Below are 90,494 nucleotides of genomic sequence, written 5' to 3'. Positions count from 1 at the left end.
TTCCGGCCAATAATTCCGTCAGATTATGGACAAAGTATTTCATCAATTTCTTGTCATTATAGAGCGTCAGTAACACTTAGAAAAAGAAATGAAAATTATTGACATCGACAAGGTGAAATCAGGCCACATTAGACAGTATATTTAGTACTTACGTGAAAGAGGTAAGTATACTGTCGTTTCAAGTGAGAAGTCTAAGCAAATAAATCATCCTGATCATAGACATGACTTTAATAAACCAATCAGTGATACTACTGTTGCGAAATACTTAAGAAACATTAAAGTATTCTTCAATTTTTTAGAGTCTGAACGAGAAATTAAGATTAATCCAGTTGCCAATATTGAAAACATTAAGCAAAAAAAACAAAAAGCATTACTTTCAGTCGATGAATTAAAGAAAGTTTTAAACACATTTGACTTAACAGTTTTTCATTCCTGCAGGTCATAGGTACAAACAAGGCTTATTCTTGATACGGGAATTTGTCCGGTGAAAGTTGTGATTTATGTCCTGAGAATATTGATTTCAAAAATAAATCTATCTTAATTGAAAACCCTAAGAATAATCAACAAAGGTACGTTTATTTCGGATATAAGATGTCTAATGAGTTGAAACGGTGGCTTCAATATAGGAATAGGTATTCAGATAGTTAGTATTTATTTCCCACTATTTGAGGTACCAGGTTAGGAATTATGAAAGGATTTACGTGAGGCAGGTAAGAAAGTGGGAGTTAGTATTCATCCCCATCAGTTAAGGAATAACTTCATTAATTATTACTTAGTTGAAGGAAATGGAGACTTTGCAACTTTAAGTAGAATTTTAGGTCACAGCTCTGTTGATGTAACCATGAAAGCATATCTGGATTTTACTGGTCAAGAAATAGGACGTAAATATCAAAAGCATTCACCATTAAATAACCTAGACATTTAAATGGAGGTATATATGACTAATCTAGATCCGGAATGGGTGGAATTAATTCAAGAGGCAATCCAACAAGGTCTAGACATCGAAGAAATAAAGTCATTTTTAGAAACTTATTCAACTACAAACAACTCAAACTGAGGGGCTTTAACATGCAGGTTAAGATTGGAAGTGATAATGAACAACTTCAAAAAGAATTTATGAAATTACAATTGCAAAGTATTCAATTACAACTTTAACACACAAGTTGGTGAGAAGAACTTTGTTTCCATTATTGAAAAAGGTGTGAAAATTATTATATAGGGTGCAAGTAGTTTGCTAGTTGTAGGACAGTAAACTATTTCGGGGAAATAAGAAATATTCTTGCACCCCAAGTTATAATTATACTTAATTGTAAAATTTTATACAGTTACTAAGTTACTATTAATATTTTACTCCTTTAAATTTAATGAGTTTTGTTTGAGTCTTATCATCAGATTTCACTCTTCGTGTTACTTGTTTAAAAGCATCTGTCATTCCTTTGGCGTTAATAATAAGATCACGTTCCACGTTGTTGGTGTTGATAATAAAAACGTATTGTTTCAAATAATACACCCCTTCTGTATTTTTTAACTATATAATTTAGGTTTAAAAAATGCATTTTATTCCACATGGCTGATCTATTTAAAAATTAAATAATAATACCCAACACGATGGTCAGGTATTTATGATTATTGTTTAGCACAAGTCCAAGTTATTCATAAGAGGGCTTTATACACGCTTAAATTTCAAGGAGAGTTACTTGAGCCGCAGTTGATCTTATGGGGACAAAAAATAAAGAGTGAAATTAATCACTCTCAAGAAACTTTCCAATTATACAAGTCCTCTATAGTACAATTTAATTCTTTAGAAATAGTCATAGCGTTGTTAAGGCTCATAACTTTCTTATCTAAATAATCTTGAAGTAGTTCTTTTGGAATATTTGTGTTAGCAGCAAGAATGTCTAGATTAGTGTTGTTTTTTGCTAAAAGTGCATTTAAATTGCTTTTCTTAGCTTTATATGCGGTCAAATCGACACCTCTCTTCTATCCTTAAGCATAACACATTATATGATAAAATTGGAAATTATTCATTAAAATAATGGTTTTATTTAAATTTCATAGTTGAAAATTGAAGCATACGGAAGAATTAGTGAGAAAATAAAAGTTCTGACAATTTGATATTTTAGCAAAAAATAAATCTAAAAAAAGCTCAATATGATGAGAAACTTCCGAATGGAAACGCCTAAACCCTTGGGATAGTAAACGTGAAGGCACTTTTTAGATAATATTCTACAAAAAGGGAATTTAAAAAACGTGGACAATTGCTACCTGTTATAACCCTTGATAAATCCACTCTTCATCGAGTTAAGGATGATTAAGAAAGCAGCTTTTGTAAATCAAACACTTGATATTAATGCATTTGTGATTGAAATTAGATAATGTTCTATAAAGGAAGAAAAAACACATAAAAAATATACCAAATTCCCTAGATTGAAAATGCTGAAGTATTGATACATAAGGATTTATATCACTTTATTTGGTAACGTAATGGTATAGGAATAAACGTAAATTTTTTTAGTCAATTATTATTGATATAAGTTGGTGATCATATGAGTAAAGATGAATACAAAGCAGCAATTAAAGAATCTGGTTTTTATGAAGAAACACATAGCAAAAGTAATTTGTAGTAATCAATCACATTTAGTCGCTGGCTTAAAATAATAAAGAGGGTAGTGTTATTTCGGAGGATCAGATTGCAAAGTTTTCGGCAGTTTGCACTATTTGAATAGCATGATTGACTAATTATTTGTTCAAAACTCAAAATAGATTGAGGGATAAGGACATAAAGTACTATCCCCATTTGATAAGCTGGCCTGAACGGCTGAGCCCGCCCCCAAATCCGTAAAATAAAAGATAATCACCTTCCTTTATTTTTCCTTCTTTGATTCCTAAATCGACTGCTAACGGTATGGAAGCAGCAGAGGTATTCCCATAATATTCTAAGCTTGTTAGCGTTTTTTCAATAGGATAACTGCTTTTTTCGCAGATGGATTCAATCATCCGCAAGTTTGCGCTATGAGGGATAAACCAATCAACATCTTGTAAAGAAAACTCAACTTTGTCAACAACTGCTTTCATTCCTGATGGAACGGAAGTAACGGCCCATTTATATACTTCACGTCCATTTTGGACAAGCTGCCTCTTATGCTCCAGCTCATGGCCAAACATTTTGTCAGATAAATAAGTCCCGTATAAATTATGTGCCTTTTCACCTTCTGAAACAACATGTGAGGATAGAAAGCTTCCGTTCTGGTCGTATTCGACAAGCATAGCGCCTGCACCGTCGCCAAATAAAATGCATGTTGTACGATCGGTAAAATCCGTTATCTTGGATAATGTTTCAGCACCGATCACAAGGATTTTTTTATGAAGACCAGCAGTAATTAACCCATTTGCAAGATGCAGGCCATAGGTAAATCCTGCACAGGCTGCATTAATATCAATCGCTCCCGCTTGTTTTAATCCTAACCTTCCTTGAATATAAGAGGCTGTACTAGGGGTTTGATAGTCAGGTGAGAGTGTGCACACAACAATCATATCAACATCATGAATACCCTTATCATAACGTTCCATTAGATTTTCAATCGCTTTAATACTTAGGTCGCTAGTGAATTCATTCTCTGATGCAAATCTTCGCTCTTTAATGCCTGTACGCCTGATAATCCATTCATCGTTTGTATCAACCATTTTTTCAAGATCGAAATTTGTTACAACGTTATCTGGAACATAAGAACCGATAGCGGTTATACGTGCTTTTGACATCATGTTAGATCACCTCATTTTTTATAAGTTAATCATAACACTAATTTCTAGTACCTGCTACTAAAAGTTTGTTTTTGTCAATTTTTATTTATACAAAGGATAAATCCGCATCATTATTGAATATTAAAAATGACAACAAAAAAGAAAGACTTGTAATCGAGTCTTTCTTTGGACTTTGTGTATGTAGGTAACGGACGCCTTGTCAATTAATGATCTTTTTTTGAATCTTCTTTGCTGTTTAATTCTGCAAGTTTTGCTAATAGGATATGCTGTGGCATATGCATAATTTGTTCAAGCGGAACATTAAGTGACTTTGCGAGTTTTTGTGCTGTTTCAGCTGATATCTGTAATGGTTTCATAATTGGTTTCCCTCCTCCCATATATTTTACACGAAATGAAGGTGATAACAAGATGACATTAATCTTTGGCCATAGAGGTTCGGCAGGAAACTATCCTGAAAATACAATGTGTTCGTTCATTGCAGCAAGTGCAGCTGGTGCTGATGGGATTGAATTGGATGTTCAAATGACAAAAGATGGGGAGCTAGTAGTCATCCATGACGAAACAGTTGATCGAACAACGAATGGCACAGGCTATGTAAAGGATTTAACTTATGAAGAGATTTCTCAGTTAGATGCAAGCTTCAAATTTACTCAATTCAAAGACTCCGCATCTGTTCCGATTCTGAATGAGGTGCTTGAATGGGCAAAACAACAAGACCAATTGCTAATAAATATTGAATTGAAAAATGGAATCATTGACTATCCGGGAATAGAAGAAAAAACAATTGAGCTTGTTCGTAATCATCACTTTGAAAAACAAGTGATTATTTCATCGTTTAATCATTATAGTTTGGTTAAATGTAAAGAAATCTCACCGGAAATTGAAACAGCCGTCCTGTATATGGAAGGTTTATTTAAACCATGGGCCTATGCAGCAAATATAGGGGCAAAAGGCTTACATCCGTATTACCAGGCTGTGAAAAAAGAAATTATTTTACAATCACAAAATTATGGTGTTGCTGTCAGACCTTTTACTGTTAACGAACCAGCATTTATGGAAAAACTAATCAATGAAAATTGCACGGCATTTTTTACCGATTTTCCGGAACTAGCAGTAAAAGTGAAAACTGAAAATACTTCTTTGTAAAAAGAGGAGTCTGACTAAAACGAAAAGGTCAGGCTCCTTAAAACAATTTAGAATCCGGTAAAGATTTCATGTTCTTAAGGGTACTGACCTCTTTTAATAATAGAAAAAGCCGCACTTTTATTTTACACGTTAAGAAAGCATAAATTTGCAGCGCAGATGAGAATTCGACGTAGTGGCAAATTTTAAGAATTAAGTATAGGCAGTCGCACTGCCCCTAAGGCTTGGCGCCAGCCAAGTTTTCTTTATAATATCAGAATTTATATATTTTCTTAACATAGCTTGCGTTTCTGAATCTAGCTCCAGGCGCCATCGGCTCGAGGTCATAAGTCAAACAGGAATTGAAGGTAAAGTACACCTTCTATTCCTGTTCGCCTTATGCTTGTCGCCGATAGGCAGGCGCCTTGCGCTTTTTTTATCTTTTAGAAAATCGTTTCTGCACCTTATTCCGTTTTCGATCACGGTAAAAGATAAACCCAGCAACAAAGCTTAGTCCACCAAGGAATAAGATAAGACCTAATATAAACTGCAAAAATAAATTTGGTATAGGCGGCTGTAAAATGCCAAACGTCATATCACGCATAAGCTTAATGCCATATGCTGCTAGTGCTCCGGGAATAACCATAATAATAAGTGCAATTATTCTAGACATAAAGATTTAAGTCCTTTCTTGTTCTGATTACATTTTCATTCTCACATGAATGTTTGTCAAGTCCCAATCTTTAGGCTATGATATAAGTGTGCAATTTTTTGCATACGATATTTTTCAATGTTTATTTTTTAGAAACTAAGTTTACTTACCATAAATAGGTGCTTCAATCGTGACAAAAAGGGGATAGGTTTATGCAACGTGTAATGATCGTCGGAGCTGGTAAAGGTGGAACAGCTTTGTTAAAGAGAATAGTCGAAACAAATTTAATGGAAGTAGCGGCCATTGTTGATAAAAATGTACAGGCACCAGGAATAAAGTTAGCTAAAAAACTTGGCATTGAAACAACGACACACTGGTTGCCGGTGATAAAGAAGAACATAAACATTATCATTGAGGCAACCGGAAATAACGAGGTTATGAAGAGTCTCCAAAAGGACAAGGAACCCGGCATGGTGATAATTCCTGGAGCTGTAGCCCATCTTATTTCAGAATTAGTAGAAGAAAAAGAAGTATTAATTGCAAAACTAAAAGAGGAAACGTATAAGCAGCAAACAATCTTTAATTCTACAAATGATGGCATGATTGTTATTGATATAAATGAAAAAATCATCTTGTTTAATAAAACAGCTGAGAAAATTACCGGATTCCCGCGTACAAAAGCAATTGGACGGAATATCAAAGATGTCATTCCCTCAAGTAAATTGCCTAGAACGCTTACGACGCGTGAGGTCGAAACAAATCAAGAACAAGTCCTAGAAAATGGCTTGAAAATTATTACGACGCGTATTCCTATGATTGATGAATCAGGTAATCTTTTAGGAGCATTAGCTCTTTTTAAAGATATTACCGAGGTTGTAAATTTAGCAGAGGAAGTGACGAATTTAAAGGAAATTCAGGTGCTGCTGGAATCAATTATCCAATCTTCTGAGGAGGCCATTTCTGTCGTTGATGAAGAAGGTCGCGGGATTTTGATCAATCGCGCCTATACAAAATTGACGGGTTTGTCAGAAGAACAGGTATTAGGAAAGCCGGCAACCGCTGATATATCTGAGGGTGAAAGTATGCATATGAAGGTGCTACAAACAAGACGTGCGGTGCGTGGCGTAAGGATGAAAGTTGGGCCTGCCAAGCGCGATGTTATTGTTAATGTTGCACCGGTAATTGTGGACGGAAAGCTAAAGGGAAGTGTCGGGGTTATTCAGGATGTCTCTGAAATTCAAAAGCTTACAACCGAATTAAATCGTGCAAGACAAATTATTCGTACATTGGAGGCTAAGTATACTTTTGAGGATATTATCGGGGTAAGCGAGGAAATGAAAATGGCGATTGAGCAGGCGAAGTTAGGCGCGAAAACACCTGCAACTGTGCTTCTTAGAGGTGAATCCGGTACAGGGAAGGAGCTTTTTGCCCACGCGATACATAATGCAAGTGACAGAAAGTATAACAAATTTATTCGTGTGAATTGTGCAGCTATATCTGAAAGCCTATTGGAAAGTGAACTTTTTGGTTATGAAGAGGGAGCTTTTTCAGGAGCGAAACGTGGCGGGAAGAGAGGTTTTTTTGAAGAAGCTAATAATGGAAGCATTTTCTTGGATGAAATAGGTGAATTATCAGCCAATATGCAAGCAAAGCTTCTCAGAGTGCTTCAGGAAAATGAAATTGTAAAGGTTGGCGGAACAAAGCCATTGCCGGTTAATGTGCGTGTGATTGCTGCAACAAATGTAAATATTGAAAAGGCTCTGGCAGAAGGAAGCTTTCGTGAGGATCTTTATTATCGTTTAAATCGTTATCCAATCTCCATACCGCCATTAAGAGACCGAAAAGAAGATATTCCTGCATTATGTGTCCGTTTAATTAGCAAGTTGAATCAGGATTATGGACGGAATATTGATACAATTACACAACATGCTCTGGAGCTTCTTCATCAATATAATTGGCCGGGTAATGTCAGAGAATTAGAAAATGTGCTAGGCAGAGCTATCATTTTTATGGATCATCATGAAACAATGATTGAAGCAACGCATATTCCTCAGCTTCAAGTACCGCTAATAGAAAGAAAAGTACAAGAAAATGGACCATTTGTCCATAATAATGATGAAACGCTGGCAGATGCTGTTGAGCGGGTTGAAGCTGAAGTAATCAAGCAATCATTAGAAAAGCATGAGTACAACCGGACCCAAACGGCAAAGGCTCTAGGAATTTCATTAAGAAGCCTGTACTATAAAATGGAAAAGTATAACCTTGCAAATAATAGCATGCAATAATGTACATAGTTTGCAAAATAGTGCATGTTCGTTATATGATAAAAGGGTATGATGTGTCATTCATTTTATTGTGAGTGAAAAATACATACCCGATAAAAGAAATACCGTGGATTTACGTACAGGTACATAGGGATTTACATATATACATGCATTTTTTTACACGAATTAAGGCTGTTGGCACACTTCTTGCTGGATAGTTGGTAATAGCAGATGAATACATCTTGGAAGGAAATGGGTATAAATGAAGTTAGAAAATCTGCTGAATAGAGCAGCTGAAATAAGAGGGAAGGTCGTAGCGGTTGCTTCTGCAGAGGATGAAGAGGTTATAGAAGCTGTATCTGAAGCGATTAAACGTAATCTCGCTCGATTTATGCTCTTTGGTAAAAAAGAAGCAATTGTGGATCTCCTCATTTCAAAAGGCATTGGTAAAGATTCTATTGAAATCATTCAAGCAAGAAACAAGGAGCAAGCAGCTGAACTGGCTGTAAGGGCCGTTCATCACAATGAGGCTTCTGTGCTAATGAAGGGTAATCTTCCAACATCAATCTTGCTAAAAGCTGTATTAAATAAGGAATATGGTCTTCGCACGGGCAGAATATTGTCCCATGTGGCCATTTTCGAAGTTCCGGGATTTACAAAATTTGTCTTTATAACTGATGCTGCAATGAATATTGCGCCTGATTTAATGCAAAAGGAGCAGATTGTTGTTAATGCTGTTGAGATTGCCAAAGCAATTGACATTGAAATCCCAAAGGTTGCTGCCCTTGCCGCAGTGGAGGTTGTAAACCCTGCGATGCAGGCATCAATCGACGCTGCTTCCTTAACATTGATGAATATGAGAGGACAAATAAAGGATTGTGTAATTGACGGACCTTTAGCGCTTGATAATGCGATTTCACTTGACGCTGCGAGACATAAAGGGATTAAAAGTGAGGTAGCAGGACAAGCTGATATACTGCTCGTGCCTACGATTGAGGTAGGAAATGCCTTGTATAAATCGTTGGTTTATTTTGCAAAAGCCAGAGTTGGAGCGGTCATTGCTGGAGCGAAAGCACCAATTGTGTTAACAAGTCGCACGGACTCATCCGAAAGTAAGCTCTATTCCTTAGCATTAGCGATTTGTTCATCTGAAAAGTAAACCATTAGGAGGAAAACAACATCATGGAAATATTCCAATATATGGAGAATTACGATTATGAGCAATTGGTATTTTGTCAGGATAAACAATCAGGACTGAAAGCAATCATCGCGATCCATGATACTACGTTAGGGCCAGCCTTAGGTGGCACACGTATGTGGACATATGATACAGAAGAAGAGGCAATCGAAGATGCTTTGCGTTTGGCTCGCGGTATGACTTATAAAAATGCAGCAGCAGGTTTAAATCTTGGAGGTGGAAAAACGGTTATTATTGGTGATCCCCGAAAAGATAAAAATGAAGAGATGTTCCGGGCGTTTGGCCGCTATATTCAAGGGTTAAATGGTCGCTATATTACCGCAGAAGATGTCGGAACAACAGTTGCGGACATGGATTTAATTCATGAGGAGACCGACTATGTAACAGGTATTTCCCCTGCTTTTGGATCGTCTGGAAATCCTTCACCTGTTACGGCATTTGGCGTTTATCGAGGAATGAAGGCTGCAGCAAAAGAGGCGTTCGGAACAGATTCGCTTGAGGGAAAGGTTGTTGCAGTACAAGGTGTTGGCAATGTAGCATACAATTTGTGTAAACATTTGCATGAAGAGGGCGCACAGCTAATTGTAACTGACATCAATAAAGAAGCAGTGAGACGTGCTATAGAGGATTTTGGCGTAAAAGCGGTCGAACCAAATGATATTTATAGTGTTGAGTGTGATATTTATGCTCCATGTGCGCTTGGTGCGACGATCAATGATGTGACCATCCCGCAATTAAAAGCAAGGGTTATTGCTGGTGCAGCGAATAACCAATTAAAAGATGCTAAACATGGTGATATCATTCATGAAATGGGTATTGTTTATGCTCCAGATTATGTCATTAATGCAGGCGGTGTCATTAATGTCGCTGATGAACTTTATGGATATAACAGTGAACGTGCACTGAAAAAGGTTGAAGGCATTTATAATAACATATCTCGAGTTATTGACATTGCGAAGCGTGATGATATTCCGACTTATAAAGCAGCTGACCGTCTTGCAGAAGAACGAATTGCACGAATGAGAAATTCTCGCAGTCAATTTTTACAAAATGGACATCATATTTTGAGTCGTCGCTAATAATTGATTGACCGTTGGGGTTAGGAGTCATGCTTTCTCTTAACTCCAATTTTCACTTTATATACATCAAGATCAACTTCCCTTTCACATCCAAAAGAACGAACTGTGAATAATTTTTTAGATGACGGAGGTTTAAACGTTGCAAGTGAATGAATATCGAATTCTAGTTCTTAACCCTGGGTCAACATCGACGAAAATAGGTGTTTTTGATAACGAGCGTTCTATTTTTGAAAAAACACTGCGGCATGATGTTCAAAAGCTTCAAACATATCCAACGATTATTGATCAATATGACTTCCGTAAACAGGCCATTTTGGAAACTCTTCATGAAGAAGGAATCAATATTTCAAAAATCAATGCTGTTTGTGGACGTGGAGGTCTGCTTCGTCCAATTGAGGGGGGGACGTATATAGTTAATGAGCAAATGCTCGAAGATTTAAGGATCGGTTATGCTGGTCAGCATGCATCAAACCTTGGTGGGATAATTGCTTATGAAATTGCGAGCGGGCTTAATATACCTGCATTTATTGTTGATCCGGTTGTAGTGGATGAAATGGATGAAATTGCAAAAATCTCAGGAATGCCTGCTATTGAGAGAAGAAGCATTTTTCATGCATTAAACCAAAAAGCAGTTGCCCGGCGTGTTGCTTCTGATTTCAATAAGAAATATGAAGACATGAACCTGATCATTACACATATGGGCGGCGGGATTACTGTTGGCGTTCATAAGAGAGGCAGAGTTGTGGATGTAAATAATGGCTTGCATGGTGACGGGCCATTTAGTCCTGAACGTGCTGGAACAGTTCCGGCAGGAGACCTTATTTCTTTGTGTTACTCTGGAGAATATTATCGCGAGGAAATGATGAAGAAAATTGTCGGGCAAGGCGGTCTTGTCGGCTATTTAGGAACAAATGATGCTGTCAAGGTGGAAAAAATGGTTGAAGCTGGTGATCAAAAGGCTTCCCTTATATATTCAGCAATGGCATATCAAATTGCAAAAGAAATCGGCTCTGCTAGTGCGGTATTAAAAGGTAAAGTCGATGCCATCGTGTTAACAGGAGGATTAGCCTATGGAAAAAAATTCGTAAAAGAAATTTCCTCCTATATAGATTGGATTGCAGACGTTCTAGTATTTCCAGGTGAAAATGAGCTGCAGGCACTCGCTGAAGGAGCATTACGTGTGTTAACAAATGAAGAAAAAGCGAAGCAATATCCGAATTCAAAACAATTAATTGCAACAAAAACAAACAATTAACTTGCCACCAAGAGGATTTGTTTTAAAGGAGGGATATGATGGCAACCGAATATGATTTAGTTATCCTTGGAGGAGGAACAGGCGGATATGTTGCAGCAATCCGTGCCTCCCAGCTTGGTCTTAAAACAGCAGTAGTGGAAAAAAGGAAGCTTGGCGGAACATGTTTACATAAAGGCTGTATTCCGAGTAAAGCACTTCTTAGAAGTGCTGAAGTGTTTGCAACAGCGAAGAAAAGCTCAGAGTTCGGTGTAGAAATCTCGGAAGTTACAGTGGATTTTTTAAAAGTTCAAGAAAGAAAAGCGCGAATTGTCGAGCAGCTTCACAATGGAGTACAACAGCTCATGAAAAAGGGGAAAATCGATGTGTACGAAGGAACAGGACGCATTTTAGGACCATCGATTTTTTCACCAATGCCCGGAACGATTTCGGTAGAGATGAACAATGGGGAAGAAAATGAAATGCTTATTCCTAAAAATGTCATTATTGCTACAGGTTCAAGGCCACGAAGTCTGCCAGGGCTAGAAATTGATGGAGAGGTTGTACTTACCTCTGATGAAGCATTGGAATTAACGAGTCTGCCAAAATCTATGATAATTGTTGGCGGTGGTGTTATTGGCATTGAATGGGCTTCAATGCTTTCAGATTTTGGTGTGGAGATCACCGTTTTAGAATACTCAGAGAGAATTTTGCCTACAGAGGACATAGAGATTTCTAAAGAGATGGAACGGTTAATGAAGAAAAAAGGCATTACCATTGTAACTGACTGTAAAGTGTTGCCTAATACGCTTGAAAAAGGAAATCAAGCTTCGATAAGAGCGGAGCATAAAGGAGAAGAAAAATCATTTATAGCCGATAAAATCCTTCTTTCGGTTGGAAGGAAAGCTAATGTTGAAGGGATCGGGCTGGAAAATACTGATATAAAAACAGAGAATGGCTTTATTGCGACAAATCAATTTTATCAAACGAAAGAATCACATATATACGCAATTGGCGATGTTATTGGCGGCTTGCAATTAGCACATGTGGCTTCACATGAAGGCATAATAGCAGTTGAGCATATTGCAAATGAAAAGCCGATTCTATTAGAAGAAACATTTGTACCAAAATGTATTTACAGTTCCCCGGAGATTGCGAGTGTCGGATTAACTGAAGACGAAGCAAAGACTAACGGATATAAAACGAAAATAGGCAAATTTCCATTTAAAGCGATTGGAAAGGCTCTGATCTTTGGTGAAGCAGATGGATTCGTCAAACTTGTAGTGGATGAAGAAACAGATGACCTCTTAGGTGTTCATATGATAGGCCCCCATGTCACCGACATGATTTCAGAAGCAGGGCTAGCAAGGGTATTGGATGCCACGCCATGGGAAGTATCACATACCATCCATCCTCATCCGACATTATCTGAAGCAATTGGTGAAGCGGCACTTGCTGTTTATGGAAAGGCGATTCATTTTTAATGGGAGGTAATATAATGACAGAAAACCGACATCATGTTTTAGGTCTTAATGATCAAGACGTGTTAAAGATGTATGAAACAATGGCTATGGCAAGAAAAATTGATGAACGCATGTGGTTATTGAACCGTGCTGGTAAAATACCATTTGTTATTTCATGTCAAGGTCAAGAGGCGGCACAAGTTGGGGCAGCTTTTGCTTTAGATCGCAATGAGGATTATGTCCTTCCCTATTACCGGGATATGGGAGTTGTTTTAACGTTTGGTATGACAGCTAAGGAATTAATGCTATCTGGTTTTGCAAAAGCTGAGGATCCCAACTCAGGCGGAAGACAGATGCCAGGTCACTTCGGTCAAAAGAAAAACCGGATCGTAACTGGTTCTTCTCCAGTTACAACACAAGTCCCTCACGCAGTAGGAATTGCTTTGGCTGGAAAAATGCAAAAGAAGAATTTAGTTACGTTTGTAACGTTCGGTGAAGGTTCATCCAATCAAGGCGATTTTCATGAGGGAGCAAATTTCGCTGCTGTTCATAAGCTTCCCGTTATATTAATGTGTGAAAATAATAAATATGCAATCTCTGTCCCTTATAACAAACAGGTTGCCTGTGAAAAAATTTCGGATAGAGCAATTGGCTATGGTATGCCTGGAGTAACGGTAGATGGCAATTGCCCACTTGAGGTTTATGCTGCAGTCAAACAGGCTGCTGACCGCGGGCGCCGTGGTGAAGGTCCAACTCTAATTGAAACAATATCATACCGCTTAACACCGCACTCAAGTGATGATGACGATCGCAGTTACCGGGAACAGGATGAAGTAGCTGAAGCGAAGAAAAATGATCCGATTAAGACATTTGCCAACTATCTAAAAGAGGTTGGTGTGTTAACAGATGAAATAGAAAATGAAATGTTCGCTAACATTATGAAAGTAGTAGATGAAGCAACAGAGTATGCTGAAGCTGCTCCATATGCGGTTCCAGAACATGCGTTAAAGCATGTATATGCAGAGTAAGGGGGAAAAAACATGGCTGTTATTTCATATATAGATGCCATTACAATGGCGATGCGGGAAGAGATGGAGCGAGACGAAAAGGTTTTTGTGCTCGGAGAGGATGTTGGAAAAAAAGGCGGAGTCTTTAAAGCGACAGCAGGTTTGTATGATAAGTTTGGCGAGGAACGGGTAATGGATACACCGCTGGCTGAATCTGCTATTGCAGGAGTTGGAATTGGTGCTGCCATGTATGGAATGAGGCCGATAGCTGAAATGCAATTTGCTGATTTTATTATGCCGGCAGTGAACCAAATTATTTCAGAGGCTGCAAGAATTCGCTATCGCTCGAATAACGATTGGCATTGTCCTATAACGATCCGCGCCCCATTTGGAGGCGGGGTTCATGGTGCTCTTTATCACTCGCAATCGGTAGAAGCGGTTTTTGCCAATCAACCGGGCTTAAAAATTGTTATTCCTTCGACACCTTATGATGCAAAAGGGCTGTTAAAAGCGGCGATACGTGATGATGATCCTGTTTTATTTTTTGAACATAAACGGGCCTATCGTTTAATAAAAGGAGAAGTTCCTGAGGAAGAGTATGTTCTTCCGATTGGAAAAGCTGATGTAAAACGTGAGGGGGAGGATTTGACTGTCATCACTTACGGATTGTGCGTGCATTTCGCCCTGCAAGCAGCTGAACGACTATCTGCTGACGGAATCTCTGCCCATGTATTAGATTTACGAACAGTTTATCCTTTAGATAAAGAGGCAATCATTGAGGCTGCCTCCAAAACTGGCAAAGTATTGCTCATTACTGAGGACAACAAAGAAGGCAGTATTATTAGTGAAGTATCAGCGATAATTGCAGAGAATTGTTTGTTTGATTTAGATGCGCCAATTATGCGGTTAGCAGGGCCAGATGTACCAGCTATGCCATACGCGCCAACGATGGAAAAATACTTTATGATTAATCCGGATAAAGTGGAAGAAGCAATGCGCAAGCTTGCAGAATTCTAATTGATTAACATTCTTATAGAGAATCATGAATGATTAGATTAGCCTTACCCAAGGAGGTTTCAGTAGTGGCAATAGAACAAATAAAAATGCCTCAGTTAGGTGAAAGTGTAACAGAAGGTACGATTAGTAGTTGGCTTGTTTCTCCAGGGGATAAAGTAAATAAATATGACCCGCTTGCAGAAGTTATGACAGATAAAGTGAATGCAGAAGTTCCCTCCTCCTATAGCGGTGTTATCAAAGAAATTATTGCTGAGGAAGGGGCAACATTGGCAGTAGGCGAAGTCATTTGTACTATTGAAGTAGAAGGAACTGAAGCAGATATAGACGCGAAAGATGCAGCGAAAAGCGATTTAAAGGCAATAGCTGAAACGCAAGTAGAAATACAGGTGGAGCAAGCAAACAAAAAGCGCTATTCCCCAGCCGTGCTCCGACTTGCACAGGAGCATGAGATCGATTTAGAGCAAGTAAACGGTACAGGTGCTGGTGGACGAATTACAAGAAAAGATTTAATAAAGCTTATCGAAAGAGAGATGATTTCAAAAGCAAGCGATGTTAAACAGGAGGAGATTTCAAGAAACCAATCTGATGATTCAGCACAGTCAACTCAAGAACAAGTGCAAAGATCTATTCCTGCAGCACCAGGTGACATTGAAATCCCGATTTCTGGAGTTCGTAAAGCAATTGCTGCAAATATGGTTCGCTCAAAACATGAGGTGCCACATGCCTGGATGATGATCGAGGTAGATGTAACAAATCTTGTTGGATACCGCAACGCCATAAAAGATGAATTTAAACAAAAAGAGGGTTTTAACTTAACCTTTTTTGCCTTTTTTGTTAAGGCTGCAGCACAAGCGTTGAAAGAATTTCCGCAACTAAATTCAACATGGGCTGGAGATAAAATCATTCAAAAGAAAGAAATCAATATTTCGATTGCGGTAGCAAAAGAGGATTCCTTATTTGTTCCAGTGATAAAGGCAGCTGATGAAAAATCAATTAAAGGAATCGCCAGAGAAATCACGGATTTAGCTGTAAAAGCTCGCAATGGTAAGCTCACATCTAATGATATGCAGGGCGGAACATTTACTGTAAACAATACAGGTTCGTTTGGATCAGTTCAATCGATGGGAATCATTAATTACCCACAAGCGGCCATCTTGCAAGTAGAATCGATTGTTAAACGTCCAGTAATAATCGATGGAATGATAGCTGTACGAGATATGGTGAATTTGTGCCTGTCACTTGACCACAGAGTGTTAGACGGGTTAATTTGCGGCCGCTTTTTAGCACGTTTAAAAGAAATTTTAGAAAATACTTCAAAGGAAACAACATCAATTTTTTAAATAAAGAAGGGCTGTCTAAATTCGGTGACAGTCCCCCGTTGTGTATGGGGGCGGTCCTTGTAGACAGCCCTTTTCGTTTTATGCTATCAGAAAGTATAAAAATTTAATGGTTGATAGTATAAGAAAAACTAAGGCTTTCGCCATTAGGACTTGGCGACAAGCCAAGTTTTTCTAATAATATCAGAATTTATATATTTTCTTAACATAGCTTGCGTTTCTGAATCTAGCTCCAGGCGCCATCGGCTCGAGGTCATAAGTCAAACAGGAATTGAAGGTAAAGTACACCTTCTATTCCTGTTCGCCTTATGCTTGTCGCCGATAGGCAGGCGCCTTGCGCTTTTTTTATCATCTGGTGCCATGGCTTTATATACCGGCTGCTGATTGATGATAGGGAAAAATTATAATAAAATAAAATTATAGAATTATGTTGTAATCCTGTTTACATCCTATGTTCGAAAGTTAATTTAAAAAATGTAAACGTATTCTTATGAATGAACATGAAAGATACGATAGTAGAAGTTAGGATCATGACAATCGACAAGGGGGTGAGCTTCCGAGAAGGAAGCAACTCATGGGAGATGGGCAAGGTACGGCACAGACAAAGGGAAAATGGAATGCTTGGAAAGCCGAGGCAGAAAAAGCATTAAAAGGTAAGGGGATTGAAAGTCTTTATTCACCTACATATGAAGGGATTACATTAAAGCCTTTATATGTAAAAGAAGATATCAAAATAGATACACAAACATCTATCAGAGGGTACCGCAAACATAACGAATGGAGAGTTAGTCAGGTCCTTCTTGGGAATGATCATCAGACATTATCTGAGAGGATAAAATATGCAAAGGCAAGGGGACAGGATTCATTTTATCTGAAAAATTTTAGTTTTTTAGACAATAAGCAGGATATTGCCGCTGCTTTTCAACATCTTGACTGGGAGCAGGATTCAATCTTTTTTGATGTAGGTGAAAAGCTTGAGTTTATCCCAAGCTTTCTTCACTACCTTAAAGAGTCTCAGAACGTTAAAGTTGCCAAAGGTTTACTAGGTTTTGATCCATACGAAAGCATACTGTTAAAAGGGAAAAATTCCATCGCTTTAAGCACACAATATGATTTTCTGGCAGATTGTATAAAGTGGTGCCAGAAAAATCAATCCAGTATTCGTACGATCCTAATCAAGGGAAATCTGTACCATGAAGCAGGAGGCCATTCAATTCAAGAGTTGGTATACACCTTCTCACACGCATTAGATGTAATCAATGAGCTGCTCAATCGAGGGTTATCTATTACTACGATTGCAAAAAGTATAACTTTCACCTTTGCGGTAGGCTCGCATTTTTTTATGGAGATTGCTAAACTGCGTGCAGCAAAGCAAATATGGGCATCACTGCTTCACGCATTAGGTGGAGATGAAGCCTCACCGAGCATGTATCTCCATGCGGTCACCTCTTTATTCAATAAAGCTGCCTATGATGTACATGTTAATCTTCTAAGAACAACAACTGAAGGTTTTGCAGCGGCTGTTGCTGGAGTAGACGAGTTAACAATTCTTCCATTTGATTCGGTTTTTGTTGAGGCAGGAGGTTTGGCAGAAAGAATCGCCAGAAATACACAATTTATCTTAAAGGAAGAAAGCTTGATTTCTAGAGTGGTAGATCCTGCAGCAGGGGCTTACTATGTTGAGGCGTTAACAAGTGAGCTTGCCGAAAAGGCTTGGAAGGAAATCGTTGATATAAATGAAAACGGAGGCTTTCTTAGCTTATTAACAAAAGGAACCTCGCAAAAAGAATTGAAGAAGATAGCTGAAACGAGGATACTGGATGTTAATAAGCAAAAAACAAAGATCATTGGAATCAATGCTTTCGCAAACCTTGAAGATAAAGCTCTAGATAAACGGCAAGTAAAGAATGATAGCTTAAAAAATCAATCAGTCATAGATTTTCCTTCTTTTGTTGAAGCATGGAAAACGTTAAATGAATCAATAACGTCTCAGGCGAAAGATGAACAAGAATTGCATCACATTCAACCGCTAACCATCTTACGCCTTGCTGAGCATTATGAGCAGCTTAGGTTTCATTCAGAAGCTTTTGAGCAGCTACACGGGTTTAAACCTACTGTGACGGTTATGGTATTTGGAAGATTAAAAGATTATAAGCCGCGACTTGATTTTCTTACCGGTCTCCTTGCCTCTGGCGGTTTGCAAGTAGATGTCGTTTCAAGTGAAAGTGATTTAGCCACTATTAAGGGAAATATCATGATTTTTTGTGGGAAAGATGAGGATTATGAATGTATTGATCCCCTCTTCATTAACAAGTTAAAAGCAGCTAACGATCAAGTATGGTTATTTATCGTCGGAAAAGGTCATGAAACTTTAATCAAACAATATGAGATTTCTGATTCGATCACAGAGAATATGAATGCATATGAGTTTTTAGTAACATTGCATCAATTAATAGGGGTGAGTGAGAGATGAAACGCCGAACGATTTCAGGTGCACCGCTGCTAAAAAAAATGAATGTAGAGGCCGCTTCCCCATCATTTTTTACGACATATGAGCAAATAAAGGTTAAAAATGTTTATTGCGAACAAGATATTGAAAAAATTGAACATCTTGATTCTTTTCCAGGTATTCAGCCTTATTTGCGCGGCCCATATGCCACTATGTATGTGAACCGACCATGGACAATTAGACAGTATGCGGGATTTTCAACTGCTGAAGAGAGCAATGCTTTTTATCGCCGGAATTTAGAAATGGGACAAAAGGGATTATCTGTTGCGTTTGATTTGGCAACTCATCGCGGCTATGATTCAGACCATCCCAGGGTAGTTGGCGATGTAGGCAAAGCAGGAGTCGCGATTGATTCCGTTTTAGATATGAAGCGGTTATTCGAGGGGATTCCATTAGATGAGATGTCCGTATCGATGACAATGAACGGTGCTGTCTTGCCAATTATGGCCTTTTATATTGTTACAGCCGAGGAGCAGGGAGTATCGAAGGAAAAGCTGGCAGGTACTATTCAAAATGATATTTTAAAGGAATATATCGTTCGTAATACGTATATTTATCCACCTGAGACATCTATGAGAATTATTGGCGATATTTTCGAATACACAGCAAGGAATATGCCGAAATTTAACAGCATCAGTATTTCCGGCTATCATCTGCAGGAGGCTGGAGCACCTGCAGATCTTGAATTGGCCTATACATTGGCAGATGGCCTTGAATATATTCGTACAGGATTGAAGGCAGGTCTGGATATTGATCAATTTGCCCCTCGTTTATCGTTTTTTTGGGCAGTTGGCATGAATTATTTTATGGAAGTTGCCAAAATGAGGGCAGCCAGATTTTTATGGTCAACTATTGTAAAACAATTTGAACCTAAAAACCCAAAATCACTTGCATTGCGAACCCACTCGCAAACATCAGGCTGGAGTCTAACGGAACAGGATCCTTATAACAATGTCGTTCGTACTTGTATTGAGGCGCATGCAGCAGCAATGGGTCATACTCAGTCACTTCATACGAATGCATTGGATGAAGCAATTGCATTACCAACGGACTTTTCAGCAAGAATCGCCCGAAATACTCAACTTTATTTACAGCATGAGACAGGGATTTGTCAGGTGATTGATCCGTGGGGCGGATCCTATTATGTAGAATCGCTAACGAATTCTTTAATAGAACGAGCCAAAGAACACCTTAAAGAGATTGAGGAACTAGGCGGAATGACAAAGGCAATTGAAACAGGACTTCCGAAAATGAAAATTGAAGAAGCGGCAGCGAGAAGACAAGCAAAGATTGATTCAGGAAAAGAACCGATTATTGGGGTAAATACATTCAAGCTTGATGAAGAGGATTCCCTCGATATTTTGACGATCGACAATACTGAGGTAAGAAAAAAACAAATCGAAAGACTTAAAGAAGTAAAAGCGAATCGGAATGAAGACCTTGTGAATAAAGCGTTGCAAGCCATTACAAAGGCAGCGGCAAATGGGGAAGGAAATTTATTGGCATTAGCAGTGGAGGCAGCTCGGGTACGTGCGACATTAGGAGAAATTTCTTTCGCGATTGAAAAGGTTAGCAAGCGTCATCAAGCAATGATTCGATCGATTAGCGGTGTCTATAGCTCTGAGTTCTCAAATGAAGAACAAATAAATGAAGTTAGAACAAAGACGGATCAGTTTTATGAGCTCGAAGGCAGACGTCCAAGAATTTTAATTGCCAAAATGGGGCAGGATGGACATGATCGCGGCGCTAAGGTGATTGCATCTGCATTTGCTGATTTGGGATTTGATGTTGACATTGGTCCACTTTTTCAAACACCTGCAGAAACGGCGGCACAAGCTGTTGAGAATGATGTCCATGTAGTCGGTATGAGCTCATTAGCTGCAGGACATAAAACATTGCTCCCCGAGCTCATAAGTGAATTAAAATTGCTGGGAAGAGAAGACATTCTAGTGATTGTCGGCGGTGTCATCCCATTTCAGGATTATGAAGAGCTTAAAGCAAGTGGTGCTGCGGAAATATTCGGTCCCGGTACGGTCATTCCAGTTGCAGCCATGAAGGTTTTAGATAGGATCCTTGAACAATTAGGTTATGAGGAAAGCGCGGAATGACAAAATACTATCGGAAAAAAGAAGAAAGAGATGTTTCCTATTATATTGAAGGGATCTTAAAGGGTAACCGTGTCGTTCTGGCACAAGCCATTACAATGGTTGAGAGTAATGCGAAACGCCATTTTGATAAAGCCCAGCAAATTATCGAGGCGCTCCTACAAACGCAAAGTTCTTCGATTAGAATTGGAATAACAGGGGTTCCGGGAGCAGGAAAAAGCACATTTATCGACTCGATTGGAACTTACTTATGCAATCAGGGCTATCGTGTCGCTGTGCTTGCGGTTGATCCAAGCAGCAAGGTATCAAGAGGGAGCATTATGGGAGATAAAACAAGGATGGAGCGCTTGGCAAGAAATCCCCGGGCATTTATTAGACCGTCACCTTCTGGAGGAAACCTTGGCGGGGTAAATCGTAAGACACGAGAAACAATTACTTTATGTGAAGCAGCTGGCTATGATGTAATCATAGTAGAGACCATGGGAGTTGGCCAAGGGGAATTTGTTGTTCGCGATATGGTGGATTTTTTTATGCTGCTTGTATTAACAGGTGCCGGTGATGAGCTGCAAACGATGAAAAAGGGAATAATGGAATTGCCTGACTTAGTTGTTGTTAATAAAGCTGATGGTGACAATTTGGGAAAAGCAAAGAAAGCGAAGCAGGAATATAACACGATTCTTCATTTTTTAAAGCCGTATACTGCCGGCTGGTCAACAAGAGCTGTTACAGCCTCTGCACTACAGGAAATAGGGATTGAGGAAATTGTCCAGATTATTCATGATTTTATGGAATACACAAAAGATAGTGAATTGTTCTATAAAAGAAGAAGGGAGCAACAACGAAATTGGCTGCATGAGCTTGTAAAGCATGATCTTTATCAGCAGTTTTATCATCATGCAAAAGTCAGCCAGCAGCTTACTTATTTTGAAAAAGCTGTCATGAATGGAGAAAAAAGTGTTACGGCAAGTGCTTTGGAATTATTGGCGTTGTTTATTAAAGAATAAGACCGAGCGATCCATTTGCCCATTTCGTAGCTAACTTGGTAAAATAGCAGTATTGATCGATAAAGGAGAGGTTTTCATTGAGTATGGATTTTAATTTGTTTATGAATGATATCGTACAACAGGCTCGCAAGGAAATTGTTGCTGCTGGGTATACCGAGCTTAAGACGCCTGAAGAGGTTGATGAAGTTCTTGATCGTAAAGGGACAACACTTGTTATGGTAAACAGTGTTTGCGGATGTGCAGGCGGAATTGCCAGACCAGCTGCAGCCCATGCCATTCATTATGATAAACGTCCAGACAATCTTGTAACGGTTTTCGCCGGGCAGGATAAGGATGCAACTGCACGGGCAAGAGAAAAGTTTACCGGATACCCGCCATCATCTCCATCTTTTGCTTTGCTAAAAGATGGTAAGCTCATGACAATGGTTGAACGTCATGAAATTGAAGGCCATGATCCAATGTCAGTCGTTGCAAAGCTCCAAGCAGCGTTTGATGAATATTGTGAAGAAGTTTAAGAACAAAAAATGAGGCAGGCTCGTCAATGAGCTTGTCTTTTTTTATCTATTAATAAAAATATTCTGAAAAAATGAATTGACTTAATATTTTTATAATTACATCTTTATGAATAATGATTGCATATTTATAAACCTGTGTTAAAATACAGAGTATTGATTAAATATTAATGAGTGAACACTAAAAGCAGATATAAATATTATGAAGATATTATAGGAGGAAATTATTATGAAAAAATTATCATTGCTCATGATAAGTTTATTCATCATTGGTTTATTAGCAGCATGCGGTACAAACGCAAATGAAGCTGAGAACTCAACTTCAGGTGCTGGCAATGCTGACAAAAAAGTATTAAAAATGGCGACATCAGCTGATTATCCGCCATTTGAATATATTGATACGGCACAAGGCAGCGACATTATTGGTTTTGATATCGATCTTGCGAAGGCGTTAGCAGAAAAAACAGGGTATGAGCTTGAAATTCAGGATATGGATTTTAATAGTTTAATCCCTGCCCTTCAGGCAAAACAAATTGATTTAGTATTATCAGGGATGACTCCAACACCTGAGCGTGCGGAGAATGTTGATTTTTCAGATGTTTATTATACAGCTAATCACATGATTGTTTCGTTAAAAGATAACGAAATAAAATCAATCGAAGAGCTTGATGGAAAAACAATTGGTGTTCAATTAGGCTCTATTCAGGAAGATAAAGCAAAGGAAATTTCAGAAAAAGTAAATATAAAAATTGAGAACCGCAATAAAATCTCTGATTTAATTCAGGAATTAAAATCAGGTCGTATCGATGCAGCGATCATCGAGGATTTAGTTGCCAATGGATATACTGAAAAAGATAAAGACCTAACTGGCTTTACTATGGAATCAGAGGAAGAGGCAGGATCTGCGATTGCTTTTCAAAAAAATAGTGCATATACAAAAGAATTTAATGATGCTCTAAATGAAATGAAAGAAAATGGCAAGCTTGATCAATTAGTTGCAAAATGGTTTGGCGGCGAAGAATAAGAAAGCTACTTTTAAAAATTATATGGGTCTGACAGCTACTTATAGTGTCGGCCCTTTTTTATGAATATAGGTTAAGATCAGATTGAAAGGAATTAGAAAACATGGATATAAACTTTTCCTCGATCGTCCCATCCTTGCCATTTATTTTGGAAGGAATTTGGGTCACGTTACAAATTGTGTTACTTTCCTTGTTACTTGGTTTTGTATGGGGAATTATTTTGGCACTATTCAAAATCAGTAGAATCAAACCATTAATGTGGTTTGCAGATGCTTATACGTCTATTTTTAGAGGAACACCATTGGTGCTGCAATTGCTTATCATTTATTTTGGGTTACCACAAATTTTAGGTTTCCCGATCGATCCATACCCTGCAGCTGTTGCTGCGTTTACATTGAATTCCGGAGCATATATTTCTGAAATTATTCGCGCTGGTATTAATGCAATTGATAAAGGACAGCAAGAGGCTTCAATGGCATTAGGAATTCCTTATTCAAAGATGATGAAGGATATTATTCTGCCTCAGGCTTTTAAAAATATTTTGCCAGCATTAATGAATGAATTCATTACGTTAACAAAAGAATCAGCGATTGTAACCGTGATTGGTGTACAAGACATTATGAGACGTGCCTATCAAGTTGGGGCAGATTCATATAATTATTTTGCCCCTTTATTATTTGCCGGTCTTATCTACTATCTATTAGTGATGGTATTGACACTCCTTGGTAAAGGCATTGAAGGGAGAATGAGACGCAGTGATTAAGGTTGAGAATTTGCATAAATCTTACGGAAAACTCGAAGTATTAAAAGGAATTTCTACAACGATTGCTTCTGGTGAGGTAATTGCGATTATCGGACCTTCGGGATCTGGTAAGTCCACTTTTTTACGATGCTTGAATTTACTTGAAACGCCTACAAAGGGGAAAGTGTGGATTAAAGAGCAGGAAGTTACGAATCCCAAGGTTGATATCGCTAAGGTGCGTCAAAATGTCGGAATGGTTTTCCAGCACTTTCATTTATTTCCTCATAAAACGGTTCTTGATAACTTAACATATGCGCCAATGACTGTCAGAGGGCAGTCCAAGCAAGAAGCAGAGGAAAACGGAAAAAACCTATTAAAAAAGGTAGGTCTACTTGAAAAGGCATCGGAATACCCAAATCGTTTATCAGGCGGACAAAAACAACGGGTGGCGATCGCACGTGCACTTGCCATGAACCCGGAAGCCATCTTGTTTGATGAGCCTACTTCAGCACTTGATCCTGAAATGGTAAAAGAGGTGCTTGAGGTCATGAAGGACTTAGCACAAACGGGAATGACGATGGCCATTGTAACACATGAAATGGGCTTTGCCAAAGAGGTAGCAGATCGCGTGCTTTTCCTTGATGGAGGTAAGCTTGTTGAGGATGCTGCACCAGCTGAATTTTTTACAAATCCGAAAACGGAACGTGCAAAAGTATTCTTAGAAAAAATGTTATAAGGACAAAGAAAAGGTGGTCAAATTGATCATCTTTTTTCGTTTTTACTATCTTTTAGTGTTAAACTATTTTTATTATAAAGCTTAGATATTACTGCGGTTATGTTAAATTAAGTAGTAATTGGTAGAAATTTTAAAGGTTAATGGGGAGAAACATATGTTTAAAATAGGGTACCGGACAGCAAAAACAGCACTTGGTACGACCATTGCTGTTATGCTTGCACAATTTATGGAGCTTGAAAATTATATTTCCGCAGGTATCATTACCATTCTCTGCATACAGGTTACAAAGAAAAAATCACTAAAAAGCTCTTGGGCGAGACTTCTAGCTTGCACGATTGCAATGATCTATTCCTTTCTTTTTTTTGAAGGGCTCATGTATCACCCTATCATTATTGGCCTGATGCTATTGGTGTTTATACCGACAACAGTGTTTGTGAAGGTAACAGAGGGGATCGTGACAAGTACAGTCATTATTTTTCATTTATATAATGCAGGCAGGATTACATGGTCATTAATATGGAATGAATTTTTATTAATTATCATCGGAATTGGTGTAGCATTAATAATGAACATTTATATGCCAAGTATGGAAGTAAAACTGAAAAATTATCAAAAGCAAATTGAAGAAAATCTCTCGATTATTTTTCGCGAAATTGAATTGTATTTGATTGAAAGTGACCGAAAATGGGATGGAAGTGAAATCATCAAAACAGCGGAATTAATTAATCAAGCAAAGACAATGGCATTTCGTGAGGTTGAAAATCATTTCTTACGACATGAAAATACCTATTATCACTATTTTAAAATGAGAGAAAAACAATTTGAAATTATCGAACGAATTATTCCATTGATTACCTCGATACATACATCTGTAGAACAAAGCAAAATGATTGCAGACTTTATTCATGATCTGCGTATACATATCCATCCTGGAAATACGGCACATAGATTTTTAGTACAATTAATTGAAATGAAACAGTCATTTGAAAATATGGAATTGCCGCAAACGAGGGAAGAGTTCGAAGTTAGGGCAGCACTGCTTCATTTTATAAGGGAAATGGAAAGTTATTTAATTATAAAAAGTCAATTTAAAGGAATGGATCGATAAAGAAGTTAAGCAAAAAGAGTCAGTTCAATTTACGTCCAGCTCTAAATACCAAGACTTACAGTGTTAAAGCTAGGTAGGATCAGACAATGTGCTTTGAACTGCCTCTTTTTATTTTTTCTGTCAAACTTGCCTGTTGATTTCAGTCACAGGCATAAATCATTGCAAAAAATATTTAAAACCAAGCTGCCACGCCAGTAAGAATGGTTGTAACAAGCATAATGCCTATCATTAAATAAACGACGAATTTTTGTGTTTTACGAGACATTTATTCTCACTCCTTGTCCTATTATTTTAACGTGAATGGACAAATTGGACAACACCTTCAGAAAAGAATAAATTCCAAAAAATTTGACAAACTTGCAGGAGTTTCATGTAAAAAGAGAGAAAGTTTATTATATTGTGATAGCGTTTACAAGAGAGCGGGGGAATTCGGCAAATGGTGAATAAAGTTGATCATATCGGTATAGCAGTTCAATCAATAGAAAATGTTTTGCCTTTTTATAAGGATGTTTTACAGCTGCAATTACTAGGTTATGAAGAAGTGCCATCACAGCAGGTTAGAGTTGCTTTCTTAACGGCCGGCGATACTAAAATCGAACTATTAGAACCAATGTCCGAAGAAAGCGCGATTGCTAGGTTTCTTTCTAAAAAGGGTGAAGGGATCCATCATATTGCCTTTGGTGTTTCTGACTTAGAAGCACGTCTAAAGGATTTAAAGAGGAAAGGGATCCCGCTAATTGATGAAAAGCCACGAATTGGTGCGGCACAAGCAATGATTGCCTTTTTACATCCTAAAGAAGCAAATAATGTGTTAGTCGAGCTATGTGAAAAACAACGGGGTGAAGATGATGAGCAATGATATTTACGAAAAAATAAATGAATTATATGAAAAAAGGCGTGAAGTTGAGCTGGGCGGCGGTGATGATAAAATTAACAAGCAGCATGAAAAAGGAAAGCTGACGGCCAGGGAACGGATAAACTTACTTGTTGATGAGGGGACATTTGTTGAATTAAACCCATTTATTCAGCATCGTTGCAGTGATTTTGGCTTACATGATAAAAAAGGACCTGGTGATGGTGTGGTTACAGGTTATGGAAAAGTGAACGGGAGGCCGATTTATTTATTTTCCCAGGATTTTACTGTATTTGGCGGTGCTCTAGGTGAAATGCATGCCAAAAAAATCGCAGCGGTTATGGATCTGGCTGCAAAAAATGGTACGCCATTTATTGGCTTGAATGACTCGGGCGGTGCGAGAATTCAAGAAGGTGTGGTATCATTAGATGGGTACGGGCAAATTTTTTACCGTAATACGATTTATTCTGGTGTCATTCCACAGTTGTCAGTCATTCTTGGGCCATGTGCAGGAGGGGCGGTGTATTCACCAGCTATCACTGATTTTGTGTTTATGGTCGAACAAACAAGTCAAATGTTTATTACTGGGCCAAAGGTAATTGAAACCGTAACAGGTGAAAAAATAAGTTCTGAGGATTTAGGAGGAGCTTATGTACATAATACGATTAGTGGCAACGCGCATTTCTCAGGTTCATCAGAAGAAGAGGTTCTACTTCAAGTTCGAATGCTGTTAAGCTATTTGCCGCAAAATAATCAGGAAAAACCTCCAATCTTGCCGTATACCGAAAAGGATGAATATCGTCCGGACTTAACTGATTTAATTCCCTTCGATGCCATACGACCTTATGATGTTCGCATCGTCATTCATCAGGTTGTTGATGACGGTTCATTTTTAGAAATTCAAAAGGATTTTGCAAAAAACATTGTCATCGGTTTAGCAAGAATAAAAGGCGAGGTCGTTGGTCTTGTTTGTAATCAACCGAAATATATGGCTGGCGGTTTGGATATTGATTCATCAGATAAAGCCGCTAGATTTATCCGTTTTTGTGATTCTTTTCAAATTCCGCTGATTACATTTGAGGATGTAACAGGCTTCTTTCCTGGTGTTAAACAAGAGCACGGAGGGATTATTCGCCACGGTGCTAAAATTTTATATGCGTACTCTGAGGCAACAGTTCCGAAGTTGACCATCATCTTAAGAAAAGCATATGGAGGAGCTTATGTAGCCTTGAACAGTAAATCAATTGGCGCAGATTTAGTCTATGCATGGCCAAATGCTGAAATTGCTGTTATGGGTCCTCAAGGGGCTGCATCCATTATTTTTTCAAAGGAAATAGAGAATAGTGACACCCCTGAACAAACAAGAACAGAAAAAATTAAAGAATATCGTGAAAAGTTTGCAAATCCCTATGTTGCAGCAAGTCAGGGAATGGTTGACGATGTTATTGACCCAAGGGATACAAGAATTAAGCTGATCCAAGCTCTTGACATGCTTAGAACAAAACAGGAGTTTAGACCAAATAAAAAACACGGGAACATTCCCCTTTAGGAGGTAAAGTTGAAATGATTAATAAACAACGCTTGCTTGATGAGTTTTTAGAGCTTGTGCAAATTGATTCAGAAACAAAGTTTGAAGGGGAGATTGCAAAAGTATTGAAGGAAAAGTTTACTGCCCTAGGCTTAGATGTAGTTGAGGATGACACAACTGGAGTTACAGGTCATGGAGCTGGTAATTTAGTATGTACATTGGCAGCAACAAAAGATAATGTTGATACCATCTATTTTACATCACATATGGACACGGTTGTACCAGGTAAAGGTATCAAGCCTAGCATTAAGGACGGCTATGTGGTAACAGATGGGACAACCATTCTCGGTGCCGATGATAAAGCAGGGTTAGCGGCAATGCTGGAAGCGATAAAAACGTTAAAAGAACAAAACATTCCTCACGGTAAGATTGAGTTTGTCATAACGGCTGGTGAAGAATCAGGCTTAGTTGGAGCAAAGGCTCTTGATCCAGCGTTAATGACAGCAAAATATGGTTATGCCCTAGACAGTGATGGTAAAGTCGGAACCATTATTGTTGCCGCACCTACTCAAGCAAAGGTGAAAGCAACGATTTATGGTAAAACGGCACATGCAGGGGTTGCACCAGAAAAAGGGGTATCCGCCATTACTATTGCTGCAAAAGCAATTGCCAAAATGCCATTAGGCAGAATTGACCATGAAACGACAGCTAATATTGGCCGATTTGAAGGTGGAACACAAACAAATATCGTGTGTGACCTGGTACATATTCTTGCAGAAGCCCGTTCATTGGTTCCTGAAAAAATGGAAGCACAAGTGAAAATCATGAAGGATTCCTTTGAGGAGGTTGCCAATGAAATGGGCGGACGTGCAGAGGTTGATATTGAAGTCATGTATCCTGGTTTTAAATTTGGGGATGGGGATCATGTCGTTGAGGTAGCTAAACGCGCAGCGGCTCGGATTGGACGTGAAAGCGAGCTTCAAACAAGCGGCGGCGGAAGTGATGCCAATGTTATTGCGGGAAATGGAATTCCAACTGTAAACCTTGCGGTGGGTTATGAAGAAATCCATACGACAAATGAAAAAATGCCGATTGAAGAGCTGGAAAAAACAGCTGAATTCGTTGTAGCCATCATTCAAGAGGTAGCAGAATAAATTAAAAAAGAGCGCTTTTTGCGTTCTTTTTATTTCCCCTTAAAAAACTTACAAGATTAACTAAATAAGAATTGATCCTCCATTTTTCATGATTATTACCATCAATATTTTTTTCATTACTTAAGACTATAAAAAGGTACCTAATCTAGATCAAGGAGGGGTTTCAATTGATAAAAAAGAAAGTAAGCTTGCTTGTTACAGGTGCGCTTGTTGCCGGGCTTGTAGCATGTAATAATAACGAGGCAATGGATCGAAATGATGAAAATGATCAAATAGATGTTGCTGAGAACGTCAATTATAACGGGAGAGATAATGTCCCTTTCGTAAGAGATGTTAATGACGAAAATGAGTTTAGGGGCATGTGGGATCGCGATAACAGGAATCAAGAGAGAAACCGCAATAATGAGCAAAATGGTTTGGAGATTTCCAGTACCAAAACTGATATCGATAGTAACAAATACCCGCATACAAAAGCAATAACGGTACAAGATGCTAAATTTAAGTTTGTCCAAGCAGATAATCAAGAAGAGGCACAGCGACAGGCTGAAAAATATATCCAACAGTTTAGACAGCAAGCTGAGCAAAGAGCACGTCAATTTGCCCAACAAGGACAGCTACAGCGTCCACAACAACAGAACCAAGCACAAGTACCTCAGCAACAGCCGGAACAAAGAGAACAACAGCAGGCACCAGCACAACAGCAACAGCAAGAACAAAGAGAACAACAGCAGGCGCCGGCACCACAGCAACAATCAGAACAAAGAGAATAACAACAAGCGAATCAAGCACAAAAGCCTGCTCAAGGGATAAGCCAAGCGGCCCAACAAGAAATGCAGAAAGACAAAAAAATGGCTTACCTCCGCTGAAAGGAGATACTCAGTTAAGTGGCGTAGCTCAAAAGAAATCTGAGGATATGCGCCAAAACAATTATTTCTCACATACTAGCCCAACATATGGTTCACCATTCGATATGATGAGGGATTTTGGGGTAACGTATAGAACAGCTGGAGAAAATATTGCTCAAGGTCAGCAAACACCTCAACAAGTTGTCCAAGCATGGATGAATAGTGAAGGTCACCGCAAAAATATTTTAAGCCGAGATTTTACTCATATTGGCGTTGGCTATGATGCCAATGGACATCACTGGACACAAATGTTTATAGGTAAATAAAGAGCAGGTATAAAAGGGACAGTCCTATAGTTTGGGACTGTCCCCATTTGTTTTCAGTGAAACAATAATGCGGATTAAATCTTCAAATAAATAGAGAGTTAATTCTTAGGAGAAATATGTTATGATTTGTATATTTTTTCTAGTCAAAATGTTATTCTTATATAGATACATAGTCTGATAGCTCTCGATAAAATTTACGATTATGGTGATTAATTTGTCCACACAAAAATATAGGTATTTTGATGCTTCATTAGTTTTTTTCTTATTTTTATTAATGATATCTAGCTGTGTCAGCATTTTTAGTGCTCAAAAGTATGCGCAATATGATGAAAACTTTATGGTAAAGCAAATCATCTGGTTTATCCTAGGTATACTTGTGGCTTCGGTGATTTTTTTATTTGATTTTGAACAAATTAGTAAAATAACACCCTTTTTTTACGGATTAGGAATTGCGTTATTAATCGGAATTTTGGTAGCACCTGAATCAATTGCTCCGTATCGGAATGGAGCAAAATCATGGTTTATAGTCCCAGGATTGGGGTCGATTCAGCCCTCTGAATATATGAAAATCTTTTTAATTATGATGTTGGCAAATATAACAAAAAACCATTATGAAAAAACACCGATGCATTCGATTAAACAAGATTTATTGTTGCTGGCTAAAATCGCCGCTGTTTCATTAACACCCATCATATTAGTTCTGCTGCAAAATGATTTTGGATCGTCATTAGTTATGTTGGTCATTACGATCGCTATTACTTTTTTGTCAGGAGTTAATTGGCGGATTATGGCCATATTAATTGTACTGATGCTTACAGCAGTAGGTACTCTTATATTCATTTTTATTTATAATTCGGATCTTTTATTAACGATATTTGGTACGTATCAATTAAACAGGATTTATTCATGGTTGGATCCTTTCCAACATGCAGAGGGGATCGGATATCAGCTTAAACAGTCCCTTTTAGCGATTGGATCAGGTATGGTTGACGGAAAAGGATTTCATAACAGCGATGTATATACACCTGAAGCACATTCCGATTTTATTTTTACCATTGTTGCAGAGGAATTCGGATTTATCGGAGCCTCATTTGTCGTAATCTTATATTTTTTAATGATTTATCGCATGCTGGGGGTTGGCATGTATGTAAGGAATAATTTATTTGAATTTTATATTTGCATCGGGATGGTTGCTCTCTTTACATTTCATTCTGTTCAAAATATCGGAATGGTATCTGGTTTACTGCCGATAACAGGAATCCCTCTGCTGTTAATGAGTTACGGAGGAAGCTCTGTTTTGGCTAGTATGATCGGAATAGGCCTGGTTTTAAATATTTCTTTAAAGAAAAGAGATTATCTGTTCTCAAAAGATGATTAAACAGCACAGACAGGATAAATTGCTAGAATTACATTTAGTTAACGTGAAAAAGTTATTGTAGAAACATTTTTTTAATCATGGTAAAATCATGCTAACATTCTTACTGAAGTGGTGAAGGAAGATGGAGCGTTCTGGAAGCGGACGAATTATTCTCCATGTAGATATGAATAGCTTTTATGCATCGGTTGAAATCTCATATGATCCAACCCTTAAAGGGAAGCCGCTTGCGATTGCCGGCAATGTTGAGGAGAGAAAGGGGATCATCGTTACATGCAGCTATGAAGCTCGGGCAAAAGGGATTAAAACTACGATGCCGCTATGGCATGCGCGCAAATTATGTCCGGAATTAATTGTGAAAAAGCCAAACTTTGAGCGTTATCGCAGGGCTTCACGTGCCATGTTCGATGTGCTTCGTGAATATACAGACCTTGTCGAACCGGTATCCATTGATGAAGGGTATATGGATATAACACACTATATGAATGATAATCCGTTAGAAATACCTAAAATAATTCAGGAGCGTTTAATGGATGAACTATTGCTTCCATGCAGTATAGGGGTGGCTCCAAATAAATTTTTAGCAAAGATGGCTTCGAATATGAAAAAACCGCTGGGGATTACTATTTTGCGTAAACGTGAGCTTTCAGAAAAGCTTTGGCCCCTGCCAGTTGCCCAGATGCATGGTGTGGGAGAGAAGACCGCTGAAAAGCTGAATACGATCGGCATTGAAACGATACATGATTTAGCAAATGGGGATACCGTACAGTTAAAAACATTACTCGGAATAAATGGCGAACGATTAAAACTACGTGCGAATGGAATTGATAATCGTGCCGTTGATCCTGAATCCATTTATGAATTTAAAAGTATTGGCAATTCAACCACACTTGCGAAGGATACGACAAATGAAAACGAAATAAGTGATGTTTTAAAAAAACTTGCTCATTCTGTCATGGTAAGAATGAAGCGGAAGGAAGTATTAGCAACTAAAATTTTTATCACAATCCGCTACGGAAATTTAAAAACAATTACTAGAAGTAAAAAATTAGCGAATCCTATAGGTGATGAAGAAGAGATCTACGAGTTAGCGAAACAGCTTTTCTTTGCTCACTGGAATGAGGACCCAATTCGGCTTTTAGGGATCACGGGGCAAGATTTAGTTGAAAAAGATGATGCTGTTAAACAATTAGATTTATTCTCATTTGAAAATGATGCAAAGGAGGAGCCATTGCTTTCTGTAATTGACCAAATAAATCAAAAATATGGAAATCAACTTATTAAAAGGGGGGTAAGAGGGAAGCAAGAAGAGGATTTATCATCTGGTACAAGCTTTAATAAAGATTTTTTGAGAGATTAAGCGATTACATGAATGTTGTTACTTGAAATATAGTCAATACTTATGGTATTTTCAATTGTAGTCATAATAAATAATTCGAATTGTGTGTCAATTTCAAAAAGGAACAGGCATATTTTGTCAGTACCTTTACATACTCTAAGGACTAGAAGGGACGTAAGCAAATGTCGAAACAACAAATTGGTGTCATTGGTTTAGCTGTAATGGGAAAAAACTTAGCGTTAAATATTGAAAGCCGCGGTTTTTCAGTAGCAGTTTTCAACCGTTCTGCAGCTAAAACAGAAGAATTTCTAACTGAAGCAAAAGGGAAAAATGTTGTTGGTACATACAGCATTGAAGAATTTGTTCAATCATTAGAAACTCCTCGTAAAATCCTATTAATGGTTAAAGCTGGAACTGCAACAGATGCAACTATTGAACAGCTTTTACCGCATCTTGATAAAGGTGACATTTTAATTGACGGTGGTAACACGTTATATACAGATACTCAACGTCGAAATAAAGATCTTGCAGAGAGTGGAATCCATTTCATAGGAACTGGGGTTTCAGGCGGTGAAGAAGGAGCATTAAAAGGACCTTCAATTATGCCTGGCGGACAAAAAGAAGCATTTGATCTTGTCAAACCTATTTTAGAAGCTATTTCTGCAAAAGTTGATGGCGATCCATGCTGTACTTACATTGGTCCAGACGGAGCCGGCCACTATGTAAAAATGGTTCATAACGGAATTGAATACGGCGACATGCAATTAATCTCAGAAGCTTACTTCTTATTGAAAAATGTATTAGGATTAACTGCTGATGAATTGCATGAAGTATTTGCTGAATGGAATAAAGGTGAGTTAGACAGCTATCTCATTGAAATCACTGCTGATATTTTCACGAAGAAAGACGATGAAACAGGTAAACCGCTTGTTGATGTTATTTTGGATACAGCAGGCCAAAAAGGAACTGGTAAATGGACAAGTAAGAGTGCGCTTGATTTAGGTGTGCCGCTTCCAATCATTACAGAATCTGTATTCGCACGCTTTATTTCTGCAATGAAGGATGAGCGTCAAAAAGCGAGTAAAATTCTTTCAGGACCTTCTGCAACACAATATGAAGGAAACAAAGAAGAGCTTATTGAAGCGGTTCGCAAGGCATTATACATGAGCAAAATCTGCTCTTATGCACAAGGTTTTGCACAAATGAGAGCAGCTTCTGAAGAATACAACTGGGATTTAAAATATGGTGATATCGCAATGATCTTCCGCGGTGGTTGTATTATTCGCGCGGCATTCTTGCAAAAAATTAAGGATGCATATGACCGTGAGCCAGCGTTAGCGAACCTGTTATTAGATCCATATTTCAAAGAAATTGTTGAAGGCTACCAAGGTGCATTAAGACAAATTCTTGCTGTTGCAATCGAAAACGGTGTTCCAGTACCATGCTTCTCTTCAGCACTTGCTTATTATGACAGCTATCGTTCAGAAACATTACCGGCTAACTTGCTTCAAGCACAACGTGATTACTTTGGAGCTCACACATATCAACGTGTTGATAAAGAAGGTATTTTCCATACAGAATGGATTGAAAAATAAGATCGTATTCTTATTAAAGGACAAGCCCTTACAAATTGGAGCTTGTCCTTTTTGTTTATTCCTTTCTACTAGCGGTAACAAAATATTATTAATTAGATTTTCCCTTTTTAAAAGGTTTCGGTACAAAAATAATAAAGAGCCTTCACAAAGTTGTAGCTCAAACCAATTTAAGGAGTTATACAAGGGCGGGTTTTTTATATGATACATTTTTACCTTTGCAGCTTATATACCGTTTGTATGAGGCAAATAGACGAGCCAATTCGCACATTTTTAAGAGACAGCAGGAAGAATCTAAATTAATTTTAATGGATGGGATCACTTTTAAGAAGGTATTAAATGACATGGCTTTCGATTTATTCAATAAGAAAGCCGGTTGAGGCTCTATAGTAGGGCTCAACCGGCTTTTGCTCAGATCGTAGAAGGTATTACTTGTAAAAATATGACGTGCTATAATTTCAAGATACTTTTAATAAAAAGGCAGGTTTAGCTGACCGGCCACCATTGGTTTCCGTCTGCTTCAAGCATGTCGTCTGCTTCTTTTGGTCCCATGGAACCAGAAGGATAAGTAGTAAGCGGTGCTTTCCCTTTTTTCCATGCTTCTGAAATTGGATCAACGAATGACCAAGATAAGGCAACTTCATCCCAATGAGTAAAATTCGTTGCGTCTCCACGCATGCAATCGTAAAGCAGCTTCTCATAAGCCTCCGGTGTGTTAATGCCGTCTAGGAAATTGTTTGATAAATCCAATTTAACCGGCTTAGAATCACCAGCATCCCCATCTTTTTTCACATTTAGTTGAAGAGTAATTCCTTCATCAGGTTGTATGTTTATGACTAGTAAGTTAGGTGGAACAGTTTCTCCCTTTTTATAATAAAGGTTCATTGGAATATCTTTAAATTGAACAACAATTTTTGTTGATTTGGCTGCCATGCGCTTTCCTGTTCGGATGTAGAACGGAACCCCAGCCCATCTGAAGTTATCAATTAATAGCTTGCCGGCAACATAGGTTTCAGTTTGAGATTCATCATCTACATTATTTTCCTCGCGATAGCCAATTAATTGCTTATCATTTAATTGGCCGGCTGCATATTGACCGCGAACAAAGTAATTAGCTACCTCATCTTCACTAACAGGGCGGAGTGCACGTAAAACCTTTACCTTTTCACTTCTTATTTCATCTGTCGTTAGTTTAATTGGCGGTTCCATTGCTAGTAAAGCCACCATTTGCAGCATATGGTTTTGAAGCATATCTCGCAACGCACCAGAGTTTTCATAATAACGTCCGCGATCTTCAACGCCTAACACTTCGCTTGATGTCACTTGGATATTCGATATGTATCGATTGTTCCATAATGGTTCAAATAGAGCGTTAGCGAAACGGATTACTTCAATGTTTTGTACCATTTCTTTTCCTAAGTAATGGTCAATACGATAAATTTGATCCTCATTAAAGGCTTCACGGATTTCCTGATTCAGTTTTTGAGCTGATGGCAGGTCATGACCAAATGGTTTTTCGATGACTAATCGACTCCAGCCTTTTGTTGCAGTTAACCCTTCTTTCTTCAGGTTTTGAGCAATTGTGCCAAAGAATTCTGGGGCCATAGCTAAATAAAAGATCCGATTCCCTTCTGTTTGGTAGGAATCATCCAGCTTATTTAACAAATTATTCAATTCCAAATAGGAAGATGGATTCGTTACATCGAATGGATGATAATAAAAATGTGATGTGAAATCATCTAATTGTACCGATTCCTTCATTGCTGTCTGGATCGAGTCTGAAACATTGCTGCGGAACTCATCATTTGTCCAAGGTCTTCTTCCTACACCTACAACAGCAAATTCTTCTCCGATTTTGTTGTTTTGTACCAGGTGGTAGATAGAGGGAAACAACTTTCGTTTTGCTAAATCACCAGTTGCTCCAAAAATAACGATAACAGATTTAGGTTGTTCTTGTGTAATCACGTTCGTACCTCACTTTGTCAAATGCATTTATTTCTTCATCAGTGAAAAATTCGTATATGAAAACGATACCTTAACCGACAAGATGTCTTTTTTTAAGGATGGCTCGAATTTTAGAGCACTGATTGTAAAATACCCTCTACAAATACTTAATAATAAAGGTAAATGTAGGGTAAATCAAACATAATTGTCTTTTCAAGTACTAGTATAAACGATTAAAAGAAAAATATCGTGTTAAAAGCACTTGATTTTATTAAAATCTTTTTATTATTCAGTCTATTTTATTCAATCAACCTATAAAAGGTCAAGTCTTATCGACTTATTTTTTTCTTTTTCCGACAAATACTGCAAGATGTTGATAGTTTAACTTTACTGTTAAATCATGTATTCTAAAGGAAAGAGATCATAGGAGGAAGTTGTTTTGAATGTCATGTTTCTTGGGACTGGGGCAGGGATACCAGCAAAGGCTCGAAATGTTACGAGCATCGCCCTGCAGCTGCTTGAGGAAAGAAAAGCGATATGGCTTTTTGATTGCGGTGAGGCAACACAACACCAAATTTTACATACATCGATTAAGCCAAGAAAAATTGAAAAGATATTTATTACCCATCTGCACGGTGATCATATTTATGGACTGCCTGGACTAATTAGCAGTCGTTCATTTCAAGGAGGAGAGGACCTGTTAACAATTTACGGACCAGAAGGCCTTGAAGAATTTATTCGTACCTCTCTTTCCATTAGTCAATCGCGTCTTACCTATCCAATCGAATTTGTGGTAGTAGAAGAGGGGACCGTATTTGAAGATGATCAGTTTCAGGTTATTGCGAAAAAACTGGAACATGGGATTGATTCTTACGGATATCGAGTTATTGAAAAGGATTTACCAGGAGCATTGCTTGTCAATAAATTAAAAGCATTATCGATAAAGCCTGGGCCGATCTATCAAAGATTAAAAGCAGGGGAGAAGGTTAAACTTGAGGATGGAACAATTCTTGATGGCAATGACTTTTTAGGACCGAAGCAAAAAGGGAGAGTTGTAGCGGTTTTAGGAGATACCCGATACACAGATAATAGTATTGAGCTTTGTAAGGAAGCTGACCTGCTTATACACGAAGCAACACTTTCAGAAGCAGATGAACAGCTTGCCTACGATTATTTTCATTCAACAACCAAACAAGCTGCCTTGATTGCGAAACGGTCAAATGCAAAGCAGCTTATCTTAACACATATAAGCTCCCGTTACCAAACGGAAGAGGATGTTGCAACGCTAAAAGAAGAAGCACAGGCCATTTTTCCTCATTCATCTATCGCATCAGATTTCATGCAAATTGAAATCCCAAAGCATCGGGATTGAATGCGAAAACCACTAAAAAGATAAGCAAATGAATGCTTGTTCCTATCTTTTTTATTTCGTTATTATCAGCTACGTTCGTATTGTTTTGGTGAGAGGGATTTTTTCACTTAGTTGATTGGCTGCAGTTCTTGGCCTAAATGGATCAAATAACAGCCGTCTCTTGTGATGAAAAAAAGTAGAAAAAACGATCTTTAACAAAAGCCATATTTTTAATAAAATGAGAAAAAAATAGTTGGCAGGTGGTTCACTTTGCAAAGGAGATGGCAAACAAAAGAGCAATTGGTTAACCTATTAATTCAGTTGGTTGAGCACGCTAGTATAACAGGATCGCAAGGTGAGATTGCTTTAGGGAAATATCTCTATTATTTGTTAAAAGAACGAGAATATTTTAAAGAACATCCTGATTTCCTACAGCTTCACCCTGTTCACGATGGGAGATCTTTTGTAACCGCATTGGTAAATCAAGGGGTTACAAACGAAACGGTTGTTTTAATAAATCACTTTGATGTCGTGGATGTAACGGATTATGGAGATTTATCCTCTTTATCCTGTCAACCTGTTAAGTTAACAAATGAACTAAAGGCGAGAAGCTCCCAATTATCTGAGCAAGTAAGGGAGGATCTTGAAAGTGGTGAGTGGTTATTTGGCAGAGGTACCATGGATATGAAAGCAGGTCTTGCTGTCCAATTAGCCATGTTAGAAAGGGCGATGCATGGAGATTTTAAGGGAAATCTATTACTCGTTTCAGTTCCGGATGAAGAAGTTAATTCAGCAGGCATGATAAGTGCTGTCCCTATTTTAGATGAACTAAAGCAGCGCTTTGGTTTAACTTATAAAGCATGTATTAATTCTGAACCGATGTTTGCAAAATTCCCTAATGATCAAAACCATTATATTTACACAGGCTCTCTCGGAAAGGTGCTAGCCAGCTTTTACTGCAGCGGTATTGAAACACATGCTGGGGAACCATTTTCAGGACTTAATGCAAATCTGTTGCTTTCTGAGCTAAACCGCTTGATGGAATTGAATCCTGCGTTTTGTGAGCAGGAAGGAGAAGAAATCTCACCTCCGCCTACTAGTTTAATGATGAGGGATTTAAAAGAGGAGTATTCTGTTCAAATTCCTCATGCATCCGTATCAATGTATAATTTGTTCATCATGAATGGCTCGGTTAGCGAACTTCATCATAAACTTTTGCAAGTAGTAAAAGAGGCTGCCTTAAACGTTGAGGAGTTTTATAAGAAGCGAAGTCAACAGTACCCTAAACTTATTTCTTTATCTCCATTAGACTTGGAGGTAACAATTTTGACCTTTAAAGAGCTTTTACATATTGCAAAGAAAAAATATGGTACAAAAGAAATTGATCGAAGAATAAATGAAATATTGGTAAAGTATGGAGATGAAGATGAACGAGGCCTTTCCACAAGAGTTGTTGCAGAATTAGTTGGCTTATGTAAGGAATATGGAGCGATGGTTGTGATCTTTTATAGTCCGCCTTATTATCCTTCAGTATCTTCTAAAGGCAACCCGTTCATTCAAAAAACAGTTGAACATGTGATTGCCTATGCAAAGGAGAACTATCAGACTGAGCTTAAGCAGCAAAATTACTTTCCGGGATTATGTGATTTAAGCTTTGTCCAGCTGAACGACAATGGGGAAGCTCTGTCCCAATTAACAGCCAATATGCCTCTTTACGGAAACGGATACTCTTTGCCGTTAAGCGAGATGCAACGGTTGAATATCCCTGTATTAAATATTGGACCGGTTGGAAGAGATCCTCATAAATGGACGGAAAGATTACATATTCCTTATGCATTTGAAATTTTGCCAGAGCTTTTATCTTTTTCAATTAAAACGATTTTTGAAGGGTGAAACAGGTATGTGAGGTTGCCTCAGGATTTAGGATTTATCAGATCCTTAGGCATCTCACATGCCTAGCGTTTTTTTAGTTGCCTAAGAAGATAAGGGGCTTTTTGTAAAATGAAAAAACTAAAGCCCTCACCTTGGTAGATTTCATTAATTGCGATGAATTTCTGCTTTATCAAGGGGATCATTTCCTTTTCAATCTTAGGGTAAAGAGCAATTCCTTCAATATTTGTCTTTTTTATAAGGTGCCAGAGCATTTGTTTTTCAGGTTTTTTTAACTTAGTTATTTGTTGATAAATTCTTTTTTCATGATCTGGAAGCTCTAAAAGGTTGACTTTCATGAATTAATCACCATCTAGTAGCAATAAATTTTATTTATTCGAAGAGCTAGTCTGGTAAATGACAATCTCATCGACCTTTACAATTGCCTTACCATTTACTTCAGCATAGCCTTTGCCAAGAACAAAGCCTTTTTTCATTCGTATCACCTCGTAAAATAGATGGACTTGATCTCCTACTGATGCTTCACGAATGAATTCTACTCCTTTAATGGATGTTAAAAATCCTAAATGGTTATCATCTTCCAGAGAGGCAAAGGCGCCAAGCTGGGCAAGAGCTTCAATGACGAGAATATTAGGCATAAAGGTATGATCATTGGATATGTACCATTCATTTTCAGTAATCATCTTTAATCCCTTTACTTTTTTACCTTCAACAATCTCGATCACTTTGTCAACCATTAAGAATGGGTACCGATGTGGAAGAGCTGTTTGTATAATGGAATCATTTGAATTCATGCATTATTCCCCTTCTTTCATTTTCTACCATTATATACCAAAGGGTATAAAAGAAGCTATTTATCCCTTCTTAACAGGCAGTTGTATATCCTGTTCTTCGGAAACCAATTGATGGAAGTCTCCCTTTATTTAAATACCGAAATTAGGCTTAGGTGTGGTATCATATTGCATAGAAAATCGCTGTGAGGATTGATGAAATGTATATTCAACAGATAAATCCGTATGAGATATTAGATCGAATTACAGATGCTTTTTTTGCTTTAGATAGAGAGTGGAAATTTACTTATGTTAATAAAGAGGCAACTAGACTACTGCGTCGTAATATGCAGCAATTATTAGGAAAATGCATATGGGAAGTATTTCCTGAGGCTGTTGATCTACAAACTTATCAACATTACCATATGGCCGTGCGAGAACAAGTATCTATTGTTTTCGAAGAATACTCTCCTCCTTTAAAAATGTGGTTTGAAGTAAGGATTTATCCCTCTCCAAATGGCCTTTCTGTTTATTTTCAAGACATAACTGAAAATAAACGATCTTCCTCAAAAAGGGAGCAGCATTATAAGTCTCTTTTTGAAAATAATCCGGCTGCGGTATATTCCTTTGATTTAGAAGGGAATTTTCTAAGTGTTAATCACGCAATGGAAGAATTACTTGGTTTTTAAAGAAGAAGAGCTTTTACAAATGTCTTATATGCCATTAATCACTCCTGATGAAATTGAAAGGACAAAGACTTATTATTCTCATGCTGTTAAGGGAGCCATTCAGCATTATGAAACAAAAGCAGTTCATCAAAACGGGCACATCATTGAATTGAAGGTTACCAATATTCCAATTATTGTTAATGGGGAAATTGTCGGAGTTTACGGAATCGCTCGGGACATCTCTAGGGAAAAAAGAACCGAAAAAATGTTGCTTGAATCTGAAAAGCTTACAGCTGTTGGCCAACTTGCTGCATCGATTGCACACGAAATAAGAAATCCTCTTACATCAATAAAAGGTTTTTTACAACTCTATAAAAATAAAATGAAGGAAATCAATAGTGAGTATTTAGATATCATGTCTGATGAAATTTCAAGAATCGAAATGATAACAAGTGAGCTGCTTATTTTAGCAAAGCCGCAAGCACATCATTTTCGTTATGAACGTGTGGAAAAAATGATTGAGGATGTTGTCACATTATTGGGTTCGCAAGCTTTAATGAACAAGGTGAATGTTAACGTTCAACTTGACGACTTGCCTATGATTCATTGTATTGCAAGCCAGTTAAAACAAGTCTTTATTAATTTAATTAAAAACGCAATAGAAGCGATGCCTAATGGTGGTGAAATAACGATAAGCGGCAAGAAACATGGTTCCGCCGGGATTTTTATTCAAATTGCTGATCAAGGAGTAGGGATCTCAGAGGAACTTCTAGCTAAAATCGGCACACCATTTTATACAACAAAAGAAAAAGGAACAGGTCTCGGGATGATGACGACTTTTAAAATCATTCATTCCCACGGAGGAACAGTGAACATCTCCAGTACTGTTGGCAAAGGAACCATTATTGATCTGTACCTTCCGATTAGTGAAGATAAGAACTAGGAAAAAGAAGGAGTGCAAGCTTTTATTAAAACGGCACTCCTTCTCTATTTTAATTTTTTATCAGTGCTTCGGAAAACATTGTCTTTAATTCATTTGATCTCTCTGTTGCGCGTTTTATACATGAGATAAGAGCTTCTTCAAAACCTCTTTCTTGCAGGATCGTAATTCCGGCTTCGGTTGTACCGTTAGGGCTTGTGACTTCTTTTCGTAATTGTGATGGGTGTTTATCAGAGCTCGCGATCATTTCTGAAGCACCAAGCAATGTTTGGACAATCAGTTCTCTGGCTACATTCGGTTCTAAGCCTACCTCGATAGCGGCTTTCTCCATGGCTTCTACAAGGAAGTAAACATATGCAGGTCCGCTGCCTGATAATCCTGTAACAGCATCTAGTTGATTTTCATCGACAAGCTTGCAGATGCCAATTGCTTCGAATAATGATTGGCATTTTTTGATTTGTGTCATCGTGACATCTTCACTTGCAGCGATGGCAGTTGCTGATTTGGCAATCGCTGCTGATGTATTTGGCATTGCACGAATAATGGCTATTTTTTTGCCAAGGATGGATGTGATCGTTTCAATGGAAATCCCTGCTAATACAGAAACGATCAGCTGGTTATGAATATACTTTTGAATGCCATCTATGCCTGCCTTGACATCCTTTGGCTTCATCGCTAATACGATAATGTTTGCCTCTTGAGCCAATTTTACTTTATTATGTGTGGTTTCGATACCATACCTATTTGTTAATTCCTTCAGACGGTCAGCGCTGGAACGGTTTGCGACGATCACCTGCTCCGGCTGAAACACTCCGCCTTTTATTAAACCAGCGATCATGGCTTCTGCCATTGAACCGGCGCCAATAAATCCAATCTTCTCCATAAAAATCCTCCTTTAAAAGCACAATATAAAAAGCCACTCAATCCTTGAAAAGGACGGAATGGCTCCGCGGTACCACCTTAGTTGGAATGTATCATTCCCAGCTTCACTTCTTTATCGCAGAAATACGGTTAGGTTTTCCTAACAGCTCATAGGTAGGTTCAAAAGGAAACAGGTGCAATGGAGCTTCCCAGCCACGAGCTCCACTCTCTTTTGCAGCTTCCGATTTACTAGTCCTAAGTCAATGCTTTTACTTATTAAAATAAATTTTTTTAAGTTTTTTCTCTTGAATTTTTATTCATTATGCATTTGTGGACAGGTAATTGTCAAGCATTTTCAAAAAGAATGTTAGTTGAATTATTTGAATATAATGACAAATATGTGGTTGGAAGATAAAATAATAGTAAGTATCTTTAATGAACAATAATAAGTTTTATTTGAAAATAATAATTGGGGCTGAGTGAATGAAACCATTTCAACGGGGAAACCAAATCTTTAAGCTGGAACTTCCAACACCTTTTCCAGTAGGAGATGTGAATGTGTACTTAATTAAGGGGGATCATTTAACACTTGTGGATACTGGTCCGAAGACAGTTGAGGCTTGGCAGGCGTTCCAATCCCAACTAAAAGAACTTGGGTACAGCCCTCAGGACATTGATCAAGTAGTAATCACCCATCATCATCCTGATCATGTCGGCATGTTGGACTTTTTAAGCGAGGACATTCCAATATGGGGTCATCCTTTTAATACACCATGGTTGAAAAAAGACCCGCAATTTATGGCAGCACAAACAGTTTTCTTTGAGAAACTATTTATTGAATTTGGAGTCGATAAAAAATTTTTCCCTGATTTAAATAGACTGAATCATACACTTAAATTCTCCTGCAATAGAAATTTACAGCATTTTGTAGGAGAAGGGGAGGAAATTAGCGGTTTATTCGGATGGAGAATCTTTGAAACACCTGGGCATGCTCAAAGTCATATCGTTTTATATGAAGAAAGGTCAGGGGTTGTAATAGGGGGAGACTTATTGTTAAAACATATTTCTCCAAACCCATTATTAGAGCCGCCGATGGCAAATTCAATAGAACGCCCGCGTCCGCAGCTCCAGTTAAATGAGTCAATTTCAAGATTATTAGAGATTCCGGTTTCGTTAGTTTATACTGGTCATGGAGAACCGATTGAAGAGGCGCATGAGCTTATTTCCCTTCGCTTAAAAAAGCAAGCTGAACGAGCAGACCTCGTATACAGTTTTCTTGAGGAAAAGCCCTTGACTGCTTTTCAAGTATGTCAGGCACTGTTTCCAAAGATTTATCATAAACAGCCGTTATTAACAATGTCAGAAACAATCGGTCAGCTTGACTATTTGGAAAATATCGGTCAAATTAAAGTAGATGCTTCAAGGGAGACAACCCTTTATATTTGCTAAGGAACGGTAGAGGTGAAATAGTTGAATAGACGAATACAAGGTTGCCATGTTGCCATTACTGGGGCCTCAAGCGGCATCGGTGAAAAAATTGCCATTGAATGTGCCAAGAATGGAGCAAACCTTATTTTATTAGCCAGAAGAGAAGAACGGTTAGTTCGGCTTGCAGAACAAATTAAACATGATTATGGGATCTCATGCTCTTACTACATACTCGATGTTCAGGATCTTGATTCCGTTCAGCGCGTTTTTTCGAACATTGCACAGGAAGTCGGATCTATTGATGTTCTGGTCAATAATGCCGGGTTCGGAATCTTTAATGATGTGCTCGATGCTTCCCTTGATGAAATGAAAAGCATGTTTGAGGTAAACGTATATGGTTTAGTTGCCTGTACAAAAATGGTGCTGCCTGCCATGATGGAAAGGAAAAAGGGACATATTATCAATATTGGCTCACAGGCCGGCAAAATCGCAACTCCCAAATCTAGTCTTTACTCTGCAACGAAACACGCTGTATTAGGCTTTACAAACAGTTTGCGGATGGAGGTTAAATCAAACAATATTTACGTCACATCGGTAAACCCCGGACCAATTAAAACAGATTTTTTCACGATTGCCGACAAGCAGGGAGATTATGTGAAAAATGTGGAACGCTGGATGCTTGACCCAAATAAGGTAGCACGGATCATCGTAAACACTATGCTCACACCGAAGCGCGAAATCAATTTACCTGGCTGGATGAATACAGGAAGTACGCTTTACCAGGTCATGCCGAGGCTGTTTGAACGAATTGCGGGAAAGGCGTTTTTTAAGAAATGAATGTTTTAGCTAAATGGTATAATTTAACAAAAAAGGATTATGTATCGTGGTGATTGGGTGTTATCAAAAAATGAAAATTTCACTCGAATTATCTGAAGGTTTATGCATATTTAAGAATAATGCGGTGTAAAGAAAATCGGTATCTTTGGATCATTAGAGATCAACAAAAGGATACAAGTGTTATTGATGTTCTTGGGCGGATTTTTATGAAAACTCAATTAAATTCGATAACTATATGGAACTTAAATTTTTCTTAGAAGACTTTTTGCATTAGATGAAGTAGGTTATTTTCTGGAATTGGCGGAAGATGACAACGATTTAAAGCCATTAAAAGAGGCAGGGTATTTCCCCTGTTGTAGAATAAGGACAAGGGGCAGCCTCTTTTTGATTTTAATCCTGATTCGTTACATAGCCATAGACAATATCTTCAATCACTTCGTACCATTCTGTGTCTTGATCCTTTTCGTTTACCGCCTTTTCAAGCAGCTGTATGTAGTCATCTTTCGAAAGCGGATCTTCATCAAGATCCCGGCCATATTGTAGAAAGCTGTTTCTAAGCATTTTCAATAAGAATTTCTCCTCCATGTCACACCTCGCTACCTGCTAGTATACAGTCTTCCTCCTTTTTTAGAAACCATTAAAAAATATCTGCGAGTTTTGTTTTTTACGTAGTTAGTATCCAGTTCATACGTTGCTACCACTTTTCTATTGTGGTTGAAACTTCCATTGAAATCGAACGTATATTCGCTTAAGATGAAGAATATAATAAATGAGAACATACATTCTTGTTGGAGGAAGCGGCTATGATTGAAAACTATGATCAATTTCCAAAGCGAAAAATTCTTTGTATTGATATGAAAAGCTTTTATGCTAGCTGTGCTGCGGTTTTACTGGGGATGGATCCATTGACATGCTATTTAGTTGTTGTTGGTGATACTGAGCGGCAGGGAAGCATCGTGCTGGCAGCTTCTCCGCAAATGAAAAAGGAATTTGGCATTAAAACGGGTGCAAGGCGTTTTGAAGTTCCGAACGATCCGCGGATTAGGATTGTTAACCCGAAGATGGGAACGTATATCCGAATGTCAACAGAAATAACAAAACTGTTTCATCGCTATGTACCAAAAGAGGCGATCCATACTTACAGTGTGGATGAAAGTTTTATCGAAGTCGATGGTGTTGAGCATATTTGGGGAGATGCCCGAACAATTGCCGATAAAATTCGTGATGAGTTGAAGCGTAAGTTCGGTCTTCTTGCTGCAATTGGCATTGGGCCTAATATGCTGCTTGCAAAAATATGCTTGGATATTGATGCAAAAAAGACAGGGATAGCAGAGTGGACATATGACGATGTAAAAGAAAAGCTGTGGAAGCTTGAGCCGTTAAATAAAATGTGGGGCATTGGGTCGAGAGTGCAAAAGACGTTGAACCGAATGGGGATTTTTAATGTTGGACAGCTGGCTCATTATCCGCTCGAGCTTTTGGAAAAAAAATTTGGCATCATGGGCAATCAGCTTTACTATCACGCATGGGGAGTAGACTTGTCGGAAGTTGGTGCACCGATTATGCAAGGACAAATCAGCTTCGGCAAAAGCCAAATTTTACTTCGTGACTATCCCGATCCAGAGGAAGTAAAGCATGTGATTTTGGAAATCAGTGAGGAGGTTGCCCGCAGAGCGCGTCAGCATAAAAAGGTAGGACGAACGATCAGCCTTGGGATTGGCTATAGCCGCGATGAATTTGGCGGTGGTTTTTATCGTTCCAAAACAATTGATCAACCAACAAATATTACGATGGATATTTATGAAACATGTTTGCAGTTATTTGAGACATTTTATGCCAATAAAACAGTTCGGCAAATATCGATTACACTGTCAAATATTGAGGACGATTGTGAGATGCAGCTCGATTTGTTTCGGCCAAACCGCATAAAGCAGCGAACACTTGGTTATGTAATGGATTCCATTCGTCAAAAGTATGGTTCAGATGCGATTTTACGTGCTGTGTCGTACACTCCGGCTGGGACTGCGAAGCATCGTGCCAAGCTTGTCGGCGGCCATAAAGCATAATAAGCCTATTTCAAAGTGGAATCTAGAGCTTAACAGCTTTGGCAATGGCTCAATCATTCGTGTTGCGAATCCTTACTCTGTTTTGAAGGCAAGCTGAGCGGTTGTCTAAAAGAAATCATATTCGCTTAGGCTGCCTAAAGAGAATGTTAACCGAGTGTTAGGGTGGTGATGAAGTCATGATACGGGACAGAGGAAATATTAAATGGACATCAATGATGCTGCCTGAACATGTAAAGCTATTAAGAGATTGGTCAGAAGCTGATACCTATCAAGAAAAGACTGAGCTTGATGAGCAGCAGCTCGAACAGTTTAATGAAATCATTTGCTTAGCAATGGAAGAGCATATGGAGCTCGTTTTTACGTACTATCAAGACCATTTTCATCAAAAATGCTCTGGGTATGTCCACTATATAGACCCGATTGCTCATACGCTTCAAATTGTTGATGAACAAAGCGGCCAGCGCTTTAAGCTGCCATTTGCAGCAATTGTTGATGTGAAGCAAAAATAGACGGGAGATTTACCTTCTTTATCTAGCTCCATGATAAAGAATATCCCGTAGAAGGATTAAATCTACGGGATATGTAACAAAAAATAGTTAACTCTGATTAAACTAACCTTAGCTCACGTTTTCGATTTTGTTTGATCGATTTTGGATAACCCATACTCCGGCCTTACTCCTAAAGGCAATAGCAAAAGCCATCGCCAGTGGAATAGCTACAATGCAAACGACCAACCTGCAACAAGATCTTTTTGAAAATGTGTAAACGTGTAATTTGCAAACCTGCTAGAACTAAACATCCATAACATCCTCCTCTATGTTTCTTTATCAAACACAAGTTTTTGCACGGTAATTATTAATGTAATCTGCAAATTTGGAGAAATTATGGAGTTTTTCAATTTTGTTCCATATGTCCTATTTTTTCAAATAAAAGTATATCGATAGTTTCAATTTTGAGATATTGTCTACAAATTCTTTTATGTTATAGGTAAAGTTTAAAGAGATAAAATGTGAACCGACAGCTTGGAAAATCCGAAGATCGCAATGCTTATAAAGACATTTAAAGCCGGAGGAGATCAATGAAGAAGAGAATATTGCTGGTTGATGATGAATGGAATATGAGAAACTTATTAAAAATTTACCTGGAAAAAGAATATGAGGTAATAGAGGCAGAGGACGGAAAGCAGGCATTAGCTATCCTCACATCTGCAGAATTCCATATAATCATATTAGACATCATGCTCCCAAAGATTAATGGGTGGCAGATTTGCAAAGAGATTAGAAAAGAAAAGGAAACACCTATCCTTATGCTAACAGCGAGAAACGAGTTAAAAGATAAAATTTACGGATTAGATATCGGGGCAGATGATTATTTAGGGAAACCTTTTGAGCCTGAGGAGCTGATTGCTCGAATCAAGGCTTTGTTAAGGCGTTCTGATATGAATGGTGATCCTCATAAGCAAAAGGTGGTCATGATCGGAAATCAACTAATGAAGATAGAAACAGAGAGCAGAACGATCCTAGTTAAAGGTGAGAAGTTAAATTTAACCCCTAAGGAATATGATTTGCTTCATCTATTGGCGAATCAGCCTCAACGGGTTTTTACTAGAGATTTATTGCTCGATGTTATCTGGGGAATGAAGGATACAAGAGATCATCGGGCCGTTGATTCTCATATTAAGAATATCCGAATTAAGGTGAAGGAAAAAGTACCTGCATATAATCCCATTGAAACTATTTGGGGTGTGGGCTATAAGTTGAATCAGTCGGATGGAAACGTATGAAATGGAACAGCATTGTTTTTAAGCTCGGAGGCACCATATTTATTATCCTAATGTGTGTCATTTTACCATTGACATATACGATCGATCAGCTTTTTGCTAGATTCTATTTTAGTGAAGCACGCCACCAAATCGATCAATTAGCCTACCAATATTCCCACACCTTAACAGACTTAAAAGATATTGATTCATTGAAAACCGTAGCACGATTAACCAAAACAGAAATTTGCATTATTGACCGGGATGGCAAGGTTTTATACACGTCCAACGATACCATTTTGCCTAAAAGAACTCAAATTTCTGGAGATTTGCCCGTATCAGTTTATTCAGGGAAGGCAGTAAAACTAGATTATTTTAACCCCTATAATCAAAAGAACTATCTCGCTACCGGGAAGCCGTTGCAAATAGATGACAAGGTAAACGGGGCAATATTGGTCTTTTCTAAGGCGGAACAAATTAAACAGACGATCCATCATATTGAGCTTTTGCTGTTGGCCACATTGCTGGGTGCCCTTTGTATGGCATTGGCCTTTACCTATATTGCCTCGAAAAAGCTTGCTTCACCTTTATTGCAAATGGAAAAAGTAACGCGGGATGTAGCGAAAGGTAAGTTTTATAGAAAAGTATCCATTACGTCAAATGATGAGGTAGGTTCATTGGCAGCAGCGATCAATGATCTAGGTCATGAGCTAGAAGGATATCGAAATAGGCAAACAGAATTTTTCGCTAATATCTCCCATGATTTGCGAACACCTATTTCTTATATAAAAGGTTATACACAGGTGATTCATGATAAATTGTATAAAAATGAAAAAGAGAAGGAGCTTTATTTATCCATTATTTTGGATGAAGTGAATCAATTAAATGCTTTGGTCGCTGATTTGTTTGAGCTATCCAAAATCGAAGGAGGACAATTAGACCTTCACTTTACTTGGGTTAATCTTTATGATTTGATTGGAAATTGTTTGACAAAAGTTGCATTAAAAGCTAAAAAGAAGAAATTGCGCCTCCTGAAAGAACTAGATGCCAACATCCCTTTTATTTATACAGATGCAGTCCGTCTAGAACAAATTTTGATGAATTTAGTAGAAAATGCTATTCGTTATAACAGGGTTAATGGCGAAGTGAAAATCGCTGGCAATGCAGGTAAAAAGAAAGTGAATCTCGTAATAGAAGATACAGGAATAGGTATATCAGAACATGATCTCCCGTATATTTTTGAGAGATTTTATAAGGCAGATAAATCCCGTTCGGACAGGCTCGGCAGTACAGGTTTAGGCTTATCTATAGTCAAGCAGCTTGTTGTCGTATTAGAGGGAGACATAAAGGTAAAAAGTACGCTAAATAAGGGAACGTCATTCTCGATCACTCTTCCATTTAACATAAGAGAAGGAATGGGAGAAAGCAATTCAAGCTCCTTCCAAAAAAGGTGAGAAGCGCAACTAGCTATGGTAAAATGGGATTAAAGCAGAGAGAAGGAGTACAATCATGAAGTTAACATTTACAAAGGAAGCACTTGAGCAATTATCACCTAAACTAAAAGAAAATAAAGATAAGGTGTTAAAAGTAAAATATGATACAGAAGGCTGCGGATGTGTAATGAGCGGTGTGACATCCTTATGGCTTGTGGATGAGCTTGATGATGATGATGTTGAGCTTGCAACAAATGATGTACCATTATATGTTGAAAAAACAAAAATGGTCTTTTTAGATGAAGAGCTCACCATTACCTTTAACAAAACAGCCAATTGTTATATGTTAAAAAGCCCTTCCCAAATATTAAATCCGCGTATGAGTTTACTAGTAAAGTGAGGGGAGATTTAGGTGAAGGATCGGTTAAAATCGATAAAAAATGTTGCCTTAAATAAGACATGGGTATCTTTTTTAAATGATAATCATCCATACAGTCTTCTTCATTGGTCAATCGGCGGATTTCATGATGAAACAAAGGATGTATGGCTGCTTCAAGATGAGATGACGTTTGAAGCACAGGAATTCCCAACCATTGATGAAGCGATTCAGTGGATGGAGAATAATATGGAGAATATTTCAGATGTGCTGGGATAAAATGTAAGGCTGCACCTACTAACAGGGCAGCCTTTTTACTATTTATAACCCAATTTCATCGAAAAAATCATCAATGACGTTGGAATATTCCTCGCGATTCTCAGCATAGGACATCGCATGTGACCCCTTTTCAGCTAAATAAAGCTTTTTTGCCCCCTTCTTTTTCTCATAAAGCTGTTGAGTCATTTCAGAAGGGATATAATCGTCATCCTTACTATGGATAAAGAGTACAGGACTCTTAATATTTGCTACCGAATTGATTGGCGACACATCTTTAAGCGAATAGCGGTCACGGAGCTGAACAAAAGGCTTGCGATTGGCATCACTAGGAAGCTGGGAACTTTAAATTCAGCTTTTAGCCGGTAAAGCAGCTGTGCTTCAAGCTCTGAAAAAGGACAATCAGCAATATAAAAATCTGCGCCATCTTCCACCATACCAGCATAAAGTAATGTTGTTACAGCGCCCATTGATTCACCGTGAATACCTAAAACAATGGAGTCGCAGGCCTCTTGCTTTAACCAGTGGACAACCGATTGAAGATCAAATTTTTCATAATGGCCATAGCTTGTAGTTTTCCCGCCGCTTTCGCCATGCCTGCGATGGTCGTAGATCAATACATTCCAGCCTTTTTGTAAAAATAAATTCATGTATTTCACTGAATTAAGGCGATTGACGGTAACTCCGTGGCATAAAATGATATAACGATTCGTTTCATGAAGTTCAATAAGCGAACCTTTAATTGTATACCCAAACCGGGATGGAATGGAGAAATCTTTTTTTTCTAACGCATCAAACTCTTCTTGATTAAAAAGCTCAAGCATCGTTTCTCGATCAATGATTTCTTTATCTGTCTTCTTTTTTATGTACATCATTTTATTCGTAAAGAAAAAGCCGACAATAAAAATATATGAGAGGATGATGAACAGTCCAATAACTACTTTTTTCATAGGCAACTCCTTTATTTTAAAGTAATACCTTTTTAGATCTATCTGATCTCACTTCATTATAACAAAGGGAGTGTTAAGTCTAGAACTGATATTAAAAAGTTAAAAAAGCAGTGATTCAAGAATCGACTGCTTTTAGTAAGAGAAAAGGCTGGTTTTAAATACTTATGATTATTGCGGTGAATTTTGTCTTTTAGTTGGGTGTATGGCTTTATCTACTTCTTCAGCAGCCATCATCTTTTTTGATGTATCTGCATTGGGTTTACCTTTTTGTCCACGTTGGTTTGCCATTTAAATCGCTCCTTTCTATCTTTTAAAATGTCTGTAGAAGGGAAAAAATATGCAGGTGGAGATTTAATTAATTTTTAAGTGTAAATCCTTTAAAATGGTAGAAAACTTTCTTATACTTTGTATGAGAGAGGGAAGAGGAGGCACTTGGATGAAAAAGTCTAATAAGAAAAAGGATGATCAAACCGTTTTTGTATCTGATCATTTAAACCGCGACTTAGTCGAGCAATTAAAGGCTGTAAAAAAAGGCTTAACAAAAGAGCAAGAGGAAAGGGAAGCAGCTCTCGAACGTAAAAAAATAGAAGAACGAAAACAAAGAGAGAAAAATAAAAGCTTTGAGGAGCTTTTAAATGACAGTTCTTTATCGTGGAAGGACTTTAAATAAAACCGGGACACCAAGCAGGTCCCGGTTTTAAGATTTTAGAGCGTTTATTCTTAACGATGCTGTTCATATTGACCCGGCTTTGCTATCTGTTGCAACTTATCATACATTTGAGCAGATAGTCGTTCTGAACTCCCTGCTTCTACATTTTCAATTAACTGCTGGATTTTACTTGCACCAGGGATAACCGCGCCAATGACGTCTTGGTAAAGACAATACTGTAAGGCAAGCTCGGTCATACTATGTGAAGGATCAATGTTTTCTAGCTTTATTAAAAAAGCCTTTAGTTCTTCATTTGTATAAGAAAGATATCCCTTACCTTTTAGTTTTTGGTTAAGGGGTTTGTCAGTTAACAGCCCTTTTGCGAGCGGCCCGCGGGCAATGACGCTGACACCTTTATCTTTAATGATGGAAAACCATTCCTCTGGGCGGCGATCTAACAGGCTATATTGCATCATAATTGAAACGATGCTGGATTTATCTAAGTATTCTTTTATCACATTGGGTCGAATCGAGGAGATCCCATAATAACGAATGATACCTTCTTGTTTTAATTCCTCAAAAGCCTCTATCGTTTCATCAATATTGTCTTCAATCGTTCCGCCGTGCAGCTGATATAGATCGATAAAATCAGTTTGCAGACGCTGCAGGCTCTTTTTAACGGCTTCTTTTATGTATGCTTTTGAAGGATCCCAATCCCACCCTGATTGATCTTCCCTCCAGCGATTACCGACTTTTGTTGCTAGGATGATATCATTTCGGCGATGCTTAATCGCTTTACCAACAAGCTCTTCATTTTTGCCAACATCATATAAATCAGCTGTATCAAAATAATTAATACCCAGATCGATTGCTTTATCGATAAGTGAGAGCGCATGCTTTTCTTCCGTCCCAAGCGACATACAGCCAAGTCCTATTTCACTTACATACAAATCAGATTGACCAAGTTGTCTTTTTCGCATCAAATCACTCCTTATACACATCTTCTTTTCGAGGGTAGTATAAAGAATGTGAAAAAGCAACTTATAACACTTATCGTCGTTTCGATTCAGTAAACAGCTTTTCATCCTTCATCCATTCAACAACCGTTGTATACGACTCACGATATTCCTTTAGTTTTGTTCGAATCTCCCACGCCTTGCCAACGAGGACAATTCTGTTATCTAACCGATAGATTTTCACGCTTAAAAAATCATTCCTTTCAGGTAAGATATGATAGAATGTATGAAGGTAGGAAGGCTTATAGAACAGGAGCTGATATAATGGATCATTTAAAAGAAACGACTCTTTCCTCAAAGGAAATTTTTAAGGGAAGAGTGATTGATGTATATTTAGAAGAGGTTGAATTGCCTAATGGAAAAACAAGCACCCGTGAAATTGTTAAACATCCTGGAGCAGTAGCGGTTATCGCAATAACGCCTGAAAATAAAATTTTAATGGTTGAACAATTTCGTAAACCGCTTGGACGAACACTTGTTGAGATCCCGGCAGGTAAGCTTGAAAAAGGTGAACAGCCACTAGCGACGGCAAAAAGAGAGCTTGAGGAAGAAACAGGCTATACATGCAGTAATCTGAAGCCGCTCATTTCGTTTTATGTATCACCGGGCTTTGCAGATGAGCTTGTCCATTTATTTATTGCAGAGAATTTGGAAAAGCTAACAAATGCTGCAGAATTAGATGAAGATGAATTTTTAGATGTATTGGAGGTGACGTTAGAGGAAGCGCAAGAAATGATCGAAAGCAAACGCATTTATGATGCAAAAACAGCCTATGCTGTTCAATATTTGCAGCTTAAGCAGGCGCTCCGCTAAAAAACAATGAACAGTTATTTTGCTGATTTACATATTCATATTGGTCAAACGACTTCAGGAAAGCCAGTAAAAATAACGGCATCTCGCTCCCTTACATTGGAAAATATATTGGTAGAAGCAAGCGAGCATAAAGGCATTGATATCGTTGGTATTATTGATTGTCATGTCCCAGAGGTATTGCTTACATTAAAAAAGCTTGTCGAAACCGGAGAATGTATGGAATTAGAAACCGGTGGCATACGCTTTTTGGATACTACTTTAATTCTCGGGACTGAACTTGAAATCTATGATGAAGCCTGCAAAGGGCCGATTCATGTTTTGGCATTTATGCCGTCACTTGAAAAAATGGAGGAGTTTTCTACTTGGCTCTCCAAAAGGTTGACAAATATTAACCTTAGTTCACAAAGGATCTATGAAAAAGGAATAACATTACAAAAGGTTGTAAAAAGCCTTGGGGGTTTATTTATCCCTGCTCATATTTTTACACCGCATAAAAGCTTGTATGGAAGTGGTGTAGTAAAGTCGTTAGAGGAAGTTTTTGATGGCAGCTTAATTGATGCGGTTGAATTAGGTTTAAGCTCAGATACGATGATGGCAGACCAAATTGATGAGCTTCAGCACTATACTTTTTTAACAAATTCAGACGCCCATTCCTTACCGAAAATAGGAAGAGAATATCAAAAGCTCCTATTAGAGGAGCCAAGCTTTTTAGAGCTGAAAAAGGCGCTGGCTGAAGAAGGTGGCAGGAGAATCCAAGCGAATTACGGCTTAAATCCTTATTTAGGGAAATATTATGAAACAACCTGTGAAAAATGCGGCTTAAAGCCGAATGGCCAACAGGAATGCGAAAACTGCGGCAGTACACGGTTTGTAAAAGGTGTTTCAAAACGGCTTAAAGAATTATCGGAGGGAATCAAAGGTAGCAGAGTACGTCCTCCCTATATTCATCAAGTACCGCTTCAATTTATTCCAGGCATTGGTCCAAGAACATTGGATAAGTTAAAGGATATGTTTGGAACAGAGATGAATATTTTACACGAAGTACCTAAACATGAACTTCAAAAGGTCGTAACGGAGAAAATTGCTGATTATATCGCAGCTGCAAGAGAAGGCCGACTTCAAGTGAACTCAGGCGGCGGAGGAACGTATGGAAAAGTGACTGGCATTTAAAAGAAGAAGCTGTCTCAAAAAGGTATGCCCCCATCTGAGACAGCTTCTTTTCGTTTTTACAAAAGCTACGATAAAACTTATGATTGAATAAACAAATAAGTTTGTGTGGAAGTATGCTAAGGCTGCTTCTTTGAACAACGGGACAGGGGAGACAGGAACCTAAGCAGACGCATAGCGCTGAGCTTTAGTTGAGCGCCTCTAAGGAAAAACAACAGACTGGTACATAAGGACTTTTATAAAAAGGGAAATCTAGTAACAATTCTAACTCCTCTTTAAGTTTTTTAAGTCATAGATTAGCAATCCTCTCATATACTCTAGTAAGTGAATGACGGGAGGAAATAATTATGCGTAAACAACCGCCAGTTAGTGAAATGATGAAACAGCATCTTAAGGAACATTCATCCATTTATCTGTTTGTTTTTGTCCTATTTTTGATGGGGGTTATATTTGGCGCGATCATTGTTAATAGTATGAACTTAAGTCAAAAGGAAGATTTATATTACTATTTAAATCGTTTTTTTGGACAAGTTGCTGAAGGAAAAGTTGCAAGCTCAGCGGATATGTTTCATCAGAGCTTTTTTCATAACTTGAAATACTTAGGACTAATGTGGATTTTAGGTATATCCATCATCGGTCTGCCAGTGATCTTAGTTATGTTGTTTATTAAAGGCATAGTGGTAGGCTTTACAGTCGGCTTTTTGGTTAACCAGTTAGGATTAAAGGGCTTTTTATTATCATTTGTCACAGTGCTGCCTCAAAATGTCTTACTCATTCCAGCGTTTATCATTATGTGCTCTGTTGCCATTGCATTTTCATTAAAGATCATAAAACAGCTATTTGTAAAAAAATCAAACAGCTTAGAGGCGCCGTTCACCTTATTTATGAGATACGTAATTGTCTTTTTGTTTATCGGAGTGATGGCTATTGCAGCTTCAGGCTTTGAAGCATATGCATCACCATTTTTAATGAAGAATATTGTGGAGTTTGTAAGTAAATAATAATGATTATTAGATGATATTAGTTCTTTTTGTTAGATTATAATCATTTTAGTTGGACACTTTCCTTCCTGATGATATATAATAGGTTTTGGGAACGCGGCGAGGGAGGAAGAGTACTTATGGAAAACCGCATTGATCGGATCAAGAAGCAGCTGCATTCTGCTAGTTATAAGCTGACACCGCAGCGTGAAGCAACTGTTCGGGTACTGCTAGAAAATGAAGAAGATCATTTAAGTGCTGAAGATGTATACCTTCTTGTTAAAGAAAAAGCACCCGAAATTGGCTTAGCAACTGTGTATCGAACATTGGAATTGTTAACCGAATTAAAAGTTGTCGATAAAATAAACTTTGGTGATGGCGTTTCAAGATACGACCTTCGTAAAGAAGGGGCAGCACATTTTCATCACCATTTAGTATGCATTGAATGTGGTTCTGTCGCTGAAATTGAAGAAGACTTACTTGAAGACGTAGAAGAAATAGTTGAAAGTAAATGGAAATTTAAAATAAAAGATCACCGCTTAACATTTCACGGAATATGTGTGAAATGTCAAGAAAAAGTGGATAATGAACAAGAAGATAATAGTGAGTTGAACAAAGTCTAACAAACATCGTTAGGCTTTTTTTATTCGTTTGAAAAATCCATGTATAAAGTTTGTCCTTTTTGGCATATCTTCTAATAATCGCAGTAAATTCTCCTTTAAAGATATGATCCTTCAAAAGGCTTGCTAAACACCGGAAAACCGGATAAATCATTCATAACATGGAGGTTCTTTATGATTCGTTGGCTAAAAACAATTAGAGATATGGTAAAAGTGTTTATTTTATTTACTGGATTTACGATTTTATTCTATTATGCTATCATGTGGGTGAACTTAGAATACCAGGAACTGCATCGATATGATCAACCAGAAGGTGCAGCATTAAAGGTTACGAAAATGGTAAACAATGAAGAAGAAAGCTGGTATAACAGATTACTTTTCTTTATAGACAATGGGGAGTAGACGATTTTGAAGGATCAAATAAAAGATTTCATCCATTATTTAATAGTAGAACGAGGTTTATCAAATAATACAATCATGTCCTATGAACGAGATTTGAAAAGCTACCAAAAGCATTTAGTGGAAAAGCAGCAGGTTGAAACGTTTAATGATGTAACCCGTCTTCATATTATTCAATTTTTAAAAGCATTAAAAGAAGCAGGAAAATCTAGTAAAACAATTGCTAGACATACCGCTTCGATCCGTTCATTCCATCAATTTTTACTTAGAGAAAAACAAGCTGACCAAGATCCATCTGTTTTAATCGAGTCACCTCAATTAGAAAGAAGCTTACCTAAAATTCTTTCACTGCAAGAAGTTGAAAAGCTTCTTGATACCCCTAAGCTTACAACACCATTTGGCTACCGAGATAAAGCAATGCTTGAGCTTTTATATGCAACAGGAATCCGTGTTAGTGAAATGATCAATTTGAATTTAACAGATATTCATTTAACTATGGGGTTCATTCGCTGCTTCGGAAAAGGGAATAAAGAACGGATTGTACCAATTGGCCAAACGGCTACAGAGGTTATCACAAATTATATTGAAAAGGGAAGACCAAAGCTATTAAACGCAAAGCAGCCGACAGAGGCCCTTTTCGTCAACCACCATGGGAAACGAATTACCCGGCAAGGCTTTTGGAAGAACTTAAAGAAAATTGCTCTGGAAGCAAGAATTGAAAAAGAACTTACCCCGCATACACTAAGGCATTCCTTTGCCACACATTTACTCGAAAATGGAGCAGATTTAAGAGCCGTGCAGGAAATGCTTGGTCATGCAGATATTTCAACGACACAAATCTATACACATGTTTCAAAAGCTCGATTAAAGGATGTCTACAATCAATTCCATCCAAGGGCATAACAGGCATCTCCAAGTACGGGATGCTTTTTTATTGTTAGGAAATTTTAAAATTGTTGGACTGTGGATAGAGCTTTGACATCCAGCTCCAGCGCCTAGCCTCTCTAGGGTCTAGCCAATTTAGAATAGAAGGCAAAGAACGCCTTCTATTCATGAGCTTCTTATTTGCCTTAGGCTGATCAAGGCGCTTACGCTTTTCTTAGTTGATTTAAAAGTTGTCATTTATCATGAAAGGGGTTTATAATGAAAATAACGAAAGGTTGTCAGACTTCTGACAAGTTGGCGTTATCGAATGGAATAAGCTGATATAAGGAACAGTAAAATGAGATAGTAAAGGAGGATTTGGATGTCAAATTATACATATAAACGAATTTTTTTAATTGTAATGGATTCAGTTGGCATTGGAGAGGCCCCTGATGCAGATAAATTTAATGATCTTGGATCTGATACACTTGGTCATATAGCAGAGCATATGGGTGGATTGCATATGCCGAATATGGCAAAGCTCGGACTCAGCAATATTCGAGAAATAAAAGGGGTACAAAAACAAGATCAGCCATTAGCTTTTTATACTAAAATGCAGGAAGCTTCTACGGGCAAAGATACAATGACAGGACATTGGGAGATTATGGGTCTAAATATTAAAAAACCATTTAAAGTATTTCCAGATGGGTTTCCAGCCGAGCTCATTCATGATTTAGAAGCCAAAACAGGACGAAAAATTATTGGAAATAAACCTGCATCAGGCACAGAAATACTAGATGAATTAGGCGAAGAGCATATGAAAACAGGAGCTTTAATCGTCTATACTTCTGCGGATTCCGTATTGCAAATCGCTGCACATGAAGACATTGTACCTTTAGATGAATTATATAAAATTTGTGAAATTGCTCGTGAAATGACATTAGATGAAAAATATATGGTTGGACGGATCATTGCTCGTCCATTTATAGGGGAGCCTGGAAATTTCACAAGAACAGCGAATCGTCACGATTATGCATTAAAACCATTTGATCGTACGGTCATGAATGAACTTAAAGATAGCGGCTATGATGTTTTGGCAATTGGAAAGATTTCTGATATTTATGATGGAGAAGGAATTACAAAGTCTATAAGAACAAAATCTAATATGGATGGAATGGATAAATTAATTGATACGTTAGGGATGAACTTTACCGGTATCAGCTTTGTTAACCTAGTAGATTTTGATGCATTATTCGGTCATCGCCGTGATCCCGCTGGTTATGGAAAAGCGCTTGAGGAATTTGATAACAGACTGACTGAAGTCCTTGAGAAATTAACTAAGGAAGATCTGCTTATCATCACGGCTGACCATGGAAATGATCCAATACACCACGGAACAGATCATACAAGAGAATATGTACCATTACTCGTTTATAGTCCGAGATATAAAGCTGGCAAAGAGCTGCCGTTAAGAAATACATTTGCCGATGTTGGCGCAACGATTGCTGATAACTTCAACGTAAAGCTGCCTGAATATGGAAAAAGTTTCTTAGCGGAGTTGAAGGAGGATGGATCTAAATGAATTATGGAAATATTAAAGAAGCTGCAGACTATTTAAAGGGAAAATATAAAGATACACCAAAGATCGGCCTAATTTTAGGCTCCGGCCTGGGAGTTTTAGCCGAAGAAATCGAAAAGCCTGTAAAAATTCCTTATCATGAGATTCCGAACTTCCCTGTTTCCACAGTTGAAGGGCATGCAGGGCAGCTCGTTTTTGGACGATTAAAGGATGAGAATGTCATTGTGATGCAAGGTCGTTTTCATTTTTATGAAGGATATAACTTAGATAAAGTCACTGCACCAGTTCGCGTCATGAAGGAATTAGGAGTCGAAACGTTGATCGTTACAAATGCTGCAGGCGGGATTAATGAAGCTTTCGAAGCGGGAGATTTGATGCTAATTACCGATCATATCAATAATATGGGGACAAACCCGTTAATCGGGCCGAATGATGCTAATATAGGTGTCCGTTTTCCGGATATGTCAGAAAGCTACAGTAAAAAACTAAGAGAATTGGCAAAACGTACTGCGAAGGAGTTAAATATTAAGCTTCAAGAAGGCGTTTATGTAGCGAATACCGGCCCATCGTATGAAACTCCGGCAGAAGTCCGTGCTCTCCGAATAATTGGAGGAGACGCGGTAGGGATGTCAACAGTACCGGAAGTTATTATAGCAAGACATGCCGGATTAAATGTGTTAGGAATCTCCTGTATTTCAAATATGGCAGCAGGTATTTTGGATCAGCCATTATCACATGATGAAGTAATGGAAACAACCGAAAAAGTACGTTCTAATTTCTTAAAGCTCGTAAAAAGCATTATAGAGAAGATCGACTAATACGTATATAAGGGTGAGATTAAGCATGAGAATGGTAGACTTAATTGAAAAAAAAAGAGATGGTCAGGAATTAACAAAAGAAGAAATCAACTATATTATTAAAGGATATACAGCTGGTGATATTCCGGATTACCAAATGAGTGCATTAACAATGGCGATTTTCTTCCAAGGAATGACCGATAATGAACGTGCAGAGCTTACAATAGCAATGGTCGAATCTGGTGATAAAATCGACTTAAGCGAAATCGAAGGTATAAAAGTAGATAAGCACAGCACAGGTGGAGTCGGCGACACAACTACATTAGTATTAGGACCATTAGTGGCAGCAGTTGGTGTACCAGTAGCAAAAATGTCAGGACGCGGATTAGGTCACACAGGCGGAACTATTGATAAGCTTGAGTCAGTACCAGGTTTTCATGTAGAGATTGAAAACAAGAAATTTATCGAGCTAGTCAACAAAAACAAGCTTGCCGTCATCGGACAAAGCGGAAATTTAACTCCAGCTGATAAAAAACTATATGCACTCAGAGATGTAACAGCTACCGTAAACAGCATACCACTTATTGCCAGCTCAATCATGAGTAAAAAAATTGCAGCAGGTGCTGATGCAATTGTATTGGATGTTAAAACAGGTGCTGGAGCATTCATGAAAGATTTAGAAGGTTCAAAAGAACTAGCAAAAGCGATGGTAGACATTGGAAATTTAGTTGGCCGCAGAACAATGGCGATTATTTCTGACATGAGCCAGCCATTGGGCTTTGCAATCGGCAATGCCCTTGAAGTAAAGGAAGCCATCGATACGTTAAGCGGAAAAGGACCAAAGGATTTAGAAGAATTATGCTTAACACTAGGCAGTTATATGGTTCTTTTAGCAGAAAAGGCAGACTCGCTTGACGAGGCACGTGCAAAGCTTGTTGAAGTAATAGAAAACGGCAAGGCATTAAATACATTAAAGAGATTCCTGGAAGCACAAGGTGGTGACGGATCAGTCGTCGAAGACCCAGATAAATTACCGAAAGCCGAATTTATTACGGAATTAGAGGCAAAAGAAGACGGCTATGTTTCGGAAATCATCGCAGATTCAGTCGGAACAGCTGCCATGCTGCTTGGTGCAGGCCGTGCTACTAAGGAATCGGAAATTGACTTAGCTGTCGGCTTAGTTTTAAATAAAAAAATCGGTGATACCGTTAAAAAAGGCGAGTCACTTGTGACGATCCATAGTAATCGTAAAGATGTAGAAGATGTGAAGAAAAAACTTTACGGAAGTATCACGGTTACGGAAAATTCAGTTAACGCACCGAAATTAATTTATGCAACGGTTGAATAGGGTTTATAAGAACCACAGCCTTAGAGCTGTGGTTTTTTGTGAGAAATAAACAATTTAGATGTCTTAACACCTCTTTCATCTAACACTTCTTCTACAAGATTCTCTCTTCTTTAAACTTCAACATAACAGGCAGCCTTGTGAAAGGCGCTATCATCTTTCATTCGTGTAAACTAATATAAAAAAGTCTTACATTTCAAGTATAATTTCCCTTCCATTGGAAAAAATGGAATGTATAAAGAATGGAGGGCTTATGAAATGAAACGGATATTTTCATGTTTAACGCTTATAGCGATGCTTCTTTCTGTTACACCAGCGGCATTTGCTGCTAAAGAATCTACTACTGTTGAACTTGCAGATAAAGCGAAGTCAGCTGTTTTAATCGAACGAGATACAGGAACGATTTTGTACGATAAAAATAGTAATGAAAAGCTTCCTCCAGCAAGTATGACAAAAATAATGACAATGCTTTTAATTATGGAAGCGCTTGAAAAAAATCAAATAAAATGGGATGAAAAAGTACGCACAAGCGAATATGCTGCATCAATGGGAGGTTCGCAAATTTTTTTAGAGCCCGGTGAAGAAATGACTGTTGAGCAAATGCTAAAAGGAATTGCGATCGGGTCTGGAAATGATGCTTCCGTTGCCATGGCTGAAAAAATTGCAGGATCAGCCGATGAGTTTGTCAATATGATGAATGAAAAAGCAGCTGAGTTAGGCTTGAAAAATACGCATTTTAAAAACCCGACAGGCTTACCTGAGAATGGCCATTATAGCTCCGCATATGACATGTCGATTATGGCAAAAGAGTTATTAAAATATGAGGAAATTACAAAGTTTACTGGTAAATATGAGGACTACTTACGTGAGGGAACCGAGAAAAAATTCTGGCTCGTCAATACGAATCGCCTTGTAAAATTTTATCCAGGTGTAGATGGAGTAAAAACCGGCTTTACGAATGAAGCAAAGTATTGTTTAACAGCAACTGCAAAAAAAGATAATATGCGTGTGATTGCGGTTGTATTCGGAGCAGATACTCCTAAAGATCGGAATGCACAGGTTACAAAAATGCTCGATTATGCATTTAGTCAATATCAGACACATCCTCTTTTTGAAAAAGATCATGTGTTGACAAGGGTAAAGGTAAGCAAAGGCAGTGATAAAGAAGCGAATTTAATGACATCTGAACCGATTTCTGTCCTTACCAAAAAGGGAGAAACCGTTGATGATGTAACCCAGGAAATTGTCTTGGAAAAGAATGTTCAGGCTCCTATTAAAAAAGGGGATGAACTAGGATCTCTCGTGTTGAAAAAAGAGGGAAAAGTAATTGCTGAAAGCAAATTAGTTGCCGAAAAAGATGTCACATCGGCAAATTGGTGGAAGTTATTCAAACGTGTGATGGGTGATTTTACAAAGACTAGCTAATGTTGCCGAATAACCACTAGTTTTGTCACCATGCAGGAAAATAAAGCTTCAATCAAGAATGACTCTTTATCCAGAATTTAAGGAGGGGTAAAACCTTGAGTCTAGCAATTGAACTTGATGTGAAGGAAGCTGTTTTATGCATTCGACTTTCAGGTGAGCTTGATCATCATGCAGCTGAAGAATTGCGTTCAAAAGTAACGGAAACGTTAGCCGCAAATCCTATCAAGCATATTGTGTTAAATCTAGAAAAATTGACGTTTATGGATAGCTCTGGTTTGGGCGTAATACTCGGAAGATACAAACAAATTAAAGCTACAGGCGGAGAGATGGTTGTATGTGCGATTTCTCCTGCTGTTAAACGATTATTTGATATGTCAGGGTTATTTAAAATTATCCGCTTGGAAGATAATGAGCCTAAAGCGTTGCAAACATTGGGGGTGGCGTCATGAAAAATGAAATGAACCTCCAATTTTCGGCACTTAGTCAAAATGAATCGTTTGCAAGGGTAACGGTTGCAGCATTCATTGCCCAACTAGATCCAACGATGGATGAATTAACGGAAATTAAAACAGTGGTTTCTGAGGCTGTAACCAATGCCATCATTCATGGATATGAAAATGATCCGAATGGAATTGTTTATATTTCAGTCACGTTAGAGGATGGAGTCATCCATATGACGATTCGTGATGAAGGGATCGGAATTCCTGACGTTGATGAAGCAAGGCAGCCTTTATATACAACAAAGCCAGAACTTGAACGATCAGGCATGGGCTTTACCATCATGGAGAACTTTATGGATGAAATTTCTGTAGAGTCGTTAGAAACAAAAGGGACAACAGTCAGGCTGACAAAACATTTATCGAAAAGTAAAGCTTTATGCAATTAAAGGGAGACTTGCTATGGATGTGGAGGTCAAGAACAATCAATCAAAAACACAGTTAAAGGACCATGAAGTCAAGGATTTAATTCACCGTAGTCAAGAAGGTGACCAAGAGGCTCGTGATCTAATCATTCAAAAAAATATGCGCCTTGTTTGGTCGGTTGTTCAGCGCTTTTTGAACCGCGGCTATGAACCTGATGATTTGTTTCAAATAGGAAGCATTGGTTTACTAAAATCTGTTGATAAATTTGATTTATCCTATGATGTGCGATTTTCAACCTATGCTGTACCAATGATTATCGGTGAAATCCAACGTTTTATTAGAGATGATGGGACAGTTAAGGTTAGTCGATCACTAAAGGAGCTAGGGAATAAAATCCGGCGTGCTAGAGATGAGCTCTCGAAAACAATGGGGAAGGTACCCACTGTAGCAGAAATCGCAAACTACTTAGATATTTCTCCCGAAGATGTGGTTCTCGCACAAGAAGCTGTAAGAGCACCTTCATCCATCCATGAGACCGTTTATGAAAATGATGGAGATCCGATTACCTTACTCGATCAAATTGCAGACCATACCGAAACGAAATGGTTTGACAAAATTGTGTTAAAGGATGCCATTCGTGATCTCGATGAACGAGAAAGACTTATCGTATACTTGAGGTATTATAAAGACCAAACACAATCTGAGGTTGCAGATCGGTTAGGAATTTCCCAGGTTCAAGTTTCGCGACTTGAAAAAAAGATCTTGCAGCAAATGAAAGATAAAATGAATCAATAAACAGAACAAAAGCGCAAGCGCCTTGGTCATCGCCGTACAAACTGGAGGAGCATCGACTGAGATAAAGGAAACACGGTAAGCGAAGCGAACCGATGTTGACTTATCGTAGGGAGATGATCTGAAGTTTGTTAGGCGATAGGCGCTGGAGCTGGATGTCGCAGTGCTTATCCACAGTTCAATGAATTTTATATAATTTCCTAAACATGAAAAAAGCTGACTCAAGCATCGGGTCAGCTTTTTTCGTGTTTGAAAAAATAAACGATTCTTCCATGGTAATTATTGGACTTCAGCTTAAGATTGCATGATTAAAATTGTCCGTAAGCATACTACATATACGGGATAAAGAATGGAGCTGTAAAATCTCAGCATTTCCTTTATAGCAAATCAAATCATTAGGAAGTGAATCTTGATGGAAAAGACGGTATATATAAGACTTCGTCATCGCATTCAAGCCCACCCTAACGATGTAATTACGATTGATAAAGTCGCACTCGTCGTCGGTGATAAGGAGTTGACGCAAAAGCTAAGAGAACTTTTCATTCATAAAATAAAACCAAGTGATAAAAATATGGTGGTCATTGATGTCATGCACGTAATAAAAGAAGTACATAAATTTGATCCCCATATTGATGTCCAAGCAATTGGTGCATCTCAAACAATTGTTGAAATTGTATTTGAAAAGAAAAAGCTTTCACCGTTATTATTTTGCGCTGTTTGGTTACTGCTCTTTATTGGAGCAGGGCTTGCAATCATGAATTTTCATGAGGATGTGAGCATGCAGCAGGTTCACCAGCGAATTCATAAACTCGTAACTGGTAAGGCAAATGCCCAACCGCTCCTGCTGCAAATTCCATATTCACTTGGCTTAGGGTTGGGAATGGTGTTGTTTTTTAATCATTTATTTAAGAAAAGAATTAACGAGGAACCAAGTCCCTTAGAGGTTGAAATTTTTAATTATCAGTTGGATTTAGATAAGTATGTTGCAATGAATGAAAATAAGGAGAACTTAAACGAAACAAATGAAGATCGTTGAAAGTTTATTCTTAATTATCATTGGCTTATCAGGGGGATTAGTAGTTGGTTCCGGATTTGTAGCGTTTTTAGCGGTACTTGGAATTATTCCTAGACTGACTCAGCTAACAAAAACGTATCAATTTATCCATGTATATGAATGGGCGATTATTCTCGGGGCGGTTTTGACAGGCTGGATAAGTTTAAGAGATACGATCCTATTTCAGTCAGCATTTTGGCTGATCCCCATCGGTCTCTTTAGCGGGATGTTTGTTGGCATGCTGGCTGCCGCCTTAACAGAAGTCTTAAATGTTTTTCCGATTTTAGCAAAGCGGATCGGTTTAGGAGATAAAGTTATTATTTTATTAATGGCCATTGTGTTAGGAAAAATTTTTGGTTCGCTTTTCCACTGGGTCTATTTTGTTAATCATTAAAGGGAGGTAGCAGTATGGCAAAACCTAAAATGAAGGAAGATTATAAAAACCAGATTAAGAATTACCAGCCAAAACCGCCATATTTCCTTAATTGTCTTAAGGCATTTATTATCGGCGGACTTATTTGTTTGTTAGGTCAATGTGTACAAAATTTTTATATGAATGTGATGAATTTTTCAGAGAAAGATGCCGGTAATCCGACAGTTGCCACATTAATTCTTATTTCAGCCCTTTTAACTGGATTTGGGATTTATGATAAGTTAGGGCAGTTTGCAGGTGCTGGCTCAGCGGTTCCAGTTACTGGTTTTGCCAATTCCATGGCAAGCGCTGCAATCGAGCATCGAAGTGAAGGAATTGTATTAGGAGTTGCAACAAATATGTTTAAGTTGGCTGGAAGCGTCATTGTTTTTGGTGTAGTTGCTGCCTACATTGTTGGGATCATTCGTTATTTTTACGGAATTGTATTTTAGGGTGAGGTGACGCTGATGAAGTTAACAGGTAAACAAACATGGCAATTTGAAAATCCATTATTCGTTCAATCTAGCGGTACAGCGGTGGGACCGAAGGAAGCTGATGGACCATTAGGGCAGCATTTTGATGTAAAACATAAAGAGCTCCATTGTGGCGAGGATAATTGGGAGCTTGCTGAAAGAAGATTAATGGAGCAAGCAATTGAGCAATGTCTCACAAAAGGAAATAAAGCAATCGGTGATATTGATCTTTTGTTAGCTGGAGATTTGTTGAATCAAAATGTTACAGCGAATTATGTTGCCAGACATGTAAATATTCCTTTTTTATGTATGTTTGGGGCATGTTCAACCTCAATGGAAACGGTAGCTGTAGGATCTGCATTAGTAGATGGAGGGTTTGCTGGCCGTGTTATCGCCGCGACTAGCAGCCATAATGCAACAGCAGAAAGACAGTTCCGTTATCCGACAGAATATGGCGGGCAAAAGCCAGATACAGCAACATTTACCGTCACAGGATCAGGGGCGGTGTTAATCAGTAAAGAGGTAAGCAATATCCGAATAACATCAGCAACAATCGGAAAGGTTGCTGACCTAGGAATTAAGAATCCTTTCGACATGGGTTCAGCAATGGCACCTGCTGCTGCAGATACGATTGCCCAGCATTTGAAGGATTTAAACAGAACACCTGATGATTATGATTTGTTCTTAACAGGTGATTTGTCTGGTGTAGGGAGTCCAATTGTAAAAGAAATGCTTAAGGAAGAAGGCTTTGATGTTCATGATAAACATAATGATTGCGGATTAATGGTGTATCGACCAGATCAAAAAGTATTTGCTGGTGGCAGCGGCTGTGCTTGCTCGGCAGTCGTGACATATAGCCATATCTTTAATGAATTAGAGCAAGGAAACTTGTCCCGTGTTTTCGTCGTAGCAACTGGAGCATTATTAAGCCCGACAATGATTCAACAAAAAGAATCGATTCCTACCATTGCACACGGAGTTGTATTTGAAAGAACGGATAGGAGTGTGAATAGCTAATGGAATACGTAATAGCATTCCTTGTCGGCGGAGCGATTTGTGTCATTGGACAACTGCTTTTAGATGTTTTCGGATTAACTCCGGCACATGTCATGAGTACTTTTGTTGTATCAGGAGCGATCTTAGATGGCTTTGGCATATATGATAAATTAATTGATTTTGCTGGTGCAGGAGCAACCGTACCGATCACGAGCTTTGGTCATTCTCTACTCCATGGTGCAATGGAAAAAGCTAATGAACATGGATTTATTGGAATAGGAATGGGGATCTTTGAATTAACCTCAGCCGGTATTTCTGCTGCGATCTTGTTTGCTTTTATTATGGCACTTATTTTCAAACCGAAAGGATAGGATGAAACATTGACAAAAAAACGAAAGGTCATCTTAGTAACAGATGGGGATGAGTATGCTGCACGAACAGTTGAATATGTAGCAGCTAAAATAGGTGGCAGAGCCATTTCCAGGTCTCAGGGAAATCCAACTACATTAACTGGACCGGAAATTGTTCAGCTCATCCTCGAGGCTAAAAATGACCCGGTTTTTGTCATGTTTGATGATTGTGGCCTCTTAGGTGAAGGTGCAGGTGAAACAGCCTTAAAATATGTAGCAGAGCATCAGCGAATTGAGGTGCTAGGTGTAATCGCTGTTGCATCTAAAACACATCAGACCGAATGGGCAAGAGTGGATGTTAGTATTGACCGATTTGGTGAGTTAACAGAATATGGAGTAGATAAAAGTGGGTTAAAGGATCTTGAGGTTGGCAGAATAAGTGGTGATACCGTTTATTGTCTAGATTTACTAGATGTTCCGATAATAGTCGGGATAGGGGACATTGGCAAAATGGCTCGAAAGGACAGCGTGAATAATGGATGTCCCGTCACGATGAAGGCAGTAGAACTTATTTTAGAAAGGAGCGGTTATCATGACAACAAAGACTGATAAAAAGCCAATCTCAGCGAATCTTGCAGAAAATGAACAGTTCTTTAAAAGCCATGTAGGATTGAATACAAGCTTTGATTTAGGAATTCGAAAGCTTACGATAACAGATTATCGAGTAAATTTATATTATGTGAACGGTTTATGTGATACAGCTTATATTACACAATTATTAAGACAGCTCTTAATGATTAAAGATGATCAGGTTGAAAATTTAAAGTTTAAAGAGTTACTTGAAAATCAGCTTGTTAATCAATCGGTTGAAAAAATTTATTCATTGGATGATGTAGTTGATCAAGTTTTATCTGGATTAGTTGTCTTTTTAATAGAAGACACAACTTACGGTTTAGTTGTTGATGTGCGCAGCTACCCAGGCAGACAGCCGCAAGAGCCTGATACTGAAAAAATTGTTCGTGGCGCAAGAGATGGGTTTGTTGAAAATATCATCGTCAATACTGGACTCATCAGACGAAGAATTAGAGATGAAAGATTAAGATATGAAATGATGAGAATAGGGGAACGTTCAAAAACAGACGTATGTATTGCGTATGTTGAAGATGTAGTCGATCCTGGCCTTGTCAAAACAATAAAGAAAGAATTAGAAACCATTAAAATTGATGGTATAACAATGGGCGATAAATCTGTAGAAGAATTTTTAGTAAGACAGGGGTATAATCCATATCCATTAGTTCGTTATACGGAGAGGCCCGATGTAGCGGCAAACCATTTGCTAGAAGGGCATGTTATTATCATTGTCGATACCTCTCCAAGTGTTATTATCACACCTACAACGATCTTTCATCATGTCCAGCATGCTGAAGAGTACCGCCAAGCACCTGCAGTAGGTACTTTCCTTAGATGGGTTCGTTTTTTAGGGATTCTCGCTTCCGTTTTTTTATTGCCAATCTGGTTTTTATATTCGATTGAACCTACTTTATTACCTGAAAAGATAGATTATATTGGTCCAAATGAGAAAAAAAATATCCCGATCGTGGTACAAATTTTTCTCGCAGATTTTGGGTTGGAATTTTTAAGGATGGCGGCTATTCACACACCGACAGCCCTGTCAACGGCAATGGGGTTAATTGCTGCAGCTTTAATTGGTGAAATCGCGATCAATGTCGGTTTATTTGTACCTGAAGTAATCCTTTATGTAGCAATTGCAGGGATTGGAACATTTGCAACTCCAAGTTATGAGCTTAGCGTTGCCAATAAGATGGTTCGTTTAGTCTTGCTAACTGCTGTTGCTTTATTCCATTTGGAAGGATTAATCATTGGTTGTACAGTGATTTTAATTTTCCTTGTTAGTATAAAGTCTTTAAATACCCCTTATCTATGGCCTTTCTTGCCATTTAATGCAAAGGCCTTATGGCAAATTATCGTGCGGACGACTGTTCCAGGTGCAAAGCTTAGACCAAGTATCGTCCATCCGCAGAATGTAAAAAAACAGCCAGATTAGGTAAAGCGACATTGAAAGTGCCCCTTATTTATGATATTGTATGTTTAATTTATAAAGGATTTTTCGTAACAGACAGTTACTTGCCTGCTGGGTGTTAACTGTCTTTTTTTCCTTTTTAGTTAAAATGAATGGCTTCTTATCAATTGATGTTTTTTACACAATGAGCGATAGGTTACAATCGTTCATAAGTAAAAGGAACATTTTATAACTAGCCTATATATAGAAAGAGGGGATACAAGGTGTTCTTACATGGTACAAGTAAGAAAAATGATTCAGGACATTTAGAAATAGGCGGAGTTGATACGGTTACATTAGCTAAAGAGTATGGTACACCTCTTTATATTTATGATGTAGCTTTAATTAGAGAGCGTGCAAGAAGCTTTAAGCAGGCATTTGAAAATATGGGTGTAAAAGCGCAAGTTGCGTATGCGAGTAAAGCCTTTTCTTCGATTGCGATGTTCCAATTAATTAATGAAGAAGGCTTGTCTTTGGACGTTGTGTCTGGTGGAGAGCTTTTTACAGCCATCACTTCAGGTTTTCCGGCCTCAAGAATTCATTTGCATGGCAATAATAAAAGTCGTGCAGAGTTAAAAATGGCGTTAGACCATGAAGTTGGTTGTATTGTGGTTGATAATTTTTACGAAATTGAGCTTATCGATGAACTTTCAAAGGAATACAGCAGAAAAGTACCGATTCTTTTACGTGTAACACCTGGTGTTGAAGCACATACACATGATTATATTACAACGGGCCAGGAAGATTCTAAGTTTGGCTTTGGCTTGCTAAATGGTCAAATTGAACAAGCTATGAAAACTGTACTTGATTCTGAAGGTATTCATTTATTAGGTATTCACTGTCATATCGGATCGCAAATTTTTGATACAGCTGGATTTGTTTTAGCTGCAGAAAGAGTTTTTGAAAAAATAAACGCTTGGAAGGAAGAATTTTCGTATATCCCAGAGGTTGTTAACTTAGGTGGTGGCTTTGGTATCCGATATACAAAAGAGGATGAACCGCTGCCAGCAACTTATTATGTTGAACAAATTGTAGAAGCGGTAAAAAAACAGGTCGATGACATGGGAATCACGATGCCTGAAATTTGGATTGAACCAGGCCGCTCCCTTGTAGGTGATGCTGGTACAACGCTTTATACAGTTGGATCGAAAAAAACAGTACCAAATATTAGGGAGTATGTAGCGATCGATGGTGGTATGAGCGATAACATTCGTCCTGCACTTTATCAAGCAAAATATGAAGCTGTGTTAGCGAACAGAGTAACTGAAAATCATGACAAGACGGTTTCAATTGCCGGGAAATGCTGTGAAAGCGGGGATATGTTAATTTGGGATTTACCATTGCCAGAGGTTCAAGCAAAAGATCTATTAGCTGTTTTCTGTACAGGAGCCTATGGTTATTCCATGGCCAATAATTACAACAGAATCCCTCGTCCTGCAGTGGTATTTGTAGAAAATGGAGAAGCACAGCTAGTGATAAAACGAGAAAGCTATGAAGATCTGATTATGAATGACCTGCCTTTAAAATCAAAAGTATCACAAGGCTGAAGTTCGTTAAGATATAACTAAAAAGTTTGGCAATTATCTAATTTTATAAAAACAAAAGAAGTGAAATTCTTGAGAATTTCACTTCTTTTGTTTTTGTTTATCTTTGTTAATCGAAATTTAAATTTTTATACTGTGGATAAGCACACAGTATCAAACTACTGTGCCTAGCCCCTCTAGGGTCTAACTCTTAAGCTGATTGTTCATTATTTGTAAAGATTGAAATGATCGCATTCCATAAAGCGATAAAAAAATCTTCAACTTGTTGTAAAAAGGTTTGACCTTCCTCAGAGTTCAGGAATTTTGATATTTTATCTCTTGCTTGCTCAAGCTGCTGACCAACCTGATTCCAGTCAATATTAATGTCTTTCATTTTATTAAATAGGTCGATCAAGCTGTTAATATCTTCTTCTGATAACGTAATCCCTAGTTCATTTGCTGAGTCTTCAATTAAAGCCCGAAGATCGGCATCAGTTTCTGGAACACCATTTTTCGCGATTTCATCTTTTATTTTCGCCATAAGAGCAGAGGCGTTTTCTGCACCAACCTCATCACCAAGCTTTGCTGTAGTGACTAGTTCCTCATTTGCAACCTGTTTTACATCCTCAGGAATCGCTTCATCTGCGGAAACCTCATAGGCTTTGATTAATCCTGTCAACGCCGCAGTACCTGAAACCTCAAATGGCGCTGTCACATAAATTGTTGCATCTTTCACCCCAGCAGTCATTAGAGCATTTAAATACATCTCATCTGTTACCCAATTAATATTTTTAGTAGATACTTCAAGTCCTGATCCTTCCTGTTCAATTGTAATACTAGAAGAAGAAATCGCTTTTGTACCAATTGTGGCTTTAGGAATATATTTTCCTAAATATTTATGCTCTTCCTCATTTGAAACAGTAATAATTTGATTTTCTTCAGTCGCATTCATTTCTGTTAATAGTTGTTGTCTTTGCTGTGGTGTTAAATCCTCTCCAAGTGTAATAATGAGATCACCAACCACTGCATCAGCGTGGCTAAGTGATGGGAATGCAAACAAAATTATCGTAATTAAGCTTAATATAACCTTTTTCAAAGGGATAACCTCCTTGAGCTGTAAAGCAATTTCATCAGGCTCTATCTATATATAGTGATTTTTATCAGTATTATATAGCCTGTTCTAAGTTTCAATAACTTAAACGTAAGGGTATCATGTTTCTAATCGTATGACAATATCGGGCTTTTTAAAAGTTTAAGTATAACTTTCTGTACTTAGTTTTTGTGTCTAGCTCCAGCGCCTAGCCCCTCTAGGGTCTAGCCACTCATGAATTGAAGGCAAAGAACGCCTTCTATTCATATGCGTCTTATTTGCCCTAGGCTGATCAAGGCGCTTGCGCTTTTCTTATGATTGATCTTATTTGCTGTTCACTCCTTGAATATAGTAGAATAGAATGGTGTTCATGTCTATTAGACGTATTATATTTATTGGAGGTTTCATACATATGAAAAAAGCACAAATTACAATGGAAAATGGAGATACAATCGTTTTTGAATTATTTGAAAATGAAGCACCTGGTACTGTAGCAAACTTTGAAAAATTAGCAAATGAAGGATTTTACAACGGTTTAACGTTCCACCGTGTCATTCCTGGATTTGTTGCACAAGGCGGTTGCCCACACGGAACAGGTACAGGCGGTCCTGGTTACACAATTAAATGTGAAACAGAAGGCAACCCGCATAAGCATGAAGCGGGTTCACTATCAATGGCGCATGCTGGAAAAGATACAGGCGGCAGCCAATTCTTCATCGTACATGAACCACAACCGCATTTAAATGGTGTCCATACTGTGTTTGGCAAGGTCATTGAAAACCTAGAGGCTGTTTATAAAATTAAGCCGAATGATGTGATGAAGGAAGTAAAAGTATTCGAAGAGTAAGGTTGAAAAGGATGACGATAATGGACATGCCATTTGCGTCATCCTTCTTTTATTTTTGTATACTTCTTGCTTCTGAAGAATAATTTATTATAATTAACGAGCTTTATGATTGCGTTTCTCACATTATACGGATAAAATAAATTTATAACTTCATATTTCGTTTTACATTCTTCGGGGCAGGGTGGAATTCCCTACCGGCGGTGATGAAGCTTTAAATAGCTTCTTAGTCCGTGACCCGTTAACAAATGTTAACGGTGGATCTAGTGAAACTCTAGAGCCGACAGTTAAAGTCTGGATGGGAGAAGAATTGCGCGAATTTTTTGCGGTGTATTAAAATCTGTTAAAAAATTTTGATTTTAATACTCTTATTTGACGTACTCAAATATCAATTTCTCAACTTACAAGCCCTTAGTCTGCCGACTTAGGGCTTTTATTATTATGTAAACGTAAATATGGTCATTATATTAAAGGGAGGTTGAATGGCAGTTTCGTTTTACGTTAGAAGAACAAAAGGTTTTCTAGAAGCTGTAACAAAGAGAGGGAAGGCTGATGTTTACAGGAATTATCGAAGAAATTGGAACAATTAAAAGTGTTCAAGGTTCGAAAGACGCTATTGTTTTTACGATCGGTGCAAAAAAGATTATGAATGATATTTCCTTAGGAGATAGTATTGCAGTTAACGGTGTTTGTTTAACGGTAACAGAGTATAATTCTGCTACTTTTTCTGTAGATGTCATGCCAGAGACTGTGAAAAGTACGTCTCTAAACCAATTAAAACAAGGATCAATGGTTAATTTGGAAAGGGCTATGGCTGCAAATGGCCGATTTGGCGGCCATTTTGTTTCAGGACATGTGGATGGAATTGCAAAAATTATTAAAAAACAGCGTGTTTCAAATGCTGTCTATTATGAATTGCAGCTTTCTGAAGAGTTAACAGAAACATTAATTCATAAGGGTTCGATTACAATTGATGGCATTAGCTTGACGATTTTTGGCTTAGAAAAAGACAAAGTAATGATTTCAATTATTCCACATACTTTGACAGGAACGATTCTAGGTACTAAGGATGTTGGAGACATTGTGAATATTGAATGCGATATGATAGGAAAATATATAAAGAAATTTTTAAATCAACAGGTAAATCCTAAAAGCTCTTCATTAAGTAAATCATTTTTAGAAGAAAATGGCTTTTATTAATGATAGGAAAACGAAATTAAATGAAGGGGGCTTGACAATGTTTAATAAAATTGAAGATGCGATTGCTGATTTAAAAGAAGGAAAGGTTATTATCGTAGTAGATGACGAGGATCGCGAAAACGAAGGGGATTTTGTCTCCTTAGCTGATATGGTGACACCTGAAACGATTAACTTTATGATAAAGCATGGTAGAGGGCTGGTTTGTGTACCGATTACTGAAAATCAAGCGAAAAGATTAGATCTTTCTCCAATGGTAAATCAAAATACTGACCCGCATGGAACGGCCTTTACAGTTAGTGTTGATTATAAAACAAATTCTACTGGAATCAGCGCCTTTGAACGTGCAGACACCGTACGAGCCCTATTATCAGATGACACAAAGCCGGCAGATTTCAAACGTCCTGGCCACACATTTCCATTAGTGGCAAAAGAGGGTGGGGTGCTTCGGAGAGCCGGGCATACAGAAGCAGCTGTAGACCTTTCTATTTTATGTGGTGCAAAACCAGGCGGTGTTATCTGTGAAATCATTAAAGAAGACGGAACAATGGCAAGGGTGCCTGATTTACTAATATTAGCTAAGCAGTTGGATTTAAAAATGATTACAATCAAGGATTTAATTCAATACCGCAATCGCAGTGAAAAACTGGTAAAAAGGGAAATTGAAATTGAATTGCCAACAGAATTTGGTTCTTTTAAAGCGATCGGGTATTCAAATTTATTAGATAATAAAGAACATATTGCGCTTGTAAAAGGTGAAATCTCAGCTGATGAACCTACATTAGTACGGGTGCATTCCGAATGCTTAACTGGCGATGTTTTTGGATCTTACAGATGTGATTGTGGCCCACAATTGCATGCAGCGCTTGCCCAAATCGAAAAAGCTGGCAAAGGTGTGCTGTTATATATGCGCCAAGAAGGCAGAGGCATTGGTCTGCTGAACAAAATGAGAGCATATAAGCTTCAAGAAGAGGGCTATGATACAGTTGCTGCAAATGAGAAGCTGGGCTTCGCACCTGATTTAAGAGACTATGGAATCGGTGCGCAAATTTTGAAAGATTTAGGGATTGAAAAAATGAAGTTATTAACAAATAACCCAAGAAAAATTGCCGGTCTTGAAGGATATGGTTTAACGGTTTTAGATCGAGTCCCTATCGAGATGCCTGCAAGAGAAGAAAATGAACATTACTTAAGAACTAAGTATGAAAAATTGGGTCATTTTTTACATTTTTAATACAAACATAATTTGGAGGAATGAAAAATGAAAACATTTGAGGGTCATTTAATAGGTAGCGGATTAAAGGTTGCGATCGTTGTCGCTCGTTTTAATGAATTCATCACATCAAAACTTTTAGGTGGAGCCGAGGACGGCTTAAGAAGACATGGTGTTGAAGAAGAGAATATTACAGTGGCTTGGGTGCCTGGTGCCTTTGAATTACCGTTAGTTGCTAAAAAGCTAGCTGAATCAGGTAATTATGATACTGTTATTACTTTAGGTACAGTTATTCGAGGTTCAACAACACATTATGATTACGTATGTAATGAAGCTGCTAAAGGAATTTCTAAAGCATCAATGGATACAGGAGTTCCTGTAGTATTTGGAGTCTTAACGACCGAAACAATTGAGCAAGCGGTAGAAAGAGCTGGAACAAAAGCAGGCAATAAAGGCTATGAGGCTGCTGTTACAGCGATCGAAATGTCAAATTTACTTAAAGCCCTACATTAATTTTCCTAAAAGTGTTTAAAATCGATAAAAAACTGTTTATAATGTTGTGAGAAGTGGTTTTTCTAAAAAGAGCTATTGTTCTTGGATTCGGATATCACACTCTCGTACTTATCTTACTATTTTATCGGTGTAAAATATTGCTTTCGCTTTTTAGGGAGCTATTTCGTTAATGAGGGGTATATATGTTAATACGTTATAAGAAGAGTTTTGAAAAAATTGCAATGGGCCTCCTGTCATTTATGCCGGCGGAAAAGGATCTGAAGCAATTGCAACAAACAGTTAAACAGTATGAAACCGCAGGTGATTGGCAGTTGTTTCTATGGAAGCAAGAAGAGGATATTATCGGTGCAATTGGAGTTGTTCTTAAAGGTGATGAGCTTGTAGAAGTTCAGCATATCTCAGTGAACCCATCCCATCGCCAGCAGGGTATTGGTAAACGTATGGTAAATGCAGTGAAAGACCTCTACAAAAACAAATCTGTTGTTCCTAATGACGAAACAGAAGCATTTTTTAAAAAGTGTAATAGTGATGATGACAAGGATTGTTAGAAAAAGAAAAAGGCTGTCTCAGAGGGGTTTTCCCTTTTTGAGACAGCCTTTATTTTTAAAAAGTAAATGATGATTATGTTGCTGCAAACGTCTCTGTTCAAGGAGTTTCCGCTTTTTTAGATTTTCTGAGCTCAAGCTGGTTTTTTCGTTCAGCTATGATATTCGTCCGATCTCGTTTTGTATGTTTATGGATTAAATATTCATTTGTTAAGTCACTTTCTTTTCCCCATTTTTTTTGATCATGACATTGTGTTTTACAAATCGTTACTAAGTCCTGATCGATGATGGGAAAGTTGAAACTATAATAGCTATTGCCGTTTAGAATTTCATTCTTTCTTTTTAGTAATTGGTTTATTAACTCTTCTTTATGTAATCCGAGATTTTCCAGGGCCTGACTCTCACTCTTTAGCAGCTTAATTGCGTTTGAAATCATTTTCAAGGCACCGGCGAAATTCCCTCTTCTTTGATGATATAAGCCAACCGCGATTTGAATAAGTCCAACCCAGTAGTCTTTTCGTTCATTGGGAGGATCATTTTTCCAATGCTCTTCAAGGATTTCATGACACTCAAAATAATCACGGTCACAATGAAAATATATGAGAAAGTCTATATATGCTTGGTCATACATACCGAATACATCCTTCCGTTCCAATAAATATCATTGTAGCATATTCAAGTCAAGGCTGCTGAATGAACAGCAGCCCCATCCATTATTAATATAACCAAGCAGCACCAACAATGATTAATAAAATAAACAATACAACGATTAACGCAAATCCACCGCCATAGTTAAAACCTTGTTCACCCATTTAATATTCCTCCTTAATGTTGAGCTATTACATTTGTAATATATGAGACCGTAACAGAAATGTATGGGCTAACGTCTATTTTTTGGGTATTTTAATAAGAAACAAGATAGGAATCTCTTTTGTTTATGTTGTGTAGTCGATCAATCAGCGGAAAAAGTTGCGTTTTTGTAAAATAGGGTTAAATATTTCTTGGACATGCTGTAAATTTACTCTATACTATATGGTGGCTAGTTGTAAGAATGGTGGGATATAAAATTGCAGTATCATGTGAAAATCGATGCTTTTGAAGGTCCATTAGATCTTTTGCTTCATTTAATTAATCGCTTGGAAATTGATATATATGATATTCCTGTCTCGGAAATTACAGAGCAATACATGCTTTATATACACACAATGCAAGAATTAGAGCTTGATATTGCTTCTGAATATTTAGTGATGGCAGCAACTTTACTCTCTATTAAAAGCAGAATGCTGTTACCAAAACAAGAGGAAGATCTGTTTGATGATGAGTTCGAGGGAGAGCAGGAAGAGGATCCTCGTGAAGAATTAATGAGAAGATTAATTGAATACCGAAGATATAAAGAAGCAGCACAGGATTTGCGTTCACTTGAAGAAGGCCGCTCACAGGTCTATACGAAGCCTCCGAGTGATTTAAGCGAGTACGGCTCACAGTCTACCAATCAGATGGATTCCTTGAACGTTTCGCTTTATGACATGCTCGGTGCTTTTCAAAAAATGTTAAGGAGAAAGAAAATCCAAAAACCGCTTCAAACCAAAATTACCCGGCAAGAAATACCGATTGAAAAAAGAATGGAAGAAATCTTAGAGGATTTACGAATAAATCCCGGAAGACGTAGGTTTGTTGATTTATTTCCATCTAACAGCAAAGACCATTTAGTTGTTACTTTTTTAGCGATATTGGAATTAATGAAATCACATTTAGTTTTAATTGAACAAGAGAATAATTTTTCAGATATTTATGTAATGGGGAGTGAGTAGCTCATGTCCTTGGGTGTAATTGAGTGGAAATCGATTGTTGAAGCTCTTTTATTTGCAGCAGGTGACGAGGGCCTTTCTTTAAAGCAGCTTGCGGTTGTATTAGAGATCGAAGAACAGGAAGTCACAGGTATTTTAGAAGAGCTTTCACAGAGCTATAAAGATAAGGAGCGCGGCATTGAATTAGTTGAAGTTGCCGGACACTACCAGCTTACAACTAAAAAAGAACATGCTATCTATTTAAAAAGGTTAGTTGAGGCTCCGGTAAATTCCTCCCTTTCACAAGCGGCACTTGAAACATTAGCGATTATAGCTTACCGCCAACCAATAACAAGGTCGGAGATTGAAGAAATTCGCGGAGTGAAAACGGAACGACCAATTCAAACACTCCTTTCAAAAATTTTGATAAAAGAGGTTGGCAGAGCAGAAGGAACGGGACGGGCCATTCTTTATGGAACAACAAAGGAATTTCTTGAATATTTTGGTTTAAAATCTATTAAAGAACTGCCGCCGCTTCCTGCCAAAGCTGAAGAAGCGTACGAGCAGGAAGAAGCAGACTTATTTTTTGAAAAGTTTAATGAAACATTAGAAGATTTAAAATAGCAAAATGGAGAAGGTTGACTAGAAGGAGTGTTACCATTGTGCATTATGAGATGGTTAACATAAACTTTCAAAGTCAGCCTTTTTGAACGATAGCTTCAGTTTGGCTTGAAGATAAAGATGCACATACTCCAATACAAATGTTATTATTTTTAGAAAAACTTCACCGCCTTCCTTGGCAAGCAATGTAGTGAGTGGCATTCTAGCCATACCTGAAGAATTAGACGTTGGAGTTCATGGTTAATTTTAAAAAATTCATTCATAAGCTTTGTCCACCTGCATAAACTTGTACAAAACAAGTAAGGGGACGTGGACCGATATGCTGTACATAAAGAAAATTACAACCAGTATGATCATCATTTTTCTGCTAATAACATTATTTCCCCATCCCTCATCAGCTGTTGGTGTTAGTGCACAGGCTGCGATCTTAATCGACCAAGAATCAGGCCGTATTCTTTATGAAAAAGAAGCCAACACAAAAATGAGAATTGCTAGCATCACTAAGATCATGACGGCTATTCTCGCCATTGAGTCCGGCAAGTTGGATGAGATGGTAAAGGTTAGTGAAAGAGCATTGCAAGCTGAAGGCTCCTCGATTTATTTACAAAAGGGAGAAAAAATAAAATTAGAGGATCTTGTATACGGTTTAATGCTACGTTCGGGAAATGATGCGGCTGTTGCCATTGCAGAGCATGTTGGCGGAAGCTTAGAAGGCTTTGTTGTCATGATGAATCAGAAAGCTGAGGAAATTGGGATGACAAACACTGAATTTGCCAATCCACATGGACTTGACGACCATGAAAATCATTATTCCACAGCTTATGATATGGCGATCTTAACCAAATACGCTATGGAGAATGAAACTTATCGAAAAATTTCAGGAACGGAAACACATAGAGCACCGAATCCTAATGAAAAATGGGACAGAGTTTGGCATAACAAGAATAAATTAGTAACAGGTCTTTATAAATATAGCACTGGAGGAAAAACAGGTTATACTGTTAGAGCAAAGCGAACGCTCGTCTCAACTGCTTCAAAAAACGGACTTAATACGATTGTTGTGACATTGAATGATCCTAATGACTGGGATGATCATATCAATCTGCACGATTTTGCCTTCAACAACTATGAGTTGGTAAAAATTAAGCAGGAAGGTACGCTAAGTAATATTGATAATGACTTTTATCAAGATAAGGTGTTTATTAAACGAGATATTTTGTATCCATTAACAGCTGAGGAGCAGGAAAAGATTAAAATTAATCTATCCTTGCTAACGCCAAAAAAGAAGTGGAAGGAACCTAAAGATGTTCCAAATGTCGTAGGGAAAATGTCTGTGAAGCTTGATGAAAGGGAAATCGAAAAGTTGCCAATTTATTTTGACAATGGAAAAGTTGAAAAACCGAAGAACTCTTTTTGGGAGTTGTTCAAAAATCTATTTTTCGCAGCTACCGGGGTAAATAAATATGGTTAATCTCATTTGGGTTTTTTTAACGGTTATCGGCATTGTCTTTGCGATGTTTAATGGAACGATGGATCAAGTAAATGAAGCGATTTTTAAAGGTGGAAAGGAAGCTGTAACAATATCGTTCGGGTTAATTAGTGTGCTTGTCTTTTGGCTTGGTTTAATGAAAATTGCTGAAAAAGCAGGCTTATTAGAGAAGTTGGGCAATTTGTTTAAACCAATTGTGTCAAGGCTATTTCCAGAGGTTCCTCATGATCATCCAGCAATGGGGTATATGTTATCAAATATGATGGCCAATATGTTTGGTTTAGGAAATGCGGCTACTCCTTTAGGAATAAAAGCAATGGAACAATTAAAGGTTTTAAATGGAAACTCAGATACAGCAAGCAGATCGATGATAACATTTTTGGCGATTAACACATCAAGCATAACCTTAATTCCGACAACTGTGATTGCGATCATGATGACCTATGGTTCTTCTTCACCGACAAGCATCGTTGGACCTACCCTAATTACTACAATTATTTCAGCAATCGGTGGAGTTTTGATTGATCGGTTCTTTTATTATCGGAGAAAGAGAAAAGGGTGATCAGGCATGGGAATCATAGGTGCGATATCTTTATGGTTAATTCCAGTGATTATTGGTTTTATATTAATATATGGGACATTCAAAAAAGTTCCTACTTATGAAACCTTTGTTGAAGGTGGAAAAGAAGGGTTAACAATCTCCTTTTCAATCATTCCATATTTAGTAGGGATGCTTGTAGCGATTTCAATCTTCCGTGCTTCAGGTGCATTAGAATTTTTGATGAATTTCATAAAGCCTATGTTGGACTTACTAAATATTCCTGCCGAAATAGTGCCTCTCGCATTTATCCGTCCGATCTCTGGGACAGCAGCATTAGGTTTAACTTCGGATATCATCGCGACCTATGGGCCGGATTCATTTGTTGGAATGCTAGCAGCAACAATGCAAGGCAGTACTGATACAACCTTGTACATTCTGACTGTCTATTTTGGTGCAGTCGGTATTAGAAAAATGGGTGATGCCCTAAAGGTCGGCCTTTTGGCAGATGTTGTCGGAATTGTCACCGCAATAGTGATTGTCACATTGTTATTTGCATAATGAATTACAGTGAACCAAAGGACTGCTCAATATTTTTGAGTGGTCTTTTTGTATTTACCATGCTCCTTCTCAGGAATTAAAACTTATACTCAAAAATGTGGTATGATGATTAGGCAGATTTTGACGCAGATTAATCAATGAGCGACATGAGTTTTAACGATGGGGTCATATTTTCACGTCCGATTGTTGAAACTTGTTAAAAAAAGATGAAAGCAGTAAGATGTTAACGAGGTGAACTAGATGGAACGTTTACAAAAAGTAATTGCTCATGCAGGCATTGCATCGAGAAGAAGAGCAGAGCAGTTAATTTTAGAAGGTAAGGTAAAGGTGAACGGTAAAATTGTAAAAGAGCTTGGTACAAAGGTGGGCGACCATGATCAAGTTGAGGTCGAGGGTATACCATTAGAGCGAGAAGAACCGGTTTATTTACTCTTATACAAACCTACCGGTGTTATTTCAGCTGTTAAGGATGACAAAGGCAGAAAGGTAGTAACAGATTTTTTCCCGTATATTAAGCAAAGAATTTATCCAGTAGGAAGGCTTGATTATGATACATCAGGGTTGCTGCTATTAACGAACGATGGTGAGTTCGCCAACAGTCTCATGCATCCACGTTACGAAATTGAAAAAACGTACGTGGCAAAAGTAAAAGGTATTCCACTCCGTGAAAAGGTAAAGCAGTTAGAAAGAGGGATCCATCTTGAAGATGGAAAGACAGCACCTGCAGCAGTTAAAGTATTATCTATTGATAAGAAAAAACAGACAAGCATTGTTGAAATGAAAATTCGCGAAGGGAGAAATCGCCAGGTTCGCAGAATGCTTGAAGCAATCGGCCACCCCGTTCTAAAGCTGAAAAGAGAAAGATATGCATTTCTCGATTTAAAAGGGCTTTCCACTGGTGATTCAAGGAAGCTCTCACCACACGAAGTAAAACAGCTTCGAGCTCTTGCACAGCATGGAAGTCATGTGAAATAATTTTTCACATAAACTTCAAAAACTGCGAAAGATCATGCATTTTAATAGTGTTATAATGGCTTTGAATGTTTAAATTGTAGGGGAGTTTGTCCATGAAGAAAAAACGCTTACTTATGCGCTCTATTATTTTAATTGTTTTAATTGGTGCCTTAGGGTATACATTATATACAAATTTCTTTGTCAGTAAAGAAAAGGTAAAAGTAGGGAGTGCAGCGCCTGATTTTCAATTAGTGGATTTAGAAGGGAATCAGCATCAGCTTTCCGATTATAAGGGAAAGGGTGTATTCTTAAATTTCTGGGGAACATGGTGCGAGCCATGTGAACGTGAAATGCCATACATGGAAAATCAGTATGAATATTATAAAAACCAGGGTGTAGAAGTATTAGCTGTTAATATTGCAGAATCGAATGTTGCTGTTCAAAGCTTTGTAAATAGACATGACTTATCGTTTCCTATTCTTCTTGATAAAGATCGTCAAGTATTAAATGCGTATGGGGTAGGACCTTTGCCTACTACATTTCTCATCAATCCTGAAGGAGAAGTTGTACATATTACATCAGGTTCATTAACAGAGAGAATGGTAAGAGACTTCATGGAACAGATCAAACCTTAAATGGGGAGTTTTTGGCATGGATAAGGTACAATGTGAGTGCGGACATGCAAATCCAAAAGGCACACATTTATGTGAAGCCTGTGGAAATCCAATAAGTGATAAAGAGACAAAAGAATCAAAAAAACTATTGGATATGAAGTATGAAGGGACTGCAAGACGCTCTCAAACGTATAAAAAATCGATTATCGATAAAATATGGAATTTCTTTTCATCTGTCAAAGTGGGAATCTGGATCATTGTATTGCTCTTAATTGCTTCAGCACTTGGTACCGTGTTTCCGCAGGAGATGTACATACCGCCAACTGTAACAGCAAGCGAGTTTTACAGAGATGAATATGGAATTTTGGGACAATTATATTATGATTTAGGGTTTCATAATTTGTATGGTTCATGGTGGTACATGATTTTAGTGGCATCATTAGGGATCTCTCTTGTGATTGCAAGCTTAGACCGTTTTGTTCCGCTTTACCGTGCATTGAAAAAGCAAGGTGTTACTCGACATGACACATTTATGAAACGTCAGCGGCTGTTTAGTTCTACGAAAACCAATGATGTTCATTTAGACGAATTAAAAAAACGACTTATGTCCCGCCGCTATAATGTCAGAGAAGAAAATGGCAGCTTATTGGCTGAAAAAGGACGTTTTTCTAGATGGGGCCCTTATGTTAATCATTGCGGGCTTATCATCTTCCTTATAGGTGCCATGCTTCGTTCTGTTCCCGGTATGTATGTTGATGAAGTGCTATGGGTACGCGAAGGCGAAACCGAAGTAATTCCAGGGACAAGCGGAAAATACTATTTAGAAAATAAAAAATTCATTATGGAAGTTTACGAAAAAGAAAATGAAAAAGAAGTATTTGAAGATGCCATTACTCGAGCAGGTGATGGCTCTGTTGTTAAAAACTTCCAATCAAATGTCGTTTTATATGAACGAAAAGGTGAAATTGTCCACGGTGCAAAGCCTGAACTTCAAGAAGTAAAAGAAGCAGAAATCCGTGTAAATGAACCACTTAAATTTGAATCATTTGCTCTTTATCAAGTAGATTATAAATTAAATGAATTAAATAAAATGACATTTAGTTTAATAGACAAGGAAACAGAAGAAAGCTTTGGTCAAATAACAGTGGACCTGCTTAATCCAAAAACGAATTATGATTTAGGAAATGGCTACAAAGTTGAGGTTACAACCTATTTACCGGATTTTTATTTTAATGACGAAGGTGTTCCAGCAACAAAAACAAGTATTCCGAATAATCCAGCCTTCGTTTTTAAAATGACCACCCCTGAAACACCTAAAGGTGAGACGAGCTTTGTTGCGATCCAACAGACGATCGAGCCTTCTGGAGATAATAAGTATAAGATGAAATTTGAAGGTGTTGAGACAAAAAATTTAACAGCCTTAACGGTTAGAAAAGATTTGACCCTTTGGATCTTAGGAGTCGGTGGAGCGATCTTTATGATTGGTGTAATTCAAGGAATGTATTGGAACCACCGTCGCATTTGGATAAAACAGAGCGGTGATGAGGTATTAATCGCTGGTCATACAAATAAAAACTATTATGCATTGCAAAATGAATTAAAAGTATTATTAGACGGAACGTCATTAACAATACCAAAAGACCAAAAGGAAAAAGAATAACCCGTAAAAAGGAGGGAAACATGTGGCAGCAATTAGCAGTACTTTACTAGAAATTGCGTTTATCTTGTATTTGGTTGCGGTCTTCCTGTTTGGCGGATCAATACGGGATAAACGAAGCAAAACGGATAAAATGAGTAAATGGACAGTTCTGGCCGTTGCGACTACAATTATCGGTTTTGTTGTACAACTTGGCTATTTTATCACGAGATGGATTGCATCAGGTCATGCACCTGTTAGTAATCTATTTGAGTTTACAACTGCATTTGGCATGATGCTGGTGCTAGCTTTTATTATTCTTTTCTTTATCTATAGAGTTGCTGTTTTAGGTCTATTTACCTTACCTATTGTTATAATAATAATAGCTTATGGAAGTATGTTTCCATCAGATATCAGCCCGCTGATCCCATCATTGCAAAGTCACTGGCTTTATATTCACGTAACAACTGCTGCGCTAGGACAAGCGATTTTAGCAATTAGTGCAGTAGCAGGAATCATACATCTTGTGACAGTAGTGGACCAAACGAAATCAACGAAAAAAACATTCTGGTTAGAAGCTGTAATGTATGTTTTAGTTGTAACAATCGGGTTTATCATTATAACAACTACTTTTAGAGCGATGGACTATCAAGCAGAATTTAACTGGGTGGATAAAGAAGGCCAAGAGGTTGTCATGGAATTTAATCTTCCTGCATTAGTAGGGCCGCATGAAGGAGAATTAATTACTGAGGGAAAATTTGAACCGTTTGTCGAGCTTCCTGCGATCATTTCTGCGCGAAAACTAAATACTGTGATTTGGTCGGTGATTATTGGTTCGATTTTATACGGGGCAATGAGGCTTATTTTCCGCAAACGTATTTCACAGCTTATTAAGCCTTTCACAAAAAACGTCAATTTAGATCTTGTTGACGAGATTGGATACCGTTCTGTTGCGATTGGCTTTCCTGTCTTCTCTCTTGGAGCATTAATCTTTGCGATGATTTGGGCGCAAATTGCTTGGACTCGTTTTTGGGGATGGGATCCTAAAGAAGTATGGGCTTTGATAACATGGTTATTTTATGCTGCATATTTGCATCTGCGTCTTTCAAAAGGCTGGCATGGTGAAAAATCAGCATGGCTTGCCGTAGTAGGCTTTGCGATTATTATGTTTAATTTAATTTTTGTAAACTTAGTAATTGCCGGCTTGCACTCTTATGCATAAATAATAGTTGATTTAAAATACTAGGTGGATAGACAACAAAAACATGTACTTAGTAGCATGAACATCATTTAACGCTGCTGTCAAAGCCTTCACTCCTGTGCAGTGAAGGCTTTTCTTAAAAGGCAAGAGTTTGAATAGGTGCTTACGTAATTCTAATTAGGGAGGGCTTACTAATGGAAGAGAACCAAAATGGAAGAATTTTAGTTGTAGATGATGAGGACCGCATTCGCAGACTTTTACGGATGTATTTAGAAAGAGAAAATTATGTAATAGATGAAGCGGAAAATGGCGATGAGGCATTGGAGCTTGGATTAAATAATGAATATGATTTGATTATGCTTGATATTATGATGCCTGGTATAGACGGGATAGAGGTGTGTAAACAGCTTCGTGAAAAGAAAGCAACACCTATTATCATGCTCACTGCAAAAGGAGAAGAAGCAAACAGGGTACAAGGCTTTGAGGTTGGAACAGATGATTATATTGTAAAGCCATTCAGTCCAAGAGAAGTCGTTTTACGTGTAAAGGCGCTTCTGAGAAGATCGTCACAAACTTCTTATTTAAAAACAGATACAAAAGCAAAAAATGTTATTGTTTTTCCTCATTTAACGATCGATCATGATGCACATCGAGTGACCGCTGATGGCACAGAGGTAAGCTTAACTCCAAAAGAATATGAGCTTTTGCATTTTCTTGCTAAAACACCTGATAAAGTATATGACCGGGAGAAGCTTTTAAAAGAGGTATGGCAATATGAATTTTTCGGTGATTTACGTACTGTGGATACACATGTTAAGCGACTTCGCGAAAAATTAAGCAAAGTTTCTCCGGAAGCTGCAAAAATGATTGTAACAGTTTGGGGAGTAGGCTACAAATTTGAGGTTAATAATGCATGATACTTTGGAAAAGTGTAGTTGGTAAACTTTGGGGAACGATTATCTTACTCGTTTCCTTTGTCTTATTTGTTTTAACGATTTTCATGCTAGAATTTATCGAAAACTACCATGTTGAAGAAGCTGAAAAGGAGCTAGATCAGCTCGCGAACAAAGTATCTGCGATTATGGAGAGTCATCAGGATCAATCTCTTGCAAGGTCGATAACTTGGGAATTAACGGATGAGTTAACTCATATTCTTATCGTTAAGGATGATAATACTTATTGGAATTCACCTATTGAAGAAGAGCAAATTCCTCATTTGGAATTTGAGGATATTTATCAAGATGAAGATCTTGCGGTTGTGTTAACGAAAGATCGTGAAGTTAGAAAACGTACAAATTTGGAACAGCCGAATAATGGTGAGGAAGAAGTTTTAGTCGTTGGGGTCCCGTATAAGATTTCCGAATCGGAAACAGGGGCCATCTTTATCTCACAATCTTTATTAGCTGTTCATGATACAACAAAGGAAACGACAAAGTATATTATTTTAGCAGCGGGGATTGCGATCATACTAACAACGATATTTGCTTTCTTCTTATCTACAAGGATCACCTATCCGTTAAGGAAAATGCGTGAGGTAGCCCAGGAGCTTGCAAAAGGAAAATTCGAAACAAAGGTTCCGATTATGTCCCAGGACGAAATTGGCGAGCTAGGAATAGCCTTTAATCAAATGGGGAGACAGTTAAAATTTCATATTAATGCCCTTAGTCAGGAAAAAGAGCATTTATCAAATATATTAAGCAGTATGGCAGATGGTGTTATTACATTGAATATTGATGGATCAATATTGGTGACAAATCCTCCAGCCGAGCGCTTTTTGCAAGCATGGTATTATGAACAAGGAATGAAAATAAAATCTGGTGAGGAACTCCCACCTGAAGCAAAAGAGCTGTTTCATAGAGCCGTTCATTCAGAAAAGGAGCAGGTGCATGAAATAACGATTCAAGGAAGAAGCTGGGTAATGTTAATGAGTCCGCTCTATAATCACTCACATGTCCGGGGTGCAGTAGCAGTCCTTAGAGATATGACAGATGAGCGCCGTTTGGATAAACTTCGAAAGGACTTTATTGCCAATGTTAGTCATGAACTCCGTACACCAATTTCCATGCTCCAAGGTTATAGTGAGGCGATTATTGATGATATTGCAAGCACTGATGAAGAAAAGCGTGAAATAGCCCAAGTTATTTACGATGAATCATTGCGTATGGGCAGATTAGTTAATGAATTATTAGACTTAGCAAAAATGGAAGCTGGTCATATTTCTTTAAATATAGAAGAGGTTTCAGTTCCTACATTTATTGATAAAATTAATCGAAAGTTTCAAGGGCTTGCAAAGGAAAAAATGATTACACTATATGCTAATATTGAGCTAAAAGAGCCTTACTTTATATTTGACCCTGATCGTATTGAGCAGGTGCTAACAAATTTAATTGATAATGCCATTCGTCATACTTCAGAAAATGGTACAGTTGCAATTAATGTGACAGATCAGGATGAAGGCATCATGATTAAAGTCAAAGATTCAGGAAGCGGAATCCCAGAAGAAGATTTACCTTTTGTCTTTGAACGTTTTTATAAGGCTGATAAGGCAAGAACAAGGGGAAGAACCGGAACTGGACTAGGCTTGGCGATTGCAAAAAATATCATAGAAGCACATAAGGGAAAAATTCAAGTTCATAGTAAAATTGGAGAAGGTACGACATTTAGCATCCTTTTACCGCGAAATAACCATGATTCTGAATAAGTTTGACGAACAATCTTGTTCCATAAGGAACAATTTTTTTACTTTTATCATGTAGCCTATTCGAAAGAGTGGGCTTTTTCCACATTTTAAATTGGTGAATTATTACATATTGAATGAACTATTTAAAGGAGATTAAAGAAATAGCTCGAAAAGTATAAATAACGATAGGCCGACACACTTTAAAAAATGCAGATTGGAGAGTGGGAAAAAAATGAATTTATATACCAGAACAGGTGACAGTGGCAAAACTAGTATTATTGGTGGAAGAGTGGATAAAGACCATCTGCGTGTTGAAGCATATGGAACAATTGACGAGGCAAATTCCTTTGTAGGTCAGGCAATGACGTTGCTTAAAGAACCTA

At 37.9% G+C, this 90,494-nt stretch carries 93 protein-coding genes, 2 pseudogenes, 1 riboswitch and 1 other annotated feature (1 of these 97 only partly in view); of the genes and pseudogenes, 78 read left to right on the top strand and 17 right to left on the bottom strand.

Annotated features, from left to right (window positions below):
• Nucleotides 1-73: 73 nt before the first annotated feature.
• Both Q1B07_RS08805 and Q1B07_RS08800 read left to right on the top strand, forming a co-directional pair.
• Nucleotides 74-925 (top strand): annotated as a pseudogene (locus Q1B07_RS08805) (tyrosine-type recombinase/integrase); the annotation flags it as partial.
• Between the two features lie 12 nt (nucleotides 926-937).
• Nucleotides 938-1,057 carry an anti-repressor SinI family protein gene (locus Q1B07_RS08800; protein WP_299088094.1) on the top strand — a complete coding sequence of 40 codons (120 nt, stop codon included), beginning with the start codon at nucleotides 938-940 and terminating at the stop codon, nucleotides 1,055-1,057.
• Between the two features lie 282 nt (nucleotides 1,058-1,339).
• Here Q1B07_RS08800 and Q1B07_RS08795 read toward each other — a convergent pair whose 3' ends face one another.
• The 4 genes from Q1B07_RS08795 to Q1B07_RS08780 all read right to left on the bottom strand — a co-directional run bounded on the left by Q1B07_RS08795 (nucleotide 1,340) and on the right by Q1B07_RS08780 (nucleotide 4,118).
• Entirely contained in the window at nucleotides 1,340-1,501 is a 162-nt protein-coding gene (locus tag Q1B07_RS08795; RefSeq protein WP_299088096.1) for a hypothetical protein, read from the bottom strand.
• Nucleotides 1,502-1,752: 251 nt separating this feature from the next.
• Complete coding sequence (locus tag Q1B07_RS08790) at nucleotides 1,753-1,965, bottom strand: helix-turn-helix domain-containing protein (protein WP_299088098.1); 213 nt, start codon at nucleotides 1,963-1,965, stop codon at nucleotides 1,753-1,755.
• Nucleotides 1,966-2,787: 822 nt separating this feature from the next.
• The gene (locus tag Q1B07_RS08785; RefSeq protein ID WP_299088099.1) at nucleotides 2,788-3,762 is read right to left on the bottom strand and encodes a ketoacyl-ACP synthase III; all 975 of its coding nucleotides are present in this window, start codon (nucleotides 3,760-3,762) and stop codon (nucleotides 2,788-2,790) included.
• A gap of 203 nt (nucleotides 3,763-3,965) precedes the next feature.
• Nucleotides 3,966-4,118: a YycC family protein gene (locus Q1B07_RS08780; RefSeq protein ID WP_299088101.1), complete on the bottom strand. Its 153-nt coding sequence runs from the start codon at nucleotides 4,116-4,118 to the stop codon at nucleotides 3,966-3,968.
• 52 nt (nucleotides 4,119-4,170) lie between these two features.
• Between Q1B07_RS08780 and Q1B07_RS08775 the strand changes: the two genes are divergently transcribed.
• Nucleotides 4,171-4,908 carry a glycerophosphodiester phosphodiesterase gene (locus tag Q1B07_RS08775; RefSeq protein WP_299088102.1) on the top strand — a complete coding sequence of 246 codons (738 nt, stop codon included), beginning with the start codon at nucleotides 4,171-4,173 and terminating at the stop codon, nucleotides 4,906-4,908.
• A 412-nt stretch (nucleotides 4,909-5,320) separates the two neighbouring features.
• Here Q1B07_RS08775 and Q1B07_RS08770 read toward each other — a convergent pair whose 3' ends face one another.
• Nucleotides 5,321-5,557: a DUF2627 domain-containing protein gene (locus Q1B07_RS08770; RefSeq protein WP_299088104.1), complete on the bottom strand. Its 237-nt coding sequence runs from the start codon at nucleotides 5,555-5,557 to the stop codon at nucleotides 5,321-5,323.
• 191 nt (nucleotides 5,558-5,748) lie between these two features.
• Between Q1B07_RS08770 and Q1B07_RS08765 the strand changes: the two genes are divergently transcribed.
• The 16 genes from Q1B07_RS08765 to Q1B07_RS08690 all read left to right on the top strand — a co-directional run bounded on the left by Q1B07_RS08765 (nucleotide 5,749) and on the right by Q1B07_RS08690 (nucleotide 25,870).
• Nucleotides 5,749-7,821, top strand: a complete 2,073-nt coding sequence (locus Q1B07_RS08765) for a sigma 54-interacting transcriptional regulator (RefSeq protein ID WP_299088105.1) — start codon at nucleotides 5,749-5,751, stop codon at nucleotides 7,819-7,821.
• A gap of 241 nt (nucleotides 7,822-8,062) precedes the next feature.
• On the top strand, nucleotides 8,063-8,959 hold the full coding sequence (gene yqiS, locus Q1B07_RS08760; protein WP_299088107.1) for a phosphate butyryltransferase: 897 nt from the start codon (nucleotides 8,063-8,065) through the stop codon (nucleotides 8,957-8,959).
• Between the two features lie 23 nt (nucleotides 8,960-8,982).
• A complete protein-coding gene (gene bcd / locus Q1B07_RS08755) occupies nucleotides 8,983-10,077 on the top strand; it encodes a branched-chain amino acid dehydrogenase (protein ID WP_299088109.1) in 1,095 nt (364 codons plus the stop codon).
• Between the two features lie 139 nt (nucleotides 10,078-10,216).
• A complete protein-coding gene (gene buk / locus Q1B07_RS08750) occupies nucleotides 10,217-11,332 on the top strand; it encodes a butyrate kinase (protein ID WP_299088110.1) in 1,116 nt (371 codons plus the stop codon).
• 38 nt (nucleotides 11,333-11,370) lie between these two features.
• Nucleotides 11,371-12,792 (top strand): dihydrolipoyl dehydrogenase, encoded by a 1,422-nt coding sequence (gene lpdA / locus Q1B07_RS08745; RefSeq protein ID WP_299088112.1) that lies wholly within the window; start codon nucleotides 11,371-11,373, stop codon nucleotides 12,790-12,792.
• A gap of 14 nt (nucleotides 12,793-12,806) precedes the next feature.
• Nucleotides 12,807-13,799 (top strand): thiamine pyrophosphate-dependent dehydrogenase E1 component subunit alpha, encoded by a 993-nt coding sequence (locus tag Q1B07_RS08740; RefSeq protein WP_299088114.1) that lies wholly within the window; start codon nucleotides 12,807-12,809, stop codon nucleotides 13,797-13,799.
• A gap of 12 nt (nucleotides 13,800-13,811) precedes the next feature.
• Nucleotides 13,812-14,795: an alpha-ketoacid dehydrogenase subunit beta gene (locus Q1B07_RS08735; RefSeq protein ID WP_299088115.1), complete on the top strand. Its 984-nt coding sequence runs from the start codon at nucleotides 13,812-13,814 to the stop codon at nucleotides 14,793-14,795.
• Between the two features lie 65 nt (nucleotides 14,796-14,860).
• Complete coding sequence (locus Q1B07_RS08730; protein ID WP_299088117.1) at nucleotides 14,861-16,135, top strand: dihydrolipoamide acetyltransferase family protein; 1,275 nt, start codon at nucleotides 14,861-14,863, stop codon at nucleotides 16,133-16,135.
• Nucleotides 16,136-16,706: 571 nt separating this feature from the next.
• On the top strand, nucleotides 16,707-18,605 hold the full coding sequence (locus tag Q1B07_RS08725; protein WP_299088119.1) for a methylmalonyl-CoA mutase family protein: 1,899 nt from the start codon (nucleotides 16,707-16,709) through the stop codon (nucleotides 18,603-18,605).
• A gap of 38 nt (nucleotides 18,606-18,643) precedes the next feature.
• On the top strand, nucleotides 18,644-20,749 hold the full coding sequence (gene scpA, locus Q1B07_RS08720) for a methylmalonyl-CoA mutase (protein WP_299088367.1): 2,106 nt from the start codon (nucleotides 18,644-18,646) through the stop codon (nucleotides 20,747-20,749).
• The gene (meaB, locus tag Q1B07_RS08715) at nucleotides 20,746-21,750 is read left to right on the top strand and encodes a methylmalonyl Co-A mutase-associated GTPase MeaB (protein WP_299088121.1); all 1,005 of its coding nucleotides are present in this window, start codon (nucleotides 20,746-20,748) and stop codon (nucleotides 21,748-21,750) included. Before scpA ends, meaB begins: the two co-directional genes overlap by 4 nt.
• Before the next feature lie 77 nt (nucleotides 21,751-21,827).
• Complete coding sequence (locus tag Q1B07_RS08710; RefSeq protein ID WP_299088123.1) at nucleotides 21,828-22,265, top strand: BrxA/BrxB family bacilliredoxin; 438 nt, start codon at nucleotides 21,828-21,830, stop codon at nucleotides 22,263-22,265.
• Between the two features lie 226 nt (nucleotides 22,266-22,491).
• Nucleotides 22,492-23,286, top strand: a complete 795-nt coding sequence (locus Q1B07_RS08705; RefSeq protein WP_299088124.1) for a transporter substrate-binding domain-containing protein — start codon at nucleotides 22,492-22,494, stop codon at nucleotides 23,284-23,286.
• 101 nt (nucleotides 23,287-23,387) lie between these two features.
• On the top strand, nucleotides 23,388-24,047 hold the full coding sequence (locus Q1B07_RS08700; protein WP_299088125.1) for an amino acid ABC transporter permease: 660 nt from the start codon (nucleotides 23,388-23,390) through the stop codon (nucleotides 24,045-24,047).
• Nucleotides 24,040-24,762 (top strand): amino acid ABC transporter ATP-binding protein, encoded by a 723-nt coding sequence (locus Q1B07_RS08695; RefSeq protein ID WP_299088126.1) that lies wholly within the window; start codon nucleotides 24,040-24,042, stop codon nucleotides 24,760-24,762. Before Q1B07_RS08700 ends, Q1B07_RS08695 begins: the two co-directional genes overlap by 8 nt.
• A gap of 154 nt (nucleotides 24,763-24,916) precedes the next feature.
• Nucleotides 24,917-25,870, top strand: coding sequence for an aromatic acid exporter family protein (locus tag Q1B07_RS08690; RefSeq protein ID WP_299088129.1), 954 nt, complete (start codon nucleotides 24,917-24,919; stop codon nucleotides 25,868-25,870).
• 172 nt (nucleotides 25,871-26,042) lie between these two features.
• On the opposite strand, the gene prli42 is transcribed toward Q1B07_RS08690, so the two are convergent.
• The gene (gene prli42, locus Q1B07_RS08685; protein WP_299088131.1) at nucleotides 26,043-26,135 is read right to left on the bottom strand and encodes a stressosome-associated protein Prli42; all 93 of its coding nucleotides are present in this window, start codon (nucleotides 26,133-26,135) and stop codon (nucleotides 26,043-26,045) included.
• 171 nt (nucleotides 26,136-26,306) lie between these two features.
• On the opposite strand from prli42, the gene mce reads away from it, so the two are divergent.
• The 8 genes from mce to gndA all read left to right on the top strand — a co-directional run bounded on the left by mce (nucleotide 26,307) and on the right by gndA (nucleotide 34,885).
• Complete coding sequence (mce, locus tag Q1B07_RS08680) at nucleotides 26,307-26,729, top strand: methylmalonyl-CoA epimerase (protein ID WP_299088134.1); 423 nt, start codon at nucleotides 26,307-26,309, stop codon at nucleotides 26,727-26,729.
• Nucleotides 26,719-28,272, top strand: a complete 1,554-nt coding sequence (locus Q1B07_RS08675) for an acyl-CoA carboxylase subunit beta (protein WP_299088136.1) — start codon at nucleotides 26,719-26,721, stop codon at nucleotides 28,270-28,272. The genes mce and Q1B07_RS08675 overlap by 11 nt, the downstream gene beginning before the upstream one ends.
• 14 nt (nucleotides 28,273-28,286) lie before the next feature.
• Nucleotides 28,287-29,405, top strand: coding sequence for a M20/M25/M40 family metallo-hydrolase (locus Q1B07_RS08670; RefSeq protein WP_299088138.1), 1,119 nt, complete (start codon nucleotides 28,287-28,289; stop codon nucleotides 29,403-29,405).
• A 167-nt stretch (nucleotides 29,406-29,572) separates the two neighbouring features.
• The gene (locus tag Q1B07_RS08665; protein WP_299088140.1) at nucleotides 29,573-30,175 is read left to right on the top strand and encodes a hypothetical protein; all 603 of its coding nucleotides are present in this window, start codon (nucleotides 29,573-29,575) and stop codon (nucleotides 30,173-30,175) included.
• Complete coding sequence (locus Q1B07_RS08660) at nucleotides 30,157-30,576, top strand: CAP domain-containing protein (RefSeq protein WP_366945168.1); 420 nt, start codon at nucleotides 30,157-30,159, stop codon at nucleotides 30,574-30,576. Before Q1B07_RS08665 ends, Q1B07_RS08660 begins: the two co-directional genes overlap by 19 nt.
• Nucleotides 30,577-30,790: 214 nt before the next feature.
• Entirely contained in the window at nucleotides 30,791-31,954 is a 1,164-nt protein-coding gene (locus Q1B07_RS08655) for an FtsW/RodA/SpoVE family cell cycle protein (protein ID WP_299088141.1), read from the top strand.
• A 121-nt stretch (nucleotides 31,955-32,075) separates the two neighbouring features.
• Nucleotides 32,076-33,311 (top strand): DNA polymerase IV, encoded by a 1,236-nt coding sequence (locus Q1B07_RS08650; protein ID WP_299088143.1) that lies wholly within the window; start codon nucleotides 32,076-32,078, stop codon nucleotides 33,309-33,311.
• 161 nt (nucleotides 33,312-33,472) lie between these two features.
• On the top strand, nucleotides 33,473-34,885 hold the full coding sequence (gene gndA, locus Q1B07_RS08645) for an NADP-dependent phosphogluconate dehydrogenase (protein WP_299088146.1): 1,413 nt from the start codon (nucleotides 33,473-33,475) through the stop codon (nucleotides 34,883-34,885).
• Between the two features lie 483 nt (nucleotides 34,886-35,368).
• Here the strand turns inward: gndA and zwf are convergent, their stop codons facing one another.
• Nucleotides 35,369-36,847 carry a glucose-6-phosphate dehydrogenase gene (zwf, locus tag Q1B07_RS08640; protein WP_299088147.1) on the bottom strand — a complete coding sequence of 493 codons (1,479 nt, stop codon included), beginning with the start codon at nucleotides 36,845-36,847 and terminating at the stop codon, nucleotides 35,369-35,371.
• Between the two features lie 418 nt (nucleotides 36,848-37,265).
• Here zwf and rnz point away from each other — a divergent pair, with 418 nt between their 5' ends.
• Nucleotides 37,266-38,198: a ribonuclease Z gene (gene rnz / locus Q1B07_RS08635; RefSeq protein ID WP_299088149.1), complete on the top strand. Its 933-nt coding sequence runs from the start codon at nucleotides 37,266-37,268 to the stop codon at nucleotides 38,196-38,198.
• Nucleotides 38,199-38,447: 249 nt separating this feature from the next.
• Nucleotides 38,448-40,070, top strand: a complete 1,623-nt coding sequence (locus tag Q1B07_RS08630) for a M20/M25/M40 family metallo-hydrolase (protein WP_299088151.1) — start codon at nucleotides 38,448-38,450, stop codon at nucleotides 40,068-40,070.
• A gap of 62 nt (nucleotides 40,071-40,132) precedes the next feature.
• Here the strand turns inward: Q1B07_RS08630 and Q1B07_RS08625 are convergent, their stop codons facing one another.
• Nucleotides 40,133-40,405 carry a hypothetical protein gene (locus tag Q1B07_RS08625; RefSeq protein WP_299088153.1) on the bottom strand — a complete coding sequence of 91 codons (273 nt, stop codon included), beginning with the start codon at nucleotides 40,403-40,405 and terminating at the stop codon, nucleotides 40,133-40,135.
• Between the two features lie 30 nt (nucleotides 40,406-40,435).
• On the bottom strand, nucleotides 40,436-40,861 hold the full coding sequence (locus Q1B07_RS08620) for a 3-hydroxyacyl-ACP dehydratase FabZ family protein (RefSeq protein ID WP_299088155.1): 426 nt from the start codon (nucleotides 40,859-40,861) through the stop codon (nucleotides 40,436-40,438).
• A gap of 197 nt (nucleotides 40,862-41,058) precedes the next feature.
• Between Q1B07_RS08620 and Q1B07_RS08615 the strand changes: the two genes are divergently transcribed.
• On the top strand, nucleotides 41,059-41,526 hold the full coding sequence (locus Q1B07_RS08615; protein WP_299088158.1) for a PAS domain-containing protein: 468 nt from the start codon (nucleotides 41,059-41,061) through the stop codon (nucleotides 41,524-41,526).
• Nucleotides 41,489-42,448, top strand: coding sequence for an ATP-binding protein (locus Q1B07_RS08610; RefSeq protein ID WP_299088161.1), 960 nt, complete (start codon nucleotides 41,489-41,491; stop codon nucleotides 42,446-42,448). Before Q1B07_RS08615 ends, Q1B07_RS08610 begins: the two co-directional genes overlap by 38 nt.
• A 49-nt stretch (nucleotides 42,449-42,497) precedes the next feature.
• On the opposite strand, the gene proC is transcribed toward Q1B07_RS08610, so the two are convergent.
• Nucleotides 42,498-43,334, bottom strand: coding sequence for a pyrroline-5-carboxylate reductase (proC, locus tag Q1B07_RS08605; protein ID WP_299088368.1), 837 nt, complete (start codon nucleotides 43,332-43,334; stop codon nucleotides 42,498-42,500).
• A 40-nt stretch (nucleotides 43,335-43,374) separates the two neighbouring features.
• Nucleotides 43,375-43,579 (bottom strand) — a binding site (T-box leader).
• Between the two features lie 210 nt (nucleotides 43,580-43,789).
• Between proC and Q1B07_RS08600 the strand changes: the two genes are divergently transcribed.
• Together Q1B07_RS08600 and Q1B07_RS08595 are read left to right on the top strand one after the other, a co-directional pair.
• A complete protein-coding gene (locus tag Q1B07_RS08600) occupies nucleotides 43,790-44,755 on the top strand; it encodes an MBL fold metallo-hydrolase (RefSeq protein ID WP_299088163.1) in 966 nt (321 codons plus the stop codon).
• A gap of 21 nt (nucleotides 44,756-44,776) precedes the next feature.
• Nucleotides 44,777-45,571, top strand: a complete 795-nt coding sequence (locus Q1B07_RS08595) for an SDR family oxidoreductase (RefSeq protein ID WP_299088166.1) — start codon at nucleotides 44,777-44,779, stop codon at nucleotides 45,569-45,571.
• Between the two features lie 390 nt (nucleotides 45,572-45,961).
• Here the strand turns inward: Q1B07_RS08595 and Q1B07_RS08590 are convergent, their stop codons facing one another.
• Complete coding sequence (locus tag Q1B07_RS08590; RefSeq protein ID WP_299088169.1) at nucleotides 45,962-46,156, bottom strand: YqzH family protein; 195 nt, start codon at nucleotides 46,154-46,156, stop codon at nucleotides 45,962-45,964.
• A gap of 218 nt (nucleotides 46,157-46,374) precedes the next feature.
• Here Q1B07_RS08590 and Q1B07_RS08585 point away from each other — a divergent pair, with 218 nt between their 5' ends.
• The 6 genes from Q1B07_RS08585 to Q1B07_RS08560 all read left to right on the top strand — a co-directional run bounded on the left by Q1B07_RS08585 (nucleotide 46,375) and on the right by Q1B07_RS08560 (nucleotide 51,484).
• Nucleotides 46,375-47,637, top strand: coding sequence for a UV damage repair protein UvrX (locus tag Q1B07_RS08585; RefSeq protein ID WP_299088171.1), 1,263 nt, complete (start codon nucleotides 46,375-46,377; stop codon nucleotides 47,635-47,637).
• 176 nt (nucleotides 47,638-47,813) lie between these two features.
• Nucleotides 47,814-48,146 carry a YolD-like family protein gene (locus Q1B07_RS08580; RefSeq protein WP_299088172.1) on the top strand — a complete coding sequence of 111 codons (333 nt, stop codon included), beginning with the start codon at nucleotides 47,814-47,816 and terminating at the stop codon, nucleotides 48,144-48,146.
• 569 nt (nucleotides 48,147-48,715) lie between these two features.
• Nucleotides 48,716-49,420 (top strand): response regulator transcription factor, encoded by a 705-nt coding sequence (locus Q1B07_RS08575; protein WP_299088174.1) that lies wholly within the window; start codon nucleotides 48,716-48,718, stop codon nucleotides 49,418-49,420.
• Nucleotides 49,417-50,850, top strand: coding sequence for a HAMP domain-containing sensor histidine kinase (locus Q1B07_RS08570; RefSeq protein WP_299088176.1), 1,434 nt, complete (start codon nucleotides 49,417-49,419; stop codon nucleotides 50,848-50,850). Before Q1B07_RS08575 ends, Q1B07_RS08570 begins: the two co-directional genes overlap by 4 nt.
• A gap of 55 nt (nucleotides 50,851-50,905) precedes the next feature.
• Nucleotides 50,906-51,229, top strand: a complete 324-nt coding sequence (locus Q1B07_RS08565) for an iron-sulfur cluster biosynthesis family protein (RefSeq protein WP_299088179.1) — start codon at nucleotides 50,906-50,908, stop codon at nucleotides 51,227-51,229.
• Nucleotides 51,230-51,241: 12 nt separating this feature from the next.
• Nucleotides 51,242-51,484, top strand: coding sequence for a DUF2552 family protein (locus Q1B07_RS08560; protein ID WP_046513553.1), 243 nt, complete (start codon nucleotides 51,242-51,244; stop codon nucleotides 51,482-51,484).
• A 42-nt stretch (nucleotides 51,485-51,526) separates the two neighbouring features.
• Here Q1B07_RS08560 and Q1B07_RS08555 read toward each other — a convergent pair.
• Nucleotides 51,527-52,431, bottom strand: a pseudogene (locus tag Q1B07_RS08555) (alpha/beta hydrolase).
• Between the two features lie 436 nt (nucleotides 52,432-52,867).
• On the opposite strand from Q1B07_RS08555, the gene Q1B07_RS08550 reads away from it, so the two are divergent.
• On the top strand, nucleotides 52,868-53,101 hold the full coding sequence (locus tag Q1B07_RS08550; protein ID WP_299088185.1) for a YqkE family protein: 234 nt from the start codon (nucleotides 52,868-52,870) through the stop codon (nucleotides 53,099-53,101).
• 50 nt (nucleotides 53,102-53,151) lie between these two features.
• Here the strand turns inward: Q1B07_RS08550 and Q1B07_RS08545 are convergent, their stop codons facing one another.
• Both Q1B07_RS08545 and mciZ read right to left on the bottom strand, forming a co-directional pair.
• Nucleotides 53,152-54,060 (bottom strand): aldo/keto reductase, encoded by a 909-nt coding sequence (locus Q1B07_RS08545; protein ID WP_299088186.1) that lies wholly within the window; start codon nucleotides 54,058-54,060, stop codon nucleotides 53,152-53,154.
• A 70-nt stretch (nucleotides 54,061-54,130) separates the two neighbouring features.
• Complete coding sequence (mciZ, locus tag Q1B07_RS08540; RefSeq protein ID WP_299088188.1) at nucleotides 54,131-54,280, bottom strand: Z-ring formation inhibitor MciZ; 150 nt, start codon at nucleotides 54,278-54,280, stop codon at nucleotides 54,131-54,133.
• Nucleotides 54,281-54,360: 80 nt separating this feature from the next.
• Between mciZ and Q1B07_RS08535 the strand changes: the two genes are divergently transcribed.
• The 21 genes from Q1B07_RS08535 to lysA all read left to right on the top strand — a co-directional run bounded on the left by Q1B07_RS08535 (nucleotide 54,361) and on the right by lysA (nucleotide 72,652).
• On the top strand, nucleotides 54,361-54,909 hold the full coding sequence (locus Q1B07_RS08535) for an NUDIX hydrolase (RefSeq protein ID WP_299088190.1): 549 nt from the start codon (nucleotides 54,361-54,363) through the stop codon (nucleotides 54,907-54,909).
• A 6-nt stretch (nucleotides 54,910-54,915) separates the two neighbouring features.
• Nucleotides 54,916-56,079: an endonuclease Q family protein gene (locus Q1B07_RS08530; protein WP_299088192.1), complete on the top strand. Its 1,164-nt coding sequence runs from the start codon at nucleotides 54,916-54,918 to the stop codon at nucleotides 56,077-56,079.
• A gap of 344 nt (nucleotides 56,080-56,423) precedes the next feature.
• Entirely contained in the window at nucleotides 56,424-57,077 is a 654-nt protein-coding gene (spoIIM, locus tag Q1B07_RS08525; RefSeq protein ID WP_299088193.1) for a stage II sporulation protein M, read from the top strand.
• A gap of 119 nt (nucleotides 57,078-57,196) precedes the next feature.
• Nucleotides 57,197-57,679, top strand: a complete 483-nt coding sequence (locus Q1B07_RS08520) for a Fur family transcriptional regulator (RefSeq protein ID WP_299088195.1) — start codon at nucleotides 57,197-57,199, stop codon at nucleotides 57,677-57,679.
• Between the two features lie 171 nt (nucleotides 57,680-57,850).
• Entirely contained in the window at nucleotides 57,851-58,078 is a 228-nt protein-coding gene (locus tag Q1B07_RS08515; protein ID WP_299088197.1) for a YqzK family protein, read from the top strand.
• 6 nt (nucleotides 58,079-58,084) lie between these two features.
• Nucleotides 58,085-58,978: a site-specific tyrosine recombinase XerD gene (xerD, locus tag Q1B07_RS08510; RefSeq protein ID WP_299088199.1), complete on the top strand. Its 894-nt coding sequence runs from the start codon at nucleotides 58,085-58,087 to the stop codon at nucleotides 58,976-58,978.
• Nucleotides 58,979-59,321: 343 nt separating this feature from the next.
• Nucleotides 59,322-60,521, top strand: a complete 1,200-nt coding sequence (gene deoB / locus Q1B07_RS08505; protein WP_299088200.1) for a phosphopentomutase — start codon at nucleotides 59,322-59,324, stop codon at nucleotides 60,519-60,521.
• Complete coding sequence (locus tag Q1B07_RS08500) at nucleotides 60,518-61,336, top strand: purine-nucleoside phosphorylase (protein ID WP_299088201.1); 819 nt, start codon at nucleotides 60,518-60,520, stop codon at nucleotides 61,334-61,336. Before deoB ends, Q1B07_RS08500 begins: the two co-directional genes overlap by 4 nt.
• A gap of 25 nt (nucleotides 61,337-61,361) precedes the next feature.
• Nucleotides 61,362-62,663, top strand: a complete 1,302-nt coding sequence (locus tag Q1B07_RS08495) for a pyrimidine-nucleoside phosphorylase (protein WP_299088203.1) — start codon at nucleotides 61,362-61,364, stop codon at nucleotides 62,661-62,663.
• 255 nt (nucleotides 62,664-62,918) lie between these two features.
• Nucleotides 62,919-64,085: a D-alanyl-D-alanine carboxypeptidase family protein gene (locus Q1B07_RS08490; protein WP_299088205.1), complete on the top strand. Its 1,167-nt coding sequence runs from the start codon at nucleotides 62,919-62,921 to the stop codon at nucleotides 64,083-64,085.
• Nucleotides 64,086-64,180: 95 nt separating this feature from the next.
• On the top strand, nucleotides 64,181-64,534 hold the full coding sequence (gene spoIIAA / locus Q1B07_RS08485; protein WP_299088206.1) for an anti-sigma F factor antagonist: 354 nt from the start codon (nucleotides 64,181-64,183) through the stop codon (nucleotides 64,532-64,534).
• Nucleotides 64,531-64,971 (top strand): anti-sigma F factor, encoded by a 441-nt coding sequence (gene spoIIAB / locus Q1B07_RS08480; RefSeq protein ID WP_299088207.1) that lies wholly within the window; start codon nucleotides 64,531-64,533, stop codon nucleotides 64,969-64,971. The genes spoIIAA and spoIIAB overlap by 4 nt, the downstream gene beginning before the upstream one ends.
• A gap of 13 nt (nucleotides 64,972-64,984) precedes the next feature.
• Nucleotides 64,985-65,743, top strand: coding sequence for an RNA polymerase sporulation sigma factor SigF (gene sigF, locus Q1B07_RS08475; protein ID WP_299088208.1), 759 nt, complete (start codon nucleotides 64,985-64,987; stop codon nucleotides 65,741-65,743).
• 409 nt (nucleotides 65,744-66,152) lie between these two features.
• Nucleotides 66,153-66,776 (top strand): stage V sporulation protein AA, encoded by a 624-nt coding sequence (locus Q1B07_RS08470; protein ID WP_299088210.1) that lies wholly within the window; start codon nucleotides 66,153-66,155, stop codon nucleotides 66,774-66,776.
• Entirely contained in the window at nucleotides 66,763-67,188 is a 426-nt protein-coding gene (locus Q1B07_RS08465) for a stage V sporulation protein AB (RefSeq protein WP_299088213.1), read from the top strand. The genes Q1B07_RS08470 and Q1B07_RS08465 overlap by 14 nt, the downstream gene beginning before the upstream one ends.
• 14 nt (nucleotides 67,189-67,202) lie before the next feature.
• A complete protein-coding gene (spoVAC, locus tag Q1B07_RS08460) occupies nucleotides 67,203-67,658 on the top strand; it encodes a stage V sporulation protein AC (protein WP_299088214.1) in 456 nt (151 codons plus the stop codon).
• Nucleotides 67,659-67,673: 15 nt separating this feature from the next.
• Nucleotides 67,674-68,696, top strand: a complete 1,023-nt coding sequence (gene spoVAD, locus Q1B07_RS08455; protein ID WP_299088216.1) for a stage V sporulation protein AD — start codon at nucleotides 67,674-67,676, stop codon at nucleotides 68,694-68,696.
• The gene (spoVAE, locus tag Q1B07_RS08450; RefSeq protein ID WP_299088218.1) at nucleotides 68,696-69,046 is read left to right on the top strand and encodes a stage V sporulation protein AE; all 351 of its coding nucleotides are present in this window, start codon (nucleotides 68,696-68,698) and stop codon (nucleotides 69,044-69,046) included. The genes spoVAD and spoVAE overlap by 1 nt, the downstream gene beginning before the upstream one ends.
• Nucleotides 69,047-69,055: 9 nt before the next feature.
• Nucleotides 69,056-69,634 carry a stage V sporulation protein AE gene (locus Q1B07_RS08445; protein WP_299088221.1) on the top strand — a complete coding sequence of 193 codons (579 nt, stop codon included), beginning with the start codon at nucleotides 69,056-69,058 and terminating at the stop codon, nucleotides 69,632-69,634.
• Nucleotides 69,618-71,090, top strand: a complete 1,473-nt coding sequence (locus tag Q1B07_RS08440) for a spore germination protein (protein WP_299088224.1) — start codon at nucleotides 69,618-69,620, stop codon at nucleotides 71,088-71,090. The genes Q1B07_RS08445 and Q1B07_RS08440 overlap by 17 nt, the downstream gene beginning before the upstream one ends.
• 239 nt (nucleotides 71,091-71,329) lie before the next feature.
• Entirely contained in the window at nucleotides 71,330-72,652 is a 1,323-nt protein-coding gene (lysA, locus tag Q1B07_RS08435) for a diaminopimelate decarboxylase (protein WP_299088227.1), read from the top strand.
• A gap of 187 nt (nucleotides 72,653-72,839) precedes the next feature.
• Here the strand turns inward: lysA and Q1B07_RS08430 are convergent, their stop codons facing one another.
• Entirely contained in the window at nucleotides 72,840-73,724 is an 885-nt protein-coding gene (locus Q1B07_RS08430) for a DUF1002 domain-containing protein (RefSeq protein ID WP_299088230.1), read from the bottom strand.
• Nucleotides 73,725-74,130: 406 nt separating this feature from the next.
• Between Q1B07_RS08430 and Q1B07_RS08425 the strand changes: the two genes are divergently transcribed.
• The 5 genes from Q1B07_RS08425 (at nucleotide 74,131) to Q1B07_RS08405 (ending at nucleotide 78,033) form a co-directional block, all read left to right on the top strand.
• Nucleotides 74,131-74,565, top strand: coding sequence for a peptidylprolyl isomerase (locus Q1B07_RS08425; RefSeq protein WP_299088232.1), 435 nt, complete (start codon nucleotides 74,131-74,133; stop codon nucleotides 74,563-74,565).
• A 163-nt stretch (nucleotides 74,566-74,728) separates the two neighbouring features.
• Nucleotides 74,729-74,876, top strand: a riboswitch (FMN riboswitch).
• Between the two features lie 238 nt (nucleotides 74,877-75,114).
• The gene (gene ribE / locus Q1B07_RS08420; RefSeq protein ID WP_299088235.1) at nucleotides 75,115-75,762 is read left to right on the top strand and encodes a riboflavin synthase; all 648 of its coding nucleotides are present in this window, start codon (nucleotides 75,115-75,117) and stop codon (nucleotides 75,760-75,762) included.
• 37 nt (nucleotides 75,763-75,799) lie between these two features.
• Nucleotides 75,800-76,993: a bifunctional 3,4-dihydroxy-2-butanone-4-phosphate synthase/GTP cyclohydrolase II gene (locus tag Q1B07_RS08415; RefSeq protein ID WP_299088236.1), complete on the top strand. Its 1,194-nt coding sequence runs from the start codon at nucleotides 75,800-75,802 to the stop codon at nucleotides 76,991-76,993.
• Between the two features lie 27 nt (nucleotides 76,994-77,020).
• The gene (gene ribE / locus Q1B07_RS08410) at nucleotides 77,021-77,485 is read left to right on the top strand and encodes a 6,7-dimethyl-8-ribityllumazine synthase (protein WP_299088239.1); all 465 of its coding nucleotides are present in this window, start codon (nucleotides 77,021-77,023) and stop codon (nucleotides 77,483-77,485) included.
• A 182-nt stretch (nucleotides 77,486-77,667) separates the two neighbouring features.
• Nucleotides 77,668-78,033 carry a GNAT family N-acetyltransferase gene (locus Q1B07_RS08405; protein WP_299088241.1) on the top strand — a complete coding sequence of 122 codons (366 nt, stop codon included), beginning with the start codon at nucleotides 77,668-77,670 and terminating at the stop codon, nucleotides 78,031-78,033.
• Nucleotides 78,034-78,130: 97 nt separating this feature from the next.
• Here Q1B07_RS08405 and Q1B07_RS08400 read toward each other — a convergent pair whose 3' ends face one another.
• Nucleotides 78,131-78,661, bottom strand: a complete 531-nt coding sequence (locus Q1B07_RS08400; RefSeq protein ID WP_299088243.1) for a DUF309 domain-containing protein — start codon at nucleotides 78,659-78,661, stop codon at nucleotides 78,131-78,133.
• Between the two features lie 85 nt (nucleotides 78,662-78,746).
• The gene (locus Q1B07_RS08395; protein ID WP_072579338.1) at nucleotides 78,747-78,842 is read right to left on the bottom strand and encodes a YjcZ family sporulation protein; all 96 of its coding nucleotides are present in this window, start codon (nucleotides 78,840-78,842) and stop codon (nucleotides 78,747-78,749) included.
• A 255-nt stretch (nucleotides 78,843-79,097) separates the two neighbouring features.
• On the opposite strand from Q1B07_RS08395, the gene Q1B07_RS08390 reads away from it, so the two are divergent.
• The 12 genes from Q1B07_RS08390 to Q1B07_RS08335 all read left to right on the top strand — a co-directional run.
• Complete coding sequence (locus Q1B07_RS08390; protein ID WP_299088248.1) at nucleotides 79,098-79,841, top strand: segregation/condensation protein A; 744 nt, start codon at nucleotides 79,098-79,100, stop codon at nucleotides 79,839-79,841.
• 9 nt (nucleotides 79,842-79,850) lie between these two features.
• Complete coding sequence (gene scpB, locus Q1B07_RS08385; protein ID WP_299088369.1) at nucleotides 79,851-80,441, top strand: SMC-Scp complex subunit ScpB; 591 nt, start codon at nucleotides 79,851-79,853, stop codon at nucleotides 80,439-80,441.
• 316 nt (nucleotides 80,442-80,757) lie between these two features.
• Nucleotides 80,758-81,909: a D-alanyl-D-alanine carboxypeptidase family protein gene (locus Q1B07_RS08380; protein WP_299088250.1), complete on the top strand. Its 1,152-nt coding sequence runs from the start codon at nucleotides 80,758-80,760 to the stop codon at nucleotides 81,907-81,909.
• Nucleotides 81,902-82,489 (top strand): nucleoside recognition domain-containing protein, encoded by a 588-nt coding sequence (locus Q1B07_RS08375; protein ID WP_299088252.1) that lies wholly within the window; start codon nucleotides 81,902-81,904, stop codon nucleotides 82,487-82,489. The genes Q1B07_RS08380 and Q1B07_RS08375 overlap by 8 nt, the downstream gene beginning before the upstream one ends.
• Nucleotides 82,490-82,495: 6 nt before the next feature.
• On the top strand, nucleotides 82,496-83,026 hold the full coding sequence (locus tag Q1B07_RS08370; protein WP_299088255.1) for a spore maturation protein: 531 nt from the start codon (nucleotides 82,496-82,498) through the stop codon (nucleotides 83,024-83,026).
• 240 nt (nucleotides 83,027-83,266) lie between these two features.
• Nucleotides 83,267-84,001 carry a 23S rRNA pseudouridine(2605) synthase RluB gene (rluB, locus tag Q1B07_RS08365; RefSeq protein WP_299088258.1) on the top strand — a complete coding sequence of 245 codons (735 nt, stop codon included), beginning with the start codon at nucleotides 83,267-83,269 and terminating at the stop codon, nucleotides 83,999-84,001.
• Between the two features lie 92 nt (nucleotides 84,002-84,093).
• Complete coding sequence (locus Q1B07_RS08360) at nucleotides 84,094-84,615, top strand: thiol-disulfide oxidoreductase ResA (RefSeq protein ID WP_299088261.1); 522 nt, start codon at nucleotides 84,094-84,096, stop codon at nucleotides 84,613-84,615.
• A gap of 16 nt (nucleotides 84,616-84,631) precedes the next feature.
• Nucleotides 84,632-86,254: a cytochrome c biogenesis protein ResB gene (locus Q1B07_RS08355; RefSeq protein ID WP_299088263.1), complete on the top strand. Its 1,623-nt coding sequence runs from the start codon at nucleotides 84,632-84,634 to the stop codon at nucleotides 86,252-86,254.
• A gap of 22 nt (nucleotides 86,255-86,276) precedes the next feature.
• Complete coding sequence (gene ccsB, locus Q1B07_RS08350) at nucleotides 86,277-87,452, top strand: c-type cytochrome biogenesis protein CcsB (protein WP_299088265.1); 1,176 nt, start codon at nucleotides 86,277-86,279, stop codon at nucleotides 87,450-87,452.
• Between the two features lie 173 nt (nucleotides 87,453-87,625).
• Nucleotides 87,626-88,348 (top strand): response regulator transcription factor, encoded by a 723-nt coding sequence (locus Q1B07_RS08345; RefSeq protein ID WP_299088267.1) that lies wholly within the window; start codon nucleotides 87,626-87,628, stop codon nucleotides 88,346-88,348.
• Nucleotides 88,345-90,132 carry an ATP-binding protein gene (locus Q1B07_RS08340; RefSeq protein WP_299088269.1) on the top strand — a complete coding sequence of 596 codons (1,788 nt, stop codon included), beginning with the start codon at nucleotides 88,345-88,347 and terminating at the stop codon, nucleotides 90,130-90,132. Before Q1B07_RS08345 ends, Q1B07_RS08340 begins: the two co-directional genes overlap by 4 nt.
• Before the next feature lie 211 nt (nucleotides 90,133-90,343).
• Nucleotides 90,344-90,494, top strand: the start of a protein-coding gene (locus Q1B07_RS08335) for a cob(I)yrinic acid a,c-diamide adenosyltransferase (RefSeq protein WP_299088272.1). Its footprint extends 434 nt past the window's final position; only the first 151 of its 585 coding nucleotides appear in the window; the start codon lies at nucleotides 90,344-90,346; its stop codon lies off the right edge, out of view.

This window comes from uncultured Metabacillus sp., from assembly GCF_947503125.1.
Classification (GTDB): domain Bacteria; phylum Bacillota; class Bacilli; order Bacillales; family Bacillaceae; genus Metabacillus.
This window is presented reverse-complemented; position numbering and strand designations above follow the sequence as displayed.

Coding starts and splice junctions, on each gene's coding strand:
- Q1B07_RS08765 (WP_299088105.1), top strand. CDS start 5,749: ATGCAACGTGTAATGATCGTCGGAGCTGGTAAAGGTGGAACAGCTTTG.
- Q1B07_RS08740 (WP_299088114.1), top strand. CDS start 12,807: ATGACAGAAAACCGACATCATGTTTTAGGTCTTAATGATCAAGACGTG.
- ribE (WP_299088239.1), top strand. CDS start 77,021: ATGAAAACATTTGAGGGTCATTTAATAGGTAGCGGATTAAAGGTTGCG.
- Q1B07_RS08615 (WP_299088158.1), top strand. CDS start 41,059: ATGTATATTCAACAGATAAATCCGTATGAGATATTAGATCGAATTACA.
- Q1B07_RS08575 (WP_299088174.1), top strand. CDS start 48,716: ATGAAGAAGAGAATATTGCTGGTTGATGATGAATGGAATATGAGAAAC.
- Q1B07_RS08360 (WP_299088261.1), top strand. CDS start 84,094: ATGAAGAAAAAACGCTTACTTATGCGCTCTATTATTTTAATTGTTTTA.
- Q1B07_RS08370 (WP_299088255.1), top strand. CDS start 82,496: ATGGGAATCATAGGTGCGATATCTTTATGGTTAATTCCAGTGATTATT.
- scpA (WP_299088367.1), top strand. CDS start 18,644: ATGAATGTAGAGGCCGCTTCCCCATCATTTTTTACGACATATGAGCAA.
- Q1B07_RS08570 (WP_299088176.1), top strand. CDS start 49,417: ATGAAATGGAACAGCATTGTTTTTAAGCTCGGAGGCACCATATTTATT.
- Q1B07_RS08530 (WP_299088192.1), top strand. CDS start 54,916: ATGAACAGTTATTTTGCTGATTTACATATTCATATTGGTCAAACGACT.
- Q1B07_RS08375 (WP_299088252.1), top strand. CDS start 81,902: ATGGTTAATCTCATTTGGGTTTTTTTAACGGTTATCGGCATTGTCTTT.
- Q1B07_RS08355 (WP_299088263.1), top strand. CDS start 84,632: ATGGATAAGGTACAATGTGAGTGCGGACATGCAAATCCAAAAGGCACA.
- Q1B07_RS08500 (WP_299088201.1), top strand. CDS start 60,518: ATGAATTATGGAAATATTAAAGAAGCTGCAGACTATTTAAAGGGAAAA.
- spoVAE (WP_299088218.1), top strand. CDS start 68,696: ATGGAATACGTAATAGCATTCCTTGTCGGCGGAGCGATTTGTGTCATT.
- Q1B07_RS08465 (WP_299088213.1), top strand. CDS start 66,763: ATGAAGATCGTTGAAAGTTTATTCTTAATTATCATTGGCTTATCAGGG.
- Q1B07_RS08550 (WP_299088185.1), top strand. CDS start 52,868: ATGAAAAAGTCTAATAAGAAAAAGGATGATCAAACCGTTTTTGTATCT.
- Q1B07_RS08495 (WP_299088203.1), top strand. CDS start 61,362: ATGAGAATGGTAGACTTAATTGAAAAAAAAAGAGATGGTCAGGAATTA.
- Q1B07_RS08700 (WP_299088125.1), top strand. CDS start 23,388: ATGGATATAAACTTTTCCTCGATCGTCCCATCCTTGCCATTTATTTTG.
- Q1B07_RS08620 (WP_299088155.1), bottom strand. CDS start 40,861: ATGAATTCAAATGATTCCATTATACAAACAGCTCTTCCACATCGGTAC.
- spoVAC (WP_299088214.1), top strand. CDS start 67,203: ATGGCAAAACCTAAAATGAAGGAAGATTATAAAAACCAGATTAAGAAT.
- deoB (WP_299088200.1), top strand. CDS start 59,322: ATGTCAAATTATACATATAAACGAATTTTTTTAATTGTAATGGATTCA.
- ribE (WP_299088235.1), top strand. CDS start 75,115: ATGTTTACAGGAATTATCGAAGAAATTGGAACAATTAAAAGTGTTCAA.
- Q1B07_RS08600 (WP_299088163.1), top strand. CDS start 43,790: ATGAAACCATTTCAACGGGGAAACCAAATCTTTAAGCTGGAACTTCCA.
- spoIIM (WP_299088193.1), top strand. CDS start 56,424: ATGCGTAAACAACCGCCAGTTAGTGAAATGATGAAACAGCATCTTAAG.
- Q1B07_RS08675 (WP_299088136.1), top strand. CDS start 26,719: ATGAGCAATGATATTTACGAAAAAATAAATGAATTATATGAAAAAAGG.
- Q1B07_RS08380 (WP_299088250.1), top strand. CDS start 80,758: ATGCTGTACATAAAGAAAATTACAACCAGTATGATCATCATTTTTCTG.
- Q1B07_RS08490 (WP_299088205.1), top strand. CDS start 62,919: ATGAAACGGATATTTTCATGTTTAACGCTTATAGCGATGCTTCTTTCT.
- Q1B07_RS08400 (WP_299088243.1), bottom strand. CDS start 78,661: ATGTATGACCAAGCATATATAGACTTTCTCATATATTTTCATTGTGAC.
- Q1B07_RS08670 (WP_299088138.1), top strand. CDS start 28,287: ATGATTAATAAACAACGCTTGCTTGATGAGTTTTTAGAGCTTGTGCAA.
- Q1B07_RS08565 (WP_299088179.1), top strand. CDS start 50,906: ATGAAGTTAACATTTACAAAGGAAGCACTTGAGCAATTATCACCTAAA.
- gndA (WP_299088146.1), top strand. CDS start 33,473: ATGTCGAAACAACAAATTGGTGTCATTGGTTTAGCTGTAATGGGAAAA.
- Q1B07_RS08770 (WP_299088104.1), bottom strand. CDS start 5,557: ATGTCTAGAATAATTGCACTTATTATTATGGTTATTCCCGGAGCACTA.
- prli42 (WP_299088131.1), bottom strand. CDS start 26,135: ATGTCTCGTAAAACACAAAAATTCGTCGTTTATTTAATGATAGGCATT.
- Q1B07_RS08535 (WP_299088190.1), top strand. CDS start 54,361: ATGGATCATTTAAAAGAAACGACTCTTTCCTCAAAGGAAATTTTTAAG.
- Q1B07_RS08690 (WP_299088129.1), top strand. CDS start 24,917: ATGTTTAAAATAGGGTACCGGACAGCAAAAACAGCACTTGGTACGACC.
- Q1B07_RS08545 (WP_299088186.1), bottom strand. CDS start 54,060: ATGCGAAAAAGACAACTTGGTCAATCTGATTTGTATGTAAGTGAAATA.
- sigF (WP_299088208.1), top strand. CDS start 64,985: ATGGATGTGGAGGTCAAGAACAATCAATCAAAAACACAGTTAAAGGAC.
- Q1B07_RS08340 (WP_299088269.1), top strand. CDS start 88,345: ATGATACTTTGGAAAAGTGTAGTTGGTAAACTTTGGGGAACGATTATC.
- bcd (WP_299088109.1), top strand. CDS start 8,983: ATGGAAATATTCCAATATATGGAGAATTACGATTATGAGCAATTGGTA.
- Q1B07_RS08590 (WP_299088169.1), bottom strand. CDS start 46,156: ATGGAGGAGAAATTCTTATTGAAAATGCTTAGAAACAGCTTTCTACAA.
- Q1B07_RS08705 (WP_299088124.1), top strand. CDS start 22,492: ATGAAAAAATTATCATTGCTCATGATAAGTTTATTCATCATTGGTTTA.
- rluB (WP_299088258.1), top strand. CDS start 83,267: ATGGAACGTTTACAAAAAGTAATTGCTCATGCAGGCATTGCATCGAGA.
- Q1B07_RS08725 (WP_299088119.1), top strand. CDS start 16,707: ATGGGAGATGGGCAAGGTACGGCACAGACAAAGGGAAAATGGAATGCT.
- Q1B07_RS08735 (WP_299088115.1), top strand. CDS start 13,812: ATGGCTGTTATTTCATATATAGATGCCATTACAATGGCGATGCGGGAA.
- Q1B07_RS08405 (WP_299088241.1), top strand. CDS start 77,668: ATGTTAATACGTTATAAGAAGAGTTTTGAAAAAATTGCAATGGGCCTC.
- spoVAD (WP_299088216.1), top strand. CDS start 67,674: ATGAAGTTAACAGGTAAACAAACATGGCAATTTGAAAATCCATTATTC.
- lpdA (WP_299088112.1), top strand. CDS start 11,371: ATGGCAACCGAATATGATTTAGTTATCCTTGGAGGAGGAACAGGCGGA.
- Q1B07_RS08470 (WP_299088210.1), top strand. CDS start 66,153: ATGGAAAAGACGGTATATATAAGACTTCGTCATCGCATTCAAGCCCAC.
- Q1B07_RS08580 (WP_299088172.1), top strand. CDS start 47,814: ATGATACGGGACAGAGGAAATATTAAATGGACATCAATGATGCTGCCT.
- Q1B07_RS08440 (WP_299088224.1), top strand. CDS start 69,618: ATGACAACAAAGACTGATAAAAAGCCAATCTCAGCGAATCTTGCAGAA.
- spoIIAB (WP_299088207.1), top strand. CDS start 64,531: ATGAAAAATGAAATGAACCTCCAATTTTCGGCACTTAGTCAAAATGAA.
- Q1B07_RS08520 (WP_299088195.1), top strand. CDS start 57,197: ATGGAAAACCGCATTGATCGGATCAAGAAGCAGCTGCATTCTGCTAGT.
- Q1B07_RS08800 (WP_299088094.1), top strand. CDS start 938: ATGACTAATCTAGATCCGGAATGGGTGGAATTAATTCAAGAGGCAATC.
- mce (WP_299088134.1), top strand. CDS start 26,307: ATGGTGAATAAAGTTGATCATATCGGTATAGCAGTTCAATCAATAGAA.
- Q1B07_RS08415 (WP_299088236.1), top strand. CDS start 75,800: ATGTTTAATAAAATTGAAGATGCGATTGCTGATTTAAAAGAAGGAAAG.
- Q1B07_RS08425 (WP_299088232.1), top strand. CDS start 74,131: ATGAAAAAAGCACAAATTACAATGGAAAATGGAGATACAATCGTTTTT.
- Q1B07_RS08785 (WP_299088099.1), bottom strand. CDS start 3,762: ATGATGTCAAAAGCACGTATAACCGCTATCGGTTCTTATGTTCCAGAT.
- Q1B07_RS08515 (WP_299088197.1), top strand. CDS start 57,851: ATGATTCGTTGGCTAAAAACAATTAGAGATATGGTAAAAGTGTTTATT.
- Q1B07_RS08775 (WP_299088102.1), top strand. CDS start 4,171: ATGACATTAATCTTTGGCCATAGAGGTTCGGCAGGAAACTATCCTGAA.
- Q1B07_RS08585 (WP_299088171.1), top strand. CDS start 46,375: ATGATTGAAAACTATGATCAATTTCCAAAGCGAAAAATTCTTTGTATT.
- Q1B07_RS08650 (WP_299088143.1), top strand. CDS start 32,076: ATGGAGCGTTCTGGAAGCGGACGAATTATTCTCCATGTAGATATGAAT.
- Q1B07_RS08780 (WP_299088101.1), bottom strand. CDS start 4,118: ATGAAACCATTACAGATATCAGCTGAAACAGCACAAAAACTCGCAAAG.
- Q1B07_RS08625 (WP_299088153.1), bottom strand. CDS start 40,405: ATGAAAGTCAACCTTTTAGAGCTTCCAGATCATGAAAAAAGAATTTAT.
- yqiS (WP_299088107.1), top strand. CDS start 8,063: ATGAAGTTAGAAAATCTGCTGAATAGAGCAGCTGAAATAAGAGGGAAG.
- meaB (WP_299088121.1), top strand. CDS start 20,746: ATGACAAAATACTATCGGAAAAAAGAAGAAAGAGATGTTTCCTATTAT.
- Q1B07_RS08345 (WP_299088267.1), top strand. CDS start 87,626: ATGGAAGAGAACCAAAATGGAAGAATTTTAGTTGTAGATGATGAGGAC.
- Q1B07_RS08395 (WP_072579338.1), bottom strand. CDS start 78,842: ATGGGTGAACAAGGTTTTAACTATGGCGGTGGATTTGCGTTAATCGTT.